This window comes from Plantibacter sp. Leaf1, from assembly GCF_001421315.1.
In the GTDB taxonomy this organism is placed as follows: domain Bacteria; phylum Actinomycetota; class Actinomycetes; order Actinomycetales; family Microbacteriaceae; genus Plantibacter.
In genome coordinates, this window is the sequence record NZ_LMJX01000002.1 from 1974660 (window position 1) to 2085677 (window position 111018).

The 111018-nt window shown below is 70.3% G+C and carries 107 protein-coding genes (2 of these 107 running past the window's edge); 52 read left to right on the top strand and 55 right to left on the bottom strand.

Annotated features, from left to right (window positions below):
* The 3 genes from ASE44_RS11585 to ASE44_RS11595 all read left to right on the top strand — a co-directional run.
* Positions 1 to 84, top strand: partial view of a 2-isopropylmalate synthase gene (locus ASE44_RS11585; protein ID WP_082455975.1) — the end only. The gene continues 1602 nt to the left of window position 1, outside the view; the window shows 84 of its 1686 coding nt (coding positions 1603–1686); the start codon falls outside the window, past its left edge; its stop codon occupies positions 82 to 84.
* Between the two features lie 66 nt (positions 85 to 150).
* Entirely contained in the window at positions 151 to 720 is a 570-nt protein-coding gene (locus ASE44_RS11590) for a dihydrofolate reductase family protein (RefSeq protein ID WP_056779941.1), read from the top strand.
* Positions 721 to 740: 20 nt separating this feature from the next.
* Positions 741 to 1130: a VOC family protein gene (locus ASE44_RS11595; RefSeq protein ID WP_056779947.1), complete on the top strand. Its 390-nt coding sequence runs from the start codon at positions 741 to 743 to the stop codon at positions 1128 to 1130.
* Positions 1131 to 1166: 36 nt separating this feature from the next.
* Here the strand turns inward: ASE44_RS11595 and ASE44_RS18565 are convergent, their stop codons facing one another.
* Complete coding sequence (locus tag ASE44_RS18565) at positions 1167 to 2288, bottom strand: NUDIX domain-containing protein (RefSeq protein WP_157579919.1); 1122 nt, start codon at positions 2286 to 2288, stop codon at positions 1167 to 1169.
* An 80-nt stretch (positions 2289 to 2368) separates the two neighbouring features.
* On the opposite strand from ASE44_RS18565, the gene ASE44_RS11605 reads away from it, so the two are divergent.
* From ASE44_RS11605 to ASE44_RS11620, 4 genes are all read left to right on the top strand, one after another.
* A complete protein-coding gene (locus ASE44_RS11605) occupies positions 2369 to 3181 on the top strand; it encodes an isocitrate lyase/phosphoenolpyruvate mutase family protein (RefSeq protein WP_056779950.1) in 813 nt (270 codons plus the stop codon).
* Between the two features lie 313 nt (positions 3182 to 3494).
* Positions 3495 to 4391, top strand: a complete 897-nt coding sequence (locus tag ASE44_RS11610) for a pentapeptide repeat-containing protein (protein ID WP_056779955.1) — start codon at positions 3495 to 3497, stop codon at positions 4389 to 4391.
* Between the two features lie 34 nt (positions 4392 to 4425).
* The gene (locus ASE44_RS11615; protein ID WP_056779957.1) at positions 4426 to 4962 is read left to right on the top strand and encodes a hypothetical protein; all 537 of its coding nucleotides are present in this window, start codon (positions 4426 to 4428) and stop codon (positions 4960 to 4962) included.
* A gap of 127 nt (positions 4963 to 5089) precedes the next feature.
* The gene (locus ASE44_RS11620) at positions 5090 to 6988 is read left to right on the top strand and encodes an FAD-binding monooxygenase (protein ID WP_056779960.1); all 1899 of its coding nucleotides are present in this window, start codon (positions 5090 to 5092) and stop codon (positions 6986 to 6988) included.
* A 3-nt stretch (positions 6989 to 6991) separates the two neighbouring features.
* Here ASE44_RS11620 and ASE44_RS11625 read toward each other — a convergent pair whose 3' ends face one another.
* Positions 6992 to 8062 carry an NAD(P)-dependent alcohol dehydrogenase gene (locus tag ASE44_RS11625; RefSeq protein WP_056779962.1) on the bottom strand — a complete coding sequence of 357 codons (1071 nt, stop codon included), beginning with the start codon at positions 8060 to 8062 and terminating at the stop codon, positions 6992 to 6994.
* Between the two features lie 45 nt (positions 8063 to 8107).
* Between ASE44_RS11625 and ASE44_RS11630 the strand changes: the two genes are divergently transcribed.
* Positions 8108 to 8680 (top strand): TetR/AcrR family transcriptional regulator, encoded by a 573-nt coding sequence (locus tag ASE44_RS11630; protein WP_056009709.1) that lies wholly within the window; start codon positions 8108 to 8110, stop codon positions 8678 to 8680.
* A 25-nt stretch (positions 8681 to 8705) separates the two neighbouring features.
* Here ASE44_RS11630 and ASE44_RS11635 read toward each other — a convergent pair whose 3' ends face one another.
* From ASE44_RS11635 to ASE44_RS11660, 7 genes are all read right to left on the bottom strand, one after another.
* A complete protein-coding gene (locus tag ASE44_RS11635; RefSeq protein WP_082455976.1) occupies positions 8706 to 10010 on the bottom strand; it encodes an acyltransferase in 1305 nt (434 codons plus the stop codon).
* A 121-nt stretch (positions 10011 to 10131) separates the two neighbouring features.
* Positions 10132 to 10800: a response regulator transcription factor gene (locus ASE44_RS11640; RefSeq protein ID WP_056779966.1), complete on the bottom strand. Its 669-nt coding sequence runs from the start codon at positions 10798 to 10800 to the stop codon at positions 10132 to 10134.
* Complete coding sequence (locus ASE44_RS11645; protein WP_056779969.1) at positions 10797 to 12038, bottom strand: sensor histidine kinase; 1242 nt, start codon at positions 12036 to 12038, stop codon at positions 10797 to 10799. The genes ASE44_RS11640 and ASE44_RS11645 overlap by 4 nt, the downstream gene beginning before the upstream one ends.
* A gap of 5 nt (positions 12039 to 12043) precedes the next feature.
* Positions 12044 to 12724, bottom strand: coding sequence for a DedA family protein (locus ASE44_RS11650; protein ID WP_056779972.1), 681 nt, complete (start codon positions 12722 to 12724; stop codon positions 12044 to 12046).
* A 112-nt stretch (positions 12725 to 12836) separates the two neighbouring features.
* Positions 12837 to 14156, bottom strand: coding sequence for an ammonium transporter (locus ASE44_RS11655; protein WP_056009719.1), 1320 nt, complete (start codon positions 14154 to 14156; stop codon positions 12837 to 12839).
* 117 nt (positions 14157 to 14273) lie between these two features.
* Entirely contained in the window at positions 14274 to 14450 is a 177-nt protein-coding gene (locus ASE44_RS18850; protein ID WP_164488335.1) for a hypothetical protein, read from the bottom strand.
* 97 nt (positions 14451 to 14547) lie between these two features.
* The gene (locus tag ASE44_RS11660) at positions 14548 to 15084 is read right to left on the bottom strand and encodes a phosphoribosyltransferase family protein (protein ID WP_056779978.1); all 537 of its coding nucleotides are present in this window, start codon (positions 15082 to 15084) and stop codon (positions 14548 to 14550) included.
* 133 nt (positions 15085 to 15217) lie between these two features.
* Here ASE44_RS11660 and ASE44_RS11665 point away from each other — a divergent pair, with 133 nt between their 5' ends.
* Complete coding sequence (locus ASE44_RS11665; RefSeq protein WP_056779980.1) at positions 15218 to 15466, top strand: hypothetical protein; 249 nt, start codon at positions 15218 to 15220, stop codon at positions 15464 to 15466.
* A 123-nt stretch (positions 15467 to 15589) separates the two neighbouring features.
* On the opposite strand, the gene ASE44_RS11670 is transcribed toward ASE44_RS11665, so the two are convergent.
* Genes ASE44_RS11670 through glnT form a run of 3 tightly spaced genes read right to left on the bottom strand, consistent with a single transcriptional unit; the run spans position 15590 to position 18753 of the window.
* The gene (locus ASE44_RS11670) at positions 15590 to 16333 is read right to left on the bottom strand and encodes a TetR/AcrR family transcriptional regulator (protein ID WP_056779983.1); all 744 of its coding nucleotides are present in this window, start codon (positions 16331 to 16333) and stop codon (positions 15590 to 15592) included.
* A 54-nt stretch (positions 16334 to 16387) separates the two neighbouring features.
* Positions 16388 to 17386 (bottom strand): alpha/beta fold hydrolase, encoded by a 999-nt coding sequence (locus tag ASE44_RS11675; RefSeq protein ID WP_056779987.1) that lies wholly within the window; start codon positions 17384 to 17386, stop codon positions 16388 to 16390.
* 5 nt (positions 17387 to 17391) lie between these two features.
* Positions 17392 to 18753, bottom strand: coding sequence for a type III glutamate--ammonia ligase (glnT, locus tag ASE44_RS11680; protein WP_056779990.1), 1362 nt, complete (start codon positions 18751 to 18753; stop codon positions 17392 to 17394).
* Between the two features lie 326 nt (positions 18754 to 19079).
* Between glnT and ASE44_RS11685 the strand changes: the two genes are divergently transcribed.
* Positions 19080 to 19835, top strand: a complete 756-nt coding sequence (locus ASE44_RS11685) for a CPBP family intramembrane glutamic endopeptidase (protein WP_056779991.1) — start codon at positions 19080 to 19082, stop codon at positions 19833 to 19835.
* Positions 19836 to 19890: 55 nt separating this feature from the next.
* On the opposite strand, the gene ASE44_RS11690 is transcribed toward ASE44_RS11685, so the two are convergent.
* The 3 genes from ASE44_RS11690 to ASE44_RS11700 all read right to left on the bottom strand — a co-directional run bounded on the left by ASE44_RS11690 (position 19891) and on the right by ASE44_RS11700 (position 22061).
* Positions 19891 to 20937 carry an NAD(P)-dependent alcohol dehydrogenase gene (locus tag ASE44_RS11690; RefSeq protein WP_056009731.1) on the bottom strand — a complete coding sequence of 349 codons (1047 nt, stop codon included), beginning with the start codon at positions 20935 to 20937 and terminating at the stop codon, positions 19891 to 19893.
* Positions 20938 to 21091: 154 nt separating this feature from the next.
* Positions 21092 to 21625, bottom strand: a complete 534-nt coding sequence (locus tag ASE44_RS11695) for a hypothetical protein (RefSeq protein ID WP_056779994.1) — start codon at positions 21623 to 21625, stop codon at positions 21092 to 21094.
* Between the two features lie 67 nt (positions 21626 to 21692).
* Complete coding sequence (locus ASE44_RS11700) at positions 21693 to 22061, bottom strand: VOC family protein (RefSeq protein ID WP_056779997.1); 369 nt, start codon at positions 22059 to 22061, stop codon at positions 21693 to 21695.
* 80 nt (positions 22062 to 22141) lie between these two features.
* On the opposite strand from ASE44_RS11700, the gene ASE44_RS11705 reads away from it, so the two are divergent.
* Positions 22142 to 22588: a MarR family winged helix-turn-helix transcriptional regulator gene (locus ASE44_RS11705; protein ID WP_056779999.1), complete on the top strand. Its 447-nt coding sequence runs from the start codon at positions 22142 to 22144 to the stop codon at positions 22586 to 22588.
* 18 nt (positions 22589 to 22606) lie between these two features.
* On the opposite strand, the gene ASE44_RS11710 is transcribed toward ASE44_RS11705, so the two are convergent.
* The 4 genes from ASE44_RS11710 to ASE44_RS11725 all read right to left on the bottom strand — a co-directional run bounded on the left by ASE44_RS11710 (position 22607) and on the right by ASE44_RS11725 (position 28457).
* The gene (locus ASE44_RS11710) at positions 22607 to 23737 is read right to left on the bottom strand and encodes an epoxide hydrolase family protein (protein ID WP_056780002.1); all 1131 of its coding nucleotides are present in this window, start codon (positions 23735 to 23737) and stop codon (positions 22607 to 22609) included.
* Between the two features lie 96 nt (positions 23738 to 23833).
* Positions 23834 to 24802 carry an NAD(P)-dependent oxidoreductase gene (locus ASE44_RS11715; protein ID WP_056781134.1) on the bottom strand — a complete coding sequence of 323 codons (969 nt, stop codon included), beginning with the start codon at positions 24800 to 24802 and terminating at the stop codon, positions 23834 to 23836.
* The gene (locus ASE44_RS11720; RefSeq protein ID WP_056781136.1) at positions 24799 to 27435 is read right to left on the bottom strand and encodes an alpha/beta fold hydrolase; all 2637 of its coding nucleotides are present in this window, start codon (positions 27433 to 27435) and stop codon (positions 24799 to 24801) included. Before ASE44_RS11720 ends, ASE44_RS11715 begins: the two co-directional genes overlap by 4 nt.
* A 35-nt stretch (positions 27436 to 27470) precedes the next feature.
* Positions 27471 to 28457: a 3-oxoacyl-ACP synthase III gene (locus ASE44_RS11725; protein WP_056780005.1), complete on the bottom strand. Its 987-nt coding sequence runs from the start codon at positions 28455 to 28457 to the stop codon at positions 27471 to 27473.
* Positions 28458 to 28683: 226 nt separating this feature from the next.
* Between ASE44_RS11725 and ASE44_RS11730 the strand changes: the two genes are divergently transcribed.
* A complete protein-coding gene (locus tag ASE44_RS11730; protein WP_056009747.1) occupies positions 28684 to 29910 on the top strand; it encodes a pyridoxal phosphate-dependent aminotransferase in 1227 nt (408 codons plus the stop codon).
* 3 nt (positions 29911 to 29913) lie between these two features.
* Here the strand turns inward: ASE44_RS11730 and ASE44_RS11735 are convergent, their stop codons facing one another.
* On the bottom strand, positions 29914 to 30567 hold the full coding sequence (locus ASE44_RS11735) for a YitT family protein (RefSeq protein ID WP_056009749.1): 654 nt from the start codon (positions 30565 to 30567) through the stop codon (positions 29914 to 29916).
* A gap of 91 nt (positions 30568 to 30658) precedes the next feature.
* Here ASE44_RS11735 and ASE44_RS11740 point away from each other — a divergent pair, with 91 nt between their 5' ends.
* A complete protein-coding gene (locus tag ASE44_RS11740) occupies positions 30659 to 31150 on the top strand; it encodes an Lrp/AsnC family transcriptional regulator (RefSeq protein WP_056009751.1) in 492 nt (163 codons plus the stop codon).
* A gap of 5 nt (positions 31151 to 31155) precedes the next feature.
* Here ASE44_RS11740 and ASE44_RS11745 read toward each other — a convergent pair whose 3' ends face one another.
* A complete protein-coding gene (locus tag ASE44_RS11745) occupies positions 31156 to 32391 on the bottom strand; it encodes an MFS transporter (protein ID WP_235522591.1) in 1236 nt (411 codons plus the stop codon).
* An 81-nt stretch (positions 32392 to 32472) separates the two neighbouring features.
* Here ASE44_RS11745 and ASE44_RS11750 point away from each other — a divergent pair, with 81 nt between their 5' ends.
* A complete protein-coding gene (locus tag ASE44_RS11750) occupies positions 32473 to 32787 on the top strand; it encodes a helix-turn-helix transcriptional regulator (protein WP_056780008.1) in 315 nt (104 codons plus the stop codon).
* A gap of 63 nt (positions 32788 to 32850) precedes the next feature.
* The gene (locus ASE44_RS11755) at positions 32851 to 33207 is read left to right on the top strand and encodes a hypothetical protein (protein ID WP_056780011.1); all 357 of its coding nucleotides are present in this window, start codon (positions 32851 to 32853) and stop codon (positions 33205 to 33207) included.
* Positions 33208 to 33462: 255 nt separating this feature from the next.
* Here the strand turns inward: ASE44_RS11755 and ASE44_RS11760 are convergent, their stop codons facing one another.
* Positions 33463 to 33987: a MarR family winged helix-turn-helix transcriptional regulator gene (locus ASE44_RS11760; RefSeq protein WP_056780017.1), complete on the bottom strand. Its 525-nt coding sequence runs from the start codon at positions 33985 to 33987 to the stop codon at positions 33463 to 33465.
* A gap of 131 nt (positions 33988 to 34118) precedes the next feature.
* Here ASE44_RS11760 and ASE44_RS11765 point away from each other — a divergent pair, with 131 nt between their 5' ends.
* The 4 genes from ASE44_RS11765 to ASE44_RS11780 are packed head-to-tail and all read left to right on the top strand — an operon-like array spanning position 34119 to position 35950.
* Positions 34119 to 34421: a hypothetical protein gene (locus tag ASE44_RS11765; protein WP_056780019.1), complete on the top strand. Its 303-nt coding sequence runs from the start codon at positions 34119 to 34121 to the stop codon at positions 34419 to 34421.
* A 7-nt stretch (positions 34422 to 34428) separates the two neighbouring features.
* Positions 34429 to 34980: an RNA polymerase sigma factor gene (locus ASE44_RS11770; protein WP_056780022.1), complete on the top strand. Its 552-nt coding sequence runs from the start codon at positions 34429 to 34431 to the stop codon at positions 34978 to 34980.
* Positions 34977 to 35597, top strand: a complete 621-nt coding sequence (locus ASE44_RS11775; RefSeq protein WP_056011709.1) for an Asp23/Gls24 family envelope stress response protein — start codon at positions 34977 to 34979, stop codon at positions 35595 to 35597. The genes ASE44_RS11770 and ASE44_RS11775 overlap by 4 nt, the downstream gene beginning before the upstream one ends.
* Complete coding sequence (locus ASE44_RS11780; RefSeq protein WP_056780025.1) at positions 35597 to 35950, top strand: hypothetical protein; 354 nt, start codon at positions 35597 to 35599, stop codon at positions 35948 to 35950. The genes ASE44_RS11775 and ASE44_RS11780 overlap by 1 nt, the downstream gene beginning before the upstream one ends.
* 6 nt (positions 35951 to 35956) lie before the next feature.
* Here the strand turns inward: ASE44_RS11780 and ASE44_RS11785 are convergent, their stop codons facing one another.
* Positions 35957 to 36895 carry a DMT family transporter gene (locus ASE44_RS11785; RefSeq protein WP_056780028.1) on the bottom strand — a complete coding sequence of 313 codons (939 nt, stop codon included), beginning with the start codon at positions 36893 to 36895 and terminating at the stop codon, positions 35957 to 35959.
* A 72-nt stretch (positions 36896 to 36967) separates the two neighbouring features.
* Between ASE44_RS11785 and ASE44_RS11790 the strand changes: the two genes are divergently transcribed.
* Together ASE44_RS11790 and ASE44_RS11795 are read left to right on the top strand one after the other, a co-directional pair.
* A complete protein-coding gene (locus ASE44_RS11790; RefSeq protein WP_056781142.1) occupies positions 36968 to 37894 on the top strand; it encodes a LysR family transcriptional regulator in 927 nt (308 codons plus the stop codon).
* 90 nt (positions 37895 to 37984) lie between these two features.
* Positions 37985 to 39166 (top strand): alcohol dehydrogenase catalytic domain-containing protein, encoded by a 1182-nt coding sequence (locus ASE44_RS11795; protein WP_056009765.1) that lies wholly within the window; start codon positions 37985 to 37987, stop codon positions 39164 to 39166.
* Between the two features lie 65 nt (positions 39167 to 39231).
* Here the strand turns inward: ASE44_RS11795 and ASE44_RS11800 are convergent, their stop codons facing one another.
* The 5 genes from ASE44_RS11800 to ASE44_RS11820 all read right to left on the bottom strand — a co-directional run bounded on the left by ASE44_RS11800 (position 39232) and on the right by ASE44_RS11820 (position 45174).
* A complete protein-coding gene (locus ASE44_RS11800; protein WP_082455979.1) occupies positions 39232 to 40668 on the bottom strand; it encodes a glucose-6-phosphate dehydrogenase in 1437 nt (478 codons plus the stop codon).
* A gap of 148 nt (positions 40669 to 40816) precedes the next feature.
* Positions 40817 to 41830 (bottom strand): LacI family DNA-binding transcriptional regulator, encoded by a 1014-nt coding sequence (locus ASE44_RS11805; protein WP_056009767.1) that lies wholly within the window; start codon positions 41828 to 41830, stop codon positions 40817 to 40819.
* A 79-nt stretch (positions 41831 to 41909) separates the two neighbouring features.
* Positions 41910 to 42815: a carbohydrate ABC transporter permease gene (locus ASE44_RS11810; RefSeq protein WP_082455980.1), complete on the bottom strand. Its 906-nt coding sequence runs from the start codon at positions 42813 to 42815 to the stop codon at positions 41910 to 41912.
* A gap of 3 nt (positions 42816 to 42818) precedes the next feature.
* Entirely contained in the window at positions 42819 to 43688 is an 870-nt protein-coding gene (locus ASE44_RS11815; RefSeq protein WP_235522636.1) for a carbohydrate ABC transporter permease, read from the bottom strand.
* 184 nt (positions 43689 to 43872) lie between these two features.
* Complete coding sequence (locus ASE44_RS11820; RefSeq protein WP_056780031.1) at positions 43873 to 45174, bottom strand: ABC transporter substrate-binding protein; 1302 nt, start codon at positions 45172 to 45174, stop codon at positions 43873 to 43875.
* 227 nt (positions 45175 to 45401) lie between these two features.
* Here ASE44_RS11820 and ASE44_RS11825 point away from each other — a divergent pair, with 227 nt between their 5' ends.
* Complete coding sequence (locus ASE44_RS11825; protein ID WP_056780033.1) at positions 45402 to 47438, top strand: beta-galactosidase; 2037 nt, start codon at positions 45402 to 45404, stop codon at positions 47436 to 47438.
* A gap of 74 nt (positions 47439 to 47512) precedes the next feature.
* A complete protein-coding gene (locus ASE44_RS11830) occupies positions 47513 to 48802 on the top strand; it encodes an HNH endonuclease signature motif containing protein (protein ID WP_056780036.1) in 1290 nt (429 codons plus the stop codon).
* 89 nt (positions 48803 to 48891) lie between these two features.
* Here the strand turns inward: ASE44_RS11830 and ASE44_RS11835 are convergent, their stop codons facing one another.
* Positions 48892 to 49692 (bottom strand): sugar phosphate isomerase/epimerase, encoded by an 801-nt coding sequence (locus tag ASE44_RS11835; RefSeq protein WP_056009774.1) that lies wholly within the window; start codon positions 49690 to 49692, stop codon positions 48892 to 48894.
* Positions 49693 to 49845: 153 nt separating this feature from the next.
* Positions 49846 to 50049: a three-helix bundle dimerization domain-containing protein gene (locus ASE44_RS11840; RefSeq protein ID WP_056009776.1), complete on the bottom strand. Its 204-nt coding sequence runs from the start codon at positions 50047 to 50049 to the stop codon at positions 49846 to 49848.
* Between the two features lie 214 nt (positions 50050 to 50263).
* Between ASE44_RS11840 and ASE44_RS11845 the strand changes: the two genes are divergently transcribed.
* Positions 50264 to 50707, top strand: coding sequence for a YciI family protein (locus ASE44_RS11845; protein ID WP_056780040.1), 444 nt, complete (start codon positions 50264 to 50266; stop codon positions 50705 to 50707).
* Between the two features lie 78 nt (positions 50708 to 50785).
* Here ASE44_RS11845 and ASE44_RS11850 read toward each other — a convergent pair whose 3' ends face one another.
* The 6 genes from ASE44_RS11850 to ASE44_RS11875 all read right to left on the bottom strand — a co-directional run bounded on the left by ASE44_RS11850 (position 50786) and on the right by ASE44_RS11875 (position 63309).
* Positions 50786 to 51493 carry a DUF805 domain-containing protein gene (locus tag ASE44_RS11850; protein ID WP_056009782.1) on the bottom strand — a complete coding sequence of 236 codons (708 nt, stop codon included), beginning with the start codon at positions 51491 to 51493 and terminating at the stop codon, positions 50786 to 50788.
* A gap of 166 nt (positions 51494 to 51659) precedes the next feature.
* A complete protein-coding gene (locus ASE44_RS11855; protein ID WP_235522592.1) occupies positions 51660 to 57920 on the bottom strand; it encodes an Ig-like domain-containing protein in 6261 nt (2086 codons plus the stop codon).
* Positions 57921 to 58123: 203 nt separating this feature from the next.
* Complete coding sequence (locus ASE44_RS11860; protein ID WP_056780043.1) at positions 58124 to 60091, bottom strand: glycoside hydrolase family 127 protein; 1968 nt, start codon at positions 60089 to 60091, stop codon at positions 58124 to 58126.
* A gap of 2 nt (positions 60092 to 60093) precedes the next feature.
* Positions 60094 to 61017: a carbohydrate ABC transporter permease gene (locus ASE44_RS11865; protein ID WP_327078816.1), complete on the bottom strand. Its 924-nt coding sequence runs from the start codon at positions 61015 to 61017 to the stop codon at positions 60094 to 60096.
* 2 nt (positions 61018 to 61019) lie between these two features.
* The gene (locus tag ASE44_RS11870; RefSeq protein ID WP_056780046.1) at positions 61020 to 61937 is read right to left on the bottom strand and encodes a carbohydrate ABC transporter permease; all 918 of its coding nucleotides are present in this window, start codon (positions 61935 to 61937) and stop codon (positions 61020 to 61022) included.
* Positions 61938 to 62013: 76 nt separating this feature from the next.
* Positions 62014 to 63309, bottom strand: a complete 1296-nt coding sequence (locus ASE44_RS11875; protein WP_056780049.1) for a sugar ABC transporter substrate-binding protein — start codon at positions 63307 to 63309, stop codon at positions 62014 to 62016.
* A gap of 160 nt (positions 63310 to 63469) precedes the next feature.
* On the opposite strand from ASE44_RS11875, the gene ASE44_RS11880 reads away from it, so the two are divergent.
* Positions 63470 to 64516 carry a LacI family DNA-binding transcriptional regulator gene (locus ASE44_RS11880; RefSeq protein ID WP_235522593.1) on the top strand — a complete coding sequence of 349 codons (1047 nt, stop codon included), beginning with the start codon at positions 63470 to 63472 and terminating at the stop codon, positions 64514 to 64516.
* Between the two features lie 3 nt (positions 64517 to 64519).
* Positions 64520 to 64762 carry a hypothetical protein gene (locus ASE44_RS18570; RefSeq protein ID WP_056780051.1) on the top strand — a complete coding sequence of 81 codons (243 nt, stop codon included), beginning with the start codon at positions 64520 to 64522 and terminating at the stop codon, positions 64760 to 64762.
* A gap of 29 nt (positions 64763 to 64791) precedes the next feature.
* On the opposite strand, the gene ASE44_RS11890 is transcribed toward ASE44_RS18570, so the two are convergent.
* Positions 64792 to 65370, bottom strand: a complete 579-nt coding sequence (locus ASE44_RS11890) for a hypothetical protein (protein ID WP_157579923.1) — start codon at positions 65368 to 65370, stop codon at positions 64792 to 64794.
* Positions 65371 to 65443: 73 nt separating this feature from the next.
* On the opposite strand from ASE44_RS11890, the gene ASE44_RS11895 reads away from it, so the two are divergent.
* The 3 genes from ASE44_RS11895 to ASE44_RS11905 all read left to right on the top strand — a co-directional run bounded on the left by ASE44_RS11895 (position 65444) and on the right by ASE44_RS11905 (position 67631).
* Positions 65444 to 66574 carry a hypothetical protein gene (locus ASE44_RS11895; RefSeq protein ID WP_056780059.1) on the top strand — a complete coding sequence of 377 codons (1131 nt, stop codon included), beginning with the start codon at positions 65444 to 65446 and terminating at the stop codon, positions 66572 to 66574.
* An 11-nt stretch (positions 66575 to 66585) separates the two neighbouring features.
* Positions 66586 to 66867, top strand: a complete 282-nt coding sequence (locus tag ASE44_RS11900; RefSeq protein ID WP_056780061.1) for a hypothetical protein — start codon at positions 66586 to 66588, stop codon at positions 66865 to 66867.
* A gap of 80 nt (positions 66868 to 66947) precedes the next feature.
* Complete coding sequence (locus ASE44_RS11905) at positions 66948 to 67631, top strand: helix-turn-helix transcriptional regulator (RefSeq protein ID WP_056780066.1); 684 nt, start codon at positions 66948 to 66950, stop codon at positions 67629 to 67631.
* On the opposite strand, the gene ASE44_RS11910 is transcribed toward ASE44_RS11905, so the two are convergent.
* Complete coding sequence (locus tag ASE44_RS11910) at positions 67607 to 68005, bottom strand: VOC family protein (RefSeq protein ID WP_056009798.1); 399 nt, start codon at positions 68003 to 68005, stop codon at positions 67607 to 67609. The genes ASE44_RS11905 and ASE44_RS11910 overlap by 25 nt on opposite strands.
* An 82-nt stretch (positions 68006 to 68087) precedes the next feature.
* Positions 68088 to 68654 (bottom strand): TetR family transcriptional regulator, encoded by a 567-nt coding sequence (locus ASE44_RS11915; RefSeq protein WP_056914194.1) that lies wholly within the window; start codon positions 68652 to 68654, stop codon positions 68088 to 68090.
* Positions 68655 to 68756: 102 nt separating this feature from the next.
* On the opposite strand from ASE44_RS11915, the gene ASE44_RS11920 reads away from it, so the two are divergent.
* Together ASE44_RS11920 and ASE44_RS19105 are read left to right on the top strand one after the other, a co-directional pair.
* Complete coding sequence (locus ASE44_RS11920; protein ID WP_056780071.1) at positions 68757 to 69872, top strand: zinc-binding alcohol dehydrogenase family protein; 1116 nt, start codon at positions 68757 to 68759, stop codon at positions 69870 to 69872.
* A gap of 42 nt (positions 69873 to 69914) precedes the next feature.
* A complete protein-coding gene (locus tag ASE44_RS19105) occupies positions 69915 to 70988 on the top strand; it encodes a GrpB family protein (protein WP_082455983.1) in 1074 nt (357 codons plus the stop codon).
* On the opposite strand, the gene ASE44_RS11935 is transcribed toward ASE44_RS19105, so the two are convergent.
* Positions 70945 to 72228, bottom strand: a complete 1284-nt coding sequence (locus ASE44_RS11935) for a threonine/serine exporter family protein (protein WP_056780074.1) — start codon at positions 72226 to 72228, stop codon at positions 70945 to 70947. The two genes, ASE44_RS19105 and ASE44_RS11935, sit on opposite strands and share 44 nt — an antisense overlap.
* 115 nt (positions 72229 to 72343) lie before the next feature.
* Here ASE44_RS11935 and ASE44_RS11940 point away from each other — a divergent pair, with 115 nt between their 5' ends.
* From ASE44_RS11940 to ASE44_RS11950, 3 genes are all read left to right on the top strand, one after another.
* Positions 72344 to 72940, top strand: coding sequence for a hypothetical protein (locus ASE44_RS11940; protein ID WP_056009806.1), 597 nt, complete (start codon positions 72344 to 72346; stop codon positions 72938 to 72940).
* A gap of 107 nt (positions 72941 to 73047) precedes the next feature.
* Positions 73048 to 73260: a DUF2945 domain-containing protein gene (locus ASE44_RS11945; protein ID WP_056780077.1), complete on the top strand. Its 213-nt coding sequence runs from the start codon at positions 73048 to 73050 to the stop codon at positions 73258 to 73260.
* Between the two features lie 46 nt (positions 73261 to 73306).
* Positions 73307 to 74215, top strand: coding sequence for a cation diffusion facilitator family transporter (locus ASE44_RS11950; protein ID WP_056780079.1), 909 nt, complete (start codon positions 73307 to 73309; stop codon positions 74213 to 74215).
* Positions 74216 to 74262: 47 nt separating this feature from the next.
* Here ASE44_RS11950 and ASE44_RS11955 read toward each other — a convergent pair whose 3' ends face one another.
* Complete coding sequence (locus tag ASE44_RS11955; protein ID WP_056780082.1) at positions 74263 to 75450, bottom strand: methionine synthase; 1188 nt, start codon at positions 75448 to 75450, stop codon at positions 74263 to 74265.
* Between the two features lie 489 nt (positions 75451 to 75939).
* Positions 75940 to 76497, bottom strand: a complete 558-nt coding sequence (locus tag ASE44_RS11965; RefSeq protein WP_056781155.1) for a GNAT family N-acetyltransferase — start codon at positions 76495 to 76497, stop codon at positions 75940 to 75942.
* A 52-nt stretch (positions 76498 to 76549) separates the two neighbouring features.
* Here ASE44_RS11965 and ASE44_RS11970 point away from each other — a divergent pair, with 52 nt between their 5' ends.
* From ASE44_RS11970 to ASE44_RS12005, 8 genes are all read left to right on the top strand, one after another.
* Positions 76550 to 76837, top strand: a complete 288-nt coding sequence (locus ASE44_RS11970) for a hypothetical protein (protein WP_056009816.1) — start codon at positions 76550 to 76552, stop codon at positions 76835 to 76837.
* A 57-nt stretch (positions 76838 to 76894) separates the two neighbouring features.
* Positions 76895 to 77623, top strand: a complete 729-nt coding sequence (locus tag ASE44_RS11975) for an alpha/beta hydrolase family protein (RefSeq protein WP_056780088.1) — start codon at positions 76895 to 76897, stop codon at positions 77621 to 77623.
* 293 nt (positions 77624 to 77916) lie between these two features.
* A complete protein-coding gene (locus ASE44_RS11980; RefSeq protein ID WP_056780092.1) occupies positions 77917 to 79269 on the top strand; it encodes a cytosine permease in 1353 nt (450 codons plus the stop codon).
* A gap of 57 nt (positions 79270 to 79326) precedes the next feature.
* On the top strand, positions 79327 to 80880 hold the full coding sequence (locus ASE44_RS11985) for a hydantoinase/oxoprolinase N-terminal domain-containing protein (protein WP_056780096.1): 1554 nt from the start codon (positions 79327 to 79329) through the stop codon (positions 80878 to 80880).
* Positions 80877 to 81980 (top strand): DUF917 domain-containing protein, encoded by a 1104-nt coding sequence (locus ASE44_RS11990; protein WP_056009824.1) that lies wholly within the window; start codon positions 80877 to 80879, stop codon positions 81978 to 81980. Before ASE44_RS11985 ends, ASE44_RS11990 begins: the two co-directional genes overlap by 4 nt.
* Positions 81977 to 83125 (top strand): DUF917 domain-containing protein, encoded by a 1149-nt coding sequence (locus ASE44_RS11995; RefSeq protein WP_056009826.1) that lies wholly within the window; start codon positions 81977 to 81979, stop codon positions 83123 to 83125. Before ASE44_RS11990 ends, ASE44_RS11995 begins: the two co-directional genes overlap by 4 nt.
* Before the next feature lie 9 nt (positions 83126 to 83134).
* Positions 83135 to 84175, top strand: a complete 1041-nt coding sequence (locus ASE44_RS12000) for a DUF917 domain-containing protein (protein ID WP_056780099.1) — start codon at positions 83135 to 83137, stop codon at positions 84173 to 84175.
* Positions 84172 to 85680 (top strand): CdaR family transcriptional regulator, encoded by a 1509-nt coding sequence (locus tag ASE44_RS12005; RefSeq protein ID WP_056780101.1) that lies wholly within the window; start codon positions 84172 to 84174, stop codon positions 85678 to 85680. Before ASE44_RS12000 ends, ASE44_RS12005 begins: the two co-directional genes overlap by 4 nt.
* Before the next feature lie 34 nt (positions 85681 to 85714).
* On the opposite strand, the gene pdxY is transcribed toward ASE44_RS12005, so the two are convergent.
* Positions 85715 to 86563: a pyridoxal kinase PdxY gene (gene pdxY, locus ASE44_RS12010; RefSeq protein WP_056009832.1), complete on the bottom strand. Its 849-nt coding sequence runs from the start codon at positions 86561 to 86563 to the stop codon at positions 85715 to 85717.
* A gap of 170 nt (positions 86564 to 86733) precedes the next feature.
* On the opposite strand from pdxY, the gene ASE44_RS12015 reads away from it, so the two are divergent.
* Positions 86734 to 87744 carry a diacylglycerol kinase family protein gene (locus tag ASE44_RS12015; RefSeq protein WP_056780104.1) on the top strand — a complete coding sequence of 337 codons (1011 nt, stop codon included), beginning with the start codon at positions 86734 to 86736 and terminating at the stop codon, positions 87742 to 87744.
* Positions 87745 to 87768: 24 nt separating this feature from the next.
* On the opposite strand, the gene ASE44_RS12020 is transcribed toward ASE44_RS12015, so the two are convergent.
* Together ASE44_RS12020 and ASE44_RS12025 are read right to left on the bottom strand one after the other, a co-directional pair.
* Positions 87769 to 89079: an MFS transporter gene (locus ASE44_RS12020; protein WP_056780106.1), complete on the bottom strand. Its 1311-nt coding sequence runs from the start codon at positions 89077 to 89079 to the stop codon at positions 87769 to 87771.
* A gap of 10 nt (positions 89080 to 89089) precedes the next feature.
* A complete protein-coding gene (locus ASE44_RS12025) occupies positions 89090 to 89368 on the bottom strand; it encodes a hypothetical protein (RefSeq protein ID WP_139382353.1) in 279 nt (92 codons plus the stop codon).
* A 100-nt stretch (positions 89369 to 89468) separates the two neighbouring features.
* Between ASE44_RS12025 and ASE44_RS12030 the strand changes: the two genes are divergently transcribed.
* The gene (locus tag ASE44_RS12030) at positions 89469 to 89984 is read left to right on the top strand and encodes a GNAT family N-acetyltransferase (protein ID WP_056780112.1); all 516 of its coding nucleotides are present in this window, start codon (positions 89469 to 89471) and stop codon (positions 89982 to 89984) included.
* 7 nt (positions 89985 to 89991) lie between these two features.
* Here ASE44_RS12030 and ASE44_RS12035 read toward each other — a convergent pair whose 3' ends face one another.
* From ASE44_RS12035 to ASE44_RS12070, 8 genes are all read right to left on the bottom strand, one after another.
* Complete coding sequence (locus ASE44_RS12035; protein WP_056780115.1) at positions 89992 to 91908, bottom strand: hypothetical protein; 1917 nt, start codon at positions 91906 to 91908, stop codon at positions 89992 to 89994.
* Positions 91909 to 91915: 7 nt separating this feature from the next.
* Positions 91916 to 92668 (bottom strand): SDR family NAD(P)-dependent oxidoreductase, encoded by a 753-nt coding sequence (locus ASE44_RS12040; RefSeq protein ID WP_056009842.1) that lies wholly within the window; start codon positions 92666 to 92668, stop codon positions 91916 to 91918.
* A 243-nt stretch (positions 92669 to 92911) separates the two neighbouring features.
* Positions 92912 to 93784: a phosphogluconate dehydrogenase C-terminal domain-containing protein gene (locus tag ASE44_RS12045; RefSeq protein WP_082455984.1), complete on the bottom strand. Its 873-nt coding sequence runs from the start codon at positions 93782 to 93784 to the stop codon at positions 92912 to 92914.
* On the bottom strand, positions 93781 to 94578 hold the full coding sequence (locus tag ASE44_RS12050) for a sugar phosphate isomerase/epimerase (RefSeq protein WP_056780118.1): 798 nt from the start codon (positions 94576 to 94578) through the stop codon (positions 93781 to 93783). Before ASE44_RS12050 ends, ASE44_RS12045 begins: the two co-directional genes overlap by 4 nt.
* Positions 94575 to 95402 carry a triose-phosphate isomerase family protein gene (locus tag ASE44_RS12055; RefSeq protein ID WP_056780122.1) on the bottom strand — a complete coding sequence of 276 codons (828 nt, stop codon included), beginning with the start codon at positions 95400 to 95402 and terminating at the stop codon, positions 94575 to 94577. Before ASE44_RS12055 ends, ASE44_RS12050 begins: the two co-directional genes overlap by 4 nt.
* A complete protein-coding gene (locus ASE44_RS12060; RefSeq protein ID WP_056009848.1) occupies positions 95402 to 95872 on the bottom strand; it encodes a ribose-5-phosphate isomerase in 471 nt (156 codons plus the stop codon). The genes ASE44_RS12055 and ASE44_RS12060 overlap by 1 nt, the downstream gene beginning before the upstream one ends.
* Positions 95869 to 97629, bottom strand: a complete 1761-nt coding sequence (locus ASE44_RS12065; RefSeq protein ID WP_056780124.1) for a dihydroxyacetone kinase family protein — start codon at positions 97627 to 97629, stop codon at positions 95869 to 95871. The genes ASE44_RS12060 and ASE44_RS12065 overlap by 4 nt, the downstream gene beginning before the upstream one ends.
* Positions 97626 to 99005 carry an MFS transporter gene (locus ASE44_RS12070; protein ID WP_235522594.1) on the bottom strand — a complete coding sequence of 460 codons (1380 nt, stop codon included), beginning with the start codon at positions 99003 to 99005 and terminating at the stop codon, positions 97626 to 97628. Before ASE44_RS12070 ends, ASE44_RS12065 begins: the two co-directional genes overlap by 4 nt.
* 231 nt (positions 99006 to 99236) lie before the next feature.
* Between ASE44_RS12070 and ASE44_RS12075 the strand changes: the two genes are divergently transcribed.
* Positions 99237 to 99974, top strand: coding sequence for a FadR/GntR family transcriptional regulator (locus ASE44_RS12075; protein WP_056009852.1), 738 nt, complete (start codon positions 99237 to 99239; stop codon positions 99972 to 99974).
* Between the two features lie 74 nt (positions 99975 to 100048).
* Here ASE44_RS12075 and ASE44_RS12080 read toward each other — a convergent pair whose 3' ends face one another.
* Positions 100049 to 100648 (bottom strand): NAD(P)H-dependent oxidoreductase, encoded by a 600-nt coding sequence (locus ASE44_RS12080; RefSeq protein WP_056780129.1) that lies wholly within the window; start codon positions 100646 to 100648, stop codon positions 100049 to 100051.
* A 116-nt stretch (positions 100649 to 100764) separates the two neighbouring features.
* Between ASE44_RS12080 and ASE44_RS12085 the strand changes: the two genes are divergently transcribed.
* The gene (locus tag ASE44_RS12085; protein WP_056780131.1) at positions 100765 to 101895 is read left to right on the top strand and encodes a VanZ family protein; all 1131 of its coding nucleotides are present in this window, start codon (positions 100765 to 100767) and stop codon (positions 101893 to 101895) included.
* Between the two features lie 8 nt (positions 101896 to 101903).
* On the opposite strand, the gene ASE44_RS12090 is transcribed toward ASE44_RS12085, so the two are convergent.
* A complete protein-coding gene (locus ASE44_RS12090) occupies positions 101904 to 102464 on the bottom strand; it encodes a TetR/AcrR family transcriptional regulator (protein ID WP_235522595.1) in 561 nt (186 codons plus the stop codon).
* Positions 102465 to 102712: 248 nt separating this feature from the next.
* Between ASE44_RS12090 and ASE44_RS12095 the strand changes: the two genes are divergently transcribed.
* The 6 genes from ASE44_RS12095 to ASE44_RS12120 all read left to right on the top strand — a co-directional run.
* Positions 102713 to 104233, top strand: coding sequence for an ABC transporter substrate-binding protein (locus ASE44_RS12095; RefSeq protein ID WP_056780135.1), 1521 nt, complete (start codon positions 102713 to 102715; stop codon positions 104231 to 104233).
* A 113-nt stretch (positions 104234 to 104346) separates the two neighbouring features.
* Entirely contained in the window at positions 104347 to 105288 is a 942-nt protein-coding gene (locus ASE44_RS12100; RefSeq protein ID WP_056780138.1) for an ABC transporter permease, read from the top strand.
* Positions 105285 to 107144 (top strand): dipeptide/oligopeptide/nickel ABC transporter permease/ATP-binding protein, encoded by a 1860-nt coding sequence (locus ASE44_RS12105; RefSeq protein ID WP_056780140.1) that lies wholly within the window; start codon positions 105285 to 105287, stop codon positions 107142 to 107144. The genes ASE44_RS12100 and ASE44_RS12105 overlap by 4 nt, the downstream gene beginning before the upstream one ends.
* Positions 107141 to 107992: an ATP-binding cassette domain-containing protein gene (locus tag ASE44_RS12110; RefSeq protein ID WP_056780143.1), complete on the top strand. Its 852-nt coding sequence runs from the start codon at positions 107141 to 107143 to the stop codon at positions 107990 to 107992. The genes ASE44_RS12105 and ASE44_RS12110 overlap by 4 nt, the downstream gene beginning before the upstream one ends.
* Before the next feature lie 155 nt (positions 107993 to 108147).
* Positions 108148 to 110625 carry a beta-glucosidase gene (locus ASE44_RS12115; RefSeq protein ID WP_056780146.1) on the top strand — a complete coding sequence of 826 codons (2478 nt, stop codon included), beginning with the start codon at positions 108148 to 108150 and terminating at the stop codon, positions 110623 to 110625.
* Positions 110622 to 111018, top strand: partial view of a family 78 glycoside hydrolase catalytic domain gene (locus ASE44_RS12120; protein ID WP_056780149.1) — the 5' portion only. The gene runs 2432 nt beyond the window's last position; only the first 397 of its 2829 coding nucleotides appear in the window; it begins with the start codon at positions 110622 to 110624; its stop codon lies beyond the right edge, outside the window. The genes ASE44_RS12115 and ASE44_RS12120 overlap by 4 nt, the downstream gene beginning before the upstream one ends.

Consider the following 111018-nt stretch of genomic DNA (forward strand, 5'->3'; position numbering starts at 1 on the left):
GCGGGCCGCGACCGGTCCGTCCTCGAGGCGAGCGTGCAGGCGGTCCTCAATGCAGCCGTCGCCGCGAACCGTTCCGTCGACTGAGCGATCGTCCTACAGTGGGGCGTCAGGGCACCCCGCGCGCCCGAGCCATCACGAGGGAGCGATGCGATGCGACCACTCCGGTATTCGATCAACGTCACGCTCGACGGCTGCTGCCATCACGAGGCAGGGCTCCCACCGGACGAGGAGTCGATGCGCTTCTGGACGGCCGAAATGGAGCGAGCGGACGCCTTGCTCTTCGGCCGGGTCACCTACGAAATGATGGAATCCACCTGGCGGCGACCACCCGACGGTGCCTGGCCCGACTGGATGGGCGCCTCGGAGATCGCGTTCGCGGAGGCCATCGACCGGGCGCAGAAGATCGTGGTGTCGAGCACGCTGGCGTCGGTCGACTGGAACGCCGAGCTGCTCCGCGGCGATGTGGGCGCAGCCGTGCAGCGGCTCAAGGCGGAGCCCGGCACCAGCCTGTGGGTGGGTGGCGTGACGCTCCCCCGCGCGCTGGCCGACTTGGGGCTCATCGACGAATACGAGTTCGTCGTGCAGCCGGTCCTCGCCGGCCACGGCCCGACGCTGCTCGCCGGGTTGCGCGAACAGATCCAGCTCGAATTGGTGCACCGCGAACCGTTCGGCTCGGGTGCGGTCGCCATGCGGTACCGGCCGAAACCGTCGGTTGACTGAACCACACGAAGGAGCGCCTCATGCACTGGAATCTCGAAGTCGTCCCCGTCAGCGTCGCCGACGTCGACCGGGCGAAAGCCTTCTACAACGAGCAGCTCGGGTTCCATCTCGACCTCGACCATCGGGTCAGCGACGATCTCCGCATCGTGCAGCTCACCCCTCCCGGTTCGGCGAGCAGCATCCAGCTGAAGGTCGGCGACACCCGCCTCGAGGGCCTGCAGCTCGTGGTCGACGACGTCGACGCGGCCCGGTCCGAACTCGCCGAGCGCGGCGTCGACGTGACACCGGTGATGCACTTCGAAAACGGCGTGCGCCTTGAGGGCCGGGGCGGCGACTGGAACTCGTTCGTGTTCTTCGCCGATCCGGACGGCAACACCTGGGTGATCCAGGAGCGGCCGTCGGTCGCCTGAGGGCGCAGAAGCGCCGTCAGGAGCTGAGCGCCTCCGTCACCCGGCGATCGGGCGGAGCGGCGGGAGCAGACCGCGGGCGGCCGCAGCCGCTCGCGCCACCATGAGCGGCGGATCGACGATCGTCCCGTCGGTGATCAGCTGGTCGAGCTCGATCAGCGGCATGCGCACGAGGCGGACCTGTTCGCCGGGGTCGGACGTGTCAGGACGTCCCGCTCGCAGGCCGGACGTGGAGATGAACAGGTGCGTCGGCCATGCTGCACGCCCCGGGTTCATGAAGAAGGTGTGGAGCGGTCGGAGATCGTCCACGATCAGCCCCAACTCCTCCTCGAGCTCGCGCCGAGCAGCGTCGATCGGCCGCTCCTCGCTCCGGCCTCCGCCACCTGGCAGATCGTAGATCCACCGGTCGAGGGGATAGCGATACTGCCGCGCCAGGATCACGTCGTCCCCGTCGACGATGAGTGACGCGACCGAGAACGGCACACTCTCATCGACGAGGTAGCCGAGACGGGAACCACCGGGCACCTCCACCTCGTGCTCGACCAAGGTGACCCGCCCATCGAAGACCGTCCTCCTCGAGCGTGTGCTCCAACCCGTCTCGATCTCGCCGTCCGTCCGCTCCCGGTCGCTGTGCGGGTCGAGAGACGGAACGCGCCCGTCCGTCTGCAGCGAAGCCCAGACGTCGCGGATCGCCTGCAGCTGCTGATCGACCGTCATGCCACGGACGTCGATGATGTGGTCCACGTCCGGCGGCGGCGTCAGCAGCGCGTGCACCAGATCGAACTCGTCGTCGGACAGGTAGACGGTACGGGTCGTGGCGCGCTGGTGCGCCTCGTCGAGCGGGAGCGCCAGATGTACGACGAGGCAGTCCGGGAGTTCCGCCCGATAGACCGCGAGGGCCTCCGGCGTGACGACGTCGGCGATGACGACCGCGAAGCCGTCCTCGAGGAGATTCCTCGCCATGGCCGACGCGTTCCGAGCCGCGAGGCGGTGTTGGGACAGCCCGTCGTCTCCGCTCCACAGCGTGGCCTCACCCGACACCACCAGTTGCCGGATGTCGTCGACATCGATGAAGGCGGCGCGGTCGAGCTCCCGGGCCAGCAGGCGCCCGCACGTCGACTTCCCGACCGCCGGGCCGCCGGACAACACCACTGGACGCATGAACCCGCCTTCGATCGTCGCCCACGCTAGCAAGCAGCGGCGTGGTCGGCGACCCCTCGGTCATGTGCTGGACTGGGAGGATGACCGACCACCTCCAACGCGCCCTCGCCCTCCACTCGATGCACGTCCAGGGCGACCCGCTGATCCTCCCCAACGCGTGGGACGTCGCCTCAGCCCGAGCCGTACTCGCGGCGGGCGCGCAGGCGGTCGCGACCACGAGCGCCGGTGTCGCCTGGTCGCTCGGGCACCGCGACGGGAACGAGCTCAGCCGGGAGACGGCTCTCGACGCCGTGCGGCGGATCACCACCGCCGTGCCGGTCCCGGTCACCGCCGACATCGAGGGCGGTTACGGCGACACCTCGGCCGAGGTCGCCCGCACCGTCGCCGCCAGCATCGAGGCGGGCGTCTCAGGGGTGAACCTCGAGGACACGCTCCGCCCGGTCGGGGAACAGGAGCACCGGATCGCCGCCGCTCGACGCGCAGCCGACGAGGCCGGGATCCCCCTCTTCATCAATGCGCGGATCGACACGCATCGGCTCGGTGACGTCGGTGGGGACCACTGGTTCGACGAGACCGTGACCCGTGCCGCCGCGTATGCGCGGGCAGGCGCGAGCGGGATCTTCGTGCTCGGCGCCCTCCGCGCCGACACGATCGAACGACTCGCGGACGCGACCACCCTCCCGGTCAACGTCGCCTTCGGTCCCGGAACCCTGTCGATCAGCGAGCTCGCGAAGGCCGGGGCGAGCCGGATCAGCGCCGGCTCGTCGATCGCCGAGGCCGCCTACAGCCTCGCGCACCAGTGGGCCTCGTCGATGCTCGACTCCCCCGATGCGGCACCGGCGCAGCCGCCCGCACTCGGTTGGGCCGCGATGAACGGCCTGATCCGGGACTGAACCGCCGCGGAGTCAGCCGTCGAACCGGACGTGCCGTTCCGACGTGGACCCGGAGGGGACGATGTCGATCTCCATCAGGTGCCGGGCGGCTCCGTCCAGCGGTGGGTCGCCAGCTGCCCCGAGCCAAGCCACCGCGCTACCCTGTTCGGCAGTGAACCGTTCTTTCCCTCTGTGACCCAGAGCCCCTCCAGCGACACCCGTTCGCTCCTCCGACGAGGGGCGGTGATTTCGTGCGCCCGGAAGGGGAGCTCCCTGCGGAGTTCCCCCGCATCCCGGCCCGCATTCGAAACCACTCCGGAAAGACCACCCACGCATGCCTTCCAACGACGCTTCCGTCACCCCGCCCGACGACCGCTCGGCACTCCGCGCGAACTGCGCTGACTGCTTCGCCCTCTGCTGCACCGCCTTCGGGTTCCAACGATCCGCGGACTTCCCGATCGACAAACCCGCCGGCACACCCTGCCAGAACCTCGCCGACGACTTCTCCTGCACCATCCACGAGTCCCTCCGCCCGCGAGGCTTCCGCGGCTGCACCGTGTTCGACTGCTTCGGTGCCGGACAGCTCGTGTCGCAGGAGTTGTACAACGGAACGAGCTGGCGGGAACGCCCCGACACCAGCGCCGAGATGTTCCGCACCTTCGGCGTCGTCCGACAGCTGCAGGAGATGCGCTGGTACCTCGTCGAGGCCGCCGAGCGCGCGAGCGACACCGACCTCGCTGAACCGGTCGATCAGCTCCGAGCGGAGGTCGTGCGGGTCCTCGACGGCGGGACGGCCGACATCCTCGCCGCTGATGTCAACGGGCTCCGGGCCGCCGTCCGGACGGTGTTGGTCGACATCAGCGAGGAGGCCCGCGGCGGGTACCTGGCCGGCGCCGGCTGGGAGGTGGACGACGCCCTCCAGCCCTCGGCGGACCTCGTCGGCCGGGACCTCCGCGATCGCCGCTTGTGCGGAGCCGAGCTGCGCGGGGCACTCCTCATCGGCGCCGACCTCCGCGGAACGGACCTGGCGGGCGTCGATCTCCTGGGTGCCGACCTTCGCGGTGCGCGACTCGACGGAGCCGACCTCGCGGAGGCCCTGTTCCTCACGCAGGCGCAGGTGAACGCCGCGCGCGGTGATGCAGCGACCCTGCTCCCGGCAACCATCGACCGGCCGGGGCACTGGACGAAGTCCCCATCCACCTCAACGACGGATGGGGAGTTGTCCCCGTAGGCTCAGGCGCCTCGTCCCCGATAGCGTCGAGGACATGACCCGCTCCCGCCGCGCCCTCACGTTGACCGCCCTCATCGCCGCGACCCTCGGGGTCGCCCTGACCGGATGCTCCGCCGGCACCCAGCAGGCTCCCGATGACGCCCTGGCGATCGGCACGGGCGTGGCCGTCGAGGTCGGCACCGGCGTGGAGATGTCGTTCTCCATCGACGACGTCCGGGAGGGGAAGCTCAGCGACCTCGCGGAGATGGGCTTGCAGTCGACGCCGTCGGACGACGGCAAGGTCCCGTACTTCGTCACGTACTCGGTCACCCTCACCGACGGGGAGATCGCGGACGCCGACCGCTCGGCCCTCCCGGTGCCGAAGACCGACGAGTGGAAGCTCACCGGCAAGGGCACCTACCGGCCCATCCAGGTGATCGGCCAGTTCGACTGCACGCCGGACGGCAACGCGACCGCCGGGGTCGCACCCGATGCGCCACTCGTCGCCTGCCAGGCCTTCCTCGGTGACGCCGACGCGCTCCCCACGGCCATCGAGGTGAAGGACCTCGGCACCTGGGCGACCAAGGACTGAGCGCGGCCACATCACCCTGCGTCGGTGCCCGGCCTTCCCCCGCACGTCGACGCAGAGTAGTGTCTGCCGTGCGATAAGCGAACACTGTGTTCCATTATCGAATTCTTGACGACGAAGTGAGGAATCGATGCAGTTCCACCACCATGGCTACGTCTCCGGCGATCCACGCGTGCTTCCGGCCGCGGGGGTCGGGATCGACCGGCCCGACGAGCTGCCGGACGAGGTCGACGTCCTCATCGTCGGCAGCGGGCCTGCCGGCATGATCGCCGCCGCCCAGCTCTCCCGGTTCCCGACGATCACCACGCGGATCGTCGAGCGACGACCGGGACGCCTCGCGATCGGCCAGGCGGACGGCATCCAGGCGCGCAGCGTCGAGACCTTCAACGCGTTCGGGTTCGCGGAGCGCATCACCGCGGAGGCGTACCGGATCACCGAGATGGCGTTCTGGAAGCCCGACCTCGAGGACCCGAGCCGCATCGTCCGCGGCGCCCGCCCCCTCGACGACACGACGGGCGTCAGCGAGTACCCGCACCTCATCGTCAACCAGGCGCGCGTGCTCGACTACTTCGCCGAGTACATGGCCAACGCACCGACGCGTATGCGACCCGACTACGGCTGGGCGTTCCAGGGCCTCGAGATCGACGACACCGCCGAGTACCCGGTGACGGTGACCCTGCTCGACACCGGCGAGGACTCGACCGGCGCCACGAGGACGGTGCACGCGAAATATGTGATCGGGGCGGACGGCGCCAGGAGCGGCGTGCGTCAAGCGATCGGCTGCACCCTCGCCGGCGACCAGGCGAACCACGCCTGGGGCGTCATGGACGCCCTCGCCGTCACGGACTTTCCGGACATCCGGACGAAGTGCGCGATCCAGTCGGGCTCGGGCGGCAGCATCCTGCTGATCCCGCGTGAGGGCGGGCACCTGTTCCGCATGTACGTCGACCTCGGTGAGGTGCCGGCGGGCGGCGGCGCAGCGGTCCGGTCCACCTCGATCGAGCAGATCATCGAGCACGCGAACGCGATCCTCAGCCCCTACCGGCTCGACGTGAAGCACGTCGCCTGGCACAGCGTCTACGAGGTCGGGCACCGACTGACCGACCGTTTCGACGACGTCCCGCTCGACGAACTCGGCACGCGCACACCACGCGTGTTCATCACCGGCGACGCCTGCCACACGCACAGTGCGAAGGCCGGGCAGGGCATGAACGTGTCGATGCAGGACGGCTTCAACCTCGCCTGGAAGCTCGGACATGTGCTGGAGGGTCGCAGTCCCGAGAGCCTGCTGGCCACCTACTCGGCCGAGCGGCAGGTCGTCGCACAGGACCTCATCGACTTCGACCGCGAGTGGTCGACGCTCATGGCGAAGCGACCGGAGGAGTTCGCCGACCCCTCGGAGCTCGCCGACTTCTACGTGCGGACAGCCGAGTTCCCGGCGGGGTTCATGACCGAATACGCCCCGTCGGCCATCGTCGGCGAGGCGACCCACCAGCATCTCGCGACCGGCTTCCCAATCGGCAAGCGCTTCAAGTCGGCCCTCACCTCGCGGGTCGCCGACGCCAACCACGTCCACCTCGGACACCACGCCACGGCCGACGGTCGGTGGCGGGTCTACGTGTTCGCCGACGCCGCCTCCCCCGCCACGGGTCGCTCGGCGGAGTTGGCGGCCTGGCTGCAGGACGCGCCGGAATCGCCCCTGAACCAGGTGCCCGACGGCGTGCGGGCGGACGACTGGTTCGACGTGAAGGTGGTCTACCAGGAGCACCACACGGACATCGAGCTCGGGACCGTGCCGCAGGTCTTCCTCCCGCGGGTCGGCCCCTTCGACCTCGTCGACTACGAGAAGGTCTACGCGATGCACCCCGAGGTCGACGTCTTCGAGGAGCGCGGCATCGACCGCGACGGCGCGATCGTCGTGGTGCGACCCGACCAGTACGTCGCCCACGTGCTGCCGCTGACGGCCACGGCGGAACTCGCCGCGTTCTTCGACGGCGTCATGGGACGGGAGGCGGCACGCCCCGCCTGATCGTCAGACGTCCAGGGTGTCCCGCTCCGCATCCAGCTCGGCGTCGATGTCGGCGAGGTCCAGCACGAAGCGGTACCGGACGTCGTTCTGCGCGAGCCGGTCGAGGGCCACGTCCACGTCGGCGGAGGGGACGATCTCGACGTCGGCCGTCACGCCGTGGGTGCCGCAGAAGTCGAGGAGGTCCTGCGTCCACGGGCGACCGCCGCTGCCCGACGAGGTCAGGCGCTTCCGACCGAGGAGGAGGTCCATGGTCTGGATGGAGATCGGACCGAGGGTGCCGAGCGAGCAGAGCGTCCCGTCGAGGTCGAGGACGCGGAGGTACGGCGCGAGATCGTGCTCGGCTGAGACCGTGTCGATCACCAGGTCGAGGCTGCCGGCCGCGGCGGCCATGGCGTCCGCGTCTGTCGAGACGACCACCCGCGACGCCCCGAGCCGCTCGGCGTCGCTCGCCTTGCCTTCCGAGGTGGTGAAGACGGTGACGTCGGCGCCGAGCGCATGCCCGAGCCGGACGGCGAGATGCCCGAGACCGCCGAGGCCGACGACCCCGAGTCGCGTCCCGTCCCCCACCTCGTTGCTCCGGAGCGGCTCCCAGACGGTGATGCCCGCGCACATGAGGGGCGCGACGCCGGCCGGGTCGAGGGAGAGCGGGCGGTGGTAGACGAAGCTGTCGCGCACGATGTAGCGACCGGCGTAGCCGCCGAGCGTCGTGCTCCCGTCGACGCGGTCCCGCCCGCCGTAGGTGAGGGTCGGGAACTCCGCGCAGTAGTTCTCCTGGCCGCGCAGACACATCGCACAGGTGCCGCAGGAGTCGACGATGTTGCCGACGGCCACAGGGTCGCCGGGAGCGAACGCCGTCACCGCGGAACCGGCGGCGACGACCTCGCCGACGAACTCGTGGCCGGGCACGAGTCCCGCTTGAGGCCCTGCGGAGTCGAGGGCGTGCAGGTCGCTGTGACAGACCCCGCAGTAGGTGACGCGGACGTCGACGTCGTCCGGTCGAAGGTCGCGGCGTTCGATCGTGGTCGGTCGGAGCGACCGGGGCGTGGCGGTGGACATGAGGGCGGTTGTGCGCATGGCTCGATACTACCTACTAGTTGGTAGGTTCGGTAGACTCGATCAATGACCACCGCGGACCAGACTCGCCAGCGCATCCTCGACGCCGCGACCGAGGAGTTCGCCACCCATGGCATCGCCGGCGCCCGGGTGGACCGGATCGCCCGTCGGTCCGGCATGAGCAAGCCCATGATTTACGCGTACTACGGAGCGAAGGACCAGCTCTTCGACGCGGTGTTCCACGCCCATGTCATCGCCAACAGCGACCGGGTCCCGTTCACCGCGGCCCAGCTCCCCGAATATGCGGCCCGGCTGTACGACGACTACCTCGCCGACCCGGCTCTCGCCCGCCTCGTCATGTGGAAGCGCCTCGAGCGCGAGAGCACCGGCTACCTCTACCCCAGCCTCGAGGACCACGACGTCCAGCACATCCGCGACATCGAGGCCGAACAGCGCGCGGGGTCGATCCGCCCCGATCTCGACCCGGCCGACATCTGGTCGTTGCTCATCTCGACCGCGGCGACCTGGGCGCAGGCATCCATGACGACCGTCGCCACCTCGGCGGATGCGCCCGAGGTCCACGAGCGTCGCCGAACCGCACTGGCGTCGACCATCCGCGACGGGCTCTGCACGCGCTGACGCGGCAGTGGCCCGTGGTCACCGATCATGATCGCGAGGATGACCGCGACACGTGGAGTGAGGCGAGGATCATCAGCACGGCGAGCGTGCCGGTCATCACCGAGGTGCCGACGACGAGGAGGAGGGTCACCGCGCTCAGCCCGAGGAGGACGGCGACCGTGATCCGGCTCCGCGAGCGCGTCGCGACCGGCATCGTGACCGCCTCGACACGCGCGAACACGGTGGCCACGGCGGCGGTCAGCCCGAGTGCTGCGGCGAGCCAGATGGGCCGACCGAGCCACCATCCGAGGCTGCTCGGTTCCGGGAGCGCGACACCCGTGGCGATCGCGAACACCGCGGACGCCCCCGCCATCGCCAGCAGGACCGGCATGTGCCAGAGGTAGACCGTCATGGCCCGCGTGGTGACGAAGGCCGTCGCACTCGCGACCCGGGGTCGCCGGCTGAGTCGGGTCAGCCGCTCGCGCAGCAGCGAGAGTAGCGCCGTGTGTGCGACCCCGACGAGGACGAGGGCGGCGGTCGGCGGATTGATGTTGGCGATGAGGTCGGCCGAGTACACCCCGGCGCACCACAGGACGACGAGCACGACGACCGCCCCGGCACCGGCCGCTATCCGGACACGTTTGGCCAGCGCGTCGATCGAGCCGTCCGCCAGGAAGAACCCGAGCTGCTGGAGCGCGGTCCACACGAAGACGAGGTTGAGGAACCCGAGGGCGTCGACACCGGTGGACGTCCGCAGGACGTCGACGAGGACGGCAGCGACGACGAGTGCCAGGATCACCCGCATCGGAGCGCGTTCATGGGCTGCGGCGAGCGCGGGCAGGAGTGCCTGGCAGAGCAGGAACACCGCGAGGAACCAGAGCGGCTGCCCGAACCGGAAGCCGGCGGTGGCGATGAGGTCGGCCGGCACGCCGGCCAGGGTCAGCATCGCGAGGGCCGCGGCCGTGCAGCCGATGGTGACGACCGCCGGGAGGAGGAGTCGGTGCAGCCGTGCCGCGACGAACGCCGAGGCCGGCACGCCTCGGGCCCGCTGCCGACGGAAGGCGAGGAGCCCAGCGAACCCGCCGATCACGAAGAAGAGCGGCATGACCTGTAGGACCCAGCTGAGCGGTGCGATCCACGCGGTGCCGTCGCTCGCGTTCGCGAACACCGGGCCGGCGGACGTCACCGTCACGCCGACCATCATCGCGTGGAGGACGACGACTCCGACGATGCAGCAGGCGCGGACGAGGTCGATGCCGGTGTCACGGGTGTTCGACGCGACGACTGCGGGCGCGAGCCCTGGCCTGAGCGCGGGTCTGGCGGGCTGCGGTGGGGTGTGGGTGATGGCCATGACGGTCCTCCTCGGTGACGGTCCGAGGAGGTTATGAACGCGGCATGGGCCGCCACATCACCCGGCGGTGTCGACCCGCCCCGTACCGGGGAGGGAGGTGGAGCGCCGAAGGCCGACCCGGTCAGGCGGGCGCGACGAGTCCGGTGTCGTAGGCGAAGATGACGGCCTGGACGCGGTCGCGGGCGCCGACCTTGGCGAGCACCTTGCCGACGTGGGTCTTGACCGTCTGCTCGGCGATGAAGAGGCTCGCGGCGATCTCGCTGTTGGAGTGGCCGTTGCCGATGAGGACGAGCACTTCGCGTTCGCGGTCCGTGAGCTCCGCGAGCCGGGCGACCCCCTGGCCGACCCGCGGCTTCTGCGCGGCGAACTGCGCGATCATCCGGCGGGTCACGCTCGGCGCCAACAGGGCGTCACCGGCCGCGACGACCCGCACGGCGTGGACGAGGTCCTCGGGGAGCGCGTCCTTCAGGAGGAATCCGCTCGCGCCGGCTTGGAGCGCGTCGTAGACGTAGTCGTCGATGTCGAAGGTGGTGAGCATGATGATCCTGGGGATCTTCGCCGCCGGATACGACGGCCCGAGGATGCGCTTGGTCGCCTCGATCCCGTCCAGCTCGGGCATGCGCACGTCCATGAGGATCACGTCGGGGTCGAGGCGTGCGGACAGCTTCACGGCTTCCGCGCCGTTCGCCGCCTGACCGGTCACCCGGATGCCCTCGTGCGCGTCGAGGAGGGCGCCGAATCCGGCGCGGACCATGGCCTGGTCGTCGGCGATGAGGACGTCGATGGTCACTGGTGGTCCTTCGTGGAGACGGGTCGGGCGGAAGAGGTCGAGACGTGCGACGGAGACGGAGCAGCGACGGGCAGGGCCGCGACGACGAGCCAGCCGCCCTCGCCGTCCGGACCGGCGCTCAGGCTGCCGTCGAGGAGTGCGGCGCGTTCGAGCATGCCGCGGAGCCCGTGTCCGGCCCCGTGCTCTCCGGCGGACCGGGCAGCCCCGTTGTGGATACGCAGGCGGACCGCATCGGGGTCGATGCCGACAGCCACCGTGACGCGCGCGCCGGGCGCGTGCCGCACCGCGTTGCTCATGGCCTCCTGGACGATGCGGAACGCCGCGATCTGGACGGATGGCGGGACGACGGTGTCGCCGGGGTCGCCCACCTCGAGAGTGATGTCGGCTCCCACTCGACGCAGCCCCTCCGCGAGGGCAGGAAGGTCGTCGATGCCCTGCTGCGGCGCGAGCTCGGCCGCCTGGTCCTCCGTGCGCAGGACGCCGAGCAGGCGCCGCATCTCCACGAGCGACGCACGGGCGGTCGCCGCGATGTCGTCGAACTCGGCCGTGGCCTCGTCCGCGAGGCCCGGCACCCGGTACTTGGCGGTCGAGGCCTGCACCTGGATGACCGACATGCTGTGCGCGACGACGTCGTGCAGTTCTCGAGCGATCCGCGTGCGCTCCTCGACGAGCATCCGCCGGGACTGCTCGGCCGCTGAGACCTTTCGCTCCCGCGTGAGCTCCTCGCCGATGCGCACGCGCCCGGAGACGAGGAGCGCCACGAGGAACGCCACCGCGGCGATGGAGGACGCGACGATGAGGTCGGCGGCCATGGCGGTCGCGTCGGCCGCCGACGGGACGAGCAGCGCCGCGACGAGCGAGCCGGCGACGTTCACGAGCAGGGTGACGAGCCCGGGCAACCAGCCGTGCAGGAAGGTGACGGCCCCGACGAGGACGGCGAACGCGATGAGCGCCGGCACCGACCACGGCCACGGCCAGACCGGGTCGTGATCGGCTGAGGCGACGAGCGGGAGCACGAATGCGGCGGCGGAGAAGAGCGCGATCGCGACCCGGGGAAGCACGACGGAGAGGACCGGTGCGCCGCAGATCGCGGCGCCGAGGAGGAACGACGCCGGGAGCACCGTGCCGTAGAGGAGACTCTGGATCGGCACGAGGACGCTGAGGAGGACCACCCCGACGCCCGCGAGGACGAAGAGGACGACGGCGCGGCGCGAGGGGTCGAGCGTCGTGCGGTCCATGAGCGTCATTCTCCCACCGGCACCAGCACCGACCGGGCGTCGGCCTCGGCGTCCTCCCCGGTGTCGCTCGCTGCGGTGGCCGCCGAGCGCTCGCGGCGGCGTCGGCGGGCCGCGGTGACCCGGTCGACCACGAGGCCGAGGACGAGGGCGACCGCGACGCCGATGACGGAGCTGAGGAGCGGTTGGTCTGCGAAGAGCTTCCCGGCGACGATGCCGATGAGGGCGCTGTAGGCGGCCCAGCTCGCCCCGCCGATGAGACTCAGCGGGACGAACCGTCGCCACGGGTAGTGGAGCGCACCCGCGGTCATGTTGACGACGACGCGACCGACGGGGATGTAGCGTGCGCCGAGGATGAGCGGCGCACCGCGGTGGCCGAGGGCACGGCCGGCCCGGTCGAATCCCTCGGCGATCCGCGGGCGACGCATCCAGGCGAAGCGGGTCGTGCCGACGCCCCGACCGATGAGGTAGGCGAGGTTGTCGCCGATCGCGGCACCCAGCGCCGCGACGACGACGAGGAGCGGCAGGTTCGATCCTCCGGTCGAGACCGCGACGGCCGCCGCGGCGACAAGCACCGTCTCACTCGGGACCGGTGGGAAGAAACCGTCGATCACGGCCACCGCGAACATCACCACGTACAGCCACGGCGAGGTCACTGCGGTGAGGATGAGTTCGTTGATGACGTCCATGCTTCGACGCTACGAAGCGGGCGGCGTCGCAGCATCACCCCGAGGTATCCGATACCCCCTACCCCGGTGGTGTTCTGCGGCGCCGCCCGGACCAGCCCTCGGCGGACCGGACTCAGTCGACGACGGCCGGGACCTTCGGTTCCGCGTGCCCGCGGGGTGAGAGCGCCTCGTGCGTGCTGATCTCGTAGGCGTTCTCCGCGTGGAGCACGACGTCGAGACCCTGGGCCTCCGTCTGGGCCGACACCCGGATGCCCATCGTCTTGTCGAGGACCTTCGCGAGCACCCAGGTGATGGAGAAGGTGTAGACGAAGACGGCGACGATCGCGAGGGCCTGCTTGCCGAGGAGGAGGAAGCCGCCACCGGCGAGGAGCCCCTCACCGCCGCTGGGTGCGAGCGGCACCGCGAGGATGCCGATGAGGAGACCACCGACGACCCCGCCGACGAAGTGGAGGGCGGTGACGTCGAGCGCGTCGTCGAAGCCGAAGCGGACCTTGAGGCTGACGGCGAAGTAGCAGACGACCGCTGCTGCGGCACCGATCGCGAGCGAGCCCAGCGGGGTCACCGCACCGCAGGAGGGTGTGATGGCGACGAGCGCGGCGATCGCGCCGGAGCAGGCGCCGAGGGTGGACGGGTGTCCGTCGCGCAGCTTCTCGACGACGAGCCAGACGATGACGCCGGCGCAGGTCGCGGCGACGGTGTTGAAGACGGCGACGGCGGCGTTGTTGTCGGCGGCCCCCAGGGCGCTGCCGTCGAAGCCGATCCAGCCGACGAAGAGCAGGCCGGCGCCGAGCAGGGTGAGCGGGAGGCTGTGCGCCTTCGGCTGCGAGGGGAAACCGTTGCGCTTGCCGAGGACGAGCGCGAGCGCGAGGGCCGCCACCCCGGAGTTGACGTGGATGGCGGTGCTGCCGGCGTAGTCGATCGAGCCGATCGTGTTCGCGAGCCAGCCGCCCTGCACGCTGCCGTCGGCGGAGTCAAATGCGAAGACCCAGTGCGCGACGGGGAAGTAGACGAGCGTCGACCAGACACCCGCGAAGACCATCCACGCACTGAACTTCATGCGGCCGGCGGCGGCTCCGGCGACGATCCCGATGGTGAGGCCGGCGAACATGAGGTGGAGTGCGGCGAGCGCGAGGGGCGGCAGGGCGCTGCCCTCCGGGGCGACGAGGAGCTGGCCGAGGCCGGGGTATTCGGTCGGGTCGCCGACGAGTCCGAGGCCGCCGATGCTGTCGCCGAACACCATGGAGTAGCCGAACGCCACCCACAGGATCCCGACGAGGCAGAACGACGCGAAGATCATCATCATCATGTTCATGGTGACGCGGCGGCTGACCATCCCGCCGTAGAACATGGCGAGGCCGGGCAGCATGAGTGCGACGGCGACCACCGCCGTCAGGAGCCATGCCGTGTTGCCCGCGATTGCAGCCGTGTCCATTCGGACCTCCAGGGTTCGCGCGGGATCCGAAACGGACGACCGCATTTTCAATAGGTCATCCAATTGTCGCGACGACCGGTTTCAATGCAGTATCGAATCCGTTTCGTGTTCGTTACATCAGAGGGGCCAGTCGTCGGGGTGCCGGAACGGAACGGCGACGACCTGCACGTCGTCCTCGTAGGTAAGACGCTTCTCCGATAGTCGACCACTGGCATGCAGGCCGTTCGCCATCGCGAACACCCCGGGGTACCGCCCCTGCCGATTCGGAACGGCGCTCTGGAATCGGACGAACATGGTTCGACCATACGCATGAACGCGAGCGCGCTGGCGGAGAGGTCCAGCTCCCTGTCAGGTGCGGGTCGCCCTTCCCGCTTCGATCAACCGTTGCCGATCAGTGGAGATCGGCCCGCGTCACGAGCGAGCGGATCGGCGGCAGTCTGTGCCGCGCAGCGTCATCCGCTTCATCGACGATGGTGCTCAGCGACACGACCTTGGCCCCGCCCGCCTTCGCGAGCTGCGTGACGGTCAGAGCCTGGCTTCCGGTTTCCACCCAGTCATCGACCAGCACCAGTCGAGCCCCGGATTCCAGGTGATCCCTGCGTACCGACAACGTCTGTCGGCGTCCCCGGTAGTCGGCCTCGGTCTGTTTGCTGATCAACGAGCCAGGGAACAGGGCACCGTCCTTTCTGACGGCTACGAACCCGATGCCCAATCTGACCGCCACTGCCGGCGCCAGAACAAAGCCGCGTGACTCGATACCGACGATGGCGTCAGGCCGATCGCGCCCTGCGAGAGCAGCCAAGGCGTTGACGATGGCACCGAGCGCCTTCGGATCGCGCAACATGCTCCACACGTCTGCCTCGCCCTCGATCCAACGGAAGTGTTCCAGCATGTGCCGGCGTCCCTGCGCGACCTCGTCTTGCGTCATTGAACGAACGTATCGAGGCCAAGCCCGGACGAAGCGCTCACGCGCGCGGTGAGCTCACTCTGCTCACGTCGGTGGAGCCCGCCGGCCCGCGCCGACTGTCACGCGCACCGACACCGCGGCATAGGCTGCTGGCATGGTCAAGGCGAACGATCCGGAGTACCGGACACCACGACTGGTGCTGGGCTGGACGTGGGCCGCTCTCGGCATCGGGCAACTCGCACTCAGGGTGTCTCCCGACGCAGACAGTCATGGCTCGCTGCACTGGGTCATCCTGGGCGTCCTGCAGGTCGTCCTGGGCGCGGTCATCGTGGTCCAGGCGTGGAGGCTCCCGAAACCTCCACCCGCCGAGGCGGCCCGAACCGACGACGGAGGTGAGGGATGACCCGCGCCCGCACGATCTGGTGGTGCAGATCTCGCTCGCGCTGACCGTCATCACCACGAGCCTTCGGTCCCGCCACGGGGGCGGCCAGGTGCACACCCGACCCGACGACGAGCCGCCGACGAGTTAGTCGACAGCGACGGCGAGGTTCAGCGCCAGGGCGTCGCGCTCCACGTCGGCGAGCGCCGCACGGTCGACGAGGAGGCTGTGCACGGTCGCGGCCGCCGTCCGGCGGGCGAAGGCCCGGATGCGGTCCGCGTCGCCCGCACCTTCGGCGGCCTCGACCGGCGGGTACTGGGCGGCGATGTCGCCGGAGCCGTACCGGTAGGCCTTCTGCATGCCCTCGTTCGCGTGGAGCGCCGCGGCCGCCGCCCACTCCGACGTCTCGCTGCCGCCCAGGATGAGCACGCCCTGCTCCACGCCGTCGCGGATGAGTCCGGCGATGAAGGTGAAGAGCGCGCGGTAGTCGTCCCAGAACGAAGCGAGGTCGTCGGGGTGCTCCGCCGCGAGCCGCTCGATCTCGTTGTAGTCGAAGGGCGCCTCGCAGATGGCGACACCGTCCTCGTACAGCACCCGGTACAGCTTCGCGGGGGTCGCGGCCTCGATCGAGCCGAGGGCCTCCGCGGCACCGACCGACTGGCGGTTCGAGGCGGCGGTCGCCCGCAGCACCTCACGCTTGTTCGCGAACCAGTAGTACAGCGAGGACTGCTTCATCCCGCACGCTTCGGCGAGCATCGTCATGCTCGTGCGCTCGTAGCCGCGCTCGGCGAACAACCGGGTCGCGACCTGGATGATCTCCTCGCGCGGATCCTCGGTGGCGATCCCGCTCGCGCGCGGACGGCCCGGCGATGCTCCTGTGCGGCCGGCCATCGATCACCACTCCCTGCTCGCGGACACCTCCGCCAATCCTACGGGCGGGCGGCCTCAGTGATCCGCGAGCAGCTCACGCATCGCAGCCTCGATCACGGCCGTCTCAGCGGCCCGCACCCCGGGTCGCCCGGCGACATGGCCGAGGTCGGACGAGATGACCCGCACCTCGCTCCGAGACATCATCGCCGACTCGAGCACGTTGTCGTCGACGGTGAAGTAGAGGTCGGTCGACGACGGCATCACGATGCTCCGCGCACGCACCCCGCCGAGCGCCGCAGCGAGACCGCCGTCGACACCATGCCCGGGATCCGCCCGCTGCCAGGTGCGCAGCATGGCGAGCAGGTCGTTCGCGTCCCACCGCTCGTGGTCGGCGGCCCAGTCCTCGAGGAGGGCGGCGACGTCGGGATAGCCGAGCTCGCGGTAGACGCCGTCGCGGAAGAAGGCCTGCGAGTACGCCCAGCCCGCGTAGACCGTCCCGAAGGCGCGAAGTCCGGCGCGCGGCCGGACCGCGTATCGACCACCCTCGAACACCGGGTCGGCTCGGAGAGCGGCCTCGACACCCGCCAGGAAGACCGCGTTGTGCGGAGAGCAGCGGGCGGCACCGGCGATGGGGAGGAACGCGTCGACGAACGCCGGATACCGGACCGCCCAGTCGTAGGCCTGCAGCGCCCCCATCGACCAGCCGGCGATCAGCCGCCACCGCCGCACGCCGAGCTGCTCGGCGAGCCGGTGTTGCGCGCGCACGTTGTCGCCGATCGACACCGTGGGGAACGCGGCCCCGCGAACCTCCTCGGCGGCGTTCGACGGTGAGGTCGAGACCCCGTTGCCGAACAGGTCCACCGACACGATGAACCACTCAGCCGGATCGAGCGCCCGCCCTGAGCCGATCCACGGCTCGGCGCTCGCGTGCGTGCCCGTGTAGTAGCTCGGGACCAGCACCGCGTTGTCGCCGGCGGCGTTCAGCGCACCGTGCGTCGTGTACGCGAGCCGGGCCTCGGGGAGGTCCGCGCCGGACTCCAGCGCGAACCTCCCGAGGTCGAGGACCTGGTGCATCGGGATCAGAAGAACTTCAGGTAGCGGGCGGTCTCCCAGTCGGAGACGTGCGCCTGGTACTCGTTCCACTCCTGGCGCTTGTAGTCGATGAATGCGTCGTACATCGCCTCACCGAACACCGACCGCGACAGGGAGTCCGTCGCGAACTCGTCGACCGCCTCACCGAGGCTGCGCGGCAGCATGCCGATGCCGAGCTGGGCGACCTCCGCCTCGGTGTAGTCGTACATGTTCTCGGTGTGCGGTGCACCCGGATCGAGGTCCTCACGGATGCCTTCGAGGCCGGCGGCGAGGATGAGGGCGGCGCCGAGGTACGGGTTGCAGCTGATGTCGGCCGCGCGGCACTCCACTCGTCCACCCTGCAACGGCACGCGGAGCATGTTGGTGCGGTTGTTGTTGCCGTAGCTCACGAACACGGGCGCCCAGGTCGAGCCGGACATGCTGCCCTGCCGCACGAGACGCTTGTAGCTGTTCACGGTCGGTGCGATGACCGCCGACAAAGCGGGTGCGTGCTTGAGCACACCGGCGATGAACTTGTAGCCGAGCTCCGAGATGCCGCAGCCGCGCGGGTCGTCGTCGGTCTCGAAGAGGTTCTCGCCGGTCTCGATGTCGGCGAGCGACATGTTGAAGTGCGCGCCGGAACCGCTGCGGTCGGCGAAGGGCTTCGGCATGAAGGTGGCGAAGTAGCCGTGCTTGCGGACGATCTCGTTCGCCATGAGGCGGAAGAACACGGCGCGGTCGGCCATGGTGAGCGCGTCGGAGTAGTTGAAGTCGATCTCGAACTGCCCTGGGGCGTCCTCGTGGTCGAAGGAGTAGACGCCCCAGCCCATCTCGGTCATCGCCTCGACGAGTTCGGTGAGCCAGTCGAGGTTGTCGAGTGCCGCGGTGGCGGTGTAGCAGGGCTTCGCGAGGTCGTCGCGGTCGCTGACCTCGGTCACGCCCTCGGGGGTGTCCTTCAGGACGAAGAACTCGGTCTCGATGCCGAGGTTGAAGGTGAAGCCCATCTCGGCGGCCGCGTCGAGCTGACGCTTGAGGATGTTGCGGGAGGCCGCTTCGAACGGTTCGCCCTTCGTGTAGAGGTCGCTCGCGAAGAAGGCGACGTCCTTCCGCCACGGCAGCTGGACGGCGCTGTCGAGGTCGGGGCGGGCCGAGAGCTCCTCGTCGCTGATCGCCTGCGGGAGGCCGTCGAGCGCAGCACCGGTGAAGAGTTCCGATCCCCCGGCCATGCGCTCGAGGTGCGACAGCGGCACGAACTTGGTCTTGATGCTGCCGTGCATGTCGACGAAGCTCGCCATGGCGTATTTGACGCCGACTTCCTGCAGGCGGGCGCGGACGGACTCCACGGTGGTAACGGTCTCGACGACGGTCATGGGATGCTCCTCCGGTTGCGTCGCCAACCTCGCGGCGACTCATTTCGATACTGTATTGAAAGTATGCGTGCGCGCAGTTTCAATAGGGTGTCGAAAATGTTTCCGGGGTGTGAACCCTAGCCGACGGCCCCTCGGGCGCCGTCCGACGCACCGCTACTCGCGGGAATGGTCTGGTTCTCGGGCCCGCGGTCGTGTTGACTTCCCTTGGGCGATGCTCGCGACTGCGATCGAGCACACCTGACTGACCGGTCGGCGCCCGACAGCACGGAGCGCGAACCGGGGGCGCCTCGCGGCGATGACCATGCCCCGTGAACGGAAGGCCCACCATGCGTGTCAGTCCTCGTATCGGGATCGGCTTGGCGATCTGGGCCGGCTACGTGCTGGTCATCTTCATCGTGTCGATCCTGAGCGGGGTGCCCTTCCCCGAGATCGGCACGTCCGCCGATTCGACCTGGCGCGGAGCCGTGCTCGATCTCGCCGTCGGCGCCATCGGACTCGTCATCGTCGCGACGCTGCTGGGATGGTGGCGCCCCGCCCTGTTCGAGCGCCGCCGGTCGCAGCACAGATGGCCGGTGTTCGTGCCGATCATCATGCTGGTCGCCTCCGTGCTCAACCTGATCAACACGGACTGGTCGCAGTTCGACGTGTCGTTCGTGCTCGCACTGGTGGCACTCGGCGTGCTCGTCGGGTTCAACGAAGAGCTGATGGCGCGCGGCCTGCTGCTGACCGCGCTGCGGTCACGGCTCGGCGAGGGCTGGGTCTGGTTCCTCTCCAGCGCACTGTTCGGGGTCATGCACCTCGTCAACGCCGCCCTCGGCGCCCCGCTGGCGAACTCGCTCCTCCAGGCGGCACTGGCGTTCGCGTCAGGGACGGCGTTCTACATCGTGCGTCGCGTCACCGGCTCGCTGATCTGGGCGATGCTGCTGCACGGCCTCTGGGACGTGTCGGTGTTCTCCGTCGGGCACGCCCCCATCTCCACCGCGTTCGGGGCCATCCTCGGCCCGCTCATCGGCATCCTCTCCCTCGCCGTCGTCCACTGGGTCATCAAGGGGACCGACGAACGGACGCCCGCGCGCCCGTGAACGGGCAACCGGCGCCCGCCGCAGGTGCGACGGACGCCGGTTCTCAGAGACGCTGTTACGGGACGATGACCGCCCGGCCGCGGATCGTGCCCGCGTGCAGGTCCTCGTAGGCCTTCGGAGCGTCGTCGAGCGAGTACGGCTGCACCTCGACGTCGACCTTGCCCGCCTTCGCGAGCTCGAAGACCTCGATGAGCTCGCTGCGCGAACCCCAGTACGGGATCCGGACGGCCGCGTCGTACGCGATCGAACCGAAGCCGATGGTGGCCGAACCGCCGCCGATGCCCACGATCGTCACGTCGGCCTCCGTCGCTGCGACAGCGGTGGCCGTCGCGATGGTCGGGTTCGCGCCGACGAAGTCGAACACGGCGTCGACCCCGACACCGCCGGTCAGCTCGCGGATCTTCCCGGCCGCCGACTCGTCGCTGATGAGGGTGACGTCGGCGCCGACGTGCTTCGCCAGCTCGAGCTTCTCGTCGTTGACGTCGAGCACGATGACCGTGGCACCGGAGAGCGCCTTCAGCATCTGGATGCCGACGTGACCGAGGCCACCGGAGCCGATGACGACCGCGAAGGTGCCGGCGCCGAGCTTCGGCAGACTGCGCTTGATCGCGTGGTACGGCGTGAGGCCCGCATCGGTGAGCGACACGTTCTTCACCGGGTCGAGGTCGCCGATCGGGACGAGGTGACGCACATCGTCGACGATCATGTACTCGGCCATCGAGCCCTGGGCGCCGAGTCCGGGAGGACGGATGCCCTCCGCCGCCGCATTCGTGCAGTAGTTCTCCTTGCCCTGCGAGCAGTTCAGGCAGTGCCCGCAGCCCCACGGGCCGTAGACGGCGACGGCCTCGCCCAGCTGCAGGCTCGTCTCCACGCCGGGCCCGAACTCCTCGATGACGCCCGCACCCTCGTGGCCGAGCGTGAGCGGCAGCGGGTACTGCTGGTCGAGGTAGTCCTGCTCGGGCAGGCTCATGACGTAGTCGTCGGAGTGGCAGACGCCGGCAGCGGTGACCTTCAGGAGGATCTCACCCGGCCCCGGCGTCGGCTTCTCGATCTCGACGACCTCAGGGGCCGAGCCGATCTTCGTGTACCGCAGTGCCTTCATGGTGGGACATCCTCCTCGAGCGTCGAAACTGCACGCCGCTGTCGCTCACTAAGCGACGTGTGTCAGATAGATCTGACCGTTCCAGTATGCGCCTCCCGTCGGCAGCGGGGCGCGCGGTTGACAACGCCGACGCCCTGCGCTCGCGCTCCGTGACTCAGCGCGGATCCCAGGCCAGCACCGCTTCGACGAGCTGGGATCTCGACATCGCACTGTCGACCTGGAGGACGGGCTGCGGCAGGGTGGCCAGCCACGCCTCGTGCGAGGCGCGGCTGCGTCCGTCGAACGCAGGGTCGTCGTAGCCGCTCGCCCACTCCCGGAACGTCTCCCAGGCGGCCTCGTCGAACCGCTCGCCGGCACGCCGCTCGACCTCGCGGGCCTCCAGCCGACGCAGGCGCTCGGCCGGGTCGAGGACGACGAAGACGACGGCGTCGCACTCCGCGACGATCTCGTCACCCCAACCCGGCATCGAACCCGACAGGACCCAGGCCTCACGCGGAACGAACATCTCCCGCATGAGCCGCACCCGTTCGGCATCAGCCCGCTTCGTGACGTACGGCGGGTCGGTCGGCACCCAGAAGTAGTCGTCGGCGTCAGCGTGCGGCACTGACCAGTGGTCGGCGAGCGCCCGCCCGAGCGTCGTCACGCCGCTACCACTGGCCCCCATCACGTGCACTCTCGAACGTCGCATCCGTCCATTCTGACGCGTCGGGCTCCGCGCGGGTCGAGCGGCAGGGGCCGGGCGGGGCCGGTCGCGATCAGGCGCGGTCGTGGAGGGTGAGCTGGTAGCCGTCGGGGTCGGCGAAGGTGAAGGTGCGCCCGAACGGTCCGTCGATGGGAGCCGAGACGATCGTGTGACCATCGGCGGCGAGGGCGTCGTGGATCTCCTGGACGTCGGTGGCGTGGAACCAGATCGCGGCTCCGACGCCGGGCTGGTCGACGGCCGCGAGGTCGGTTCCGGGGACGATGTCGCGCAGGGCGAAGGCGGTGGGCGTGGTCTCGAAGACGACCGCGTGCGGCGGGCCGGCCTGCGAGCGCACGAGGCCGAGGTACCGCTCGTAGAAGGCCTGCGAGGCGTCGAGGTCGGTGACCTGGAGGGAGATGAAGTCGGGTCCGGTGACGGGCATGGCGTGTTCCTGTTCTCGTGTTGGTGGCCGAAGTAGCGTGTCAGTTACCTGACACCGTCAGCCTATGTCAGAATACTGACATGAGTCAAGACGGGATCGAACTGGACACCTCGCTCGGGTATCTCCTGAAGGAGGCGTCGAGCGCGCTCCGCTCCGCGATGGAGGCGGTCCTCCGCCCACTCGGCATGACGATCACGCACTACTCGTGCCTGGAACTCCTCGCCCAGCGGCCCGGCCTGTCCAACTCGGAGCTCGCCCGCGGCGCGTTCGTGACCCGGCAGTCGATGAACGTCCTCCTGCAGGCACTCGAACGGGACGGCTTCGTCAGCCGCCCGGAGCAGGCGCCCGTCGGGAAGGCCCTGCCCACGCAGCTCACCCCGCTCGGCCGTGAACACCTCGCGCAGGCGACCGCCGCCGTGCGATCGGTGGAGGTACGGATGCTGCAGGGGCTGACCCCGGACGAGCAGCAGGCGGCGCTCACCATCCTGCGCAGCATGATCCGTTCGCTTCGCGACGCGGACGCTTGACGGCCCCACCCCGGCCGGTCAGTCGTCGAGCAGCGTCACCACGAACGCTTCGATCCGGTCGGCCACCTCGACCGGCACCTGCCAAGCGGTGAAGTGGGCTCCCTCGTCCAGCTCGGTCCAACTGCGGATGTCGGTGTACGTCCGCGCCGCGTAGGAGCGCGGAAGCCCACGCTCTCCGGTCTGCACGGCGACCGCGACGGGCACCTCGATCAGCGGCAGTTCCTGCTGCTTCGGGTGGTCGCGGTAGGGGCGGAACGATGACCCGATGCTCTGCGTGAACCAGTACAACGACACGGTCGTCAGCAGCTCGTCGTCCGTCCACCACGCACCGTCGCCAGCCCAGGCGAGGAGCTTCTCCGCGATCCAGGCGGCGAGCCCGACGGGTGAGTCGTTGAGCGCTGCGGCGAGGATCTCAGGTCGGGTCGCCTGGACGCGCGCGTAGGCGAGGCCGCGAGCCCACTCGCGATCGTGGCGGTCGAGCCAGTCCTGCTCCGCAACCGTGAGATCGTGCGCCCGGGACGCCGCGGGGAACGCGGCATGCGTCGCGAACTGCCCGATGACCGCTTCCGGGTGCAGCGCGGCGAGCCAGTCGCTCGTCGTCGATCCGACGTCCTCGCCGTAGCTGAGGTATCGCGCGTGCCCGAGCACCTCGGTCATGAGCCCGTGCATGAGCTCGGCGACCACCGGGCCGGTGAACGGGCGGTCGTCGGCGAGGGGCGCGGAGAACCCGTATCCGGGGAGCGACGGGACGACCACCTCGAAGCCGAGCACCCGGCCGCCGCCGAGGTCGACGACCCGGCCGGCGAGCGCCGTCGCGAGCGGCAGCATCTCGACGAACGAGTAGGGCCACCCGTGGAACACGATGACCGGGACCGTCTCCGTGGCCCCCTCCGCCGCGGGCAACCGCGCGACGTGGAGTCGCTGGCCGTCGACCTCCGCTTCGAACTGCGGGACGGCCGCCAGCTCCCGCTCCACCCGCCGCCAGTCGAAGCCGTCGCGCCAGTGGTCGACGAGCTGACGCAGTCGATCGAGCGACAGGGCGCTCTCCTCCGCTGCGTCGCCGATCGCACCCGGCAGGCGGGCCCCTTCGAGTCGCCGACGCAGCTCGTCGAGGTCGGCATCGGGCACTTGGATCCGGAACGAACGCATGCGCTCGAACGTAGAGCACACCTCCGACAGAGTGAGGCACGAACTGCCATCCGGCACGGTACGGCAGCATGCCTTTCCCGACGCCCAGCGTCGGCGTCAGGCGCGGTAGTGGGCGGCCAGGCGCTCGAGGCCCTCGTCGATCGAGACCGCCGGCGTCCAGTGGAGGGCCTCGCGGGTGTCGCGCTGGTCGAACCAGTGCGCGGTCGACAGCTGCTCCGCCAGGAACCGTGTCATCGGCGGCTCGTCCGCACCCGGACGGATGCTCCAGAGACGCTCCACGAGTCCGCCGGCCGCGCGAGCGATGCCCGCCGGGACGCTGAACGACGGCGGCTTCACGCCGGCGGCACGGCAGATGCCCGCGAGCAACTCGCCGACCGGCCGGGGCTCCCCGTTCGTCACGACGAACGCCCGCCCGTGCGCCGTCTCGGCGTGCTCGTGTGCCGCTGCGATGGCCGACGCCGCGTTCGCGACGTACGTGCTGTCGATGAGGGCGGTCCCGTCGTCGAGCAACGGCAAGCGACCGCGACGCGCACGGTCGACGATGCGCTCGACGAGCTGCGGGTCGCCGGGACCCCAGACGAGGTGCGGCCGCACGACGACGACCGCGAAGCCACGACGATCCCGTTCGAGGGCGAGCAACTCGCCCTGCGCCTTCGTCCGCGCATACTCACCACGCGCCGCACCCGGGTCGGCCGGCTCTGCGCCGACGCCCACGAGTGCCGAACCGCCGTGCGCGACGGACGGCGAGGAGATGTGGACGAACCGCGAGACCCCGGCCGTCTCCGCCGCGTCGAGGACGACTTCGGTCCCGCCGACGTTCACCCGCTCGAACTCCGCCGGGTCACCCGCCAACGACACCTTGGCCGCCAGGTGCACGACCGCGTCGACACCCTGCATCGCCCGACCGACCGCGGCCGCATCGGTGATCGATCCGCGGACCTCCTCGACCCCGTCGAGCCCGGCCGGACCGCGCTGCAACACCCGGACCCGGTGACCCGCGCGGAGCAGCTCAAGAGCGACCTCGCGGCCGAGCATGCCGCTCGCACCGGTGACGAGGACGGTCACGGCGCGCTCAGCCGCTCGCCGGCCAGGACGCGGTCGGCCCACTCGGAGAGCCGCGTGCGGTCGATCTTCGAGTTGTGTCGAATGTCCGTCGGCAGCTCCGGCACCACGAAGACGGCGACGAGCGGCTGCGGTGAAGCAGCCCGCACCTCGGCGGCGAGCGCGGCGTCGGCGAGCCGGACCCGCTTCGAACCGGGCGTGGTCTCCACGATCGCGACGCACTGCCGGAGGCCGTCCGGGCCGACGCCGACGACCGCGGCACGACGCACGAGCGGCACCGTCTCGATCGCCTGCTCCGGTCCGACCGGTGCGACCGGCCCGTCCTGCGTCGTGATGACGTGCGGCAGGCGACCCTCGATCCAGAGGCGCCCGTCGGCGTCGAGATGCCCGACGTCGCCCGTGCGGTGCCAGCGGCCGTCCTCGGCGACGTCGCGCACGGCGGCCCGGTCGGTCAACCAGAGACGGTCGTACTGCGATTTGAGGTGCGCCGCCGAGATGATGACCTCACCGAGGCGGTCCGGGTCCTGCGTCAGCTCGCCCGTCGCCCGGCCTGCCGCGTCGAGCGGGCTGATGCGCACCTCGACACCGCCGATCGGGGTCCCGACGCACACGCCCGTGTGCTCGGAGTCGTCGCCGGGCATCGTGTCGAGCGTGATGTCGGAGACCAGCAGGCACTCGGTCATGCCGTAGACGGCGTGCGCCGACGCGTTCGGGAGCACCTCGACGAGCGCGGTGAGCAACTGACGACTGACCGGTGCCCCCGTCGAGAGCACGGTGCGGACGCCCTGCAGGGCTCGACGATCGGCATCGTCGAGCTCGCCGGCCGTCGCCACGACGTTGAGGATGGCAGCCGGTGAGAGGAACACAATGTCGGCGTCCGCCTCGGCCACCGCGGCGGCGACCGCGCGGGCCGTGAGCGTGCGCGGGGCCGAGATGTCCATCTCCGGCGTGGAGGAGCGGGCACCGAGCGCCGGGCCGAGCAGGGCGAACGGCGCGAAGCCGGTGACGAGGCCGGACTCGGCGGTGATCCCGAAGTGAGCGGACAGGACGTCCCGAAGAGACGACAGCTGCGCGTGCGAGTACCGGACCCCCTTCGCCGGGCCCGTCGAACCCGAGGTGTAGAGGATCGCGGCGAGGTCGTCCGGGCCTGGCTCGGACGGCAGCGCCGGAGCCGCACCGTCGTCGAGGAGGTCCTTGAGGCTGTGTGAGACGCCGAGGGCGGCTGCGGTCGTTCCGGGGAGCCGCGCGGCCGAGATCTTGACCCCGGGCCAGCCGAGCGCACGCGCGGCGGCGAGCCCCTTCGTCTCGCCGATGACGTACGCGGGCCAGGCGCCACGGACGGCCTGCGACAGCCCACGGACACCGAGCCCGGCGTCCGCGACGACCACGACCGCGCCGATGCGCAGGCAGGCGTAGATCACGGCGGTGAGTGTGGCGCCCGGCGTCACGAGCAACGAGACGCGGTCGCCGCGGCGGACGCCGATGCGGTGGAGCCCTGCGGCGAGGCGCGTCACGCGGTCGTCGAGCTGGCGCCAGCTGACGCGACGGGCGGAGCCGGCACCCCGCTGTTCGACGATGGCATCGGCGTCGTCCGTACGGCGTTCGTCGAGTCGTCGCCAGAGCGGTTCGAAGGTGGGGTCGGCCGCCGGAGCGTCGGCCGGGACGGTCGCCTCGGCCGTGGTCGCCTGACCCTGCGGGAGGTGCTCGTCGAGCCAGGACAGCAGCGACTCGGCGACCGGGGCGTCCTCGATGACGAGGTGCCCGGCACCGGCGAAGCGGTGCACCTGGGCGTGCGGCAGGCGGTCGGCGAGGTCGTCGAGGTACCGGTCGCTGAAGATCGGGTCGCGCGGGCCCCACAGCATGAGGGCCGGGACGCGGAGCTCGGCGACGTCGGCGGCGAGCCGCTCCAGGCGGGGGAAGCTGACGTGCTCGGGCGTCGCCGGGATGTCGGCGACGAACGCGCCGATCCCGCGGCGCCGAGCCGGAGCCGAATACGGGCTGCGATAGGCGTCGCGGACGTCGCTCGCGAGCGGCGGAGCGGCGAGCGCCAGGGTGGTGTCCAGGAACGCGGTGGTCTGGACGGAGCCGGCACCGAGCATGCCTCGGGCTCCGGCGAGCCGCAGCGGTGCTGGGATGGGCGTCCCGTCCGGGTGGTGAACGGCCGTGTTGAGGAGCATCGATCCGATGAGGAGGTCGGGGTGCTCGGTGGCCCACCCGAGCGAGATGACGCCGCCCCAGTCGTGACCGAGTGTGACGACGGGGCCGGTGAGCCCGAGCGCCTCGGTGAAGCCGGCGAGGTCGGCGATCCGCTGTTCCAGGGTCCGCGTGAGCTCGGTGCGCTCGGACCACCCCATCTCGATCTGGTCGACGGCCACGACGCGCCAGGCGGCACCGCCCTCGCGGGCCTGCTCCACGGACTGCGTCACGAGCGAGCGCCACAGGTACGACCAGGTCGGGTTGCCGTGGACGGCGAGCACCGTGCCGACGGGTTCGACCCCGGCTTCGGCGAGCGCCTCGGCGGTGTCGAGGTAGTGCCAGTTGCGCGTGGTGCCCTCGTCCGCGAGCCGGCCGGGCACGTCGATGCGGTGCGAGTACCGGGCGGGGAGACCGGGGAGCCCTGCGGCGCGGACGCCCATGGTGCGGAGCCCGATGTTGGCGGCGACGGTGCCCGTCACCACGCGAGCTCCATGAGGCCGGTGTTCAACCCCGAGCCGACGCCCATGAGGAGGACGCGGTCGCCCTTGGTGAGGCTCGATTGCTGGTCGGCGAGGGTGATCGGGATGGACGCGGGGCCGACGTTGCCGAGGTAGGGGTAGGTGACGGGCACGCGGCTGCGGTCGAGCGATGCCGCCTTCACCATCGAGTCGGTGTGGATGGACGACACCTGGTGGGTGATGTAGCGGTCCATCTTCGACCAGCGCCACTCGTCGCCGGCGGCTTCCTTCCACGCGGACACGACGAGGTCGAGGCCGCCCTTGAGGAGGGCACGCGCGTCGGTGAACATGCCGTCGACGCTGCCGACGCACAGGTGGTTGAACTCGGTCGCGGCACGGGTGACGCCACCGAGGATGCGGTGCCCCTCCGGGTGGCGGTCGGCGGGGCCGATGACGGCGGCCGCAGCTCCGGATCCGAGCGTGAGGGAGGCGAACTCGCTCATGAAGTCGTCGCGGTCGATCGTGCTGCCGCTCAGCCGTTCGATCGTGTTCGCGTGGACCTCGCTCGCGTCCTCACCGTTCACGATGAGCGCGTACTCGATCTGCCCGGACTGGATCATCGCGGCGGCCATCGTCATGCCGGTCACGAACCCCAGGCACGCGTTGGCGATGTCGAAGTTGATCGCGGAGCTCGGGAGACCCAGGCCGTCGTGGATGCGCACGGCGACGGACGGTTCGAGGTGCTGCCGCGTGACCGAGGTGTTGATCATGAGCCCGATCTGCGACGGCGAGATACCGGCCTCGGCGAGCGCACGGCGACCGGCGGACACCGTGGCGTCGTCCGAGTTCTCGCCCGGACCCCAGTGTCGTCGTTCGACGACGCCGGCGACCCGTCGCAGGATGCCCTTCGGGAGCCTGGCGCGTTTCATCGCCGCGGCGAGGCCCTCTTCGATCTCCACCGAGGTCACCACTGCGGACGGCAGCGTGCTCGCCACCGACAACATGGCCACATTGTCGAATCGGGTAGTTGCGTTTCCGGTCACGATTCCTCCGTGCCTCTGACCAGGCAGTCTTGACCGCCAGCGTCTGACGGTACTCCTCTACCCTGAACGTGGACGAATCGTGTCCCCGGCGTTGACAGCGGGGACTCAGCGAAACAGCGCGTCCGAGGAGCCGCGATCCCGCAATCGGCACTGCCGCCCGCTCGACCGGCCGCAGTAGCCTGTGGGGATGACCACCCGCCGCACCCTCGACCAGTCCTCCAAGCTGAAAAGCGTCCTCTACGAGATCCGGGGGAAGGCCCTCGTCGAGGCCGTGCGTCTCGAGGCCGACGGGCACCGCATCCTCAAGCTCAACACCGGCAACCCCGCCATCTTCGACTTCGAGGCTCCGCACCAGATCGTGCGCGACATGATCGCGGCGCTCCCCCACTCCCACGGGTACAGCGACAGCCGCGGCATCCTCTCCGCGCGCCAGGCCGTCTCCTACCGCTACGAGGAGATGGAGGGGTTCCCCCGGGTCGATCCGGAATGGGTGTTCCTCGGCAACGGCGTCTCCGAGCTCATCACGATGACGATGCAGGCCCTCCTCGACGACGGCGACGAGGTCCTCATCCCCGCGCCCGACTACCCGCTGTGGACGGCGATGACGAGCCTCGCGGGTGGCACCCCGGTGCACTACCGCTGCGATGAGGAGGCGGACTGGGCGCCCGACATCGAGGACATCCGCTCCAAGATCACGCCGAACACGAAGGCGATCGTCGTCATCAACCCGAACAACCCCACGGGTGCGGTGTACTCCCGCGAGGTGTTGGAGCAGATCGCCGGGGTCGCCCGTGAGCACGGGCTGCTGCTGCTCGCCGACGAGATCTACGACCGCATCCTGTACGACGACGCCGTCCACATCCCGATGGCGACCGTCGCCCCCGATCTCCTCTGCCTCACGTTCAACGGCCTGTCGAAGACCTACCGCGTCGCCGGCTACCGGTCCGGCTGGCTCGTGATCACGGGGCCGCGTGACCACGCGCGCGGCTTCCTCGAGGGCATCACCCTCCTGGCGTCCACGCGTCTGTGCCCGAACGTGCCGGCGCAGCACGCCGTGCAGGCGGCGCTCTCCGGGGTGCAGTCGATCGACGCCCTCATCGCACCGAGCGGTCGCCTGCTCGAGCAGCGCGACGCCACCTGGGCCGGCCTCAACTCGATCCCCGGGGTCTCCTGCACCAAGCCCATGGGTGCGCTCTACGCCTTCCCGCGCCTCGACCCCGAGGTCCACGAGATCCACGACGACGAGCAGCTCGTCCACGATCTACTGGTGGCGGAGCACATCCTGCTCGTCCAGGGCACGGGCTTCAACTGGCCGGACCCCGACCACCTGCGGGTCGTCACCCTGCCGGAGGAGCGCGTCCTCACCGACGCGATCGAGCGACTCGGCAACTTCCTGTCCTCCTACAAGCAGTAGGCGCTAGACGCCGAGGTACCGGCCCGGCCGGTGGTTCAGCGCGAGGATGAGGTTCAGCAGGACCGCGCCGAGCGCCGACACGAGGACGTTGAGCGGCGGGACCGCGACGAGTGACACGAGCACGACCACGGTGTCGACGGCCATGAGGACGTAGCCGGCTCGGAGGCCGAAGCGGTCCTGGAGGATCAGCGCGACGATGTTGAACCCACCGAGACTGGCTCGGTGTCGGAACAGGATGAGGATGCCGACGCCGCAGAGCACGTTGCCGACGACGGCCGCGTAGAACGGGTCGAGGTGCCCGACCGGCAGGAACAGCGGGTGCACGCCGGACAGCACGGAGACGAGCACGATCGCGCCGCCGCTCCGCAGCGTGAACACCCAGCCCTTGCCGCGGATGGCCAGCAGGAAGAACGGCAGGTTGATCGCGATGAAGAGGACCGGGAACGGCACGGGTGCGAGGTAGCTGACGAGGAGCGACAGACCGGCCGTCCCGCCCGTGACCGCCGACCCGGCCTTGAGGATGAACAGCCCGAACGACACGACCGTCACGCCGACGAGCAGACCGAGGATGTCCTCCACCATGCCGTGACGGATGGGCGACGGGGCCGGGCTCGGCATGGCGGGGGTCTGCTGCGCGCTCGGCTGCTGGGTGCTCATTCCGCCAACGATGCGTCAGCTCGGACCGTTGCGCAACACGGGTAGAGTGCAGTGGTCATCGTGCTCCATTCCCGGCCCGAGAGTGAGCAACATGCCTCATGCAGCGACCATCGACCACCTCGACGCGCGCATCCTGACCGCGCTCGACGACGACCCGTCCATGACGACCCTCGCGCTCGCGCGCACCCTCGGCGTCGCGAGGAACACCGTCCACGCCCGCCTGCGTCGACTCGAGACGAATGGCGCACTGGGCGCCCCGAGTCGCCGGGTGCGACTGTCGGCGCTCGGCTACCCACTCACCGCGTTCATCGAGATCTCCATCCGGCAGGACCTCGCGACGGAGGCCTATGCGGCACTCGAGTCGATCCCGGAGATCGTGGAGGTGCACGCGACCACCGGCGACGCCGATCTCTTCGCGAAGGTCGTCGCGCACGACACGGAGGACCTGCACCGCATCGCCGGCGTCCTGCTCGCCGCGCCGGGGGTGGTCCGGACGAACACGAAGGTCTCGCTCATCGAGGTCATCCCCTACCGTTCGTCGAGCCTCCTCGACCGCCTCGCCGAGGAGCCGTCAGCGGGCTGAGCCCGTCAGCGGGCTGAGCGGGCGCGCACCACGGCGGCCGTGCCCGCGGCGATCGCGACGACCGTCCCGTAGCCGAGGACCGTGGCGTGGAGCCCGATGGCCGAGGCGAGGAGCCCTGCGATGACGGCCGGGACCCCGAAGGACAGGTACGCGACGATGTACAGCGCGGCGAACAGCTCGGCGCGTTCGTCGGCCGGCGCGAGCGGGACGAGCGAGGCGATCGTGCCCATGAACGCCGTCCCGAATCCGGTACCCGCGATGACGACGGCGACCACGGCGATCGGGAGCGAGCCGAGGACGAGGGCGACGAGCAGCAGGACCGTTCCGACGGCCAGCGCGGAGGCTCCGTAGACCGCGGCGACGACCGGTCGGCGTCGGTGCAGGACCGCGGCGGCGACGGCCCCGGCGGCCGGCAGCAGTCCGATGAGGAGCGCGCCTCCGAGCTGGCCGTCGACGCCGAGTTCCGTGTGCATGATGCTCGGCCCGAGTGACAGGAAGAGGCCGCCGGTCGCCCAGCCGCCGAGGACGATCGGGATGCTGACGACGAAGAGCCGTCTGGCCTCGGCTGGCACGGCGGCGCGAGGTCGGATGGCCCGCGCCCACCCGGGAGCGAGGGCCGAGGTCTCCGGGACGAGCCGGATGAGCCCGGCGATGAGCAGGTAGGCGACCGCCAGCGGCAGGAACGTCCAGCTCGACGGGTCGGCGACCGTCTGCAGCAGGACACCCGCGAGGATCGTGCCGGCGGCGAGGCCGATCATCGGCGCGATGGCGTTCAGCAGGGTCGCGGCTCGCGGCCGTCCGGGTGGCGCCAGATCGATGATCGTCGCTGAGAGCGTCGAGAGGAGCGCCCCACTGGCGAGCCCCTGGAGCACCCGGGCGAGGTACAGCAGCGTTCCGGAGTCGACGTGCCAGAGGAGCAGCATGCTCGCGGCGAGCACGACGAATCCGGCCGTGATCACCGGGCGTCGGCCGAGGTGGTCCGAGACCGAGCCGATCGTGAGGAGCGCGACCAGCAGGGCGAGCGCGTAGGCGGAGAAGGCGATGGTGACGCCGATCGGGCCGATGCCGAGCCGCTCCTGGAGCTCCGGGTAGAACGGTGACGGGGCGCTCGCACCGGCGAGCATGAGCGTGCTGCCGAGCCCGGCGAGGACGAAGCCAAACCGGCGGCGAGGAAGCGCACGCTCGCCGGCGGTCATGGTGGGCACGGGTCGGGTCGGGGGTGACGGGGTCGTCGTGTGCACGGGCGGCTTCCTTTGGTTCCAAAAATGTCGAACGATTGGACGATACGCGCTTCCCGGTGATTGTTCAACTATTATCGAACCATGCCAGCGCCCGCCGATCTCGCACACCCCGACCGCGAGGCGATCGAGCTGCCGGCCGTCCTCTTCGCACTGAGCGATCCGGACCGGCTCGAGATGGTGCGGCAGCTCCGGGACGGGCCGATGGACGCCGCGAACTGCACCGCACTCGACCCCGCGATCCCGAAGTCGACGAAGTCCCACCTCATGAAGGTGCTCCGCGAGGCGGGCGTCATCCGGAACGAGCCGAACGGTCGCCGCCGCACGCTCACCCTCCGCACAGACGACCTCGACTCGCGATTCCCCGGCCTGCTCGACGCCGTCCTCGACGCGGACTGACCGACCGCACCCACGCCTCGGACTCACGGCGCCCGGACGGGAACTGCCAGAATCGTCAGTGCGGTGATCGACCGCGCACACGACGAACGGGGGACGGGGAACATGGGAACGCTGCGGTACGGGAACGAGGCGCTGGAGCTCGAGGATCGGACCCTCGCCCACGTGCAGATGGTCGTCGTCTCAAAGCTCCGCAAGGGCGAGGCCTTCCTGCTGTCCTGGACCATCGACCCGGCTCACGGCTCCGGCCGCTACGCGATCTGGATCGAGACCGGCGTGCCCATCGTCTTCCGGTTCACGGGTTCGCGCCCGGTCGCGCTCAACCGCGCCTGGTTGCAGGCCATGCTCGATCGCACCTACACGCCGGCAGGCCTCGAGCTGATGCCCGAGGGCGAATACCCGGAGAACTCCGGCGACCACTGAGTCGGCCGGAAGCACACGGCGGCGAGTAGCACAGGGGCTCGGGCGGTTCAAGCGGCAGCTGCACGACGAGTGCTCGATTACCATCGAGACCATCGAAGGTCGGGGACTTCTGAGAGTCGGCTCGAGCGGTGCCTGGAGGGCCTGCAGCGCGTGGTCGAAATCGTCGAAGACATTCGGAGGCGGGTCGCACGGATCAGACCGTGCGGCCCGCCTCGCACATCTCACCGCCGATGCGGCGTCCGGTCGGGGCGCCGATCAGTGCTGCGCGTCGGCGACGTCCTCCGGCGACCGGTCGATCGAGTCGACGGCCTCGCGCATGCGGTCGAGGAAGTCGACGATGCCGGCCGCGATCTCCGGTTCGATCCCGGTGGTCGCCTCCATCATGCGGTGGTGCATGTGACTGAGCGTCTTGCGGACCTCGGCGTCGGCGAAGTCGGTGGTCGACACGGTCACGCGCCGACGATCGGTCTCGCTCGGTCGGCGGACCACGTGGCCCGCCGCCTCCAAGCGATCGAGCATGACGGTGACCGAAGACGTCTTGATGCCGAGGTAGGCACCGAGGTCCGTGGGGCTGACGAGGCGCTGCTCCTGCTTGGCGCGCAACATGAAGCGCAGGGCCAGCAGGTCGTTCTCGCCCATGTGCATCTCGTCGCGGGTCCGGCGACGCATGGCGGCCTCTGCAGCGCGGTACAGACGCATGGCTTCGAGCATGCGGCGTCCGCGCTCGTGCTCGTCCTGTTCGTACCAGTAGTGCTGTGCTGCAACGGCTTGGGCGCTCATGAAATCCAACAGTAGTCGTTCTCGTAACGAGAACGTCTAGCGGAGTCCGGATCGTGATGTCAAGTGGGGTACATGCAGACGCATGGATCGCTAGATTCTCTAACAATACTTATCTTAAGCAAGGAGCAGTCATGAGCACGGTGCTGGAGCGAGGCGCGACGACCACGGTCGCTTGGGCCGAGCCGGACGCGACCCTCTGGGTCGCCTCGATCGACGGCGAGTACGCCGGGATGGTCGAGTTCCGGGACGGCCGGTTCGTGGCCGCCTCGAGCACCGGGAAGGACCTCGGGATCTTCGTCTCCCTGCTCCGCGCGAAGGAAGCGGTGGAGAACGGTCCGGCGAAGTCGCTCCCCTTTCCGTACGTCGCCACGGTCGCCGCGTCCGCGCTCGTGTCCGCGACCGCCGTCGCCTTCACCGCGTTCGCCGTCCTCTGACCCTTCCGTGAAGCGCTCACTCGAGCTCCTCCCGGACGGCATCCTCGCCGAACGCGCCGCCGACGGAGACGTCGCCGCGTTCGAGGTGATCGTGTTCCGACACGGTTCCCTCATGCGGGCGTACGCCGTGCGCGTGCTCGGGGAACGGTCCGAGGCGGAGGACGTCGTCCAGGACGTGCTCATCCAGGCCTGGGGACAATTGGACCGGCTGAACGACCCGAACGCCGTGAAGTCCTGGCTCATGCGCATGGTCTCCAACCGCGCGATCGACCGCCTCCGACGCCGACGCGAACACAGCGACATCGAGGATTGGAATGCCCCCGCACCGTCCCATCAGTCCCCGGAGCGCGTGGTCGAGGTGCGCATGCAGATGAGCGCCCTCGCCGCGGTCCTCGACGGTCTCCCCGCCATGCAGCGCGAGTGCTGGATGCTCAAGGAGACGGGCGGCCTCTCCTACGTGGAGATCGCCGAGTCGCTCGGCGTGCCGGCGTCGACGGTCCGTGGGCAGCTCGCCCGGGCCAGACAGACCGTCCTGCGCGAGATGGAGGTGTGGCGATGAACGACGACGTCGACCCCGAGGCGACCCTCGACGGTCTCGACGGCGCGGACCTCGACGGACACACGATCGACGAACTGTCCGAGTACCTCGACCGCGGCCGTGAACCGCGCGACGCGAGCATCGAGGACTCCCCCGGCTGCCAGCTCGCCTTAGACGCCCTACTGCGACTCCGCACCCAGACCTGGGCGCTCCTCAAGTCGGAAGCCGCGACCCACTCGGAGCACGACCGCTCCTGGATGCATGCCGTGCTGCAGAACATCTCGCTCGAGGCGCACGCCGGTCGGGACATCCCCCTGAGACACCCGGATCCCGAGGTGCGTTTGCACCTGACCGAGGGCTCGGTCCGCACCCTGATCCGCGGGGTCGGCGACGACGTCGGCGGCGCGATCATCGGACGTGTCCGCCTCGACGGCGACGTCACCGTGCTCGACGCACCGGTCACGGTCGCGATCACGGCCTCGGCGGCCTTCGGCAACAACCTGGAGCAGCTGTCGCAGCGGATCCGCGATCGCGTCACCGCGGAACTCGCGATCCACACCGAGCTCAACGTCACCGCCGTCGACGTCACGATCATCGACATCCACACGCAGCGCCTCATGCGGCCGGAGGACTCCTGATGGACACCGAGGTGGAACTCTCGCGGTTGCTGACCACCGCCGTCGCCGCGACGCCGGGCGTGACGGCGGTCTACGCGTCAGGATCGCCGGTCCGGGCCGTGCTGCGTGTCGCCTCCGAGGCGTTCGGCCGGGACGACGAACCCGCGAAGGTGGCCGTCACCCGTGGGGACGACGGCGCCGTGGTGGTGCGCGTGACGATCGGCGTGACCGACGGGGCGCCCGTCCCGGCGACCACGCGGCTCGTCGGCGATGCGATCCGCTCGGTCCTGCTCGAGCGCGACGGTGCGGCGGCGATCACCGGGATCGACGTCCGGGTGTGCCGGATCGAGGAGGGCGCGGCCCCCATCCGCTGACCCGTCTCAGACCGGCGCCGGCTCCTGCTGCGACGGTGGTGCGGTGCCGACGGTGCGCTGCCGGTGGCGTCGCTCGATCGCCTGGCCCGCGTAGCTCGCGACGATGATGAGGGCGGCGCCCAACGCCCCCAGCGGCCCGATCGCCTCGCCGGCGATGAGCACACCGACGAGCAGCGCCCAGACGGGCTCCGTCCCCATGAGGATGCTCGCCCGGGACGCCGAGGTCCGGCGGACGGCCCACAGCTGGACGACGAACGCGAACACCGAGCACAGCAGGCCGAGGAAGAGCACGTCGACCCAACCGCGGGCGTCGAGCCGGGAGACGGCCGTCGCGAGCCCACCGCCGGCGAGCAGCGAGAACGCACCAGCGCAGACGACCATCTGGACGAGGACCACGCCGAGGGTGCTGTCCCGACGGCCCCGCGTCAGGTGCGCGCTCGACGTCACATGGACGGCACGGACGACCGCGGCGGCGATCACGAGCGCGTCGCCCGCGGTGGGTGCGCGGAGACCTCCGTCGGACACGAGCAGGGCCACGCCGACCACGGCGGCGACCGCCGCCACGAAGTAGGAGCGCGGCAGCCAGGATCGCGAGGCGACGCCGTCGAGGACGGGGGTCATGACGAGCGCGAGACTGATGAGCAGCCCCGCGTTGGTCGCGGACGTCAGGTGCACGCCCCAGGTCTCCAGGCCGATGATCGCCGCCTGCGAGCAGCCGAGTCCCGCCGCGATGAGCAACCCGCGGCCGCGCGGCAACCGTTCCCGGCGCACGAGGCAGATGACTCCGACCGCGATCACCGCGACGAGGAACCGGAGGGCGACCGCTGACGGCACCCCCGTGACCGCCGCGAGGTCCTTGGCGGCGAGGAAGCTCGCACCCCAGACGGCAGCCACGCCGACAAGGAGGATGTCGACGAGGAGTTCAGCGGGTGCGCGGCGGGCCATGCCGCTACTCTCCTGGAGACGGACCCGGTAGAACAACGGCCAGTGTCTGGATCGACGATGAAGGAGATGCGCATGGACCCGGCCCGACTCCGACTCCTCCGCGAACTGGGTGACCGCGGCAGCGTGGTCGCCGTCGCCCAGGCGCTCCACGTGAGCCCCTCCGCCGTCTCGCAGCAGCTCGCCGCCCTGCAGGCGACCCTGCCGGTGCCGCTCACCGAGAAACGTGGCCGACGGCTCGTGCTCACCGAGGCCGGTGAGGCTCTCGCCGTCGCAGCCGCACGGGTGGAGGAGGCGCTCGCGGAGGCGCGGGAGGCCGTCGACTCCTTCCTCCAGCACGAGCAGCGCCCGGTCAGCGTGTCCGCGTTCCACAGCGCCGGGCTCGCGCTCTTCGGCCCCCTGCTGACCGCGGTGGGGTCCCCGGGGAGCACCGGGCCGGCCGGCCCCGTCCCGCGCCTCCTGCTCGCCGACGCCGACGTCGCCCAGGACCGCTTCGCCAGTCTCACCGCCGACTACGACCTCGTGGTCGCCCACCGCCTCCCCCACGAACCGGCCTGGCCGCTCGACCGGCTGGTCGTGACCCCGCTGCTCGTCGAACCACTCGACATCGCCATGCACGAGGCGCACCCGCTCGCCGCGCAGCCCGAGGTCCGCCCGGAAGACCTCCGCGACGAACCCTGGATCTCCACGCACGAGGGCTTCCCGCTCGCCGGGGTGCTCCACCACCTCGGCGCCATGAGCGGGCAGGCGCCGCGGATCGACCACCGCATCAACGAGTTCTCCGTCGCCGCCCAGGTGGTCCGCACCGGTGCCGCGATCGCGGTCATGCCGCGGACGACCGCCGCTCCCCTGGCGGTCGACGGCATGGTCCTCCGCCCGGTCGCGGGCGCCGTCCTCGTCCGCCACGTCGACGTCCTGGCGCGGCCCGAGGCGATGGCGCGGACCACCGTCCGGACGGTGCTCGCCACACTCCTGCGGGTGGCGGTCGACGCAGCCCGCTGACCACGTATCAGCCCTCCGACAAGACGTCCACCCCCCGTCGCCCATGCCTCGGGAGGCGCAGGGTGGAAGGACAACGACGAAGGAGCATCCATGCGCGCACTCACGTACCAGGGTCGCCGTTCGGTGTCGGTCGAGACCGTCCCGGACCCCGCGATCACCGCCCCGACCGACGCGATCATCCGCGTCACCTCGGCAGCCATCTGCGGCTCCGACCTCCACCTCTACGAACTCTTCGGCCCGTTCCTCGACCGCGGCGACGTCCTCGGCCACGAGACCATGGGCGTCGTCGAAGCCGTGGGCTCCGAGGTCACCCGCGTCTCCGTCGGCGACCGCGTGGTCATCCCGTTCACCATCGCGTGCGGCGAGTGCTTCATGTGTCGCAACGGCCTGCAGTCGCAGTGCGAGACCACCCAGGTGACCGAGCACGGCAGCGGCGCCTCGCTGTACGGCTACACGAAGCTCTACGGCCAGGTGCCCGGCGGGCAGGCCGAGTTCCTGCAGGTGCGGCTCGCCGACGCCAACTGCATCGTCGTCGGCCGCGAGCTGCCCGACGAGTCCTACCTGTACCTGAGCGACATCCTCCCGACGGCCTGGCAGGGCGTCGAGTACGCCGAGGTTCCCGAGGGCGGCTCGATCACCGTGCTCGGTCTCGGTCCCGTCGGCCAGCTGGCCGCCCGCATCGCCAAGCACCGCGGCCTCGAGGTCTTCGCCGTCGACCCGGTCCCGGAGCGTCGCGCGCTCGCCGAGCGACACGGCATCCGCGCCCTCGACCTGTCCGACGACCTCGTCGCGGAACTCCGTGACGCCACCGGTGGACGGGGACCCGACGGCGTGGTCGACGCCGTCGGCATGGAGGCGCACGGTTCACCGGTCGCCGCCGCCGCGCAGACCGCGGTCGGGCTGCTCCCCGACGCGGTCGCCCGCCCGGCGATGGAGCACGCGGGCATCGACCGCCTCGCGGCCCTGCACACGGCACTCGACCTCGTCCGCCGTGGCGGTGTCGTCTCCCTCAGTGGTGTCTACGCCGGTGAGGCGGACATCATGCCGATGAAGTCGATGTTCGACAAGCAGGTGTCACTCCGGATGGGGCAGTGCAACGTCGCCCGCTGGATCCCGACGCTCCTGCCGCTCGTCGAGGACAGCGCCGATCCGCTCGGCGTCCTCGACCTCGCGACGCACCGGGTGCCGCTCGACGAGGCTCCCGCCATGTACGAGACGTTCCAGAAGAAGGAGGACGGCTGCATCAAGGTCGTCCTGAAGCCCTCGGCATAACCGCTGACCGCACGAAACGACCCGCGCCGATCACTCGGCGCGGGTCGTTTCGTGTCAGTCCTGGGTCACCAGTCGCTCGGACCGGCGCTCCCCGCCTCGTACTCCTCGAGCGTCGTCTCGCTCGCGGCCCACGCGTTCACCACGGGGGTGACGATGCGCCAGCACTGCTCGGCGATGTCGCCGCGGACCGAGAGCAGGGTGTTCTCCTGCAGCAGGCCGGCGAGGACCTGCGCGTAGGCGCTCAGGGTCGCCGCACCCGGGTCGGCCTCCAGCTCGACGCGCCGCAGCCCGTCCACGTCGTCGGCGCCGGTGACGATGAGGTCCAGGTGCACGGCGCCGCCCTTGAGCGACATGCGGAGGACGGTGTCGGACGGTCCGTCGGGAGCGTCCAGGCCGGTCGGCACCGCGGAACGACGGAAGTGCACGGCGACCTCACGACGCGGGTCGCTGATGCCCTTGCCGGAGCGCAGGACGAACGGCACGCCCTGCCAGCGCGGGGTGTCGACCTGCAGGAGGATCTGCGCGAGCGTCTCCGTGTCGCGCGCGGGGTCGACGTCGGGCTCGTCCACGTAGGAGGGGAAGAAGCGCTCGCCCACCCGACCCTCGGTGTAGCGGGCGCGACGGGCGGTCGACGGGTCGTCCTTCCAGAGGCGCACCGCCCCGAGGACCTCGGCGATGCGGTCGTGGACGTCCGTCGGCGTCACCGCGTCGGGCCGCTCCATCGCCGTGAGCGCGAGCACCATGAGGAGGTGGCTCTGCAGCATGTCGCGCAGCGCCCCCGTCTGGTCGTAGAACTTGGCGCGACCCTCGAGACCGAGCTCCTCGTCGTAGAAGATCTCGACCTTCTCGATCTGCTCCGCATTCCAGCCCGCTTCGAGCAGCCGGTTGCCGAAGCGCAGGCCGAGCATCCCGAGGACGGTCGCGTTGCCGAGGAAGTGGTCGATCCGCCACAGCCGCTCCTCGGGCACGACGTCGGCGAGCGCCGCGTTGAGCGCCTGCGCGTCGGCGAGGTCGTCGCCGAACGGCTTCTCGATGGCGATGAGGAGGTCGTCGGGCAGGTCGATCTGCGCGAGGGCTTCGGCGACCTTGCGTCCGGCCGAGGGCGGCAGGGCGATGTAGAGGATCGGCGAGCCGGTGCAGGCGTCGAGGAGCGCTCGGAGTTCGTCCGGGTCTGAGGCGTCGGTCGGGATGAACTCGGTGGTCGACACGAGCGCGTCGACGGTCCGGTCACCGATGCCGGCGTCCTCGAGGCTCGCCCGCACGGTGGCCCGCCACTCCTCGTTCGACTGCGGCGTGCGGGCGGCTCCGATGATCTGCAGGGAGAGACCGCGCGCGGCGTCGACGACCTCGCCGAGGCCGGGGATCAGGAGCCGCTTCGCCAGGTCGCCGTTGGCGCCGAGGATCGCGATGGTGCGCTTCGTGGGTTCGAGGGATTCCGCATCGGGGATGCCGGGCTGGTCGTCGGGATCGGGCTGAGTGGTGGTGTCGGACTGATCGCTCATGGTCCCATCCTCACCGAACCGGCTGCGAGACGCTCGGGGTTGCGGTGGCCCGAGCCCCCGGTCACTGAGCCGCACTCCGGTCCCTGAGCCTGTCGAAGGGCACGCCGGTCATCGAGCCGCACTCCGGTCCCTGAGCTTGTCGAAGGGCTCACGCCGAGTCGCGGACCACGAGCTCCGTCGGGAGGGTGATCGCCGCGGGGCGCTCGCCCTCGATGACCTGCAGCAGCAACCGCACCATCTCGGCGCTGATCCGCTCGAACGGCTGCCGCATGGTCGTCAACGCCGGCTCGGTGCCGAGCGCGATGCTCGAGTCGTCGAAGCCGCCGACGGCGACGTCCTCTGGGACCCGCTTCCCGGCGGCGTGCAGGGCGTCGATCGCGCCGGCGGCCATGCGGTCGTTGGCGACGAACACGGCGTCGATCGTGGGGTCGGCCGCCAGCAGCTCGCGCATCGCGGCCTCGCCGCTCGCCCGGCCGTAGTCGCCGTGCCGTACGAGCCGTTCGTCGAATGCGTCGCCGAGTTCCAGCCGGTAGCCCTCGAGCCGGGTCACCCCTCCCGGGGTGTCTGCCGGACCGGCGACGGTCGCGATGCGTTCCCGGCCGAGGCTCCGCAGGTGGGCCACCATCTCGCGCGCCCCCTCGAGGTCGTCGGCGGCCACATAGCCGAGACGCTTCTGGAATCCGAGCGGGATGCCACAGGCGATCGCCGGCACCTTCGAGTCGACGATGTCACTGATGAGTCGCTGCCCGCTGTGCGCCGAGACCAGCAGCACGCCGTCGACGTGTCCGGCCTCGATGTACGCGAGAGCACGCTCCTGCTCGGCCGCACTGCCCGCCATGATGAGCACGAGCGACAGCTGCCGTTCGGCGAGCGCCTGGGCGGCCCCCGTCAGCAGCATGGAGAAGTTGGGGTCTTCGAAGAGCAGTTGGTGGTTCTCGGTGAGGAGGAACGCGACGGAGCCGGTGCGGTTCGTGGCGAGGCTGCGGGCGTGGGGGTTGACCCGGTACCCGGTCTTGCGGATGGCCGCGTCGACCGCGGCTTTCGCGTCCTGGCTCACCCATCGGCCGCCGTTCAGCACCCGCGAGACGGTGCCACGGGAGACACCGGCGGCCTCCGCGACGTCGTCGATCGTCGGGCGCCGACGGGACGGGACGGTGGTCATCCCGTCAGCCTAGTGCGGGGGCGTTCCGCGGTCCGATGGGCGCTGCACCGCGTGCCACCGTGCCTCACGCCACCGTGCCTCACGCCTTCACGGCGCCGGCGGCGAGGTCGACGCGCCAGAACCGCTGCAGGATGAGGAAGATCAGGATGAGCGGGACGATCGCGAGCAGCGCACCGGTGATCACGAGCGTGTAGAGCGCCGGTGCCGAGGCGCCCTGGTTGAGGAGCCCGTTGAGCCCCACGGTGATGGGGAACAGCGAGTCGTCGCCGAGCATGATGTACGGCAGCATGAAGTTGTTCCAGATGGCGACGAACTGGAACAGGAAGATCGTGACGAGGCCGGGCAGCATCATCGGCATCGCGATCCGTCCGAAGATCCGGAACTCGCCGGCACCCTCGGTGCGGGCGGCCTCGATGACGTCGGTCGGCACGGCTGCGGCCGCGTAGATGCGGGCGAGGTAGATGCCGTACGGACTGATGATCTGCGGCAGCAGCACACCCCAGAACGTGTTCGTGAGGCCGACGTTCGCGAGCAGGAAGTACTGCGGGATCGCGAGGATCACGCCGGGCACGAGGACGCCCATGAGCAGGATGCTGAAGACGGTCCGCTTGCCGGGGAAGTCGAACTTCGCGAGCACGTAGCCGGAGATCGCGGAGACCCAGGTGGAGGCGATCGCACCGATGCCCGCGTACAGCGCCGTGTTCACCATCCAGCGCCAGAACAGTCCGTCCCGGTACTGGGTGAGTTCGACGATGTTGTCGAACAGGTGGGTGCTCGGCATGAGGGTGAAGGTGGAGAACAGCTCGCCGCTGCTCTTCGTCGACGCCATGAGCACCCAGAACACGGGGAACAGGCAGTAGATCGCGCCGAGGATGAGGATGCCGGTCGAGATCCCGCTGGGGCGGTCGGACCGCATGGTCGTGCTGCCGGCGCGCTCGCGGCGACGCGGGCTGGCCGTCTTGTCGGGTCGAAGGGTGGTCGTCATGTGTCAGTCCTCCTGACCGAAGGCTCGCTTCTGCACGACCCGGAGGAAGAGGAAGGAGACGATGAAGGTGGCGACGGCGATGATGATTGAGGTCGCGGCGGCCGAGTAGATGTCGTCGCGGGTGAACGCGTCGCGGTAGACGAGCATGAGTGGCGACCAGCTCGTGGACAGGCTGTTGGTGAGCGGTCGGAGCGTGGTGGGTTCGGCGAACACCTGCAGCGTCGCGACCATGGAGAACAGCGCGGTCATCACGAGGGCTGGGGCGACGATCGGGATCTTGATCCGCAGGGCGATCTGGACCTCGCTCGCACCGTCGATGCGGGCGGCTTCGTAGATCTCGCTCGGAACGGCCTTGAGCGAGGTGTAGATGACGATCATGTTGAAGCCGACGCCACCCCAGAGGGCGATGTTCGCGATGCCGAAGATGATCGTGCCGGACGACAGGATCTCGGGGGCGTTCCACCCGAGGCTGTCGAAGATCGCGTAGAAGGGGCTCACCGCGGGCAGGTAGAGGAAGCCCCAGAGCAGCGAGCTGATCACGGCGGGCACCGCATAGGGCAGGAAGATCGAGATCCGCGAGAAGGAGACCGCCCGCGTGCGCCGGGAGTCGAGCAGCAGCGCGAAGAGGAGTGCGAGGCCGAGCATGCACGGGATGAGGATGAGGCCGTACAGCAGCACCCGGCCGACACTCGCCGCGAACTCCGCATCGCCGAAGGCGCCGAGGTAGTTCTCGAAACCGGCGAACGCGGTCGTGCGTCCACCGGAGCCGAGGCCGAGGCCCGTCACCTGCTTCTTCTGGAAGCTGAGGAACAGCGTGTACACGATGGGCGCGGCCATGAACACGAGGAACAGGATGATGCCGGGGGCGAGCATCACGTACGGGATGAGGACCCGGTTCTTCAGGTTCTTGCGCGACCGGGCCGGGCGGCGCGAGCCGCGGGGCGGGTCCTGGGTGGGCCGGATCGTGTCCAGCGTCGATGGTGCAGCCATGCCGGGTCCTTGGGTCGAGTGCGGGAGCGGGGAGCGGGGCCGACTCGGTGAGCCGGCCCCGCGGGGACTACTTGACCGAGAAGCCGCTCTTCTTCAGGTCGTCGATGGTGATGGACTGCATCGCGGCCACGGCGTCGGAGAAGGCCTGCGCGGTCTTCGCCTCGGCCGCTTTCGCGAACTCGTCGTTGTACGCGCTGAAGGCGACGTTGACGTTCGGGCCGTAGGTGAACGGCGCGACCGACTCTGAGGCCTTCGACGCGATGTCGTAGAAGTCGCTCTGCTGGCTGAAGAACTCCGGCGACGTGGTGAGGGCGTCGGCGGCGACCTTCGTCGCGGCCGGGTAGACGCCCGAGACGTCGGCGAGGGCCGCGACGGCCTTCGGGTCGGTGTTCAACCAGGTGGCGAACTCGACGGCGGCGGCCGCGTGCTTCGACTGCGTCGTCACCGCGGTGGACGAACCACCCCAGTTGCCGTTGGACGGCTTCGAGGCGTCCCACTGCGGGAGCTCTGCTGCGGTCCACTTGCCCGCGGTGTCGGGAGCGTTGCCGCCGAGGACCCCGGGGGCCCAGACGGAGGAGATCCAGCCGACCTGCGAGCCGTTGTTCAGTCCGGCGTTCCACTCGGGCGTGTACATCGGCTTGTTGTCGATGGCGCCCTCTTCGACGAGCTCACCCCAGTAGGACGCGACCTGCTCGGTCGGGCCGGCGTCGATGTCGACGCCCCAGCTGTCGCCGTCGATGGACCACCAGGAGGCACCCGCCTGCTGCGCGAGTCCGGCGAACCAACCCGCGTCGTTCGCGGAGAAGGTGCCGAGGTACTTCGTCGGGTCGGCCTGGTGCACGGCACGGGCGACCTCGGCGTACTCGTCCCACGTCGTCGGGACGCTGAGGCCGAGGCTGTCGAGGATGTCGGTGCGGTAGTACGCCATCATCGGGCCGGAGTCCTGCGGCACGGCGTAGACCGCGTCGCCACCGAGCGTCACGGAGTTCCAGACGCCGTCGGAGAAGTCGTCCTTGAGGTCTGCTGCGCCCTGCTCCGAGATGTCGGCGAGGGCGTCGGAGGCGACGAGCGTCGGGATTTTCTGGTACTCGGCCTGGATGAGGTCGGGTGCGCCGCTGCCGGCCTTGATCGCGGTGAGCAGCTTGGTGATGGCCGGGTCTCCACCGTCCTGCTTCTGCACGACCACCTGGATGTCGGGGTGGTCCTCGTTCCACAGCTCGACGACCTGTTCGAGGTTGGGCGCCCAGGCCCAGTAGGTGAGTTTCACGGGGCCGGACTCGGTGCCGCCCGAGGATGCCGAGCATCCGGAGAGCAGTAGAGCCGTCGTGGCGACCGTGGCGATGCCGATGTGGCGAAGCGTGCTGCGCATTCGTCCTCCTTGTCGAAAGCTGGGGCGCTCTGGTGCGGGGCAGCGACGCTTCGATGGAGAACGTCGTTGTACCTGTGAGCGGTTACAGTTATTCACACCGAATTCAGCTTGTCAACAATCAGATTGCTCACTCCGCTGGCAGACCGGGCTGTGATAGAACTGGGAGCGCACACAGCCAGGTGATCGACCGGATCCCTCTCGGCCCACTGAGTCACAGGAGACGCAGCATGACCATCGAGCTCGACCCGCTCACCGCCCAGGCCACCTGGATCCCCGGCAGCACCGGCCTCCGCTACGGCGGCGACTACAACCCCGAGCAGTGGCCGCGCGAGACCTGGCTCGAGGACATCGCCCTCATGCAGGCCGCCGGTGTCGACCTCGTGAGCGTCGGCATCTTCTCCTGGGCGGTCCTCGAACCGCGCGAGGGCGAGTACGACTTCACCTTCCTCGACGAGATCATCGGCCTCCTGCACGACGCGGGCATCTCCGTCGACCTCGCGACCCCGACGACCGTCCCGCCCGCCTGGTTCTGGAAGCGGTACCCCGAGGCGCACCCCGTGACCCGCGAGGGCCTACGGCTCGGCCACGGCTCACGCGGCATCGCGAGCCCCAGCTCGCCCGCCTACCGTCGAGCGGCCGCGGCGATCACCGAGCAGCTCGCCGCGCGCTACGGATCGCACCCCGCCGTGGTGCTGTGGCACGTGCACAACGAGTACGGCGCACCGATCAGCGAGGACTACTCGGACGGTTCCGTGCTCGCCTTCCGCGCCTGGCTGCAGCGTCGGTACGGCTCCGTCGCCGCCCTCAACGCGGCCTGGGGCACCCGGTTCTGGGGCCAGGACTACGGCGAGTGGGACGAGATCGACGCCCCGCGCGTGTCCGCCTCCGTCGTCAACCAGACGCAGCGCCTCGACTTCGCGCGCTACACCTCCGACACCCTGCTCGAGTGCTACGTCGCCGAACGCGACATCATCAAGCGCCACGCGCCGGACGTTCCGGTCACGACGAACTTCATGGCCACCAACTGCCGGTCGATCGACTACTGGGCCTGGAGTCGCGAGGTGGACATCGTCGCCAACGACTACTACCTCGTCGCCGAGCGCGCGGACAACCACATCCTGCTCGCCCTCGACTCCGACCTGACCCGCTCCCTCGCCGGCGGCGACCCGTGGATCCTCATGGAGCACTCGACGTCGGCCGTCAACTGGCAGCCGCGGAACATCGCGAAGCGTGCCGGGGAGCTCGCCCGCAACAGCATGAGCCACCTGGCCCGCGGCGCCGACGCGATCCTCTACTTCCAGTTCCGTGCCTCCCGCTCCGGTGCGGAGAAGTTCCACTCGGCGATGCTCCCCCACGCCGGCACCGAGAGCCGGATCTGGCGCGAGGTCGTCGCCCTCGGACAGGACCTCGGCCGCCTCGACGAACTCGTCGGCTCTCGCGTGCGGAGCGAGGTCGCGATCCTCTGGGACGTGCAGTCGTTCTGGGCCCAGGACCTGGAGTGGCGCCCCTCCGTCGAACTCGACCACCGCGAACGCGTCGAGGCCTACTACGCCGCCCTCTGGCGGGCCGGCGTCACGGTCGACTTCGTCCACCCGCACGCCGACCTGAGCGGTTACCGCCTCGTCCTCGCGCCGTCGCTGTACCTCGCAGATCACGAGACCTCCGAGAACCTCACCCGCTACGTCGAGGACGGCGGCAGCTTCGTGGTGTCGTACTTCTCGGGCGTCGTCGACGAGCACGACGCGGTGTGGGAGGGCGGCGCGCCGGGTGCGTTCCGCCGGGTGCTGGGACTCTCCGTCCCCGAGTTCCTGCCGCTCCACGAGCACGAGACCGTCGAGCTCGACGACGGTCGCACCGGATCGAGTTGGACCGACGACATCGTCCTGGAGGGCGCGGAGGCCGTCTCCTCGTACCGCTCCGGACCGGCGGCCGGGAGCCCCGCGGTGACCCGCAACCGCTTCGGCGCGGGGACCGCCTGGTACGTCTCGACGAAGCTCGACGAGGCGGGGCTGTCGGAGCTGCTGTCCGAAGCCCTGGAGCAGGCCGGCGTCGACGCACCGCCGGTGCCGGCCCTCGGACTCGAGGTCGTCACCCGCTGGGGCGACGAGGCGTCGTTCACGGTCGCGATCAACCACGGCGACGCCGACGCGGAGCTCGTGACCGACGGCACCGTCGAACTGCTGACCGGCGAGCCGGTGGTCGCGGGCGCGGTGCGGATCCCGGCCGGTGCCGTGCGGGTGGTGCGGACGCCGCTGCGCGGGTAGGGCGGCGCGGCGGGGACACCCCCCGCCGCGTACTGGTCATCTCGAATGTCAGTGGTCGGTGGTGGACTGGAGTCATGACCGAGACCTCCACCACGCTCCCGCTGCGTGCGGTGGACGTCTTCGAGGAGCAGCTCGCGGAGCTCTCCGACGAGTTCTCCACCATCGCGCGCGAGCGTGCCGCGCTCGACGCCAGGGAGGCCCGACTGCTCGCCAGGTCGGCCGCCCTCGCCGACGCGATGGCGGACAGCCTGGTCTCGCACGACGAGACGCCCGCGCAGCGGAAGGCGCTCGTCCGTCGTTCCGCCTGCGCCGCACTCGCCATGGCGACCCGCTCCTCGGAGCACACCGTGCAACGGGCCACCGGCGACGCCGAACGGCTCGTCACCGATGCCCCGGCTGTCCTCCGTGCGCTGGAGGACGGCCGCATCTCGGGCCGTCACGCGCGGACCATCACCGATCAGCTCCGAGACATCCCCGCGCACGGTCGCGCCGCGTTCGTGGAGAGGATCCTGCCCATCGCGGAGCAGTCGACCGTCGCGCGGCTGCAGCAGCGGTGTCGAGTCCTTCGCGAGCGCCTGCACCCCGAGTCCATCACGGTGCGTGCGGCCCGGTCCGAGGCCGACCGACGGGTCGAGCTCGAGCCCGCGGCCGACGGCATGGCGTGGGTGCACCTGTTCACCACGGCACCCGTCGCCATCGCGATCGGAGAACGGCTCGACGCGCTCGTCGGCGCGGCCCACCTGACGAACGACGACCGCACCTGCCAGCAGCTGCGTGCCGACGCACTCGGCTCGCTCTGCATCAGCGGCGTCACCACAGCCGACCAGACCGCCCACCAGGGCCGGCGGTCGCCGATCGCCCGGCCGGTGGAGGTGCTCGACGACATCCAGCCCACGGTGAACCTCACCGTGCCCGTACTCAGCCTGTTGGGGGTCACCGAGACCCCGTCCATCCTGGACGGCTACGGCCCGATCGACCCCGAGACCGCGGCGAGGCTCGCGGTCAATGCGCCCTCGATGACGCGGGTGCTCACCCACCCGGAGACGAGTTCGGTCCTCTCGGTCGGGCGGCAGCAATACCGCGTGCCCGCGGATCTCCAACGGGCGGTCCGCCTGCGAGACGTCACGTGTCGGGCACCCGGGTGCGGGAGGCGGGCACGGGCCTGCGACCTCGACCACTCGGTCGCCTGGGCCGACGGCGGAACGACGAGTGTCGGCAATCTGGCCTGCGTGTGCCGACATCACCATCGGCTGAAGCACCTGCCCGGGTGGTCGCTCGACCACCGGCCCGATGGGGTCCTGGATTGGACGACACCTGACGGCAAACGGCATCGAACGGAACCGGACGCCGATCCGCCGTTTTGAGCGAGAGCGTGCCCTTCGACAGGCTCAGGGACCGGAGCCCGGTCACCGAGCTGCGCCGCACTGAGCCTGTCGAAGTGTCGAGGTGCGTGCTACTTGTCGTGCTCGGCGAGCCAGGCGAAGGACTCGGCGACGCCGCCGAAGATCTCCTTGCTGTAGCCGTCGAACTCGACCACACGGGTCGCGTGCGGCGCGGCGGCGAGGATCGCCGGGATGTCGACCTGACCCTGGCCGGCGGGCTGCTGGTTGGCGAACGCCTGCGCGAGGGCGTCGGGCACGACGAGTGCGCTCTCGCTGCTCGGCAGTGCGGTGGCGATGTCTCCGGAGATGATGCCGTCCTTGATGTGGAGGAACTGCACGCGGTCGCCGAGCGAACGCAGGAACGCCGGGGTGTCCGCACCACCGACGGTCGACCAGAAGGTGTCGATCTCGAGGACGACCTCGGGCGACAGCTGCTCGACGAACAGCTCGAAGATCGGGCGACCGTCGACGTGGGTCGAGAACTCCCAGTTGTGGTTGTGGTACCCGAACTTCAAGCCGGAGGCGGCAGCCTGGACGGCGAGCTCGTTGACCCGCTCGGCGAGGCGAGCGGCGTCGTCCGCGGTCTGCCAGCGGTCGGTCGGGATGAACGGGTCGATGACCGTGCCGATGCCGAGCCGCGAGGCGGCGTCGAATGCGACGGCCGGGTCGGCGGCGTCGATGACGGGCGCGTGGCCGGACGGCGCCGTCACGCCGGCGGCGGCGAACGCCGTCTCGAACTCGGCGGCGCGCTCGACGAACGCGTAGGGCTCGACCTTGGTGAAGCCGATCTCGGCGATGCGGGCGACGGCGCCCTGCAGGTCCTCGGCGATGGCGTCGCGGACGGTGTACAGCTGCACGGACGGTGCGCTCATGGGTACTCCTTCGTAGCTTCGGGCGGGCACCGAGGGGCGGTCCACCGCGTCACCGACGCCGGTCGGACCGCTTCTGTCGACAGATCGACAAAAGTACCCGGGCCGAGTCTATCGACCCAGGCTGGGCACGAGCGAGCCGATGCGGCCCCGCCGCTACTTCTCGGAGCGCTTCAGGGTCTTCTTGACCGCGCGCTCGGCGAGGACGGTCACATAGTCCTGCACCGGTCGTTCGGCGAGCGCGCTGACCTCTTCGCGCACGAGCGCGCCGATCCGGGCGGAATCGACCCCCGAGTACTTGTCGCTCAGCTTCTCGGTGAGCTGACGGATGATCTCTTCGTGGTCGATGTCGGTTGCCATGCCTCCAGTATCGGCCCACAGGTGTTGTCCGGGCTGTGAACCTCGGCTTCCGTCCGCCGCTGTTCGCGCGCCGGACACCTCCCGGCAGCGCCCCGTTCACCCTCCCCGTCGGACGCCCGCCGGAGCTATCCTGTCCGCGATGTCGATTTCCACATCCGCCGTTCGACGTCGTAGTGAGGCGGGCGATCGCGCCCCCGGAAACCAGGAGAAGACGATGTCGAAATACATGCTCATCATGCGCAACAGCGGATCCGTCGAGAAGCTCGAGGACATGGACTTCGAAGCGGTCATCAACGCGATGGGCGCCTACAACGAGTCGATGATCACCGCCGGCGTCATGGTCGGCGGCGACGGCCTCACCGACGCCGCGCAGGGTGCCGTCGTCGAGTTCACGACGGAGGCCCCGATCGTGACCGACGGCCCCTACGGCGAACTGCACGAACTCTTCAACGGGTTCTGGACCATCGAGGTCGCGACCCGCGAAGAGGCGATCGAGTGGGCCAGCCGTGCGCCGCTCGCCCCCGGCAACAAGATCGAGGTGCGCCGCATCACCGACATGTCGGACTTCGCCGACCACGCCGACAACGAGTACCTCCAGAAGGAGGAGGAGTGGCGCGCTCAGGAGGGCACACCGAAGCCCGCTGCCGACCCGGCCTGAGCCCGGCACGACCACGAACGAGCGCGAGCGCGACGTCCTCCTCCGGAAGGTCGCCGCCCTGCCCGCGTGAGGTTCGGTTCAGCCCTTGGCCGGCACCTGAGCAGGCGCCTGGGCCGGTACGTCGAACCGCTGGCCCTCCGGCTTCGACGGCAACAGCACCATGACGAGCACGATCACGCTGCCCACCGACGGCACGAGGGTGAAGAAGTAGTACGTGCCGGGGAAGCCTGCGTCGTGGAGGCGACGCCAGGTGAGCGCGAGGCTCGGCACGAAGAGCGCCACCCACGCGATGAGCAACAGGACCACCCCGACAATCAGGACGATCACGCTGACACCGATGCCCGTGGCACCCAGGTCGACCCCGTCGAACTCCCCGGTGTACCCGTTGTCGTACCGGGACTGCTGCTGCACGGCCGTCGTCGTGGCGGTGACCGCGACGAGGGCCGCACCGATGGTCACCAACAGCGTCGGGATGAGCATGACGAGGGTGGTGAACAAGCTGGCCCACCAGTACTCGCTGAGCGATGCACGACCCGAGAAGTCCGCGTACTGCTTGAAGAAGCGTCGCCTCGCCTGGCTGAACGTCGCGCCGTAGAGCGGCAGGGACAGGTCGTCCGGCGAGGTGGCCCCGCGAGGCGCGGGTGCCTGGTACTGCGGCTGGCCGTAGGGGGCCTGGCCGTACTGGGGCTGGCCGTAGGGCTGCTGGCCGGAGGGGGCTTGGCCGTACGGCTGCTGGCCGTACGGGGCCTGACCAGAAGGCGACTGAGGGTTCGGAGGATACGTCATGGCTGCTTCCGGATCGCGGGTCGAGGTGACACCAGTATGGCGCGACCGGCTGCCGGGGCCGAGTGGGGGCGCCCTTCGACAGGCTCAGGGACCGGAGGGGGAGCTCAGGGACCGGAGAGGGCGACAGGCCCGGGGAGCGGAACGCTCCCCGGGCCTGTCCCACGGATCAGCCGAGCGGTCCCGCCGGTCCGCGCTCGAGCGGCGTGCGTCCAGCCCGCTGGCGGGCGATCAGCACGGCGGCGGCTCCGAGGAGCACCGCGAGGGCGGCGAGGCGGCCGAAGGTACCGGCCTCCTCGGGCACACCGGTCGACGCGATGGCGTCCGGCGTGCTGGCACCCGGCGTGATGACGGTCACCTGCGCCGTCACCTCACCACCCGGCAGGACCAGGGCGAGCGTGTGGACGCCGGCCGTGATCGTGTACGGGACGGTGAACACCGCGTTCGCCGTGCCGTCGGCACCCACCGTGAGCGTGCCGAGCGTCACCGGCGTCGACCGCAGCTCGACGCGGAACACCGCGCCCGGCTGGGCTCCCGTCAGCGACACCGGCAGTGCTCCGCCGGGGGCCACGCTCGTGACACCGAGTCGCAGCACCTCGTCACCGGTCAGCGAGCCGCTCGGCTCACTGGGACCGGGTGTCGGCTCCGGGTCGACCGGGGTCGGCGTCGGTTCCGGCGTGACGGGCTTCGCCGGGACGTCGACGGAGACGGACTCCGAGACGTTGCCGGCGACGTCGGTGGCACGGACGGCCACCGTGGTCGCCGCATCGCCGACCGCGACCGGCGCGGTGGACGTGGTCCACGCCCCGTCGCCGACCCGGACCTCCGTGAACGCGACACCGGAGTGTGCGTCCTCGGCGGTCACCGTGACGGTGCGGGCGGTCTGGTCGACCGTCGCAGCGGCCGTCGGGACGGTCGCATCGCGCCGCACCTCGACCACCGACGGCTCCGACACGTTGCCGGCGGCGTCCGTCCCGCGGAAGGACACCGTGGTGGCCCCGTCAGCGGTCACGACGACCGGACCGGTGTACGCCGCCCACTCGCCGGTCCCGACCCGGACCTCGAGGGTCGCGATGAGGTCGCGATCGTCGACGGCGGTCGCCGAGACGCTCACGTCCTCACGGAACCAACCGGAGGCGGGTCGCTCGGGGGTGACCGCGGTGGTCACGACCGGGGCGGTGACGTCCGGGACCGGCTGGTCGGCCGCCTCGAACACCTGCCACTCCTTGATCCCCAGGCTGCCCTTGCCGCTCTCGGTGCCGCTCGCCTCGAGGAGCAGACGCAGCTTCGTCGTCGTCGCCGGGGTGAAGGCGACCGTGTTGAACGCGTCGACCTCGGTCCCGTAGGCGCCGAGCGCTTCGACGTCGACCCAGGCACCGACGCCGTCGCCGGCCTCCGCGTCCCAGTACTGCGCCTTCCACGACTTGGGGACCTCGATGCCCAGACCGGCATCGTCGAGGTTCGAGACGAAGTACGCCCCGGTCTCGCCGACGGTGACCGCCTCTGCCCAGTCGTACTGGACCCACTGCTGACCGATCTGCGGCCACGCGCCCCAGACGCTCGCGTTGTCGTTCGGCGTGACGTCACCCGACGAGGTCGGAGCGACGTCGTCGTTCAGGCCGTCGACCGTGTTCCAGGCGGCCGTGAACGAGGCCGTGGGGACGGCTCCGATCGCGACGTTCCGGCGCAGCTGACCGTCGCTCTTCGGCACGACGACACTCGTCTCCGCGGAGACGTTGCCGGCTGTGTCGGTGGCACGGAGGTGGACCGTGGTCTCCTCCAGGCCTACGAGGACCGCCTTGGTGTAGGGCGTCCACTCCGGCGCATCACCGATGCGGACCTCAATGGAGGCGAGGCCCGAACCGGCGTCCGTCGCGGTCGCCTTGACCGTGCGGGCCGCAGCGTCGGCGACGGGGGTCACCTGCGGTGCGGTCGCATCGATCCGGACGGCGACGTCGGCAGCGGCGGAGCGGTTGCCGGTGGCGTCGGTCGCGCGGGCGGCGACGGTGTGGACACCGTCCCCACTCACGGCGATCGGGCCGGTGTACGGGACCCAGGCGGCGGCGTCGACCGACACCTCGATGACGGGCGCCGAGTCTCGGTCGTCGGTCGCGGTGACCGAGACGGTCGCCGCTCCCGGGTGCCAACCCGAAGCCGGGGCTGCCGGGTCGACGATGAGCGCGACCACCGGAGCGGTGTCGTCCTCCTCGCCGCCGCCGGCACCGACGGTCACCGTGGCGGTGGCCGACTTCACCCCCGGGATGGCCGAGTCGACCGTTCCCGTGACCTCGAAGACGCCCTCGGCCGCGTACGCCGCCGGGTCGACGGTCGCCCACGTCACCGGCAGGTCCTCGCGGGACCCATCGTTGTAGAGGACGCCGAGTGAGGCCGGTAGGGCTGGGGCGACCCCGGCCGCGGTGGTGACCGCGACGGGATCGACGGCGTTGATCTGGCCGGGCGCGGTCGTCCGCACCCAGACGGTCGCCTTCGCGGGCACCGCTGAACCGGTCACGAGACCGACGACGGCGAAGCTGCCCTCACCCGCGACCTGCTCGGGTGGGATGGACGCCCACGAGACCGGGAGGTCGGCGTGGCTGCCGTCCGCGAAGGTCGCGTCGACCGTCGCGGGCAGCGTCGGCACGACACCGGTGGTGGTGCGCACGTCGATGGGCTCGATCGCCGTCGGGGCGACAGCGAACACCTCCCACTCGCTGACTGCGACACCGGCGTACGGGTCGGCTCCGGTGCCGGGACCGGCCGCGCTCAGCACGAGGCGGAGCTTGGTCGTGGTCACGGCGTCGAACTCGACGGCGTTCGGAGCATCGCGGTCGACGCCGTACGCGGACGCGCCCGTGACGTCGGCCCAGGCGTCGCCCGTCCAGTACTGCGCCTTCCAGGCCTTCGGCACGTTCACACCGGAGCCCGAGGAGGGGTTCGTCTGGTCGGCCCAGAACGACACCGTCGCGGAATCGACCCGGACCGGGTTCGCCCAGTCGTACTGCAGCCACCTCGTGGCCGGACGACTGCCCGACCAGGTGCCCCAGACATCGGCCTGTGATCCACCGCTGTGGAGGACCGTGCCGTCGTTGACGGCGTTCACGTTGTTCCACCCCGCCGTGAACTCACCGGTCGGCGTGGCCTCACGGGCGACGTTCTGGCCACCCGCGGACACCGCGCCCTGGACCACGAGGTCCTTCGTGCTGGTGAGTTCGCCGTCACTCGCGGTGAGGCGCAGCGTGTACGAACCCTCCGCGGTGAAGCTCGCGGTCGTGGACGCCGAGGTGGCGTCGCCGAAGATGACGAGACCGTCCTGCGGCGCGTCGACCACGCTCCACGAGGAGGTCACGTCGCCGAGCGGCAGGCCGTCGTCCTTGACCTCGCCGACGAGCGCGAGCGTGCCACCGGCCGAGTTCGCCTGGTCGACCCAGGCGTTCACCGAGGGAGCCTGGTTGGTGGACGCCGGTGCCTCGACGCCGGTCGCGAAGAGCTGGAGCTCCTTGACCCCCGTCTTGAACCCGGCGGCGTGGTTGACCGTCAGTCGCACGGCGTCGCCGGTGACCTCGGGGAACTGGACGTGGTTGTAGTTGGCACGCGGGTAGACGGGGCCACGGGCCTGGGCCGGGATCGCCGTCCAGGTGTCGCCGTTCCGGACCTCGAGCGAATAGGTCGCCGGCTCCGAGTACCCCTGCACGGTGGCGGTGGAGGAGGAGTTGTAGAAGTACACCCGGGCGTCGTCGAAGGTCTTGGTGCCTCCGAGCTCGACCACGAGCGAGTCCTTCGCGTTCGGCGACCCCGCGGTGCCCCAGAAAGGCTCATTGGCGGTCGTGCCGTCCACCGCCGCGGTGGCGGGGCGGCTCGACGCGGAGAAGCTCGCGCTGACCTCGGCACCCTCGGCGGCGTTCGCGGATCCGGCGCTGGCCGGGTCCACGTCGGCGCCGGCCTTGGCGAACAGGTCGACGACCCGGTCACCGGCGGCGAAGGAGACGTCCTGCGGCGCCTGCAGCGAGGCCGTCGTCGAGGACAGGACGGTGACGTCGTCCGCCACCTCGACCGTGCCCGTCGCGGGGTCGTAGACGACCTTGCTCAGGGAGTCGATGGTGAAGGCGAGCTTGCCGTCGAGGAACACCGAGTAGCCCTCCGGGACGCTGTCGCCGTAGTGGCGCTCACCGCCCGGCGCATCCCAGGTGATCGTGAGGTCCTGGTCGCGGAAGGCGATGTTGTTCGCCGTGAAGTGGTCCCAGTCGATGTCGATCGGATCGAGCTCGATCTTCGCGTCGCTCCGCGGACGGAGGCCCATGGTGTCCTCGATCATCGTGAAGTTCGTCGCGCCGAGGATCGTGTGGTGGATCCAGGAGCGGTAGCCGATGTTCTGCGGGTCGGCGTCGCCGTCGGACCAGAACTCGTTCTGGTCGGGCAGGCGGTTGTCGCCGCCGTTCTGGTAGTGCGACCAGGCGTTCCAGTACAGGAGCTTCTTGTACCACTCGGCGTCGATCGCCTTCGTCGGGTAGTCGCGCAGCACCTTCGCCAGCATGCGGAACGTCACGGTGGAGTTGATCACCGAGAAGTTGTTGCTGCCCGGCCCGCCGTAGTCCGCCTGGTCGGCCTGGTTCGCCGTGTAGAAGGGGAAGATCGGGTACTGGGCGTCGTCCGCGAAGAGGTCGAGCGCCTTGACGTAGTCGTCGGCGTAGTCCGCGTCACCCGGCTTCGGCATGAGGCCGACGGTGAAGGGGTAGAAGTTGTTGATCTCCTTCCACTTCGCCAGCTTGCCGTCGGACGTGAACCGGTGCTTGAGGACCTTCGCGTCGGCATCCCAGAGGAGTTCGACGACCTTGTCCTTGATGCCCTGGGCGAACTCGTCCATCTCGACGGCCTTCGCCTCGTTGCCGGCCGTCCGGTAGGCGGCGGCTGAGGCGAGCGCGTTGGAGTACAGGTACGCGTTCTCGGTGCGGTCCATGGAGGCGTTCGGGCGTTCGTGGAACGACACCGCGTCGGCGTCGTTACCCGTCATCGCACCCCAGTTGTAGTCGATGAGGCCGCTGTCGTCGGTGTCGTAGGCGTCGAGCAGGCCCTTCACGTCGTCCTCGGCGTACTCCGCCAGGTTCTCGGCGATCGCCGTCGGTCCGCCGTGCAGCTGGTACGAGCGCCACGCGGCCTCGGAGATGTACTGCGTGTAGCTGTTCGACCAGTTGGCCGGGTCGCCCGGGTTGTCGACGAACTTGTAGCTCTTCGAGGTCTCCCCCGCCGACACCCAGGGGCCGTAGGAGTAGATCGGGTTGCGGAAGTACTTCAGGTCGTCGATGAACATGCCCGTGGTGAGCACGATGGCGTTGTTGTACCCGAGCACGCCCTCCATCGAGGTGGGGAACTGGTAGTCGTTGCCGGGGATGTCCGCGTCGAGGAAGTTGAAGCGCATGAGCCACCAGCGGTAGTACAGCGTCTTGTCGATGTTGTCCTCGGGGGTGTCCAGGAAGGGCACGTTGTCGGCCCACCACTGGTTGTACGCGGTGACCTGCGCCGTGTACGAGGCGTCGGGCGCGAGGCCGCGGACGGCGTCGTACTGCGTGCGCGACTCGGCGATCTCGTCGGTGACGAAGCCGAGCTGCACCTTGGTGGAGACGGTGCCGCCGGCCGGGACGGCGAGGCTGGTCGTGATGCCGCCGCCGTCCGGGGTGAAGCCGTCGCCGGAGAGCCGCGGGAAGATCGTCGTGAGCTTGTTGGCCGCCGTGACGACGCCCGTCAGCTCGTCGCCCTCGACGGTCGTCGTGTAGGCGGAGGTCGCGGTCAGCTGCACGGTGTGCGCGCCGTTGGTGCTGCGGACCTCGAGGCCGGTGACGGCCACGTTCGCGTCGGTGATGTACTTCGTCTGGACGACCTCGATCCCGGTGGCGGCGTGACGGTGCACACTGCGCCAGTAGCTCGGCGTCTGCACGCGGCTCGCGGTGTCCTCGGTGAGGGTGACGTCGGTGCCGTCGACCTTCGCCGTGATCGTGTACGCCGCCTTGCCGTCGATGGCCTCCCAGTAGGCGACCTGACCGCCGAAGCCGAGCTTCGAGGGGTCGTGCTCCTTCATGAACACCGCGCGACCTCGGCTGAACAGCCACTGGTTGTCGTCGCCGAAGCTGCCGGTGGTGCCGGTGCGCTGGAGCATCCGGTCCATCCAGAAGTCGGGGCCGCCGAGGGCTCCGGCGCCGGCCGCGACGTCCGCGTCGAAGATGGCCTGCAGTTGGTTGCCGGCCGTGTACCCCGTGCCGGTCGCCGGGATGGGGGTGTCGCTGCCCGAGAACGTCGGGTAGCCGATGTCGGCGTTCGCGGCCTGTGCCGGCGCCGTGAGGAAGGTCGTTCCGATGACGGCGAGGACGGCTGTCGCCGCGATCCCGCCGCGCCATCTGCGCGACCCCCGCTCGGGGGTGGTGTGCTGTGTTCTGACCACGCTGTCTGATTCCCTCTCGTCGGTGAGTAGGACACTCCCGGGGAGGTTATCGGGACACTCACAGCTCCCGCAAGGCTTTTCGGAGTTTTCGGAAAACCGTGCGGAAGCGGGATGAAGGAGCATGCGAAATCGCCCGACACCGCCCCGAAATCCTTGCGATCCGGGGTGGTGTCGGGCGATCCGATTGGCCTGTCGAGCGTCGGTCAGCTCCGCGTCGTGGGGATCCAGACGCGCATGGTGGACGGGCCACGCTCGGCCCACGAGTGATACGGCGCGATGGTCGCGGTGAACGACTCCGCGTGCCGTGGTGCGTCGAAGCGCTCGGCATAGGGCCAAGCCGCGTCGACGACCGGGCGGGCACGGAGCGCGACCGTCAGGCGCCCGTCGGCCGCCTCCTCGACACCCGCGTCCGGGACGATCTCGATGCGGGCGAGCGTCTCGTCGCCTCCCGGCAGATCGACCGACTCGACGCAGTAGACCTCGGGGCCCCGCTCGATCGCGACGGCGCCGCGGATGGCGTCGACGCGCGGGTCCGGGTGCGTGACCCGCGGCCGCATGCCGAAGGACAGCTCGACGACGTCGCCCGCGGCGAACACGCGGGCGAGGTCGGCGTACCCGGGGGCGACGTCCTGCGTCTCCTCCGCGCCGCCTGCCGGCGTGACCGACAGGCGTGCGTCATCGGCCCAGGACGGCACCCTGATCGAGACGGTCACCGCGTCACGCGGCGCCTCAAGGATCCGCAACGAGACGACTCCGGAACGCGGGTAGTCGGTCACCAGCTCGGCACGGAACCGCCCGCCGTGCGCCCCACCGATGGTCGTGTCGATCGTCGCCGACGCGAACTGGTGGATCTGCACGCCGTGGTCGTCGCTCGTCGCGACGAAGGCGGCCAGGCTCGCGAGGGTCCTGGCCACGTTCGGCGGGCAGCAGGAGACGTCGAACCAGGGCGCACGTTCGGAGGACGACGCGCGTGGCGACACCTCGTCGTCGGGGCTCGACTCCCCCGGCGTGCGCTGGTGCAGCGTGTTGGCGTAGAAGAACGCGGTGCCGGCTGCCGACGGCGACGTGGCGACGACGTTGTAGAGGACGCGTTCGATGTGGTCGGCGTACCGGACGTCGCGGTCCTCGAGGAGGAGCCGCCAGCTGAACATGATCGACGCGATACCGGCGCAGGTCTCGGAGTAGGCCCGGTCGGACGGCAGTTCGAAGTCCTCGCCGAACGCCTCGTCCTGGTGGTGCGAGCCCTGACCACCGGTCAGATAGGTGCGGCGCGCGATCGTGCGGTCCCACTGGCCGCGGAGGGCCTCGAGCAGACCGGTGTCGCCCTGCTCGACGGCGATGTCCGTCGCCCCTGCGGCGAGGTAGTTGGCGCGGACCGCGTGACCCCGCAGTGCCTCGGCCTCGCGGATCGGGACGTCGTCCTGGAAGTACGCCCGGCCGTATTCGATGTCCGCGAGGACCCCGGTGCCGCGCCGTTCGACGAAAAGCGAGGCGAGGTCGAGGTACCGCGACTCCCCCGTCACCCGGGCGAGCTCCGCGAGACCGACCTCCACCTCGGCGTGCCCGCACACCGACTGGATGCCGTCGGTGCCGAAGACCTCGCAGATGAGGTCGGCGGCGCGCGTCGCGATGCCGAGCAGGCCGTCGTCGGCGCCCGGGCTCGTCCGCTCCCGGGCGACCGCCGCCTGGAAGAGGTGACCGAGGCAGTACAGCTCGTGACCCCACTCGAGGTCGGACCAGCGCTCACCCTGCCCAGGGCGCCCGAAGCGGGTGTTGACGTAGCCGTCCGCCTCCTGGGCGGCGGCCACCCGGTCGACGACGCTGCGGAACCGCGACTCCAAGGCATCGTCGCCGCCGAGCCGTCCGAGCTCCCACGCGACGGCCTCGAGGTACTTGTAGACCTCGGAGTCGGCGAACTCCCGCCCGCGGCGACCCTCGGGGAGGGTGCCCGCGGCGGCGAGGTCGAAGTTGCGGAGCCATCCCTCGCGCTCGAGCCAGTGCTCGACGTGCGGCAGGGTCGCGGCGCCGTTCACGCGCTGGCGGTCGGCCCAGAACCCGTCCGTGATCCGGACCTCGTCCAGCCCGAGTGGGGAGAGCGCACCGGTGGTGGGGACGACCGGAGCCATGCTCAGGGCGGTGTGCGTCGACGTGTTGCTGATGGTGGTGCTCATGGTTACCCCTTGAAGGCGCCGGACATGAAGCCGCGCACGTAGTGACGTTGGAGGATGAGGAAGAGGAGGATGCACGGCAACGCGAGGACGACGACACCGGCTTCGGTCGCGCCGTAGTCGACGACGCCCTGCACCTGACCGCGCAGGTTCGAGACCGCGAGCGGCAGCGTCATCTTCGCCGAGTCGTTGATGAGGATGAGGGGCGCCATGAAGTCGTTCCACGCCGCGAGGAACGCGAACAGTCCGACCGTGATGAGGCCGGGCTTCACCGCCGGCACGAGCACCTTCCACAGCACGGTCCACGAGGTGCAGCCGTCGACCATCGCCGCCTCGTCGAGCTCCTTCGGGATCGATTCGAACGCGATGCGCATCATGAAGGTCGAGAACGGCAGCTGGAACATGGTGAGGACGAGCGCCACCCCGACGAGCGAGTTGGAGAGCCCGACCAGGTTGAGCAGCACGTACAGCGGGATGAGCAGCGTGGCGTACGGGACCATGAGGATCGCGATGGTCGCGAGGAACAGGGCGTTCTTCCCGCGGAACTGGAACCGGGCGAACGCGTACCCGCCGAAGAGTGAGATGACGAGCGTCAGGATGACGGTGAGCAAGGAGACGAACACCGAGTTGCCGACGTACTGCAGGATGCCGTCCTGGTAGCCCGCAAGCGTGATGTAGTTGCCGAACCCCCAGCCCTCGGTCTGGTTCGTGCCGGCGAGCGGGGAGACCGAACGCACGGCGGTCCAGACGAGCGGGTAGAGGAAGATCACGGCGAGCGCCGCGGTGAAGATCCAGAACGGCATCCTGATGGCGATGCCGAAGAAGTTCGTGGGCTTGGCCTCGCGTCCGCGGCCGCGAGCGCGTCCGTGTCCGCGGACGTCGGGCATCGTCGAGGTGACGGTGGCCGGTTCCTTCCGGGTGATGGTCATGCTCAGTCCTCGACCTTCTTGCTGAACGCGCGGATCTGCACGATGTTGATGACGATGAGCGCGGCGAGCACGAGGACCGAGAGGGCGCCGGCGACGCCGAGGTTGTTCGGGCCCTGGAACGCCACGTTGTAGATGAGCTGGACGACGGTGATCGTGCTGTTGTCCGGGCCGCCCTTGGTGAGGATGTAGAACTGCTCGAACGCGAGCAGGGAACCGGTGACGCACATCACCGTGGTGAGCGCGAGGGTGGGCTTCAGGAGCGGGACGGTGATGTCGCGGAAGGTCTGCCAACGGGATGCGCCGTCGATGCGGGCCGCCTCGTACACCTCCTCGGGGATCCCCTGGAGGCCGACGAGCATGAGCAGCATGTAGAAGCCGGCGAAGCGCCAGACGATGAGGAACACCGTGGACCAGAGCGCCGCGTCGGGGGTGCCGAGGAACGTGAAGCCCATGGCCTTCGTGAGGTCGGCGAACGGGCCGGCGATCGGCGAGTAGAGCACGTAGAAGAGGAGCGACGCCGAGGCGAGGCCGAGGGCGCTCGGGATGAGGAAGGCGGTGCGGAGGAACCCCTTCCACCGGCTGGACTCCTGCACGAGGAGCGCGAGGCCGAGACCGAGGCCGATGAGGAGGACGGTCGCGATGACCGTGTATTTCAGCGTGAAGACGACCGAGTCGAGGAAGAAGCGGTTGTCGATCGCCTTCGGGAAGTTCTCGGGGAAGTTCACACCCTGGTTGCCGCCGAGGAGGGGCCAGTCGGACGCGGCCATCTGGAACACGAGTCCGAGTGGGACGAGGAACAGCAGGACGACGAAGACGGCCGTCGGGAGCGCGAAGAGCCAGCCGGTGCGGGCGTGCACGGCTCGACGTCTCCTGGCTCCGACCGAGTCCGTCGGGCCTCGTCTGGCGAGGGTGGTACTCATGGGTGGACCTTTCGAAGCGGGTGGGTGCGGGTGCGCCGTCACAGCGGGGGATGCGACGACGCACCCGCGGGTCGGACTACTGCGAGAGCACGTCCGTGATCGCGTCGCTGTCGGCGTCGACCGTGTCAGTGCCTTCGAGGACCGCGTTCCGCACGAGCGTCAGCCAGGGGCTGGTCGGCGAGTTGAAGGCCTCCTGGAAGTTCAGCGAGTACGGGGTGTCACCCTTGGAGGCGACCTCGTTGATCGTGACCAGTCGCGGGTCCTTGCTCGAGTACTCGTTGTTCGCGAGGTCGGAGCGGGAGACGACGTCGTTGTCCTTCGCGAGGACTCCGACCTGGGCGTCCTCGGACATCAGCCAGCTGAGGAAGTTCCACGACTGCGCGGCCTTCTTGGAGTCCTTGGAGACGCCGATGCCGTCGCCACCGACGAAGGTCGAGTCGCCGCCCTTCGGGCCGGGGATGCCGGACACGCCGACGTCGAACGGGGTGGAGGACAGCAGGGTCGCCGGGTACGGCATGACGCCGACCTTGCCCTCGGTGAAGCCGGCGGTCCAGGTGGGCCCGGCCTCGTCCTTCGAGGAGGGGAGCACCGCGCCGGACTTCCACAGGTCCGCCCACGTGCTGTAGACCTCCTTGGCGCCGTCCTCGGCGAGGAGCGACTCGGTGCCGTCCTCGTTCATGACCTGCTCGCCGTCGGCCCAGACGCTCGGGAACCAGGTGAACACGAGGCAGCCGCCGCAGTTGAGCCCGGTGGCGGTGCCGTAGGTGTCGGGCTTGTTGAGGGCCTGCACGGCCTTGGCGTCCTCGGCGAACTCGGCCAGGGTCGTCGGACCCTGCTCGGGGTCGAGGCCGGCCTCCTTGTACAGCTCCTTGTTCCAGAAGAGCATCGAGAGGTCGAGCACGAACGGGAGGACGTGCTCCTTGTCGTCGGCGGTGCCGGCGGCCAGGTGGCCCTTGTTGATCTCGTCCTTGAAGTCGAGTCCGTCGATGTTGGCGGTGAGGTCCTGGAAGAGGCCCTGCTCGACCCAGTTGGGGACGTAGACGATGTCGGCGGCGAACAGGTCGGGGAGGCTGTCGGAACCGGCTGCCGCGCCGACCTTGGCGACGTAGTCGTCGTTCGGGACGACGGTGAGCTTGACCTGGTTCTCGTGCGAGGCGTTGTAGGCCTCGACGAGGAGCTTGGCCTGCTTCTCCAGTGGGGCGCGGGTCCAGAGCGTGAGCTCGGAACCGTCGTCCACGCCCTCGGGGCCGGCACTGGCGAGCGGCGAGCTCCCACCGCCGCCGGAGGAACAGGCGGCGAGGCCGACGAGGAGGGCGCCGGCGGCGACCACTCCTCCGACCCGCTGCATCCGTCTGGTGTGCGTGCTGCGCATGGTGACTCCTCTGACTCATCGTTGAGCGGACCGGTCGGGTCCGGCGGTGCGGGGAGAAGTTTCGAAACTGTCGAAACGCCTTTCGGTAAAGCTAGCCTGGGATCACGGTAGCGTCAAGAGCGGAATCCGGTAACGTTTCCGGAACGAGAAGGGGGGCGTCATGACCGATGCAGACGCCATGGCCGCAGGCGGGGCCACGAGCGGCAGGGCAGCGACGCTCGGCGACGTCGCCCGCATCGCCGGTGTCTCGATCGCGACGGCCTCGAAGGCCATCAACGGACGCAGCGAGGTCGCACCGAAGACCCGCCAGCGCGTACTCGACGCCGCGAAGACCGTGTCCTTCACGCCCAACGAACTCGCCCGCAGCCTCATCAACGGCCGCACCGGCACCGTCGGCCTCCTCACGAGCGACCTCGAGGGTCGCTTCGTGATCCCGATCCTCATGGGCGCCGAGGACGCGTTCGGCGCCGGACAGGTGAACGTGTTCCTCTGCGACGCGCGTGGGGACGCCATCCGCGAGCAGCACCACTTGAACGCCCTCCTCACCCGGCGCGTCGACGGCATCATCGTCGTGGGCCGCAGCACCGACCCCCGCCCGTCCCTCGGCCACAAGCTGCCCGTGCCGGTCGTGTACGCCTACGCACCGTCCGACGACCCGACCGACGTCTCGATCACGCCCGACAACCGCGACGGCGGTCGGCTCGCCGTCGAGCACCTGATCGCCTGCGGGCGGTCCCGCATCGCGATGATCACGGGCGAGCCCCAGTACGCGGCAGCCCGCGACCGCGTGACGGGTGTGCAGCATGCGCTCGCCGCCGCGGGCCTGGAGCTCGTCGGCACCCCGATGTTCTCGGAGTGGACCGAGCACTGGGGTCGGGATGCCGCGGCCATGCTCCTCGCCCAGCACCCCGAGATCGACGGCATCGTGGCCGGTTCCGACCAGATCGCGCGCGGCGTCCTCGACACCGTCCGCGACCTCGGGCGCGACGTCCCCACCGACGTGGCGGTCGTCAGTTTCGACAATTGGGAGATCCTGGCCACCAACTCGCGTCCGGAACTGTCGTCGATCGACGCCAACCTGCAACAGCTCGGCCGACTCGCCGCCACGCGCATCTTCGAGGCGATCGAGGGCACGGAGGTCGCGCAGGGTGTCGAGTACCTGCCGGGCCGGCTCGTCCTCCGCGGCTCCACGATCCCGAGGCGCTGAGCCATGGACGGTTCGATGATCGGCGCGTTCGTCGCCGTCGCGATCATCGTGGTCGCACTGATCACGATCATCACCCGATCCCGCAGCGGACGCCCGCCGGGCTCGAACCGCGACGGCGGTTCATCCGACTCCGGTATGCCCTTCACCTCGGACGGCGGCCATCACCACTCCGGTGGCGACGGCGGGGACTCCGGCGGCGGAGATTCTGGCGGCGGTGGAGACGGCGGGGGTGGCGGAGGCGACTGAGCGGTCGGCTCCGTGATCACCTCAGCTCGTCAGCGGCGCCGTTGCTGCTTCGAGCGACCCTTCGGCTTCGGGCGCGACTTGCGCTTCGCCGGTGGGACGACCGCGTTCCCCTCGCCCGAGCGCTTCCGGCGCGAGACATCGACGCCGCCCGCCGGCCCGCCGATCCACATCGGGACCTTGCTCAGCCAGCCGGCGACGAAGAACAGTGCTCCGCCGACGACCAGACCGGCGACGCCGATGATCTGCCAGATCGCGTTGTCGAAGACCACCGGCCCCACGGCCTCGCCGTCGGTGAACAGTCCGAACCCGTTGTCGAAGACGACGACGAGGATCGTCAGCCAACCCAAGCCGAACACGGTGCCGGCCACCCATCCCCACCGGGAGATCGCCAGGCCACCGAGGACCGCACCAACGGCCAGCGGTAGGCCGAACGCCACGTACAACACGATGGCGACCCAGGACTCGGCGTCGTCACCGCCGATCGCGGCCCCGACGAGGGCGACGCCGACGAGCAGCACCAGGGATCCGATGAGCGCACCGCTCAGCGTCGAGATGCGCCGACGACTCATGCGGTAGGGGTTGGTGCTGAACGGCTCCCGGTTCGGCATGGATCCATCCTCGACCATGGAAGCCCCCGCCGTCCGCCGGACGACGAGCGCGGCGTCACGATAGCCTCCCTGCATGGGGGAATCACGAGGCGCCCGCGCGCGCCGGAACGCACGCCGGGCGATCGCCATCGGACTCGGCGCGGTCACAGCCGCGGTCCTGCTCACCGGGTGCGGTTCGAGCGCCGGCGCTGACGCGGCGCGGGCGTCGATCGTCGAGGCCGTCGAGGGCCTGCCCGATGTCGAGGACGTCAGTGGAACGGTCGAGGCGTCGAACGGCGGCGGGCTCGAGACGTACTACAACGCCAGGATCACCGTCGAGATGGCCGACGGCGCTCCGCCCGAGTCCTACGCCGACGTCGCGACGGCTGCTGCTCAGGCGACCGACGGCAAGGAATCCGGCGAGGTGATCATCGAGGACGCCGCAGGGGGTTCGGTCCGGTTCGGCACCGGTGCACCGGCGAAGACGATCGATGCGACCGTGACGGCCTGGCGCGAGTGGGCGGCCGACACGGATCCGGTCGCGGTCGATTCGATCCGGGTCGAGCTCGTCGCGACATCCGCCGACGGGGATCGACCCGCATCCTCCGACCTCCAGGTCATGTTCGTCTTCGCCGAACCGCTCGCGCCAGCCACCATCGCCGGCTTCGTCGGGGAGTTCCAGGCCGAGCTCCCGGACCCGCTGGCAGCTGCGGAGACCACGCTCGTCCTGAACAACCCCGAGTCGTCCTCCGGAGCCCCTCGGTTCAGTGCGACCGGCCTCCCCGTCCCGCCCGCCGTACTGGAGACCATCGCGGCAATCGAGGGGACGACCGCCGTCCTCGCGCCCCTCGGTGGCTCGGTGGCCGGCATCGACTGGTACGCGGAGCAGCACGATCGCGGTCTCGACCGGCCCGATGAGCTCATCGTCTCAGTCGCGTTCCCCGAGGACGCACCGCTGGGAGGAGTGCCCCTCGCGGAGCTGCAGGCGAGTCCGCAGTGGGCGGCCTACCAGCAGGTGACGACGCTCGCGAACACCTCGGAGACGGCGATCTCGTTCTCGATGAGCGCCGACAATCCGCGGATCGCCGGCTTCACGGCCCAAACATGCGGCAGCGCTGACGACGAGCTGGATCCACCACGCGACCCCAGCGAGGCCGACCAGGCGATCGCCGCCTGGTGGCTGGCTCAGGCACCCGCCTGCCCCGGCGTCGGCCGCCACGAGTGAGCGGCAGCGCGATGAAGAGCACCTCAGCACGCTCTCGAGCCTGGTTGGCGCTGTCCTGGAGCACCTCCGCACTGAGTGCGGCGTTCCTCGCGGCGGGCGTCGTGAGCATCTCGACCTACGCGTCGTTCCTCGACTTCCCACAGGACGATCCCAGCTGGATCACCCACCACGAGTGGCTCGCGTCCACCGGCACGGCCGCACTGGTGATTGGCGCCGTGCTCGCGGTGTGCAGCGTCACCGCGTTCATCCTGTGGCAGGTCGCGCTCCCTGCGAAAGAGTCCGACCGGAATTGACGCAAGTCAGCACGGCGTGGTCCCTGTCCTCGTCCGAATCCTCGTCGACACGATCGGACGCCGATTGAGAAACTGATCCCATGTACTCCGAGCGTGTCTTCCTCTACGGCGAAGCGCTGTGGCGCTCAGAAGACAGCGCGGGCGGGGCGGTCGTCCCGGCCGACGGCTGCGTTGACCTGATCCTCCGCGACGGCCGGGTCGAGGTGGCCGGACCGTCCACACGGTGGCTCGCCACCGGTCGCGACGGGGCCACCGGGTCGTTCGGATTCAGGATGCAGCCCGGTCGGGCCAGGCTCCTGCTCGGCATCGATCTCGCAGCGATCGCGGATCAGCTCGTGCCGCTCGACGACGTCACCGATCGTCGGACCGCGGCACGGTTGCGCGAGGCGATGATCCCGCTCGAAGCCGGGCCCGCCCCGGTCGGCACGCTCGAGGCGTTCGCCGTCCAGCTTGCGGCGTCGAGTCGCTGGGCGGACGCCGTCCGCCGAGCGGCGTCCGAGGCGGCTCCGGCACGAGACGTCGCCAGCACGCTGAGCGGATCTGAACGCTCCTTCCGGCGTCAGATGCTCGTCACGTTCGGGTACGGCTACACCACCCTCGTGCGCCTGGAACGGTCTCGACGAGCTCGGACGCTGCTCCGCTCGGGTATGCCCATCGCCGATGTCGCCGCCGAGGCAGGATATGCGGATCAACCCCATCTCTCCCGCGAGTTCCGCCGGCTCGTCGGCTCGAGCCCCGCTCAGTTCGTGTCGAGCGCGGCGTAGAGGTCGACGGAGTTCCCGTCCGGATCGAGCAACGTCGCATACCGCTGTCCCCACACGGCATCCCAGGGCTCGACGTGCCCGGCGTATCCGGCATCGACGAGTGCGGCGAAGGTGGCGTCGACGGTCGCTGGACTCCCTTGGTCGAAGGCGAGCGCGATCCGGTGTCCACCAGTTGCCGGGGTGAAGGAGGGGTCGAAGCCGCGGATCGTCGCGACCGTGTCCCAGGCGAGCGTCACGCCGCCGTCGAGGACGGCGTCTACATGGGGAGCGTCGTCCTGGTCCGGCCCGACGGGCACACCCAGGGTGCGGTAGAAGGCGAGGGAGGCCGCCATGTCGTTGGTCACGATGCCGATGAAGCCGAGTTTCAGTGTCATGGTTCCACCGTACGAGCGGGCGACGGCGGGGTCATGAACAGAACGGCCACGCTGCGCTCGCCACTGGCCCAAATCTCCTCGGTCAGCGCCCGGCGAGATCTCCGAGGCGCCGGCGCATTCCGCGGAGGACGTCGATGAGGAGCACGTCGTCCGGGCCGGCCAACCACTGCTCGAGGGCGGCGTCGAAGAGGGCGGACCCGATGGATGCGGCGAGCGCCGCGTCGGCCGACGTCACACCACTCGACACCAGGGCGTCGCGCATGGTGTCGGAGAGCACGGCGGACTTCAACCGTTCCCGCTCGCGGAGTTGCGGTTCCGATCGGATGATCGTCCGACGGGCGGCGATGTCGTCCCGCCAGCGTTGCAGCTCGCCCGCCGCGACCGTCTCAAGGCCCGACATCACGAGCGCGAGCGGGTCGAGCCCGGGCGGCGCCATCGCGACCAGCCGACCGACGACCGCCGGCAGCTCCCGTTCACGGAGGAAGAGGACGTCGCGCTTGTCGGCGAAATGCCGGAAGAAGGTGCGCGTCGTGAGGCCGGCGGCTTCGGCGATCTCCGGGACCGTGGTGGCCGAGAAGCCACGCTCGGCGAAGAGCTCCATCGCAGCGCTCTCGAGTCGGAGAGCCGCATCGGGTGCCCAGCGTGCCATGCGATCAGGCTAGCGGATGACACGACGTGTCGTCAGGTGTACAGTGATGGCACGACGTGTCATCGACCGGATGCCCGTCGTCCCGATCCCCTTGGAGTCCGCATGTCGACGAACACCGCAGCCTGGCTGCCAGCACACCGCGCAGACCTCGTCGTGGGTCCCGCCGCGATGCACGAGCCGGGCCCGGGAGAGCTCCTCGTCCGGAACCGCGCGGTGGCCGTGAACCCGCTCGACGACGTGAAGCAGTGGACCGGGAACCTCATGTACCGCTGGCTCCCCAGCCCCGCCGTGCTCGGCGAGGACGTCGCCGGCGAAGTCGTCGCCATCGGGCAGGGTGTCCATCGCTTCGCGGTCGGAGACCGGGTCGTCGCCTACGCCGTCGGCATGGAACGCGGCCGACGCCACGAGGCCGAGGGCGGGTTCCAGCAGTACACGGTCGTCCGAGCCGACCTCGCAGCCCCTATCCCGGCGGACCTGCGCGACGAGGACGCCGTCGTCCTCCCACTCGCGATCTCCACCGCCGCGACCGCCCTCTTCCAAGCGGACCACCTGGCGCTCCCCCACCCCTCCGAGCACCCCGCCCCGACCGGGACGACCGTCGTCGTGTGGGGAGGCGCCACGAGCGTCGGGAGCAACGCCATCCAGCTCGCCGTCGCGTCCGGCCACCGCGTCGCCACGACCGCGTCACCCCACAACCACGACCGCATGCGAGCCCTCGGGGCCGAGATCGTCCTCGACTACCGCAGCCCGACCGTCGTGGCCGACCTCATCGATGCCCTGGCCGGCTCGGACGTCGCCGGCGTCCTGGCCGTCGGCACCGGTTCAGCGGAACCGTCGGTCGCCGTGGCCGCGGCGACCGGCGCCCGACGCGTCGCGCTCGCCAGCCCCTCGGTGTCCTTCGGCTCCCTACCGCGTCGTGGCGGTCCGAGCCTGGCGTTCGTGCGCACCATGAGCCGACTGGTGGCGGCGAACGTCGCCCTCCAGCTCCGCGCGCGCCGGGCCGGTGTCACCGCTCGCTACGTCTGGGGCAGCTCGCTCATGACCAACGAGGTCGGCCCGATGCTCTGGGAGGACTACCTGCCCGGCGCACTCGCCGCGGGCCGGCACGTCTGCGCACCCGCACCGGAGGTGGTCGGCGAGGGCCTCGAGGCGATCCAGCCCGCCCTCGACCGCGTCCGCGCCGGGGTCTCGGCGCGGAAGCTCGTCGTCCGGTTGTAGCGGCCGGCAGAGCTTGCGGACGGCGGCGTGCGAAGGTGGAGCATGCTCTCGCCGCAGTCACTCCCCGAAGCCGACCGCCGCCTCGTCGCCGCCTGGGCCGCCGATTGCGCCGAACGGGTCCTGCCGCTCTTCGAGGCGGAGGCGCCCGACGACGACCGTCCGCGTGACGCCATCGCGCGGGCGCGGGCCTTCTCGGCCGGCGAGCTGGATGCGGCCGGAGAGATCCGCCGACGCTTCGTCGCGAACCGCGCCTCGCAGGTGGTCACCGCGCCCGCAGCCAAGGCCGCCGCCTGGTCTGCCGGGCAGGCGGCCGGTGTCGCGCACATGGGCGCGCATGCGCTGGGCGCCGCCGCCTACGCCGCGAAGGCCGCCGAGCTGGACCACCCCGGCGCCGGTGCGACCGAGATCGCCTGGCAGCTCGAGCACGCGAGCGGCCCCGTCCGGTCCGCCCTCCGTCTCCTCCCCCTGCTCGGCACCGACCCGTCGGGCCCGCTCGGTTCCGGGTTGTTGGCCTCCGGTGTCCTCGGCGCGAACATCCGCGCTCTCCAGGACGGCCTGCACCGACGCCCCGACGTCACGGCGCTCGAGCTCGTCGGAGGCGCAGAGCCGGTCCGGGTCGAGCTGCACGACGCCGACCCGTACTGGCCCGAGCGGTACCGCGAGCACCGGCGGCGCATCCTCGACGCCCTCGGGGCCGACGCGGTGGCGATCGAACACATCGGCTCGACCTCGGTGCCTGGACTCGCCGCGAAGCCGATCGTCGACCTCGTGGTCGCCGTGGAGGACATCACGGCGGAGGAGGACTACCTCGACCCGCTGCTGGCCGCGGGCTACGTGCTGCGCGTCCGCGAGCCCCGCCATCGGATGGTCCGGACGCCGGAGCGCGACGTCCACGTGCACCTCTACGAACAGGGCGCGCCGGAGATCGACGAGTACCTGCTCCTCCGCGACCACCTGCGCGCCGATACCGACGACCGCGCGTTGTACGAGCACACCAAGCGGGAGCTGCTCAGCCGGTCGTGGGACGACATGAACGACTACGCCGACGCGAAGACCGAGGTCATCCTCGCGATCAAGGCGCGGGCGCGGCGGACCGGGGACGCACCGGCGGGATGACGACCCCGGTCACGACCGCCGCCGTCTTGACGCCGACGCAGAGGCTGATGAAGACCGTGAGCGCCGCCGTGACCGCCGAGCCCTCGAGCGTCGCGAGGGAGACCAGCCCCACGGTTCCGGGCACGAGCATGAGCAGCGCAGGCTGGAACGTGACGTTGGACGGCACCGCCGCCGAGTAGCGCTCGACGATGCGCGCGACGACGAACACGATCCCGGCGGTGAGTCCCGTCGCGACCGCGTTCCCCACGAGGGGCGCGAACAGGACGATGCCCGCATAGGTCAGCGCCATCACGCAGATCGTCAGCAGCGTCAGGGAGCGACCGGAACCGAACGCGATCCCGATGCCGGCCGCGAGCATCACGACGCCGATCCAGGTGAACCAGAGCGGCGGGATCGCCTCCCAACCGACGAGGTCCGTGGTGCCGCGGCCGAGTTGGCCGACGAGCGCCGTGGAGTCGGGGTCGATCGACAGGCCGGTGAGCAGCGCCCCGGCCGAGATGCCGGCCGCCATGAAGGCGAGGACGATCAACCCGTACATGAGGCGTGCCGAACCTGTCACGATGTCGGTCGCGGTCAGTTCCAGCAGGGCGTTCGTGATGAGCGCCCCGGGCACGAGGATCGCGATGGGCGCGCAGACGGCGAAGAGCGGCACTGGGCCGAGGTCCATCGCCGAGGCGAGCGTCCCGACGAGCGTCGTCGACACGAACGCCGTCACGAACGGGGCGATCGCGACCGCTCCCCGCCACCGCGCCAGCAGGGTGATGACGAGGCCGACGAACGCGCCGACGAGCATCGAGGCGACGATCGCCCACCACGGGCAGCGGAACAGCAGGGCGAGTCCCCCGGCGAGCAGTAGGTTCCCGACCACCCAGTGCATCGAGGCGTGGGGTCGGGGCGTCTCCCGGATCGCCTGGACCCGCGCCGGCAGGTCGCCCACCGGCCAGTGCCCGAGCTCGAGTTCGCGCATGAGCCGGTTCGCCCGGGCCGCGCCGCGGAACGACAGCTCGCCGTGCGTGTTGCCGACCGCGAGCACCGCGCCCGTGTGCACGTCGTTGACGATGATGAGCTGCGGTAGCACCGAGAAGGCGAGGCCCTCGTCACCCGATGCGGCCGTCGCCCGCTCCAGGGAGTCGCGGACGTCCGTGACGGAGGTGCCCGCGTCGAGGAGCAGGCAGCCGAGCGCACTGTACGCGTGCGCAGCGGTCCTGCGGTGTCCCTCGGTAGCGGCGTCGTCACTCATCCCGCCAACGCTACGCGAGATGGGGACGTGTCCCCATCGCGGTGGCGCCACCGCCCCCGCTACCGTTGATCAGGCGGTCCGGGGGTCGGGCCGTGATGAGACGGTGGGGGCGGCAATGCGCAGGTTCGGGACGGTGGCGATCGCAGGGGCCGCCATGATGATGGCGTTGACGGGATGCGCAGGGGGCGCCGATGACGCAGGCGACTCGGGCGACAACGCCGCGTTCGCGAAGGAGGCCTGCACGGGCTGGAGCGAGATGCTCGCCGCGGACGACGCCGACAACGACGTCCTCAGCTCGCTCATGGACGTCCGCAGCGCGGACCGCACGGCAGAGGACGGCCCGGTCCAGAAGCAGGCGATCCTCGACGCCGCGAACGCGCACGTCGCCACCATCCAGGCTGCACGGGACGCCGTCGCCGACAACCCGCCCGCGGGCGAGGACGCCAAGGCGATCGTCACGGCCTTCACCGACCACTACGACGCCCGCATCGAGATCGCCGAAGCACGCATCGCCGAGTTCGAGGAGTTCCCCACCGTCCTGGAACGCAACTACGACCAGGTCATCACGGAATCGCAGGAGGTCCTGAAGGACATCGGCGAGTACGGCGACGGCCAGCCCGACGGTTTCCCCTTCGGCGACATCGAGGACCAGAAGGTCATCACCGCCCTCGACGAGGAGAGCAGCTGCGAGGACGTCATCAACGTCTTCTAGGACTCGGCCGCAGAGTGGACGGGGCGCAAGCCCTTGTCGGCCCGTCAGCCGTCCTGGCATCGTCGTCGACACGTCGCGCGTGCGGCGCCCGGCGACGAGGAGGCAGCATGGCGGACGTACGAGTGGGTGACCGGGTGTCGTGGGGCACCTCGCAGGGTCGGACGCAGGGGAAGGTCGTGGAGCGGAAGACCGCCGACTTCCAGTTCGACGGCCAGCACTTCACGGCGTCGACCGACGAGCCCGCGTTCATCGTGGAGTCGGAGAAGACGGGCGCGAAGGCCGCTCACAAGGGCTCGGCGCTGCGCGTCCTGACGTCCTAGGCGTCCCTCGCGCACACGGCGGCCCGGCTGGGCGTAGCGTTGCCCCATGACCGTCGTGATCGCCTTCCTGGCCAACGTCATCGTCGCCATCGCGAAGTCCATCGTCGCCGCACTGACCGGCTCGGCGTCGATGCTCGCGGAGGCGGCACACTCGTGGGCCGACGCGGGGAACGAGATCTTCCTGCTCATCGCCGACAAACGCGCCGACAAACAGCGGGACGCCGCCCATCCGCTCGGGTACGGCCGAGACGCGTACATCTTCTCGCTGTTCGCCGCCTTCGGGATCTTCACCGTCGGTGCGGTCGTCTCGATCCAGCACGGCATCCAGAGCCTCACCGCTCCGGAGGCGATGGAGAATTACGCCCTCAGTTACCTCGTGCTCGGCGTCGCCTTCCTCCTGGAGGGCTTCTCGTTCACGCAGTCGATCCTCGAGGGCCGCCGCACGGCGAAGAAGTACGGCCGCGGGTTCTTCGACTACATCGTGAACGGCTCCAACACGACGCTCCGCTCGGTCTTCTTCGAGGACTCCGCGGCACTGCTCGGCCTCATCATCGCCGGTGCCGGCATCGGCCTCCACCAGGTGACCGGCGACCCGGTCTGGGACGCGATCGGCTCGATCGCGATCGGTGTGCTGCTCGGCGGGGTCGCGCTCCTGCTCATCAACCGCAACCGGCGCTACCTCCTCGGGGCCTCGCCGAGCCCCGCCTACCGGGCGCAGACGATCACCGCGCTCCTGGCGCACCCCGAGATCGAGCGGGTCACGGCCCTGTACCTCGAGTTCAGTGGCCCGGAACGGCTCTTCCTCGTCGCGTCCGTCGACCTCGTCGGCGACGACCGGGAGAACGACGTCGCGCGGCAGCTCCGCCGACTCGAGGGCGACCTCGAGCAGGACGCCCTCATCGGCAAGGCCGTGCTCACGCTCTCCGTGAGCGACGAGGCGTCGATCACCGCCTGAGCGCCCGGCCCGCACCCGCGCTCTCACCCGCGCGGGTCGGCGACGGGTCAGGCGCCGAACAACCGCTTCGAGGCGATCTCGGCACCCTCGACGAGCGCGCCGAGCTTCGCCCAGGCCACGTCCGTCGCGACGAACTCGTAGCTCGCGAACGTCGAGAGACCGCAGTCGGTGCCGGCGATCACGCGGGTCGGATCACCGACCGCCTCCGCGACCTCGACGATGCGGTTCGCGACGACCTGCGGGTGCTCCAGGTAGTTGGTGGTGACGTCGATGACGCCCGGGATGAGCAGCGCCCCCTCGGGCAGTGGGTGCTCGCGGAACGCCGGAGCCTCGTGCTGGTGCCGCGGGTTGCCGAGCGGGATGCTGAACGCGCCGACGTTCGCCCGGTACAGGTGTGGGAGGAGCACGTCGACGGGGACGTCGTCCTGGTGCGGCCCCTGCCAGTTGCCCCAACAGACGTGCAGCCGGACCTGCTCGCGAGGGATGTTCCGGATGGCGTGGTTGAGGGCGTCGATGTGGAGGTCCACCGCCGCGAGGAACTCCTCGAGCGTCGCATCGCCGAACTGGATGACCCGCTCCATGGCGAGGTCCGGGGCGTCGAGCTGCAGGACGTGGCCCCGGGCGACGATCGCCTCGTACTCGACCCGCAGTTCCTCGGCGAGTGCGAACACGTACGCGCGGTCGTCGCCGTAGTGGGGGTTCGCCGCGTCGAGGAGCAGGGTCGTCGACACGATCCCCGGCGTGGCCGCGGAGAAGAAGGTGCCGGCGGGCACCCGCCCCTGGGCCGCCTGCACGGCGAGCTCCCGGTCGAAGCCGTCGAGATCGGAGGTGATGCCCGAAAGCGTCGGGTCGTACGTGAGGAGGCCCTGCGCCATCGGCGGGTCCCAGACCCGCGCGACGTCGGCGCCCTCGACGATCTGCTTGGCCTGGAAGGCGGCGTAGTCCGGGAACGCCAGGGAGTCGAGCGTCGGCTTCCGGTGCCCTGCGCCGCCGAAGCCCTCGATGCGTTCGAGAACGTAGGTCGAGAACCCGACGCGCGGGACCTCGCCGTCGTTGATGAGGTCGAGGCCCGTCGCGAGCTGGGCGGCGACCGTTGCGGCCACCGCCTCCGCCGCGACCTCCTCCAGCTCCGCGACGTCGAACGCGCGCCGCTGGTCCCGGGCGACGAGCAGCCGGGTCAGCTCGGGCGTGCGCGGCAGACTCCCCGCGTGAGTGGTCAGGATGCGGTCGGTCATGCGTGAGCTCCTCGATGCTTGGCGCGGGTGGGCGCGGACGGAACCGTCGGGCGCCGGTCCCACGATGCCGCATCGCCCAGCGGGCCGCCAGCCTCATCGCTCCCGGTTACGCCAGCCGGGGGGGGGNNAGAGTTCGCGCTGCTCGTCGTCCGTCTGGAGGAGCCACCCGGTCTTCGTCGCGCCGCGGTACTGGCCGCTCACGAGGTCGGCGCACCACGCGCGTCCGTCGAAGGCCCACCGCACGAAGCTCGCCTCGCTGCCCTTGCGCAGGAGCGGACGTTCGCGTTCTACCTGACTCATGTGTTCCATCTCGACGGTGGCTGACATATCTCCCCACCGTATCGAGGAATGCCGTCGGTGAACAGACTCGGGTAAGCTCCTTGCGTTTCCGGGCCGGTTGGCCGAAAATACCCGGTCGCGCCCGGAAGCAGCGGACCGCTCGGGGCTCCCGAAGCGACCATCCGATCACCGGGCCTGTCGCCTCAGCGCTCAGTTCAGGAACACCCGCAGCGCCTCGTCGGTGAGCGGGCGGTCCGCGAACACGAGCCGCACGGCATCGGGATCAGGGTTGCCCGCGTCGGGGCCGCGCCAGACGACCTCCAGACCGGCACGCTCTGCAGCCCGCCGGGACCCCTCGTTGTGCTCCAGGAGGAATGCGACGACCGGCAGATCCGGTGCCGACGCCGATGCCGCGGCCCGCGCTGCCGAGATGAGCTCCTGGGCGTATCCGCGCCCCCAAGCAGCGGGCGCCAGGCGGTAATACAGGTTCCAAGCGACCCCACCGCGAAGACTCGGGCCCCCGATGCCGATCAGCGAACCCGTCGCGGTGTCGCGCGCCACCCACACGTCGAGCCCGTTGGTGTCCCATCCGTTCTGATAGCGGCCGATCAGTTCCCGGGTCTCCTCGAGCGAGGTGTGGCGAGCGGAGGGCAGATGCGTCCACACCGCGGGGTCGGCGTGGAGGTCGTGGAGCTCCGGCAGGTCGTGCTCGGAGGGGCGCGCGAGCGTCAATCGTTCCGTCAGGGTCGGCGAAGTCGCGTCGGTCATGCCGTCCATTCTGCTCTGGTCGCTGTCCACCCCGACTCGATACCCTGTCCGCATGGCCGCGAAGAACGAACCGATCTCCGCACGTGCCTGTGCGATCCTCAGTGTCACCATCGCCGCCTTCTCCATCTTCCTCGTCGCCTCGACGGCGAGGGACGGCGGATCGTGGACGTTCTCGGTGCTCGCCTGCTTCGTGCCCCTGCTGTTCGCAGCCCAGGGCATCAGGATGAGCCGCCAACCCGGCGCACGGTGGCCCACCTTCAGTCTGATCGGGTCGATCGTCGGGGCCATCCTGGGGCTCGTGTCCTTTGGCGCGTTCGCCTGGCTGCTCGTGCGCTCCTGAGCGCAGCGCCGCCGCGTAGAGTCATCCCACCGTCACCACCACCATCGAAAGAGGGCCATGCGTCTGCACGTCGAGGAACGCGGGCACGGACCCGTCCGCATCGCCCTCATCCACGGGTTCCTGGCCGACGGCGCCGCCTGGACCGACGTCGTCGCCGCCTCCGATCCGGAGCGGTACACGTTCCTGCTCGTCGATCTGCGCGGCCACGGCGCCAGCCCTCGCGCCGATCGGGCACGCGGCGAGCGCTACGACCTCGCCTCGCTCGCAACCGACCTGGTCGAGACGCTGCCGACCGGCCTCGACGCGATCGTGGGTCATTCGCTCGGTGGTCGGGTCCTCGCCGACATCGTGGAACCGCTCCGCCCGGCGCGCGCGGTCTACCTCGACCCGGGATTCGGGCTGAAACTGCCCGGCCGCGGCCTCGGAGCCCGACTGTTCTGGAACATCCCCGGCCTGCCCTGGCTCCTGGCCTGGCTCTACGACCGCACAGATCCCGCGACGGGTCCCGCGAACGTCGCGCTCGCGGAGGCCGCCCACGCCGCGTGGGACCGGTCGATGGTCGCAGAGGTCTTGCGGGACGTCGCCGCGAACCCCGTGACGCCGGCCGCGCCGGTCGTCCCTTCGACGCTAGTGCTGTCCGACGACGCCAAGCTCGTCGTCCCGAGCAGGGACGTCCCGCATTACGCGCAGCTGGGCTGGACGGTGACCCGGTTCCCGGCGATCCGCCACGACATGATGGGGCTCGACGGAGCACGGACCTTCGAGGTCATCCAGCGCGCGCTCTGAGGTGGCAAGCCAGCGATCACCGCCCCCGGTCGCTGAGCCCCCTCCGGTCACTGAGCCTGTCGAAGTGCGCACGGAGAACGTCGCCCTTCGACAAGCTCAGGGACCGGGTGGGGAGAACTCAGAGACCGGGTGTCGAGGACTCATGGACCGGGTGGGGACAGCTCCGCGTCCGGATTGTGCAGAGTGCTGATTTCGAGAGCTCATTCCTGCACGATGCACATCGTGCTGCGATCAGGACGTCAGTACCGTTGCGGCAACCCGCACCGCTCCTCCCCCACCTTCAGGAGACCTCCATGGCTCGCATGGCACACGCAGACGACTTCGCCCTGTCCCGCGTCCGACCCGACGCACAAAAGCCCTGGTTCGGCATCGCCGTCCAGCGGTTCGGCCAGGTGTCGGCCCTGTCCCAGTTCCTCCTCGGCGCGACCCTCGGCTACAGCATGACCTTCGGCGAGGCCTTCCTCGCCCTCCTCCTCGGCTCGATCATCCTCGAAGTCATCATGTGCATCGTCGGCATCATCGGCCAGAAGGAGGGCCTCAACACCGCCCTCCTCGCCCGATGGACCGGCTTCGGCGAGGTGGGCGCCTCGCTCGTCGGCCTCGCGATCGGCATCAGCCTCATCGGCTGGTTCGGCATCCAGAGCGCCATCTCCGCCGAGTCGCTCGATGCCCTCCTGCCGGGCTTCATGCCGGTGTGGGCTTGGAGCCTCATCTTCGGCCTCGCCGTCACGGCCATCGTCGCCTATGGGTTCAAGGGCATGCAGTGGCTCGCGAACATCACCGTGCCGCTGTTCCTCATCCTCGTCGGCTGGTCGATCATCAGCGAACTCACCAAGCACGACTTCATGGAGCTCGTGACCGGCCCGGCCCCCGGCCCGACCATGAGCGTGTGGGCGGGCACCGGGATCGTCGCCGGCGGCCTCATCGTCGGGGCGATCATCACCGCCGACATGACCCGCTTCAACCGCTCCCGCGCCGACGTCATCAAGCAGACCGTCGTCGGTGTCTCGCTCGGCGAGTTCGTCATCGGCCTCTCGGGCGTCCTGCTGGCACACGCCGCCGCCTCGGGCAACGTCGTCGCGATCGTCACCTCCTCGGTCGGCCTCATCGGTCTCATCATCGTCATCACCGGCACCCTGAAGATCAACGACTGGAACCTGTACTCCTCGACCCTCGGCCTGGTCAACTTCATCTCCACCGCCTTCGGCAAGAACCTCAACCGGGTGACCACGACGATCGTCCTCGGCGTCGTCGGCTCGATCCTCGCCGCCGTCGGCATCCTCGGCCAGTTCTCCGGCTTCCTCATCATCCTCGGTGTCGCGTTCCCGCCCATCGCGGGCATCATGGTCGCCGAGTACTTCATCGTGAAGCGTTGGCGCGGTGAGCTCGACGAGACCCGCGCGTCCGGTCGCCTGCCCACGACGGCACCGCGCATCGTCCCCGCGACGATCATCATCTGGGCCGTGTCCGCGATCACCGGCTACTTCGTCACCTGGGGCATCCCCGCCGTCCTCTCCCTCATCCTCTCGATGGTGCTGTACATCGCCGCCGGGAAGCTCGGCTGGGTCCGCGGGGTCGGCGTCGCCCACACCTCGCAGATCGCAGCCGACGTGCCGACGGACAGCCCAGCCACCGCCGCCAACTGATCCACCGCGCACCTCCAGCGCACGTTCCACCGCACCGACAGAAAGCGAACCCCTCATATGCACATCGGTATCGATGTCGGCGGCACCAACACCGACGCCGTGCTCATGGACGGCACCACCACCCTGGCTGCCGTGAAGCACGCGACCACCCCGGACGTGACCGACGGGATCGTCCAGGCGATCGGCGAACTGCGGGGCGGACACCACTTCGACGGTGAGCAGATCACCGCGGTGATGATCGGGACGACGCACTTCATCAACGCCCTCGTGCAGGCCAAGCGCCTGGCACCGACCGCGGCACTCCGGCTCGGTCTGCCGGCGACGCGGGCCCTGCCGCCGCTCGTCGACTGGCCGGCCGAGCTCGTCGAGGCGATCAGCGCTCGCAGCTACCTCGCGCACGGTGGCTACGAGTTCGACGGCCGCCCCATCTCCCCGATCGACCCCGACGAGCTGCGGGCGCACGCCGAGGACATGCGGGCGAACGGCATCCGCTCCGTCGCGATCTCCTCCGTCTTCAGCCCGGTCAACCACGACCTCGAGGTCGAGGCGGCACGGATCGTCGGCGAGGTCCTCGGACCCGACGTCGCGATCTCGCTCTCGCACGAGATCGGGCGGATCGGCCTCCTGGAGCGGGAGAACGCGACCATCATCAACGCGGCGCTGCGCGAACTCGCCTCGGAGATCGTCGACGGCCTCACCGCCGCCGTCCGGAAGCAGGGCATCGAGGCGCCCATCTTCCTCAGCCAGAACGACGGCACGCTCATGGACGAGGACTACGTGCGCCTCTACCCGGTCGCCACCTTCGCCTCCGGCCCGACCAACTCGATGCGCGGTGCCGCTTTGACGAGCGGCCTCGCGACCTGCGCGGTCGTCGACATCGGCGGCACCACGGCCGACATCGGCCTCCTCATCAACGGCTTCCCCCGCGAGACGGCGAACGAGGTCAAGGTCGCGGGCATCCGCACGAACTTCCGGATGCCCGACGTGCTCTCGATCGGCATCGGCGGCGGCAGCATCGTCGACGAGGAGACGGCCGAGGTCGGGCCGGCGTCCGTGGGCTACAAGCTCATGACGGAGGCTCTCGTCTTCGGCGGCGACACCCTCACGGCGACCGACATCGCGGTGGCCGCCGGTCGCGCCTCCATCGGCGACGCCTCGAAGGTCGCGCACCTCGACCCGGCCTTCGTGGAGCGCGTGCTCGCCCGTATCGGCGAGCGCATCGCCGAGGCCGTCGACCGCATGCGGACCTCCCCCGAGCCCATCCCTGTGGTGGCGGTCGGCGGCGGGTCGATCCTGCTGTCCGACGAACTCCCCATCTTCGGCGCCGTCCACCGGCCCGACAACTACGCCGTGGCCAATGCCATCGGTGCTTCCATCGCGCAGGTCGGCGGCGAGATCGACAAGGTCTACGCCATCGAGCCCGGTCGGCGCGAGGAGGCCATCGCCGAGGTCCGTACCGAGGCGATCGACAAGGCGATCGCGGCCGGCGCCTCCCCCGCGTCGGTCGCGATCGTCGATTTCGACGAGGTCCCCATCCCGTACCTGCCGGGCAACGCGACCCGGATCCGCGTGAAGGCCGTCGGCGACCTCGACATGGGAGGCCTCCGATGAGCTGGACGATCACCGCCGAGCTCATCCCCGGCCTCGCCCGTGGGGCGGCCGTCCTCGGGACCGGCGGCGGCGGCGACCCGTACATCGGCGCCCTGCTCGCCGCCCAGGCCCTCCGCGAGCACGGCGACGTCACCGTCGTCACCCTCGACGAGGTCCCCGACGACGCGCTCGTCCTCACCGTCGCGATGATGGGGGCACCGACCGTCATGGTCGAGAAGCTGCCGAGCCTCACCGAGGTGGTCGCGCCCGTCCACGCCCTGAGCGCCTCGCTCGGACGCCCCGTCACCCACGTCGCCTGCGCAGAGGTCGGCGGCGTCAACTCGACCATCCCGATCGCCGCAGCGGCCGCCCTCGGCCTCCCGCTCATCGACGCCGACGGCATGGGCCGGGCCTTCCCCGAACTGCAGATGGTCCTCCCCACCCTGTACGGGATCGACGCCTCGCCCCTGGCGTTCAGCGACGAGAAGGGCAACACCGGCGTCCTCACCACCGTCGACAACAGCTGGACGGAGCGGATCGCCCGCGTCGCCTGCGTGGAGATGGGGTGCTCGGTGATGATCTCCGGTTTCCCCATGTCCGGCGCCCAGGCCCGTGAGGCGCTCGTCGCCGACTCGTTGTCGCTGTGCCGCGAGATCGGCGACGGCATCACAGCTGCGCGCGAGGAGAAGGCCGACGCCGTCACGCGCACCGTCGAGCTGCTCGGCGGACGCGAACTGTTCGCCGGCAAGGTCGTCGACGTCGAACGCGCGACCACGACGGGGTTCGCCCGCGGGCGCGCGCGGATCGACGGTACGGGTGCCAGCCTGGAGCTCTCCTTCCAGAACGAGCACCTGATCGCCGCCCTGGACGGCGTCACGCTCGTGACGACCCCCGACCTCATCATGGTGCTGGAGCACGACTCCGGTGAGCCGATCACGACGGAGGGTCTGCGCTACGGCCAGCGTGTCCGGGTGATCGCCGCCCCGAGCGACGAACGCTGGCACAGTCCAGCGGCCCTCGCGATGGTCGGTCCGGGCTACTTCGGCTACGACGTGGCCTCGCACCGCTTCGACGGCACGACGGAGACCCCGGTCGACGAGACTCCGGAGGTCGCCGCATGAGCTGGACCCTGACCGCCGCAGACCTCCCCGACCTCGCTCGCGGCGCCACGCTCCTCGGCACGGGCGGCGGCGGCGACCCCTACATCGGCATGATGCTCGTGAAGCAGGTGCTCGGCGATCGCAGCATCACGATCCTCGACCCCGACGAGCTCGACGACGACCTGTTCGTCATCCCCACCGCACAGATGGGCGCACCGACCGTCATGGTCGAGAAGATCCCCGCGGGGTTCGAGCCGACGCTCGCACTCCGCACGCTCGAGGAGCACCTCGGCCGCACGGCCGACGCGACCATGCCGATCGAGTGCGGTGGCATCAACTCGATGATCCCGCTCATCGTCGCCGCCGAGACCGGGCTGCCGGTCGTCGATGCCGACGGCATGGGTCGGGCGTTCCCGGAGCTCTCCATGGAGACCTTCGCGGTCTACGGGGTGCACGGATCGCCGCTGGCCATCGCAGGCGAACGCGGTGAGCGCGTGATCATCGACACCGGCGACGACGACCGCCAGATGGAGTGGCTGGCCCGTGGCATCGCCATCCGGCTCGGCGGCGTCGCCCACATCGCCGAGTACGCGATGAGCGGGGCGGATGTCCGGCGCACCGCGGTGCCGAGGACCATCTCGATGGCGCTCGCCCTCGGCCGCGCGATCCGGGTCGCGCGCGAGGAGCACCGGTCGCCGTTCACCGCCATCGCCGACACCCTGTCCACGACGCTCTACTCCCACATGCGGGAGCTGTTCGTGGGGAAGGTCGCCGATGTGGAGCGCCGCACCACGGAGGGCTTCGCGAAGGGCACGGCCGTCATCTGGTCGACGGATCCGGCGAGCTCCGAACGCCTCGAGATCTCCTTCCAGAACGAGAACCTCATCGCCCGGTGGAACGGTGAGGTCGTGGCGATCGTGCCGGACCTCATCTGCATCGTCGACCACGAGACCGCGGAGCCGATCACCACGGAGGGCCTGCGCTACGGCCAACGGGTGCGGGTGCTCGGGATCTCGACGCCGGCACTCATGCGCACCCCCGACGCCCTCCGCGCGTTCGGTCCGAGTGCCTTCGGGCTGTCGGAGCCGTTCGTCCCCGTGGAGGGCGAGGCGGCTGCCGCAGAAGCCGCTGAGGCGTTCGGCGGCGGGCAGGCGGTCCGAGCCTAGGCTGGTGCCATGCCGACCACCCTCGAGCACGATCGACTCCGCGCGCTGGCGACGGGGTTCGCGATCCTGGGCTCCGGCGGCGGCGGCGCGACCACGATGCTCGAACTGGTGCTGTCCGACCCCGGCGTCTGGCCGTTCGAACTGCACGCGGTCGACGACCTCGACCCGGCGACGCCGTGCCTCGCCCTCGGCTTCGTCGGATCCACGCTGCTCCTCGGTGAGCGGCTGCCGGGCACCGATCCGTTCGGGCGCCTGATCGGCGCCGCCGAACGCTGGCTCGGCCACCGGATCCCGGCGATCTGCTCGCTCGAGGGTGGCGGGGTCAACGGACTCACCCCGTTCGCGTTCGCCGCCGACCGCCTGATCGTCGACGCCGACCTCACCGGTCGCGCCGTGCCGTCGCTCGACCAGATGTCGTTGCTCGTCGACGAGGTCCCGGGCATCGTCGTGACCTGCGACACGGGCGGCGGGGGTGTCGCCCTCGTCGAGACGGAGCGCGCCCTCGACATCGAACGGGTTGTGCGCGCCGCCATCGTGCAGGCGGGTGGGAGCGGCGGGATGGTCTACGCCGGGTTCACCGTCGGCGACCTCCGGGAGCATGCGATCGTCGGGAACGCGACCCGTGCCGTGCAGCTCGGCGCGGCGTTCCTCGGTGCCGCCTCAGGCTCCCTCGACGAGCTGGCCGGCTCCATGGGTGGTCGCCTCCTCGCCGAGGGACGCGTCAGCGCGATCGAGGCCGACCGGACCGACCCGCATGTGCTCGCGTTCGCCATCGACGGCAGTGGCGGGCAGGTGCACCGGCTCGTCGCGAGGTCGGAGACGCTCGCCCTCATGACCGACGGCCGCGTCGAGGCCGCCGCGCCGGACCTCATCGTCGTCCTCGACACCGTCTCCCGGGACATCCTCGAGGTCTCGGCGATCTCGATGGCCAGGCAGGTCGCCGTCATCCGCATCGACGGCCCCGACTGGTGGTCGCGGACGCCGGAGCGGCTCCGTCGGGTGCTCCCCTCGGCCTACGGCCTGGACGAACTCGACGAGGTCCCCGTATGAGCGATCGTCTGCAGTCGGGCGCCCTCCTCGCGCACCCCGACAACGGCGGCGTGCGGCTCGTCGCCGGCCCGGCCGACGCCAACTGGGCCGGTGTGGTCGTCGAGACGGACGAGGCGGCCCTCCCCGAGGACGACGCCGGCCGACTCGCCGTGCTGACCGGCGTCCCACCCACGCGCCCCTGGCAGCAGGACGCGCTCATCCGGCGGATCAGGGACCGCGGGTTCCGGGCACTCGCGATGCAGCAGGCCGACGGCTTCGGTGCGGGCACGCGCGCCCTCGCCGACCGCCTCGGGTTCACGCTCCTGCACGTCGACCGGCCGATGCTGCTCGCGAAGGCCTGCTGGCAGCTGGTCGAGGCACGCGACTCGTTGACGCTCGGCTACGTGCGGAAGGTGGCGCAGTCCATCGAGTACCACGCCGAAGGCCTCCCGGACCTGCTGCGGCACCTCTCGTCCAGCGTCGGCCACGGCATCGCCCTCATCGACAGCGAGGGCGTGCTGCTCGAGGCGGGCGGGCGGCTGACGCCGGAGGTCCACGCCGCGATCGACTTCTCCCCCTGGACGGACCTGACCCGTGCCGGGACGGGCACCGCGGCGTCCGTCCGCGTCGACAGCCCCAGCCGCGAGGGGTTGCGGCTCGCGTTCTTCGGCGACGGGCTCGACGAACGGCAGGTGAGCGCACTCGCGGTCGCGGCCGAGGTCGCCATGCCCGCCGTCGCCGCCAGGATCCTCATCGACGAGGTCGCGGAGGTCAGCGACGCCTCGGTGTCCTCCGGTGTCCTCCGCGACTTCGTCGACCTGCGCGGCCGGCCCGATCCGGACGTCGAGCGGCGCATGCTCGAACGCGGCTGGCGGACCACCGGGTACCACCTCGCCTTCCGCACCGTCGGTCGGAGCCGGGTCGACGCCCTCCAGCTCCTCCGGTTCGTGACGAGCGCGCTCGGTCGGATCGCCGCCGACTCCCACGCGACGACCAGCGGCCGAGGGGTGAGCGGATGGCTCACCTTCACGGAGCCGCCGCCGCCGTCCCAGGTGGAGCGCTACGTCGGCGCCCTGCGCGAGCTGCACGTCGAGGCGCGTCGATCGTTCAACGTGGCGACCGCCGTCGGTTCCCTGGCGAGCGGTTCGGCCGGACTCACCTCGTCACTCAGTGAGGCGGCGGACGCGGTCCGGATCGCGGTGAACCGGTCGACGACGGGGTGGTTCGTGCGGGTCGACGGCCTCGGTCTCGAGCAACTCCTCCTCGCCTGGACCGGCAACGACATCTTCGTGCCGGCCGCGCGGTCCTTGCTCGCGCCCCTGCAGGCCGGGCAGGGTGAACTGTTGACGACGCTGTCCGCCTACCTCGACCACGAGTCGGCGGTCGGGCCGACGGCAGCCGCGCTCGGGCTGCACCGCAACACCGTCGCGACGCGGATCACCCGGGCGCAGGAGCTCCTCGGCGTCGACATGGCCGATCCGGAGGTGCGCCTCGCGTTGCACCTCGCCTGCCGCGCGGTCCGCTGAGCGGGCCTGCTGGCCGAGGGCGCCGAAGCCCTCCTCAGACCGCCGTCGCGGTGAACTGCATCCGCGGGTTCGCGTAGAACTCCTGCGCCTCGACGAGCTGCAGCTCGCGCTGACCCGACCGGTACGTCAGCTCGACCAGGTCGAACACGCTCGAGGCCGTCCGCTCCAGCGCCAGCTTCGCGTCGCGCGTCTCGCCGTAGTGCGCGGCGAACAGCGCCGCCGTGACGTCGCCCGAACCGTTCGCCTTGAACGGCAGCAGCGGCGTCTGCACGATCCACCGGCCGGCGTCGTCGACGACGAGCATCTCGATGGTCTCCGGGTCGCGGTCGGGGCGCTCGACACTCGTCACGAGGACCACCGACGGGCCCATCGCGCGCGCCAGCTCGACCGACGCCAACGTCGACTCCAGCGAGCCGGGCTCGGTGCCCGTGAGGAAACCGAGCTCGAACTGGTTCGGCGTGATGATGTCGGCGTTCGGGACGACGCGGTCGCGCAGGAGGTCCGGGATCTCAGGGGCGACGAAGCAGCCGGACTTCGCGTTGCCCATGACGGGGTCGCACGCGTACAGGGCCGAGGGGTTCGCCGCCTTGACCCGCTGGACCGCGTCGACGATGACGTCACCGATGCCGACGCCGCCCTGGTAGCCCGAGAGCACCACGTCGATCTGCGGGAACGCGCCGCGCTCCTCGACACCCGTGATGACCTCGCCCACCTGCTCCGGCGAGATGAGCGGGCCGCGCCAAGCGCCGTAGCCGGTGTGGTTCGAGAAGTTCACGGTGTTCACCGGGATCACCTCGACGCCGATGCGCTGGAGGGGGAACACGGCTGCGGAGTTGCCGACGTGCCCGTAGGCCACGGCGGACTGGATGCTGAGGATCTTCACGATGTCGCAATCACGATGGGGAGGCCGCCGCGGACACTGCGTTCGTGGCGGGCATGGACGGTGCCTGCAAGGTCTCAACGATACTCTTCCGCCGCCTGCAGAACCCACGTGCCGCGTCAACCCGCGAGCGGGATCTCCCTCCCCCGCGCCTCCGCTCCTATGCTGATCGGATGACGACTCCTGAGAGCACGACCACGCCGAGCGACACCACGGCGACCAAGACCGCCGCCGTCATCTACAACCCCGTGAAGGTCGACCTCGATGCGCTCCGCGAGTCGGTCGACCGCTCCGCCGCCGACGCGGGCTGGGGCGAGTCGCTCTGGTTCGAGACGAGCGTCGACGACGTCGGCCAGGGCGTCACCGCCGAGGCGATCGCCGCGAAGGTCGACCTCGTCATCGCGGCCGGCGGCGACGGCACGGTCCGTGCGGTCTCCGAGGCGCTGCGCGGCAGCGGCATCCCCCTCGCGCTCCTGCCCTCGGGCACCGGTAACCTGCTCGCCCGCAACCTCGACCTCACGCTCAACGACCTGCCCGGTTCCGTCATCACCGCGTTCACCGGTGACGACAAGTCGATCGACCTCGGTGTCATCGACATCGAACGCGCCGACCACTCGCGCGACCGCCACGTGTTCGTCGTCATGGCCGGTATGGGCATCGACGCGAAGATGATCAAGAACACCGACGACGACCTCAAGGCGAAGGCCGGCTGGGCCGCCTACGTCGACGCGATCGTGAAGTCGCTGCGCGACCCGGACGAACTGCACCTGCGCTTCCGCATCGACGACGAGCCGCAGATCCGCGCCACCGTGCACACGGTCATCATCGGCAACTGCGGTTCGCTGCCGGCCAACATCCTGCTCCTGCCGGACGCGGTCGTCGACGACGGCCTGTTCGACCTCATGTTCATGCGTCCCGGCGGGGTCTTCGGCTGGATCCGCATCTGGGCGAAGGTCGCCTGGGTGAACGGGGTGCTGCGCCGGACCAAGACCGGCCGGGCCCTCGCCGGCAAGCAGAAGGACGACGGCGAGCTCCGCTACGGCACGGCGAAGCGCTTCGTCGCCCGCATGTCGAAGCCGGAGGAGATCGAGCTCGACGGCGACGGCTTCGGCAAGGCCGTCGCGATCAACACCTGGATCGAGCCGGGTGCCCTCACCGTCCGCGTTCCGGCTGCGGCGGAGTAGCGGCGAGCGGACTCGCGAGCGGGCTCACCCCCGAGGGGTGACCCGCCGGGCCCAGAGCAGCACGGGGATGAGCAGGAGGGCGAGCACGCCGCCCGCGATCGACAGCGCACCGTAACCGACGCCCGCCATCACGACGCCCGACATGACGCCCGCACCTGCGCCGGCGAGGGCGATGAGGACGTCGAGGGTGCCCTGCGTGCGTGCACGGTTGGCGGGCACGGTGTGGTCGACGACCAGCGCGGTACCCGCGATGAGCCCGAAGTTCCAGCCGAGTCCGAGGAGGGCGAGCGCCAGGATGAGCAGGCCGAGCGAGTCCGCCGGCGCGAGAGCTCCCGTGACACCGGCGAGCAGGAGGGTCACGCCGGCGGCGATCGCCATCGGCGTGCGGCCGATGCGGTCGACGAGGACGCCGGTCACGAGCGACGGCAGGTACATCGCGGCGATGTGGATGCCGATCACGAGCCCGACCTCCCCCAGTCCGTGGTGGTGGGCTCGCATGTGCACGGGCGTCATCGTCATGACCGCGACCATCGCGATCTGCGTGACCACCATGACCGCGGCACCGACATAGGCGCCGACCCCGGGGCGTGGGCGCGGACCCGCGGCCGGCTGGTCCCGGCCGGTCGACGCGCCTGCCGAGACCGAGTCGAGCTTCGCGAGCTCCGCGTCGAGACGGCGGGCGAGGAGGAACGGGTCGGGTCGGAGCAGCACGAGGAACGCCGTCCCGGCCGCGAGGTAGGCGACCGCGGCGAGCAGGAACGGCCCGGCGAGCGCCGGGAGCCCGAAGCCGGTCGCGAACGCTCCCAAAGGTTCGACGAGGTTGGGCCCTGCCACGGCGCCGAGCGTCGTCGACACCATCGCGACGCTGATCGCGGTCCCGCGGCGTGCCGGGGTCGCGAGGTCGGTGCCGGCGTAGCGCGCCTGAAGGTTCGTGGCGGTTCCCGCGCCGTAGACGAAGAGCGACAGGAAGAGGAGCGGCACCAGGGCCGTCGTCGCGGCCAGGACGACGCCGATGGCGCCGACGCCACCCGCCGCGAATCCGAGTCCAAGCCCGATCCGTCGGCCGCGCCGCTGGGTCACGCGCCCGACGAGGAACGCCGTGAGCGCGGACCCCAGGGTGAGGAGGGCGGCCGCGACGCCCGCGAGGCTCGTGCTCCCGAGGACGTCCTGCACGAGCAGCGCACCGACCGTCACGCCGGCGGCGAGGCCGGCCCCGCCGAGCACCTGGCTGATGACGACGACGGTGAGCGTCCGCCGCTGCACCCGCGCGCGTTCGGCGCCGATGCGCGCGGTCGTCGCCGCCCTGCTCGTGTCGAACTCGGCGCTGTCGGTCATGCTCCGGCCGTCAGCGGCGCGTGGAGATGCGGCCGTAGGCGTCGACCGTGACGATCAGCGACTCGACCTTCCGGTTCACGACGCGGATGATCACGACGATGAGCCAGAGCCCACCGGTGATGAGCGTCAGGATGAGGTTCCAGAACCAGCCGATGCGCTTCTGCCGCTGCAGGACCGCCTGCTGCCCCTGGACCGACGACACCGACCAGCCTCGGGCCGCGTAGCGGGCGACCTCGGCGTTGAGCACGGCGGTGAGCTGCTCCATCGGGAGCGGAGTGGAGGAGGACATGCATCGAATCTACTCTGCGCTGGACCCCGGTCCCTGAGGCGGTCGAAGGGCCCACCCCGCCGGTCCCTGAGCTTGTCGAAGGGCGCTCTACGATCGATGTATGCGCATCCGTCCCGCCGAACCAACCGACCTGCCTGGCGTCCTCGCCATCCACACCGACGCCGTCGCGAACGGTGTCGCCATCTGGACCGAGGTCACCCCGGACCTCGCCGAGCGTGAGGCGTGGCTCGCCCGCCATCAGGAGCCCGGTCGGGTCGCGCTCGTCGCCGTCGCCGACGGCCCCGACGACGGACTCCCCGAGGGCGGCGTCCTCGCCTACGCGAGCTACGGCCCGTACGCGACGAAGGAGGGGTACCGCCACACCGTCGAGAACTCCGTGTACGTCCACCCGGACGCACAGGGTCGCGGCCTGGGCAAGGCGCTCCTCGTCGAGCTGCTCGACCGCGCGACCGCCGACGGCCACCACGTCATGCTCGCCCTCATCGAAGCCGGCAACACGGCGTCGATCGCCCTGCACACGAAGCTCGGCTTCGAGCAGGTCGGCCTCCTGCCGGAGGTCGGGACGAAGTTCGGTCGCTGGCTGGACCTCGCCATCCTCCGGCGCCCGCTCGTCTGAGCAGGAGCTACGAACCCGAACCGGCCATCACGACCCGGACCACCGCACCCGCACCGAGGTCCACCGTGTGCGGCTCGGACGCGCCGGCCAGGACGACCCGGACCGGTGTCTCGCCGAGGTTGCCGAGGATCACGACGGTCTCGCCCGCGGCATCGACGGCGGCGATCGCGGTCACACCTTCCGTCGACACGGGCGAGCCGACGTCGAGACGACGACCCCCGATCACGACCGCCGAGCGTGGACGTCCGCTGAGTTCCGCGATCCACCCGAGCGCCCGACCGGCGGCCGTGACCGTGGCGTCTGCGGCGACGAGTCCGCGCGGCCCGGTGGCCTCGAAGTAGGACAGCGACTCGACGCCGGGGACGGCCAGCGCGGCGACACTCGCGACCACCCACGCACCGAGGGCCTCCGCCGACTGCCGGCCGTCGGTGGCGCCCGGCACCAGCTCCGCGCCGAAGCCCGCGCCGAGGTCCGGGTCGGCCGTGGCTCCCGCGCCCGCCCGCGTGGTGGCGACCGCGTTGTAGCGGGCGCCCAGCGTCACGGGGCCGACGTGCAGCGGCCGGCCGTCGGCGATCCGGACGGCGTCGGCCACGACGACGGCCTGCATGTCGAGTGACTCGACCAGCTGGTGGCCCGCGCGGTCGTGCATGAACGGCGTGACGCTGAAGCCCACCGGGCCGGTCCAACGGTCGAGGCGCGCGTGGTTACGGTTGAGCTCGGTGAAGTGCGCCCGCGTGCCGCCGACGAGCACGGGCGACGGTGTCTCGACGTCCGTCCACAGGCGCCGCAGGAGGTCGCCGAGCGCGATCAGCAGGGCGCTCTCCGAGAGATGGGTCCGACGGTGGAACACCCCGATGCGCACGACGGGGACGCCCGCGTCGCGGAGCCGCCGCAGGACCGGCTCGGCCTCGTCACCGGTGCCGAGCACGAGTCGCAGGTCGAGGGCTCGGGTGCCGGCCTGCCGGACCGCGCGGTCGAGGATGGCCGGCCAGTCCACGACCGCCGGGTCGATCTCGACGAGGAGCTCGGTGATCGCCTCGGGGACCGACGCGCCCGACCGTCCGCCGTCGGGGTCGCTCGACACCGAGGTCGAGATCGTGGGGACGAGGCTGTCGAGCGGCGCACCGACCCGTGCTTCGACCGGCTCGGAGGCCGGGCGCTCGAGGTCCGTCTCGGGCAGGACGGTCACGGCGAGCGGCGTGGCCAGCGGGGCGGCGGGTTCGACACCGTCGGCGCGCGCACAGGCGAGCTCGACGGACTGCTCCACGACGTCGCCGACCGCCAGCGCGACCGGGAACGGCAGCGAGAGCGGCGTCGAATAGGTCTTGAACGAGGCGTCGGTCCAGTTCCGCTGGTCCTCCATCTCGAAGACGTCACCGGCGAAGCGGGCGGTGGTCGTGATGCGGTCGCCGGTCCAGGTGAGGGACTCGATGCGGATCGCCGGCTGGTGCGGCGCGATGTGCTCCGGCAGACGGGTCGTCGTCGTGGATCCCTCGGGGTGGCCGACGACGAGCTCGGTGCCCGCGAGCGCCGGGGCCTGCAGCACGATGAGCCCGATGCGCGCACGTCGGAACGCCGCCGTCACCTCGGCCCGGACGGCCACCCGGAGGGTCGACGCGCCGAGGTCGACCGACAGCGACCAAGCGACCGTCTCGCCGTCGTCGCCGACCCTGCCGCGCAGCTGCAGGCCGCTGGTCGTCTGGTCGACGGCGTCCACGATGACGGGCAGCGTCTTCCAGTCCTGGTCGCGGACGACGAAGCGGATGCTCCGCAGCACCGTCTCGCCGTCGAAGGCGATGTCGTCGAGATCCGAGCCGCGGAGCGACAGCGACCATGGCCCGCGCGACACGGCACGGGCGGCGCGTTCCTGCTCGAGGAGCAGGTCCGGTGCGACGCGGAAGGTGGTTCCGAAGCGCGAGGTCATCGTCGGCTCAGAGGCTCGTCATGCCGCCGTCGACCCGGAACGTCGCTCCGGTGGCGAAACTCGACTCGTCGCTCGCGAGGTAGACCATGATGCCCTCGACGTCTTCGGCTCGGCCGGGTCGACCGAGCGGGATGCGTCCGACGATCGCGGCGCGCGACTCCGGGTCGTCCGAGATCGCGGTGACGAGCGGGGTCTCCGTGTAGCCGGGGACGACGGTGTTCACGCGGATGCCCTGGTCGGCATAGGCCGCGGCGACGGTGCGCCCGAGGCCGTGGATGCCGGCCTTCGTGGAGCTGTAGGCGGTGAAATCGGCGCCCTCGCCGTTGAGCCCGGTCGGGCTGCCGGTGAGGATGATCGAGCCGCCCTTGCCGAGCATCGCCCGGACGGCGTGCTTGGTGGTGAGGAAGGTGCCCGTGAGGTTGATGTCGACGGTGCGCCGCCACACCTCGAGGTCGAGGTCGGCGATCTTCGCATCCTGACCGAAGAGCTGCACGCCGGCGTTGGCGACGACGACGTCCGGTGTCTTGCCCGTCGCGTCCATCACGGCGAAGGCGGCTTCGACACTCGCCTCGTCGGCGATGTCGAGCCGCACGGCCATGGCCGAGGGGAAGGGCGCGGCGGCCTCCCGCGCGGCCTGGATGTCGCGGTCGGAGAAGATCACGACGGCGTCCTCGCGCGCGAAGCGTTCGGCGACCGAACGGCCGATCCCCGATCCGGCGCCCGTCACGAGCGCGGTCTTTCCTGCAAGTCGTCCAGTCATCGTCGCCTGTCTCTCGTGCGGTGCTGCGGGGGTGGTGTCTCGGGTGTCGCAGTGGGTGTCAGAGGTGGTGTGTCGGGTCGTCTGCAGCCTATCCGGCACAACCGGTTGACCGCATGTGGTGAGCCCCATCCCGTCCGGTTCCCTTTCTCAGGACATGCCCGGCGCGCCGTCCGCCGGAGTGACCGACGCGCCGCAGGAGTCCTGAGAAAGGGAACGAGAAGGGAGGTGAGCTGGAGCCGGGTCCTACCGCTCGATCTTGTCGAGGTGGAGCATGGCGGCGAGGTTCTTGTCGAGCTCGTCGTCCTGGAAGACCTTCTTCCAGTCGTCCTTGATGATCGCGCTGCGACCGTAGTCCATCGCGATGAGGCACGCATCGGAGAACGGGTTGTCGCCCTTGAGCGAGTTCGCGAGCGCGACCTGCGTGTGGCCGAGGAGGATCGCACGAGCGGCCGGCTCCGGCACGCCCATCGTGTTCACGGCCTCGTCGAGCGACTCCTTGAGCAGCGCGCCGATCATGCAGGCGATGGTCTCGACGAGGGTCGGCTCGAGCTGCGCGAGCTGCTTGACCGTGACCCAGTGGACCTCGCCGACGGGGGCGAAGATCGCCCGGACGACGGCCTCGACCTGCGCCTGCTTGGCGGCGTCGTCGGACTCGATCGCTGCGATGGCGTCCTGCAGGGCCGCGATGCCACCGAAGGTGTCCGCGTACTCCTCGGGCGTGTGGCGCTCGACGAAGACCGAGGGGTGGCAGGGGTGCGTGACGGCCTGGATGACGTCGTCACGACGGGTGAGCAGCCCCGCGTAGGCGGCGGCCGGGTCGAGCGTGAGGAGCACGGCGCCCGACTTCATGAGCGGGACGACGCCGGCGGACACGGCCTTGAGCGCCAGGTCGGGGACGGCGAGGATGACGACGTCGGCGTCGGTGACGGCCGCATCGGTCTCGGTGAGCTCGCGACCGGCTTCGGTCACGCGCTCCTGGCCGGCGGGCGAGACCTCGCTGTAGAAGACGGTGTGGCTGGTCTTCACGAGGTTGTTGGAGACGCGCATGCCCATCTTGCCGCCGGCGCCGATGACGGCGATGGTGAGCTGGTCCGCGACGGTGGTGGTGTCGGTCATGATCTTCCTTCTCTCAGGTACTGCAGGTTGTGTGCGGTCCACGTGCGCTCGAGCTCGATGGTCTCCGTGATGGAGTCGCCGAGGGGGAGCCAGTGTTCGATGATCTGGTTGACACCGCGTTCGTCCGGACGGACGGCGGCGGTGAGGGCGGGGTAGTCGAGCAGGCCGGTGCCGAGCGGCGCACCCTCGAGGGTGAACCCGACCCAGCCACCCCGACGGGTGAATGCAAAGTCCTTCACGTGGATGTTGCGCACGTGCGGGGCGGTGCGGGCGATGACGTCGCTCGGGTGTTCGAGTCGCGCGACGGTGTTGGCCGGGTCGAGGCAGATCCCGAGGTTCGGGTGGTCGACGGCGGTCACGAGGTCGACGAGCTCCTGCGACGACAACTGTTCGTAGGTCTCGAGCGCGATGGTCACGCCGGCGGCCTCGAACGCCGGGAGCACCTGGCGGAGGCGCTCGACGGCTTCGTCGTGGGTCGGACGGTCGTCGCCCGAGGTGACCATGCTGCGCAGAAGCGTCGCACCGAGCAGGGTCGCGATGTGGAGGAACCGTTCGAGGTGCGCGACCGCGATCCCCTTGGTGCCGAGTTCGAGCACCACCCCGAGCGAGCGGCCGGCCTCGGCGACCTGGCGGAGTTCGTCGTCGGACATGGTCTCGATGCGTGCGTCGTCGCAGATCTGGAAGAGCCCCACGCCGGCCTCGGCCGTGCGCTCGATCATGCCGATGACGCTCAGGCGCTCGGGGGCGAGTTCCGAGCCCTCCCAGAAGAAGGTGTACGTGCCGAAGCCGATCATGCTGTCCTCGGTCCCTGAGCTTGTCGAAGGGTGCCATCCTGAGCTTGTCGAAGGGCCTCGTCGAGTACGGCTTCGAGCGCCGCGACGTCGTGGGCGAAGCGTCCGAGGAACACGCCGTCGACGTCGTCGCCGAGTGCGGTGAGCAGGCCCGGTCCGGCGCTGCCGCCGTAGATCACCGAACTGCCCGCGCGGTCACCGCGACCGGCCATCGCCGTCCGGAGGATCGCACCGACGGCTCGGACGTACGCGGGCTCCGCCGGTTCCGCCGCGCCGATCGCCCACACGGGCTCGTACGCCACGATGACCGGGCCGGCGACGGCGTCCGCGAGCGCGGAGTCGAGCTGACGCAGGCACTCCGCCGCGGCGTCCTCGGGGGCCATCCGCTCCCGCTCGCCGATGCAGAGCACGGGCGAGATGCCGTTCCGGAGGGCGGCTGCGGTCTTCTCGGCGACGACCTCGTCGGTCTCGCCGAAGAGCGAGCGGCGCTCCGCGTGGCCGACCTCGACCACGGTCACACCGACCTCGGCGAGCTCCGGCCCGCCGACCTCACCCGTGAAGGCGCCGCGGTCGGCGCTTGCGAGGTCCTGTGCGCCGACGAGGACACCCGTCCCCGCCAGCGCCGCCACCGAGGCCGCGATCGAGAGGTAGCCGGGGATGACGAACAACCGCACTCGACCGTTGACGACGGCCTCGTGCCGGCGGGCGAGAGCGCCCACCTGCTCGATCCAGTCGAGGGTCTGCGCGTGGCCGAAGTACATCTTCAGGCTCACACCGACCACGCGGGGCGCGGTCGACGTGCTCGCGGTCGACGGGGAGGCGGTCATCAGCAGGAGCCCGTCGCCTCGTACTCGCCGATGACGGCGACCTTCTCGGCGCTCGCGCTGGACTCGTCGAAGCGGTAGGTCAGCCACTCGCGCACCAGGCGGCGGGCGAGCTCGATGCCGATGACGCGCTGGCCCATGGTGAGCACCTGCGCGTTGTTGCTCAGCACGCCGCGCTCGACGGAGAAGCTGTCGTGGGCGGTGACGGCCCGGATGCCGGGCACCTTGTTGGCGGCGATGGCGACACCGAGGCCGGTGCCGCAGAAGAGCAGCGCACGGTCGGCCTGCCCGGAAGCGACGAGCTCGGCTGCGGCGATGGCGACGCGCGGGTAGGCGGTGTGACCGTCGGCGTCGACCCCCACGTCGACGAGCGAGGCGACGCCGTCGTGCTGTTCGAGGTCGCGCTTGACGATCTCCTTGTAGTCGAACCCGGCGTCATCCGAGCCGATGACGATGCGTAACTGATCGGTCATGCGGGTACTCCTTCTGTGGTGGTGCTGGTGGATGCGGCGGATCCCAGGACGGGGACGATCGCCTGGACGATGAGGCCGAACGAGTATGCACCCGCGTCGACGGTGCCGAGGCTCTTCTCGGCGTGCGGACGGGCGCGGCCCATCTTCGGCAGGAGGTCGGCGGTCTCCGCGGCGGCCGTGGAGGCGGCTGCGGCGGCGGTCGTCCACGCGGCGAGGAGGTCGGCCCCGTCGGCGACGGAGGCGCTGAGCGTCGTCGTGAACGGCACGAGAGCGTCGACCATCGTCTTCTGCCCGACCTCGGCCTTGCCGAACGACATGATGCCGTCGACGGCGGCCTGCACGCCGGCCGCGACGTCGCTGCGGGAGGGAGCGGTCTCGTCGCCGAGGGACGTGCCGACCGAGCGGAGCGCAAGACCCCAGAGGGCTCCCGAGGTGCCGCCGGCGCGGTCGGCCCAGGCGTCGCCGGCGAGGTGGAGGACGGTGCGGGCACCGGCTCCGGCGTCGGCGGCCGCGTGGGCCGCGGCGACAGCTGCGCGGGCTCCCCGCTGCATGCCGATGCCGTGGTCGCCGTCGCCGGCCACCGCGTCGATCCGGCCGAGTTCCTCGACGTTCGTGTCGATCACCTCGACGAGGGCGTCGAGCGCGGCGACGACGGTCGTGGCGGCTTCGCGTGAGGCCGGGGTGGACGCCGGGATCGCCGCGGCGACCTCGGCGACGAGCTCGGAGGGGTCGAGCTGCTCGGCCGCTGCGACGACGCCCTTGCGGTACGCGGGGGTGTCCGCGCCGGCCGCCCAGAAGCCCTCGAGCTCCTCGTCCAACCAGAACAGGGTGAGCGAGACGCCCGCCATATCGAAGCTCGTCACGAGTTCGCCGACCTCGGGGTCGACGATCTCGATGCCCGCGGCCTCCAGCTGCGTGGCGACCGCACGGTAGACGACGAACAGCTCCTCGTACTTCACGGAACCGAGTCCGTTGAGGATGACGCCGACGCGCGCGCCAGCGGCCTCGGTCACACCCTCGGGCAGTTCCGCGAGGAGGGAGGACACGAGCAGCGTCGCGAGTTCATCGGCCGTCGGCACGTCGGTCTCGTCGATGCCGGGCTCGCCGTGGATGCCCATCCCGACCGCCATGCGGCCCTCGGGCACGGTGAAGAGCGGCTCGGTCGCGCCCGGCAAGGTGCAGCCGCTGAAGGCGACGCCGAAGGACCGGGTGCGCTCGTTCGCGTGGGTGGCGACGCGGACGACCTCGTCGAGGTCGTAGCCCGCCTCGGCCGCGGCGGCAGCCGACTTGAACACCGTGAGGTCGCCGGCGATCCCGCGACGCTTGTGCTGTTCGGTGAGCGGCGCGCTCGAGATGTCGTCGGTGACGGCGACGCTGCGGGTGGGGATCCCCGCCGCGTTCAGGGCGTCCTGCGCCTGGGTGAAGTGGAGGACGTCGCCGGCGTAGTTGCCGTAGCTGAGCAGCACGCCGCCGCCACGCTCGGCGGCCTTCGCGACCGACTCCACCTGATGTGCGGACGGCGAGGCGAACAGGTTGCCCATCGCCGCACCGTGCGCGAGCCCCTGGCCGACGATGCCGCCGAACGCCGGGTAGTGCCCGGAGCCGCCGCCGATGACGACCGCGACGGTGCCCTCGGGGGTGCGGGTGCTCCGCACGACCCCGCCGGTCACGCGCCGGACCTGGTGACGGTTCGCCGCGACGAAGCCGTCGATCATCTCGTCGGCGAAGTCCGCCGGGTCGTTGAAGAGGCGCGTCATCGGGTCTTACCCGTGAGGTCGTCGTGCGAGACGCGCAGCTCGCGAGAGCTCCGCTGCTTCGAGAGGATCACCATGAGCGTCGCGGAGATCATCATGAAGCCGCCGACGATGAACATCGGGACGACGTACTGCGGGGTGTCGCCGACCTTCGTGAGGTCCGCGACGGCACCGGTGATGTACGGCGCGGAGAAGCCGGCGAGGTTGCCGACGGTGTTGATGAGCGCGATACCGGCGGCGGCTGCGGCACCCGTCAGGAACTGCGTGGGCAGCGTCCAGAAGTTGGGCAGCGCCGCGAAGATCGCCATGGCGGTGACCGCGATGATCGCGATCGTGAGGGCGGGCGAGTTCGCGAAGAGGGCGAGCGGGATGCTCACGGCACCGACGATCGCGGGGATCACGATGTGCCAGGTCTTCAGGCCACGACGCGTCGCGTCACGCGACCAGAAGTACAGGGCGATGGCGGCCGGCACGTACGGGATCGCCGTGATGAGGCCCTTCTGCATGACATTGAACTCGACGCCGAAGCTCGCCTGGAAGCCCTCGATGATCGTGGGGAGGAAGAAGCCGAGCGCGTAAAGGCCGTAGATGAAGCCGAAGTAGATGAAGGCGAGCATCCAGACGCGGCCGCTCGTGAACGCGTGCTTGAGGCTGACGTGGCCCTGCTTCTGCTCCGTGGTCGCCTTCTCGTGGGCGAGGGCGGCCGTGAGCCAGACCTGCTCCTCGGTGGTCAGCCACTTCGCGTCCGCGGGGCGGTCCTTCAGGTAGAACCAGGCGATGACACCGATCAGGATGGCGGGGAGACCGACGCCGAGGAACATGAACCGCCAGCCCTCAAGGCCGAAGAACACGCCGTGCTGGCCGATGAGCCACCCGGCGAGCGGGGCGCCGATGACGGTGGTGAGCGGCTGCGCCAGGTAGAAGAGCGCGAGGATCTTGCTGCGGTGCTTGGCCGGGACCCAGAGGCTCAGGAAGAGGATGGCGCCCGGGAAGAAGCCGGCCTCGGCCACACCGAGCACGAAGCGCAGGATGGCGAGCTGCTCGAAGTTGGCGACCCAGGTGAACAGGACCGCGACGATGCCCCAGGTGACCATGATGCGCGCGAGCCAGCGGCGGGCACCGAACTTGTTGAGCGCGAGGTTGCTCGGCACCTCCAAGAGGATGTAGCCGATGAAGAACACGCCGGATGCGAAGCCGAACTGGGCGGCGGAGAGCGCGAGGTCGTCGTTCATGCCGTTGGGGGCGGCGAAGCCGATCGCGGTGCGGTCCAGGTAGTTGATGAAGAACATCAGCGCCACGAACGGCACGAGGCGGATCGAGACCTTCCGGATCGCTGATCGCTCGACAGCCGGATTGGCCGCGGGGGCGGTGGTGTCCACTATGACTCCTCGTCTGGGCGGCATCGATGCCGCGGGCAGGGCGTGGTCCGGTCCGGACCGGAATGAACGATACATCAACCGGTTGACCAATTCAACAGCTGGTCGATAACGCGGGACCCACGGAGCGCCCTTCGACAGGCTCAGGGACCGCGGTGGTCCCGGCACCCTCCCGGTCCCTGAGCGCCCCTCCCGGTCCCTGAGCTTGTCGAAGGGCCGCGATACAGTGAACCCATGCCTGCGTTCCCGGATCGGCCGACCGACGACATCTCGTCCAGCCTCGGTCCCGTCGCCGTCGGATCCGCGGTCTCGGCCGTCGCGAAACGGCTCCTCGACCACTTCACGAGCGGCGACATCGCGCCGGGAACCCGCCTTCCTCCGGAGCGTCAGCTCGCCGCGTCGCTCGGCATCGGACGTTCAGCCGTGCGGGAGGCGCTCGCCGCCCTCGAGATCCTCGGCGTCGTCGACGTCCGCCCCGGGAGCGGCACCTACCTGCGCGGCAGCGTGTCCGAGCTCCTCCCCGAGACCCTCAGCTGGGGCCTCATGCTCGGTGAGCCACGCACCCGCGAACTCATCGAGGTGCGTGGGCAGCTCGAGGTGTTCGCCGCTGGGCTCGCCGCGACCCGCATGGACGACATGGCCCGCAACCGGCTGCGCAACCACCTCACCGCCATGCGCGAGGCCGGCGCGAACCGCACGAGGTTCATCGAGGCCGACCTCAAGTTCCACCTCGAACTCGCCGCCGCCACCGGGAACCGCGTGCTGTCGGACCTCCTGCAGAGCATCCGCTCGCTCCTCCGCATCTGGGTGGAGCGCGGCATCCACGAGGACGTCGACGCGCAGCTCGCCTTCGAGGAGCACGAGGCCGTCTACGAGGCGATCATGTCGGGCGACCCGGCCGCCGCGACGGCCGCGATGCAACACCACATGGACACTGCGACCGAGCGCCTGAACCGCACCCTCACGGCGTAGCGCTTCGACCGGCCTGGTGACCGGAGCCCTGCCCGAGGCCGCCCTTCGACAAGCTCAGGGACCGGTCCGGGCGGTCAGGCGCGGATCGCCTCCACGACCGCGGTGACGGCGGCGCCCACCGCAGCCGCACGCCCCTCGGCGTCCTCACGCTCGGAGTCGTGCACGAAGGCCGTCACGCCGCGGCGGGCACCGCAGAAGTCGACGATGCCGTGCTCGAGCTGCGTCCGCATCGCCTGCTCGTAGCCGTGGCGGTCGTAGACGCCCGCGTCGTCGCCGGCGACGGGCACGAGGTGGATCCGCAGCCGGTCGAGCTTGCGGACGATCCCGCCCTCGGCGTCGAGGCCGAACGCCCAACCGTTGACGAACACGCGGTCGAACCACCCTTTGAGCAGAGCGGGAGTCGACCACCAGTACACCGGGAAGACGAGCACGAGGTCGGTGGCGCGGTCGAGCCGCTCCTGCTCGGCGGCCACGTCGGGGGTGTAGTCCCCGCCCACGCGGTAGGTGTGCCGGTCGGCGAGCGTGTACCGCGGGTCGAAGCCCTCCGCAGCGAGATCCGCGAGCTCGACGTCGGCCGGGCCGGAGGTCGATCGCAGCTCGGTCGCGAGCCGCTGAGCGAGGTGGTGGGTGAGGGAGTCGGGGTCTGGGTGGGTGGTCACGATGAGGGTGGGCACCCTCCATCTTCGCGTGCACCGGGAGCATGCACTGCCGAAGCCACCATCCTGCGGATGACGGCCGTCCATCCGACGACTGATGCCGTGGACCCCGGGCTCGCCCTACTGTTGTCGGAATGAGCGGATGGACCTGGCAGGCGTGGATCGGACTCGTCGGCGGTACGGCGATCTTCTTCGCCGTGCTCGGGCCCATCCTGCTCGTGCAGGTCCGCCGATACGGCCAGATGTCCCTCCCGCGCGTGCTCGGCGCCGCCGGCGTCAGCATCTACGCCGTCGCCCTCGTCGCCTACACCCTGCTCCCGCTGCCCGACGAGCGCGCGAACTGTGCCACGGCGCACGGGGCACTCGAGCTCGTCCCCGGGCACTCGATCGGCGACATCGCGCGGGAGACCGCCGGCTTCTCGGTCCTCAGCACGCTCACCAGCCACGCGTTCCTCCAGGTCGTCCTGAACGTCGTCCTGTTCATCCCGTTCGGCGCCATCGCCCGTCGGTACTGGAACCGCGGCCTCGGCGTCTCGATCCTGCTCGGCGCGCTCGTCTCCCTGCTCATCGAGTCGACGCAGTACACCGGCATCTGGGGGCTGTACGAGTGCGCCTACCGGGTGGCCGACGTCGACGACGTCATCACCAACACCATGGGCGCGGCGATCGGTGCCCTCATCGCACCGATCGTGCTGGGCTGGATGCCGAGCGCCCGGGCACTGCGGGCGACCCGCGACCGCGCGCGCCCGGTGACCGTCTGGCGCCGGTGGTTCGGCATGGTCCTCGACGCGGTCGCCGTGAACCTGTCGATCACGGTGCTGTCGCTGGTGTTCGTCGTCCCGCGCGTGCTGCTCACGGGCGCGACCGGGACCGCGAACGACCCGACGCTCGCGGAGGTGCTCAGTATCGGTGCGGGCACGGTCGCCCTCGTGATCGTCCTCCCGGCGCTCATCGGAAGCGGTGCCTCGATCGGTCAGCGACTCGTCTGGCTGACGCCCGAGTGGCCCGACGGCCGCGGGTCGGGCCTCCGCCGCCTCTACCGCGGGTCCATCGTCGCCCTGCCGTACATCGCCACCACGACGGCGGCGCAGACACCCGATGCCACCAGCGGCCTCGCGCAGACGATCGTCGGCGTCGTCGGCCTCCTGAGCGCGATCATCGTGACGGTCGCCGTCGTGTCGGTCCCGTTCACGCGGGCCCGACGAGGAGTCTCCTACGCGTCGGTCGGCGCGGAACTGCGCGACGCTCGCTCGCCCAAGCCGTAGCTCGCTGCCTACAGCTCGGAGCCGAGGAGCCCCGAGAGGAACGCGTGCAGTTCGTCCGCCATGTCGACCGACTCCGGCGCGAGCAGCCACTGCACCTGGAGGCCGTCCATGAGGGCGAGCGTCATGAAGGCGGCACTCGTCACGGGGAAGCCCGCACGGACCCGACCGGCGGAGACGAGCAGGCCGAAGGTCCGCTCCAGTCGCCCGCGGGTGCTCTCATAGCGGTCGACGAAGTAGTCGTGGGCCGGGTGGTCGGGCGAGGTGGCTTCGGCCGAGAGCGTGCAGTAGAGCGCGACCACGCCGGGCACGGAGGCGTTGTACCGGGCGAGTGCGACCAACCCCCGGAGCGTCTCGATCGGGTCGTCGCCGTCCATCGGCACGAGGGTGGCCGAGAGGTCGTCACGGTGTGAGAGCACGGCGGCGAGCAGTGCGCTCTTGTTCGGGAAGTGGTGCAGCAGCCCGGCCTCGCTCATGCCCACCTGGGCCGCCACTTCGCGCAGTGAACCCGCGCGGTAGCCGCCGTTCGCGAACACCGCGAGCGCGGCGTCGAGGATCGCGACGCGCTTCATCCCCGTTTTGGCATATGCACCGCGTGGCTTCCCCTGCGGCTTGTTCCCGGTCTTGGCCGATGTCATCGGACGACCTCCCCCTTCGGACGGCTTCACGATAGCGCGTTCGTCGTCGAACACCCGCGGCCTGGTCGTGATCCAACTGTGACATGGGCGAAAACAAAAAGCTAGTGACCACTTGGGTTTCGTGCTACCGTCCTCAATCACCAGCGATCCGATGAGGGATTGCTCACAGCGATAGGACAAAGATGTTCCGATGGAAGACGACCGCAGCCGTCGCGGTCACCGCCGCTGCACTCGTGCTCACCGGATGCTCCGGTAGCCCCTCCGGCTCGGACGGCGGCTCCGGTGGCACCCTGATCATTGGTGCGATCACTCCCCCCACCACCTTCGACCCCGCCGGCTCAGAGTGGGGCAACCGCTCGCCCTTCTACCAGGCCGTCTTCGACACGCTGCTCGTCGCCACCGCCGACGGCGAGATCGTCCCCTCCCTCGCGACCTCCTACGAGTACAACGAGGACAACACCGTCCTGACGCTCAAGATCCGCGACGACGTCACCTTCACCGACGACTCGAAGCTCACCGCCGACGTCGTCAAGCAGAACCTCGAACGCTTCAAGACCGGCACCTCCCCCGACGCCGGCTACTTCGCGGGCGTCGCCTCCGTCGAGGCCCCCGACGAGACCACCGTCGTCATCACGCTGAGCGCACCCGACCCGGCCATGCTCAACTACCTCACCCGCGACCCGGGCCTCGTCGCCAGCGCCGAGTCGTTCGACAGCCCGGACCTCGCGACCAACCCGGTCGGCTCCGGCCCGTACGTCCTCGACACCGCGGCCACCGTCACCGGCACGAGCTACTCGTACACCGCGAACCCCGACTACTGGAACAAGGACTGGCAGCACTACGACAAGCTGACCATCAACGTCCTCCAGGACGCGACCGCCGGCCTCAACGCCGTCAAGTCCGGCGAGATCAACGGCATCAAGCTCGCCAACAACGACAACCTCGCCGAGGTGGAGGGCGCCGGCTGGACCGTCAACGCCAACGAGCTCGACTTCCAGGGCATGCTCCTCCTCGACCGCGCCGGCACCATGAACCCGGCCATCGCCGACGTCCGCGTCCGCCAGGCCATCAACTACGCGTTCGACCGCCCGGCACTGCTCAAGGCGCTGCAGAACGACAACGGCACCGTCACCGGGCAGGTCTTCCCGGAGAACTCCCCCGCCTACGACAAGGCGCTCGACGACCGCTACGGCTACGACCCCGAGAAGGCCAAGGAGCTCCTCGCCGAAGCCGGCTACGCCGACGGCCTGACGCTCTCCATGCCGTCCTCCGCCGTGCTGGGTGCCACCACCTACACGCTCATCTCGCAGCAGCTCGCCGACGTCGGCATCACCGCCGAGTACGTCGACCCGGGCAACAACTTCATCGCCGACCTCCTGGCGCCGAAGTTCCCCGTGTCGTTCATGGCGCTCGAGCAGAACCCCGACTGGCAGCTCATCCAGTTCATGATCGCCCCGAACGCGGTGTTCAACCCGTTCAAGTACGCAGACCCGAAGGTCGACGAGTACATCAAGCAGATCCAGTACGGCGATGAGGCGACGCAGGGCACGGTCGCGAAGGAGCTCAACGCGTACATCGTCGAGCAGGCCTGGTTCGCACCCTTCTACCGGGTGCAGGGCAGCTTCGCCACCGACGCGAACACGACGGTGAAGATGATCCCGACGAACGCGTACCCGTCGATCTACGACATCCAGCCGAAGTAGTCCGCTGGCCCTGAGCCTGTCGAGGGGTGCCCTTCGACAGGCTCAGGGACCGGGACCCCGGCCGCATCTCGGCCCCCACCCTCTCCTCGCTCACCCACTTCCTGGAGTGACCCATGCTCGGATTCATCCTCAGACGCCTGGTTTCCGGTGTCGTCCTCATCTTCGTGATCTCCGTGATCGCGTACTCCCTCCTCTACCTCGGCGGCGGTGACATCGCCCGCCGCATCCTCGGCCAGAGCGCGACCGCCGAGACCGTCGCGAAGAAGTCCGCGGAGCTCGGCCTCGACCGCCCGCTCCCCGCGCAGTACGTCGATTGGCTCACCTCGGCCTTCCAGGGCGACCTCGGTCGGTCCTGGTTCACCGGTCAGCTCGTCTCCACCGGTGTCTCCGGTCGCCTCGCGGTGACGCTCTCCATCGTCCTCGGCGCGACCATCATCGCCGCGATCGTCTCGGTCATCCTCGGCGTCCTCGCCGCCCGACGCGGTGGATGGATCGACAACGTCGTCCAGTTCATCTCCGTCATCGGGTTCGCGATCCCCAGCTTCCTCATCGCCCTCGTGCTCGTCATCACCTTCGCCATCAACCTGCGCCTGTTCAAGGCGACCGGGTACATCCCGATCACCACCTCCTTCTCGGGATGGGTGGCCTCCGTGACGCTGCCGATCATCGCGCTCGCCATCGGCGCCATCGCGACGGTGTCGCAGCAGGTGCGCGGCTCGGTCGTCGACGCGATGTCGAAGGACTACGTGCGCACCCTCCGCAGCCGCGGTCTCGGCACCAACCGCGTGATCTACAAGCACGTGCTCCGGAACGCCGGCGGCCCGGCCCTCGCCGTCCTCGCCGTGCAGTTCATCGGCCTCCTCGGCGGCGCCGTCATCATCGAGCAGATCTTCGCCCTCCCCGGCATCGGTCAGCTCGCCGTGCAGGCGACGACCTCCGGCGACATCCCCATCGTGATGGGCGTCGTCATCGCGACCGCGATCATCGTCGTCGTCGTCAACCTGCTCATCGACCTCGCGCAGGCTGCGCTCAACCCGAAGGTGCGACTGTCATGACCGCCATCGAAACCCCGCTGACCGTCCCGACCCCACAGGTCCGCGTCAACCTCCTGCGCCGGCTCCTCAAGCGTCCGATCGGCGCCGCGTCGCTCGTGTTCCTCGCGATCGTCGGCGTGATCGCGATCTTCGGGCCGCTCATCGCGCCGCAAGACCCGAACCTCGCCTCGCTGCAGCTCGTGCTCGCACCGCCGAGCGCCGACCACCTCCTCGGAGCGGACAGCGCCGGACGCGACGTGCTCTCCCGGCTGCTCGCGGCCACCCAGATCAGCGTCGCCGCGGCGCTCCTCGCCCTCGTGGTCGCGATCGTCATCGGTGTCGTCGCCGGCCTGATCGCCGGGTACTACCAGGGCTGGTTCGACTCGGTGTCGTCCTGGTTCACCGGCCTCATCATGGCGCTGCCCGGCATCGTCGTCCTCCTCGCCGCCCGCGCCGTCCTCGGCCCGTCGGTCTGGATCTCGATGGCGATCTTCGGCATCCTGCTCTCGCCCTCGTACTTCCGGCTCGTGTACGCCGCGGTCACGGCAGTGCGGTCCGAGCTGTACGTCGACGCCGCCCGGGTCTCCGGCCTCAGCGATCCGCGCATCATCGGCAAGCACATCCTGTCGGTCGTCCGCGCACCGATCATCATCCAGTCTGCGATCATCGCCGGCATCGCGATCGCCATCCAGTCCGGTCTCGAGTTCCTCGGGCTCGGCGACCTGTCGGTCCCCACCTGGGGTTCGATGCTGAACGACGGCTTCACGAACATCTACAAGGCACCGATCCTCATGGTGTGGCCGTCGCTCGCGATCGCCCTCACCTGCATCGCGCTCACCCTGCTCGCCAACGCGATGCGCGACGAGCTGGAGCGCACCGTGAGCGTCCGTCGCCGTCGTCGCAAGATCGTGACGACCTCGAAGACGGGCTCGAACACGATCGTCACCCAGTCGATCAGCACGTCGGGGATCTCGGAGGACGAGATCGTCGGGGTGCCGCCCATCCGTCACGACGACGACGCCCGCGCCGCCGTCCGTGCCGAGGAGCTCGTCCTCAGCGTCCGCGACCTCCGCGTCGGCTACGACCAGGAGGGCGGCCGGGTCACCGAGGTCGTCCACGGCGTCGACCTCGACATCCGTCGCGGCGAGGTCCACGGCCTCATCGGCGAGTCCGGCTCGGGCAAGACCCAGACCGCGTGGGGTGTCCTCGGGCTCCTGCCCCGCGGCGGCCGGGTCACCGACGGCACCATCCGCTACGAGGGCACGCGCCTCGACACCCTCGGCGAGCGCGAATACACGGCCATCCGCGGCAGGCGCATCGGCTACATCCCGCAGGAGCCGATGTCGAACCTCGACCCGGCGTTCACGATCGGCAGCCAGCTGGTCGAACCGCTCCGGGTCGCCCTCGGCCTCAGCAAGAAGGACGCGACGGACAAGGCCCTCGCCCTCCTCGAGCGGGTCGGCATCCCCAACCCGAAGCGCACCTTCGCCGCCTACCCGCACGAGGTCTCCGGCGGCATGGCCCAGCGCGTGCTCATCGCCGGCGCCGTGTCGACCGACCCGGACATCATCATCGCCGACGAGCCCACCACGGCGCTCGACGTGACGGTGCAGGCCGAGGTGCTCGACCTGCTGCGCGACCTGCAGGCCGAGCGGCACATGGCGATGCTCCTCGTGACGCACAACTTCGGGGTCGTCGCCGACCTCTGCGACCGGGTCTCGGTCATGCAGAACGGCCTCATCGTCGAGACCGGGCCCGTGCGCTCGATCTTCAACGACGCCCAGCACCCGTACACCCAGTCGCTGCTCGGCGCGATCCTCGACGAGGGTCCCGCCCGACCGGCGCTCGCGACGAACCTGACAGGAGAGACCCGATGACGACGTCACTGCTCGAGGTGAAGGACCTCGAAGTCGAATACCCGGGCAAGGGGCTCCGCGCCCAGCCCTTCAAGGCGCTCAAAGGGGTCTCGATCGACATCCGGCCCGGCGAGACCGTCGGCCTGGTCGGCGAGTCCGGCTCGGGCAAGACCACCCTCGGTCGTGCCGTGCTGGGCCTCGCCCCGGTGACGGGTGGCAGCATCCGCTACCGCGACCGCGAGATCGGTCACCTGAAGCGTAAGGAGCGTCGGGCGTTGAGCTCGGAGATCCAGGTGGTGTTCCAGGACCCGTACTCCTCGCTGAACCCTTCGCTCACGATCGAGCAGATCCTCACCGAGCCGCTCACCGTGCGTGGGGTCTCCGGAGCGGACGCCCGCAAGCGCGTCGGCACGCTGCTCGACCAGGTGCAGCTGCCGACCGGTGCCGCGTCACGCCTGCCGCGGGAGTTCTCCGGTGGGCAGCGGCAGCGCATCGCGATCGCCCGTGCGCTGGCGCTCGACCCGAAGCTCATCGTCTGCGACGAGCCGGTGTCGGCACTCGACCTGTCGACGCAGGCCCGCGTGCTCGACCTGTTCATCGACATCCAGGAGCAGACGGGCGTCGCCTACCTCTTCATCTCGCACGACCTCGCGGTCGTCCGGCACATCAGCCACCGTGTGGCCGTCATGTACCACGGCGAGATCGTGGAGTCCGGCGACGGCGACCAGGTGACCGCGCGTCCCGCCCACCCCTACACGCAGCGCCTGTTCATGGCCGCGCCGATCCCGGACCCCGATCGTCAGGAGGACCGCCGCGTCGAGCGTCGCCGCCTCATCGACGAGCAACGGGCCGCCGAGTCCGCCGCCTGATCCGTCCGGATCACCACGACCGCCCGGTCGGCCGGGGCCAGGAACCTGGCCGGCCGGGCGCACCACCGGTCCCTGAGACCCACCATCCGGTCCCTGAGACCCACACCCGGTCCCTGAGCTTGTCGAAGGGCCACCCCAGAACGGACCCACATCGCATGACCATCACCACTCCCCGGCACGCCGCCGCCACGAAGCCCGTCGACACTGACGCGATCGACGCCCTCGTCGCCCGCCTCGACCTCGAGGAGAAGGTCGCGCTCGTCTCCGGTGCCGACTTCTGGACGACGGTGCCGCTCGAGAAGATCGGCCTGCGCGCCATGGTCCTGTCCGACGGGCCCGCCGGCGTCCGTGGGCCGGTCTGGGACGAGCGGTCGCCCTCCATCAACCTCCCGTCGGCCACCGCACTGGCGTCGTCCTGGGACCCGTCGTTCGCCTACCGCTACGGTGCGGTCGCCGCCGCGGAGGCCCGCCGGAAGGGCGTCGACGTCGTCCTCGGCCCGACCATCAACCTCCACCGCTCGCCCCTCGGCGGCCGGCACTTCGAGGCCTTCAGCGAGGACCCGGAGCTCACCGGCTCACTCGCCGCCGCCTACGTCAGCGGGCTGCAGGACAACGGGGTCGCCGCGACCCCCAAGCACTACGTCGCGAACGACTCCGAGACCGACCGGTTCACCGTCGACGTGCGGGCCAGTGAGCGCGCCCTCCGCGAGCTCTACCTCGCGCCGTTCGAACGCACCGTCACCGAGGCCGGCACCTGGGCGATCATGAGCGCCTACAACTCCGTCGACGGCGTCACGATGAGCGAGAACGAGCTGCTCGAGACGCCGCTCAACTCGGAGTGGGGCTTCGACGGTGTCGTCGTCAGCGACTGGACCGGCGTGCGCAGCCTCGGTTCCGCGCCCGCCTCGCAGGACCTCGCCATGCCCGGCCCAGCCCCAGCCTGGAGCGACGCCCTCGTCGCCGCCGTACGGGACGGCCGGGTCGAGGAGGCCGCCGTCGATCGCAAGGTCGCCCGACTCCTGGCGCTCGCGGTACGCGTCGGCGCGCTCGGCGAGGAGGCGCTCGCCCCGGCCCCGGTCGACGGCGTCGCCTTCTCCCGGGAGGCCGAGACCGAGGGCGTGGTGCTGCTCACCAACGACGGCACCCTGCCGCTCGACGCAGCCTCCCTCAACCGGGTCGCCGTCATCGGGCACAACGCCCGCGACTCCCGCACCCAGGGCGGCGGCAGCGCGACGGTGCTCCCCGAGCACACGGTCAGCCCGCTCGAGGGCCTCACGCTCGCCCTCCCCGACGCGACGATCGACTACGCCGTCGGGGCCATCGTGCAGGAGGGCGTCGCCGAACTGCCGCTCGACCGCCTCACCAACCCGCGCACCGGTCAGCCCGGGCTGCTCGCCTCCTTCGTCGACGCGGACGGCTCCGAGCTCTTCGCCGAGGACCGCCGCTCCACCGCGCTCGTCTGGTTCGGCGGCGACGCCCCGATCGGCACGGCGGCGCAGCTCGTCCTCACGACCACGTACACGCCGGAGACCTCCGAGCAGCTCAAGCTCGGCTTCGCCACGGGCCTCCACGGCCGCCTCTTCGTCGACGGCATCCTCCTCGTCGACGAGCAGCCCGTCATCGTCGGCAACGATCTCGGTGCCGCACTCCTCGCTCCGCCCTCGGCGACCGGTGCCTTCTCCGCGCAGGCCGAGGTGCCGGTCGAGATCCGGGCCGAGTTCGACCTCACCCCGAGTGAGAACGGCCTCGGGGCGATCAGCGTGACCGTCGGTCGTGCCCCCGACGACTCCGACCCCGACGCCCTCATCGCGCAGGCCGTCGAGGCGGCTCGGACCGCGGACGTCGCGGTGGTCGTCGTCGGCACCAACGCGAAGGTCGAGTCCGAGGGCTGGGACCGCAGCGACCTCTCCCTGCCCGGCCGCCAGGACGAGCTCGTGCGCGCGGTCGCCGCGGTGAACCCGCGCACGGTCGTGGTCGTGAACTCCGGCGCCCCCGTCCTGCTCCCCTGGAGCGACGACGTCGCCGCCGTCGTCCTCGGGTGGTTCGGCGGCCAGGAGATGGGCAACGCCCTGGCCGACGTCCTCCTCGGTGTCGCGGAACCGGGTGGGCGCCTGAGCACGACCTGGGCCGCGTCGCTCGACGACGTCCCCGTCCTCGACGTCACACCGGTGGACGGCGTGCTGCGCTACGAGGAGGGCATCCACATCGGGTACCGGGCGTGGCTGCGTTCCGGCGCCCAGCCCGCGTTCTGGTTCGGTCACGGCCTCGGCTACACGAACTGGACCATCGACGAAGGTACCGTCTCCGGCGCGGTCGACGCCGGGACCGCCCGCCTCGCCGGCACCGCGACGAACACCGGCGAGCGCGCCGGCAAGCACGTCGTCCAGGTGTACGCGGAGCGCGCCGACTCCGCGGTCGACCGCCCGGTGCGCTGGCTGGTCGGATCCGCCGTGGTCCGCGCCGAGGCCGGCGAGACGGTCTCGTGGGAGGTCCCGCTGCCCGCTCGGGTGTTCGCGCACTGGGCCGACGGCTGGCAGGTCGAGGCCGGGGACGTCACGCTCCGCATCGGTTCCTCGGTGGTCGACCTCGTCCATGAGACGGTCGTTCCGATCGCCACGGGGACCGTCCGATGACGGCCGCGGCGACCGGCGCGCGGATCGCGCGGCTGCGGGCGGAGGCCCGCGACGACAGCCCGGCGGTCGCGACGCCGACCCCGCGCCTGAGCTGGACGGTCGAGACGCCCGGCACCGACTGGGTGCAGGCCTGGGCCGAGCTGCGGGACGACACCGGCGCGACCACCCGGGTGGAGGGTCGCGATTCGGTCCTCGTCGCCTGGCCGTTCGAGCCGCTGTCGCCGGACACGACCCGCACCCTCGAGGTCCGGGCCGGTTCGACGAGCGGCGAGGAGACCCGGTGGAGCGCACCGCTCGCAGTCGAGGCGGCGTTCCTCGCGGAGGGCACCTGGACCGCCGGCTTCATCGGGCTGGCCGCACCGGAACGGGCCGCGCAGCCGATGCGCATCCGTC

What these genes read in the sequence shown, in the direction of transcription:
- ASE44_RS11590 (WP_056779941.1), top strand. Translation starts at nt 151, where the DNA reads ATGCGACCACTCCGGTATTCGATCAACGTCACGCTCGACGGCTGCTGC.
- ASE44_RS11595 (WP_056779947.1), top strand. Translation starts at nt 741, where the DNA reads ATGCACTGGAATCTCGAAGTCGTCCCCGTCAGCGTCGCCGACGTCGAC.
- ASE44_RS18565 (WP_157579919.1), bottom strand. Translation starts at nt 2,288, where the DNA reads ATGCGTCCAGTGGTGTTGTCCGGCGGCCCGGCGGTCGGGAAGTCGACG.
- ASE44_RS11605 (WP_056779950.1), top strand. Translation starts at nt 2,369, where the DNA reads ATGACCGACCACCTCCAACGCGCCCTCGCCCTCCACTCGATGCACGTC.
- ASE44_RS11610 (WP_056779955.1), top strand. Translation starts at nt 3,495, where the DNA reads ATGCCTTCCAACGACGCTTCCGTCACCCCGCCCGACGACCGCTCGGCA.
- ASE44_RS11615 (WP_056779957.1), top strand. Translation starts at nt 4,426, where the DNA reads ATGACCCGCTCCCGCCGCGCCCTCACGTTGACCGCCCTCATCGCCGCG.
- ASE44_RS11620 (WP_056779960.1), top strand. Translation starts at nt 5,090, where the DNA reads ATGCAGTTCCACCACCATGGCTACGTCTCCGGCGATCCACGCGTGCTT.
- ASE44_RS11625 (WP_056779962.1), bottom strand. Translation starts at nt 8,062, where the DNA reads ATGCGCACAACCGCCCTCATGTCCACCGCCACGCCCCGGTCGCTCCGA.
- ASE44_RS11630 (WP_056009709.1), top strand. Translation starts at nt 8,108, where the DNA reads ATGACCACCGCGGACCAGACTCGCCAGCGCATCCTCGACGCCGCGACC.
- ASE44_RS11635 (WP_082455976.1), bottom strand. Translation starts at nt 10,010, where the DNA reads ATGGCCATCACCCACACCCCACCGCAGCCCGCCAGACCCGCGCTCAGG.
- ASE44_RS11645 (WP_056779969.1), bottom strand. Translation starts at nt 12,038, where the DNA reads ATGGACCGCACGACGCTCGACCCCTCGCGCCGCGCCGTCGTCCTCTTC.
- ASE44_RS11650 (WP_056779972.1), bottom strand. Translation starts at nt 12,724, where the DNA reads ATGGACGTCATCAACGAACTCATCCTCACCGCAGTGACCTCGCCGTGG.
- ASE44_RS11655 (WP_056009719.1), bottom strand. Translation starts at nt 14,156, where the DNA reads ATGGACACGGCTGCAATCGCGGGCAACACGGCATGGCTCCTGACGGCG.
- ASE44_RS18850 (WP_164488335.1), bottom strand. Translation starts at nt 14,450, where the DNA reads ATGTTCGTCCGATTCCAGAGCGCCGTTCCGAATCGGCAGGGGCGGTAC.
- ASE44_RS11660 (WP_056779978.1), bottom strand. Translation starts at nt 15,084, where the DNA reads ATGACGCAAGACGAGGTCGCGCAGGGACGCCGGCACATGCTGGAACAC.
- ASE44_RS11665 (WP_056779980.1), top strand. Translation starts at nt 15,218, where the DNA reads ATGGTCAAGGCGAACGATCCGGAGTACCGGACACCACGACTGGTGCTG.
- ASE44_RS11670 (WP_056779983.1), bottom strand. Translation starts at nt 16,333, where the DNA reads ATGGCCGGCCGCACAGGAGCATCGCCGGGCCGTCCGCGCGCGAGCGGG.
- ASE44_RS11675 (WP_056779987.1), bottom strand. Translation starts at nt 17,386, where the DNA reads ATGCACCAGGTCCTCGACCTCGGGAGGTTCGCGCTGGAGTCCGGCGCG.
- glnT (WP_056779990.1), bottom strand. Translation starts at nt 18,753, where the DNA reads ATGACCGTCGTCGAGACCGTTACCACCGTGGAGTCCGTCCGCGCCCGC.
- ASE44_RS11685 (WP_056779991.1), top strand. Translation starts at nt 19,080, where the DNA reads ATGCGTGTCAGTCCTCGTATCGGGATCGGCTTGGCGATCTGGGCCGGC.
- ASE44_RS11690 (WP_056009731.1), bottom strand. Translation starts at nt 20,937, where the DNA reads ATGAAGGCACTGCGGTACACGAAGATCGGCTCGGCCCCTGAGGTCGTC.
- ASE44_RS11695 (WP_056779994.1), bottom strand. Translation starts at nt 21,625, where the DNA reads ATGCGACGTTCGAGAGTGCACGTGATGGGGGCCAGTGGTAGCGGCGTG.
- ASE44_RS11700 (WP_056779997.1), bottom strand. Translation starts at nt 22,061, where the DNA reads ATGCCCGTCACCGGACCCGACTTCATCTCCCTCCAGGTCACCGACCTC.
- ASE44_RS11705 (WP_056779999.1), top strand. Translation starts at nt 22,142, where the DNA reads ATGAGTCAAGACGGGATCGAACTGGACACCTCGCTCGGGTATCTCCTG.
- ASE44_RS11710 (WP_056780002.1), bottom strand. Translation starts at nt 23,737, where the DNA reads ATGCGTTCGTTCCGGATCCAAGTGCCCGATGCCGACCTCGACGAGCTG.
- ASE44_RS11720 (WP_056781136.1), bottom strand. Translation starts at nt 27,435, where the DNA reads ATGGGCGTCCGCGCCGCAGGGCTCCCCGGTCTCCCCGCCCGGTACTCG.
- ASE44_RS11725 (WP_056780005.1), bottom strand. Translation starts at nt 28,457, where the DNA reads ATGTTGTCGGTGGCGAGCACGCTGCCGTCCGCAGTGGTGACCTCGGTG.
- ASE44_RS11730 (WP_056009747.1), top strand. Translation starts at nt 28,684, where the DNA reads ATGACCACCCGCCGCACCCTCGACCAGTCCTCCAAGCTGAAAAGCGTC.
- ASE44_RS11735 (WP_056009749.1), bottom strand. Translation starts at nt 30,567, where the DNA reads ATGAGCACCCAGCAGCCGAGCGCGCAGCAGACCCCCGCCATGCCGAGC.
- ASE44_RS11740 (WP_056009751.1), top strand. Translation starts at nt 30,659, where the DNA reads ATGCCTCATGCAGCGACCATCGACCACCTCGACGCGCGCATCCTGACC.
- ASE44_RS11750 (WP_056780008.1), top strand. Translation starts at nt 32,473, where the DNA reads ATGCCAGCGCCCGCCGATCTCGCACACCCCGACCGCGAGGCGATCGAG.
- ASE44_RS11760 (WP_056780017.1), bottom strand. Translation starts at nt 33,987, where the DNA reads ATGAGCGCCCAAGCCGTTGCAGCACAGCACTACTGGTACGAACAGGAC.
- ASE44_RS11765 (WP_056780019.1), top strand. Translation starts at nt 34,119, where the DNA reads ATGAGCACGGTGCTGGAGCGAGGCGCGACGACCACGGTCGCTTGGGCC.
- ASE44_RS11775 (WP_056011709.1), top strand. Translation starts at nt 34,977, where the DNA reads ATGAACGACGACGTCGACCCCGAGGCGACCCTCGACGGTCTCGACGGC.
- ASE44_RS11780 (WP_056780025.1), top strand. Translation starts at nt 35,597, where the DNA reads ATGGACACCGAGGTGGAACTCTCGCGGTTGCTGACCACCGCCGTCGCC.
- ASE44_RS11785 (WP_056780028.1), bottom strand. Translation starts at nt 36,895, where the DNA reads ATGGCCCGCCGCGCACCCGCTGAACTCCTCGTCGACATCCTCCTTGTC.
- ASE44_RS11790 (WP_056781142.1), top strand. Translation starts at nt 36,968, where the DNA reads ATGGACCCGGCCCGACTCCGACTCCTCCGCGAACTGGGTGACCGCGGC.
- ASE44_RS11795 (WP_056009765.1), top strand. Translation starts at nt 37,985, where the DNA reads ATGCGCGCACTCACGTACCAGGGTCGCCGTTCGGTGTCGGTCGAGACC.
- ASE44_RS11800 (WP_082455979.1), bottom strand. Translation starts at nt 40,668, where the DNA reads ATGAGCGATCAGTCCGACACCACCACTCAGCCCGATCCCGACGACCAG.
- ASE44_RS11805 (WP_056009767.1), bottom strand. Translation starts at nt 41,830, where the DNA reads ATGACCACCGTCCCGTCCCGTCGGCGCCCGACGATCGACGACGTCGCG.
- ASE44_RS11810 (WP_082455980.1), bottom strand. Translation starts at nt 42,815, where the DNA reads ATGACGACCACCCTTCGACCCGACAAGACGGCCAGCCCGCGTCGCCGC.
- ASE44_RS11815 (WP_235522636.1), bottom strand. Translation starts at nt 43,688, where the DNA reads ATGCTCGCCCCCGGCATCATCCTGTTCCTCGTGTTCATGGCCGCGCCC.
- ASE44_RS11820 (WP_056780031.1), bottom strand. Translation starts at nt 45,174, where the DNA reads ATGCGCAGCACGCTTCGCCACATCGGCATCGCCACGGTCGCCACGACG.
- ASE44_RS11825 (WP_056780033.1), top strand. Translation starts at nt 45,402, where the DNA reads ATGACCATCGAGCTCGACCCGCTCACCGCCCAGGCCACCTGGATCCCC.
- ASE44_RS11830 (WP_056780036.1), top strand. Translation starts at nt 47,513, where the DNA reads ATGACCGAGACCTCCACCACGCTCCCGCTGCGTGCGGTGGACGTCTTC.
- ASE44_RS11835 (WP_056009774.1), bottom strand. Translation starts at nt 49,692, where the DNA reads ATGAGCGCACCGTCCGTGCAGCTGTACACCGTCCGCGACGCCATCGCC.
- ASE44_RS11840 (WP_056009776.1), bottom strand. Translation starts at nt 50,049, where the DNA reads ATGGCAACCGACATCGACCACGAAGAGATCATCCGTCAGCTCACCGAG.
- ASE44_RS11845 (WP_056780040.1), top strand. Translation starts at nt 50,264, where the DNA reads ATGTCGAAATACATGCTCATCATGCGCAACAGCGGATCCGTCGAGAAG.
- ASE44_RS11850 (WP_056009782.1), bottom strand. Translation starts at nt 51,493, where the DNA reads ATGACGTATCCTCCGAACCCTCAGTCGCCTTCTGGTCAGGCCCCGTAC.
- ASE44_RS11860 (WP_056780043.1), bottom strand. Translation starts at nt 60,091, where the DNA reads ATGAGCACCACCATCAGCAACACGTCGACGCACACCGCCCTGAGCATG.
- ASE44_RS11865 (WP_327078816.1), bottom strand. Translation starts at nt 61,017, where the DNA reads ATGACCATCACCCGGAAGGAACCGGCCACCGTCACCTCGACGATGCCC.
- ASE44_RS11870 (WP_056780046.1), bottom strand. Translation starts at nt 61,937, where the DNA reads ATGAGTACCACCCTCGCCAGACGAGGCCCGACGGACTCGGTCGGAGCC.
- ASE44_RS11875 (WP_056780049.1), bottom strand. Translation starts at nt 63,309, where the DNA reads ATGCGCAGCACGCACACCAGACGGATGCAGCGGGTCGGAGGAGTGGTC.
- ASE44_RS11880 (WP_235522593.1), top strand. Translation starts at nt 63,470, where the DNA reads ATGACCGATGCAGACGCCATGGCCGCAGGCGGGGCCACGAGCGGCAGG.
- ASE44_RS18570 (WP_056780051.1), top strand. Translation starts at nt 64,520, where the DNA reads ATGGACGGTTCGATGATCGGCGCGTTCGTCGCCGTCGCGATCATCGTG.
- ASE44_RS11890 (WP_157579923.1), bottom strand. Translation starts at nt 65,370, where the DNA reads ATGCCGAACCGGGAGCCGTTCAGCACCAACCCCTACCGCATGAGTCGT.
- ASE44_RS11895 (WP_056780059.1), top strand. Translation starts at nt 65,444, where the DNA reads ATGGGGGAATCACGAGGCGCCCGCGCGCGCCGGAACGCACGCCGGGCG.
- ASE44_RS11900 (WP_056780061.1), top strand. Translation starts at nt 66,586, where the DNA reads ATGAAGAGCACCTCAGCACGCTCTCGAGCCTGGTTGGCGCTGTCCTGG.
- ASE44_RS11905 (WP_056780066.1), top strand. Translation starts at nt 66,948, where the DNA reads ATGTACTCCGAGCGTGTCTTCCTCTACGGCGAAGCGCTGTGGCGCTCA.
- ASE44_RS11910 (WP_056009798.1), bottom strand. Translation starts at nt 68,005, where the DNA reads ATGACACTGAAACTCGGCTTCATCGGCATCGTGACCAACGACATGGCG.
- ASE44_RS11915 (WP_056914194.1), bottom strand. Translation starts at nt 68,654, where the DNA reads ATGGCACGCTGGGCACCCGATGCGGCTCTCCGACTCGAGAGCGCTGCG.
- ASE44_RS11920 (WP_056780071.1), top strand. Translation starts at nt 68,757, where the DNA reads ATGTCGACGAACACCGCAGCCTGGCTGCCAGCACACCGCGCAGACCTC.
- ASE44_RS19105 (WP_082455983.1), top strand. Translation starts at nt 69,915, where the DNA reads ATGCTCTCGCCGCAGTCACTCCCCGAAGCCGACCGCCGCCTCGTCGCC.
- ASE44_RS11935 (WP_056780074.1), bottom strand. Translation starts at nt 72,228, where the DNA reads ATGAGTGACGACGCCGCTACCGAGGGACACCGCAGGACCGCTGCGCAC.
- ASE44_RS11940 (WP_056009806.1), top strand. Translation starts at nt 72,344, where the DNA reads ATGCGCAGGTTCGGGACGGTGGCGATCGCAGGGGCCGCCATGATGATG.
- ASE44_RS11945 (WP_056780077.1), top strand. Translation starts at nt 73,048, where the DNA reads ATGGCGGACGTACGAGTGGGTGACCGGGTGTCGTGGGGCACCTCGCAG.
- ASE44_RS11950 (WP_056780079.1), top strand. Translation starts at nt 73,307, where the DNA reads ATGACCGTCGTGATCGCCTTCCTGGCCAACGTCATCGTCGCCATCGCG.
- ASE44_RS11955 (WP_056780082.1), bottom strand. Translation starts at nt 75,450, where the DNA reads ATGACCGACCGCATCCTGACCACTCACGCGGGGAGTCTGCCGCGCACG.
- ASE44_RS11965 (WP_056781155.1), bottom strand. Translation starts at nt 76,497, where the DNA reads ATGACCGACGCGACTTCGCCGACCCTGACGGAACGATTGACGCTCGCG.
- ASE44_RS11970 (WP_056009816.1), top strand. Translation starts at nt 76,550, where the DNA reads ATGGCCGCGAAGAACGAACCGATCTCCGCACGTGCCTGTGCGATCCTC.
- ASE44_RS11975 (WP_056780088.1), top strand. Translation starts at nt 76,895, where the DNA reads ATGCGTCTGCACGTCGAGGAACGCGGGCACGGACCCGTCCGCATCGCC.
- ASE44_RS11980 (WP_056780092.1), top strand. Translation starts at nt 77,917, where the DNA reads ATGGCTCGCATGGCACACGCAGACGACTTCGCCCTGTCCCGCGTCCGA.
- ASE44_RS11985 (WP_056780096.1), top strand. Translation starts at nt 79,327, where the DNA reads ATGCACATCGGTATCGATGTCGGCGGCACCAACACCGACGCCGTGCTC.
- ASE44_RS11990 (WP_056009824.1), top strand. Translation starts at nt 80,877, where the DNA reads ATGAGCTGGACGATCACCGCCGAGCTCATCCCCGGCCTCGCCCGTGGG.
- ASE44_RS11995 (WP_056009826.1), top strand. Translation starts at nt 81,977, where the DNA reads ATGAGCTGGACCCTGACCGCCGCAGACCTCCCCGACCTCGCTCGCGGC.
- ASE44_RS12000 (WP_056780099.1), top strand. Translation starts at nt 83,135, where the DNA reads ATGCCGACCACCCTCGAGCACGATCGACTCCGCGCGCTGGCGACGGGG.
- ASE44_RS12005 (WP_056780101.1), top strand. Translation starts at nt 84,172, where the DNA reads ATGAGCGATCGTCTGCAGTCGGGCGCCCTCCTCGCGCACCCCGACAAC.
- ASE44_RS12015 (WP_056780104.1), top strand. Translation starts at nt 86,734, where the DNA reads ATGACGACTCCTGAGAGCACGACCACGCCGAGCGACACCACGGCGACC.
- ASE44_RS12020 (WP_056780106.1), bottom strand. Translation starts at nt 89,079, where the DNA reads ATGACCGACAGCGCCGAGTTCGACACGAGCAGGGCGGCGACGACCGCG.
- ASE44_RS12025 (WP_139382353.1), bottom strand. Translation starts at nt 89,368, where the DNA reads ATGTCCTCCTCCACTCCGCTCCCGATGGAGCAGCTCACCGCCGTGCTC.
- ASE44_RS12030 (WP_056780112.1), top strand. Translation starts at nt 89,469, where the DNA reads ATGCGCATCCGTCCCGCCGAACCAACCGACCTGCCTGGCGTCCTCGCC.
- ASE44_RS12035 (WP_056780115.1), bottom strand. Translation starts at nt 91,908, where the DNA reads ATGACCTCGCGCTTCGGAACCACCTTCCGCGTCGCACCGGACCTGCTC.
- ASE44_RS12040 (WP_056009842.1), bottom strand. Translation starts at nt 92,668, where the DNA reads ATGACTGGACGACTTGCAGGAAAGACCGCGCTCGTGACGGGCGCCGGA.
- ASE44_RS12045 (WP_082455984.1), bottom strand. Translation starts at nt 93,784, where the DNA reads ATGACCGACACCACCACCGTCGCGGACCAGCTCACCATCGCCGTCATC.
- ASE44_RS12050 (WP_056780118.1), bottom strand. Translation starts at nt 94,578, where the DNA reads ATGATCGGCTTCGGCACGTACACCTTCTTCTGGGAGGGCTCGGAACTC.
- ASE44_RS12055 (WP_056780122.1), bottom strand. Translation starts at nt 95,402, where the DNA reads ATGACCGCCTCCCCGTCGACCGCGAGCACGTCGACCGCGCCCCGCGTG.
- ASE44_RS12060 (WP_056009848.1), bottom strand. Translation starts at nt 95,872, where the DNA reads ATGACCGATCAGTTACGCATCGTCATCGGCTCGGATGACGCCGGGTTC.
- ASE44_RS12065 (WP_056780124.1), bottom strand. Translation starts at nt 97,629, where the DNA reads ATGACGCGCCTCTTCAACGACCCGGCGGACTTCGCCGACGAGATGATC.
- ASE44_RS12075 (WP_056009852.1), top strand. Translation starts at nt 99,237, where the DNA reads ATGCCTGCGTTCCCGGATCGGCCGACCGACGACATCTCGTCCAGCCTC.
- ASE44_RS12085 (WP_056780131.1), top strand. Translation starts at nt 100,765, where the DNA reads ATGAGCGGATGGACCTGGCAGGCGTGGATCGGACTCGTCGGCGGTACG.
- ASE44_RS12090 (WP_235522595.1), bottom strand. Translation starts at nt 102,464, where the DNA reads ATGAAGCGCGTCGCGATCCTCGACGCCGCGCTCGCGGTGTTCGCGAAC.
- ASE44_RS12095 (WP_056780135.1), top strand. Translation starts at nt 102,713, where the DNA reads ATGTTCCGATGGAAGACGACCGCAGCCGTCGCGGTCACCGCCGCTGCA.
- ASE44_RS12100 (WP_056780138.1), top strand. Translation starts at nt 104,347, where the DNA reads ATGCTCGGATTCATCCTCAGACGCCTGGTTTCCGGTGTCGTCCTCATC.
- ASE44_RS12105 (WP_056780140.1), top strand. Translation starts at nt 105,285, where the DNA reads ATGACCGCCATCGAAACCCCGCTGACCGTCCCGACCCCACAGGTCCGC.
- ASE44_RS12110 (WP_056780143.1), top strand. Translation starts at nt 107,141, where the DNA reads ATGACGACGTCACTGCTCGAGGTGAAGGACCTCGAAGTCGAATACCCG.
- ASE44_RS12115 (WP_056780146.1), top strand. Translation starts at nt 108,148, where the DNA reads ATGACCATCACCACTCCCCGGCACGCCGCCGCCACGAAGCCCGTCGAC.